The organism is Burkholderia diffusa (assembly GCF_001718315.1).
Classification (GTDB): Bacteria; Pseudomonadota; Gammaproteobacteria; order Burkholderiales; family Burkholderiaceae; genus Burkholderia; species Burkholderia diffusa_B.
The window spans coordinates 1647714-1763056 of sequence record NZ_CP013362.1; the positions used below are offsets into that span (position 1 = coordinate 1647714).

At 69.0% G+C, this 115343-nt stretch carries 89 protein-coding genes, 1 pseudogene and 3 riboswitches (1 of these 93 only partly in view); of the genes and pseudogenes, 67 read left to right on the forward strand and 23 right to left on the reverse strand.

Features of this window, described 5'->3' with window-relative positions; translation table 11 throughout:
• Positions 1–86 precede the first annotated feature (86 nt).
• From WI26_RS07675 to WI26_RS07730, 12 genes are all read left to right on the forward strand, one after another.
• A complete protein-coding gene (locus WI26_RS07675; protein ID WP_069225646.1) occupies positions 87–1694 on the forward strand; it encodes a sugar ABC transporter ATP-binding protein in 1608 nt (535 codons plus the stop codon).
• On the forward strand, positions 1691–2710 hold the full coding sequence (locus tag WI26_RS07680; RefSeq protein ID WP_059467554.1) for an ABC transporter permease: 1020 nt from the start codon (positions 1691–1693) through the stop codon (positions 2708–2710). The genes WI26_RS07675 and WI26_RS07680 overlap by 4 nt, the downstream gene beginning before the upstream one ends.
• Positions 2711–2745: 35 nt before the next feature.
• Positions 2746–3777, forward strand: coding sequence for a LacI family DNA-binding transcriptional regulator (locus WI26_RS07685; protein WP_059537352.1), 1032 nt, complete (start codon positions 2746–2748; stop codon positions 3775–3777).
• A complete protein-coding gene (gene rbsK, locus WI26_RS07690) occupies positions 3774–4703 on the forward strand; it encodes a ribokinase (RefSeq protein WP_059467552.1) in 930 nt (309 codons plus the stop codon). The genes WI26_RS07685 and rbsK overlap by 4 nt, the downstream gene beginning before the upstream one ends.
• A 492-nt stretch (positions 4704–5195) precedes the next feature.
• Positions 5196–6956 (forward strand): methyl-accepting chemotaxis protein, encoded by a 1761-nt coding sequence (locus WI26_RS07695; protein ID WP_069226370.1) that lies wholly within the window; start codon positions 5196–5198, stop codon positions 6954–6956.
• Between the two features lie 508 nt (positions 6957–7464).
• Complete coding sequence (locus WI26_RS07700; protein WP_059449648.1) at positions 7465–9387, forward strand: PrkA family serine protein kinase; 1923 nt, start codon at positions 7465–7467, stop codon at positions 9385–9387.
• A gap of 125 nt (positions 9388–9512) precedes the next feature.
• A complete protein-coding gene (locus tag WI26_RS07705) occupies positions 9513–10781 on the forward strand; it encodes a YeaH/YhbH family protein (protein ID WP_059449649.1) in 1269 nt (422 codons plus the stop codon).
• The gene (locus tag WI26_RS07710; protein ID WP_069225647.1) at positions 10778–12457 is read left to right on the forward strand and encodes a SpoVR family protein; all 1680 of its coding nucleotides are present in this window, start codon (positions 10778–10780) and stop codon (positions 12455–12457) included. The genes WI26_RS07705 and WI26_RS07710 overlap by 4 nt, the downstream gene beginning before the upstream one ends.
• A 236-nt stretch (positions 12458–12693) precedes the next feature.
• Entirely contained in the window at positions 12694–13998 is a 1305-nt protein-coding gene (locus WI26_RS07715) for an MFS family transporter (protein WP_069225648.1), read from the forward strand.
• Between the two features lie 453 nt (positions 13999–14451).
• Entirely contained in the window at positions 14452–15267 is an 816-nt protein-coding gene (locus WI26_RS07720) for an ABC transporter substrate-binding protein (protein WP_069226371.1), read from the forward strand.
• Between the two features lie 106 nt (positions 15268–15373).
• The gene (locus tag WI26_RS07725) at positions 15374–16096 is read left to right on the forward strand and encodes an amino acid ABC transporter permease (RefSeq protein ID WP_069225649.1); all 723 of its coding nucleotides are present in this window, start codon (positions 15374–15376) and stop codon (positions 16094–16096) included.
• Between the two features lie 2 nt (positions 16097–16098).
• Positions 16099–16821, forward strand: coding sequence for an amino acid ABC transporter permease (locus WI26_RS07730; RefSeq protein ID WP_059914094.1), 723 nt, complete (start codon positions 16099–16101; stop codon positions 16819–16821).
• A 148-nt stretch (positions 16822–16969) separates the two neighbouring features.
• Here the strand turns inward: WI26_RS07730 and WI26_RS07735 are convergent, their stop codons facing one another.
• Both WI26_RS07735 and WI26_RS07740 read right to left on the reverse strand, forming a co-directional pair.
• Positions 16970–18247 carry a M23 family metallopeptidase gene (locus WI26_RS07735; RefSeq protein ID WP_059537359.1) on the reverse strand — a complete coding sequence of 426 codons (1278 nt, stop codon included), beginning with the start codon at positions 18245–18247 and terminating at the stop codon, positions 16970–16972.
• 329 nt (positions 18248–18576) lie between these two features.
• Positions 18577–19224, reverse strand: coding sequence for a TetR family transcriptional regulator (locus WI26_RS07740; RefSeq protein ID WP_069225650.1), 648 nt, complete (start codon positions 19222–19224; stop codon positions 18577–18579).
• A gap of 150 nt (positions 19225–19374) precedes the next feature.
• Between WI26_RS07740 and WI26_RS07745 the strand changes: the two genes are divergently transcribed.
• The 8 genes from WI26_RS07745 (at position 19375) to WI26_RS07775 (ending at position 30878) form a co-directional block, all read left to right on the forward strand.
• Positions 19375–20562 (forward strand): MexX/AxyX family multidrug efflux RND transporter periplasmic adaptor subunit, encoded by a 1188-nt coding sequence (locus WI26_RS07745; RefSeq protein WP_069225651.1) that lies wholly within the window; start codon positions 19375–19377, stop codon positions 20560–20562.
• Between the two features lie 19 nt (positions 20563–20581).
• Positions 20582–23719: a multidrug efflux RND transporter permease subunit gene (locus WI26_RS07750; RefSeq protein ID WP_059467544.1), complete on the forward strand. Its 3138-nt coding sequence runs from the start codon at positions 20582–20584 to the stop codon at positions 23717–23719.
• The gene (locus WI26_RS07755) at positions 23716–25182 is read left to right on the forward strand and encodes an efflux transporter outer membrane subunit (protein ID WP_069225652.1); all 1467 of its coding nucleotides are present in this window, start codon (positions 23716–23718) and stop codon (positions 25180–25182) included. The genes WI26_RS07750 and WI26_RS07755 overlap by 4 nt, the downstream gene beginning before the upstream one ends.
• A 96-nt stretch (positions 25183–25278) precedes the next feature.
• Positions 25279–25758, forward strand: coding sequence for a hypothetical protein (locus WI26_RS32170; protein WP_155768746.1), 480 nt, complete (start codon positions 25279–25281; stop codon positions 25756–25758).
• A 246-nt stretch (positions 25759–26004) separates the two neighbouring features.
• On the forward strand, positions 26005–26517 hold the full coding sequence (locus tag WI26_RS07760; RefSeq protein WP_059467541.1) for a fimbrial protein: 513 nt from the start codon (positions 26005–26007) through the stop codon (positions 26515–26517).
• Between the two features lie 122 nt (positions 26518–26639).
• Complete coding sequence (locus tag WI26_RS07765; RefSeq protein ID WP_069225653.1) at positions 26640–29093, forward strand: fimbria/pilus outer membrane usher protein; 2454 nt, start codon at positions 26640–26642, stop codon at positions 29091–29093.
• Positions 29094–29109: 16 nt separating this feature from the next.
• Positions 29110–29856: a molecular chaperone gene (locus WI26_RS07770; RefSeq protein WP_069225654.1), complete on the forward strand. Its 747-nt coding sequence runs from the start codon at positions 29110–29112 to the stop codon at positions 29854–29856.
• On the forward strand, positions 29853–30878 hold the full coding sequence (locus WI26_RS07775) for a fimbrial protein (RefSeq protein ID WP_069225655.1): 1026 nt from the start codon (positions 29853–29855) through the stop codon (positions 30876–30878). The genes WI26_RS07770 and WI26_RS07775 overlap by 4 nt, the downstream gene beginning before the upstream one ends.
• Before the next feature lie 86 nt (positions 30879–30964).
• On the opposite strand, the gene WI26_RS32660 is transcribed toward WI26_RS07775, so the two are convergent.
• Positions 30965–31102, reverse strand: coding sequence for an HHHH-motif protein (locus tag WI26_RS32660; RefSeq protein ID WP_167359242.1), 138 nt, complete (start codon positions 31100–31102; stop codon positions 30965–30967).
• Positions 31103–31148: 46 nt separating this feature from the next.
• Complete coding sequence (locus tag WI26_RS30980) at positions 31149–31388, reverse strand: hypothetical protein (RefSeq protein WP_081057519.1); 240 nt, start codon at positions 31386–31388, stop codon at positions 31149–31151.
• A gap of 392 nt (positions 31389–31780) precedes the next feature.
• Between WI26_RS30980 and WI26_RS07780 the strand changes: the two genes are divergently transcribed.
• The 7 genes from WI26_RS07780 (at position 31781) to WI26_RS07810 (ending at position 38619) form a co-directional block, all read left to right on the forward strand.
• Positions 31781–32449, forward strand: coding sequence for an RNA polymerase factor sigma-70 (locus tag WI26_RS07780; RefSeq protein WP_069225656.1), 669 nt, complete (start codon positions 31781–31783; stop codon positions 32447–32449).
• 94 nt (positions 32450–32543) lie between these two features.
• Positions 32544–32786, forward strand: coding sequence for an MbtH family protein (locus WI26_RS07785; RefSeq protein WP_069225657.1), 243 nt, complete (start codon positions 32544–32546; stop codon positions 32784–32786).
• 45 nt (positions 32787–32831) lie between these two features.
• Complete coding sequence (locus tag WI26_RS07790) at positions 32832–33851, forward strand: TauD/TfdA family dioxygenase (protein ID WP_069225658.1); 1020 nt, start codon at positions 32832–32834, stop codon at positions 33849–33851.
• Entirely contained in the window at positions 33841–34692 is an 852-nt protein-coding gene (locus WI26_RS07795) for an ABC transporter ATP-binding protein (RefSeq protein WP_069225659.1), read from the forward strand. Before WI26_RS07790 ends, WI26_RS07795 begins: the two co-directional genes overlap by 11 nt.
• Positions 34689–36782, forward strand: coding sequence for a Fe(3+)-hydroxamate ABC transporter permease FhuB (gene fhuB / locus WI26_RS07800; RefSeq protein WP_069225660.1), 2094 nt, complete (start codon positions 34689–34691; stop codon positions 36780–36782). The genes WI26_RS07795 and fhuB overlap by 4 nt, the downstream gene beginning before the upstream one ends.
• Positions 36779–37579, forward strand: coding sequence for a siderophore-iron reductase FhuF (fhuF, locus tag WI26_RS07805; protein WP_069225661.1), 801 nt, complete (start codon positions 36779–36781; stop codon positions 37577–37579). Before fhuB ends, fhuF begins: the two co-directional genes overlap by 4 nt.
• A 5-nt stretch (positions 37580–37584) precedes the next feature.
• The gene (locus WI26_RS07810; RefSeq protein ID WP_069225662.1) at positions 37585–38619 is read left to right on the forward strand and encodes an ABC transporter substrate-binding protein; all 1035 of its coding nucleotides are present in this window, start codon (positions 37585–37587) and stop codon (positions 38617–38619) included.
• A 205-nt stretch (positions 38620–38824) separates the two neighbouring features.
• Here the strand turns inward: WI26_RS07810 and WI26_RS07815 are convergent, their stop codons facing one another.
• Positions 38825–40570: a cyclic peptide export ABC transporter gene (locus tag WI26_RS07815; RefSeq protein WP_059537391.1), complete on the reverse strand. Its 1746-nt coding sequence runs from the start codon at positions 40568–40570 to the stop codon at positions 38825–38827.
• Positions 40571–40842: 272 nt separating this feature from the next.
• On the opposite strand from WI26_RS07815, the gene WI26_RS07820 reads away from it, so the two are divergent.
• The 9 genes from WI26_RS07820 (at position 40843) to WI26_RS07860 (ending at position 63185) form a co-directional block, all read left to right on the forward strand.
• A complete protein-coding gene (locus tag WI26_RS07820; RefSeq protein WP_069226372.1) occupies positions 40843–50547 on the forward strand; it encodes a non-ribosomal peptide synthetase in 9705 nt (3234 codons plus the stop codon).
• A gap of 9 nt (positions 50548–50556) precedes the next feature.
• Positions 50557–55563, forward strand: coding sequence for a non-ribosomal peptide synthetase (locus WI26_RS07825; protein WP_069225663.1), 5007 nt, complete (start codon positions 50557–50559; stop codon positions 55561–55563).
• Positions 55553–56578: a GNAT family N-acetyltransferase gene (locus tag WI26_RS07830; RefSeq protein WP_069225664.1), complete on the forward strand. Its 1026-nt coding sequence runs from the start codon at positions 55553–55555 to the stop codon at positions 56576–56578. Before WI26_RS07825 ends, WI26_RS07830 begins: the two co-directional genes overlap by 11 nt.
• 34 nt (positions 56579–56612) lie before the next feature.
• Complete coding sequence (locus WI26_RS07835; RefSeq protein ID WP_069225665.1) at positions 56613–57989, forward strand: lysine N(6)-hydroxylase/L-ornithine N(5)-oxygenase family protein; 1377 nt, start codon at positions 56613–56615, stop codon at positions 57987–57989.
• Positions 57990–58033: 44 nt separating this feature from the next.
• Entirely contained in the window at positions 58034–60286 is a 2253-nt protein-coding gene (locus WI26_RS07840; RefSeq protein WP_069225666.1) for a TonB-dependent siderophore receptor, read from the forward strand.
• Between the two features lie 85 nt (positions 60287–60371).
• A complete protein-coding gene (locus tag WI26_RS07845; RefSeq protein WP_069225667.1) occupies positions 60372–61211 on the forward strand; it encodes a formyltransferase family protein in 840 nt (279 codons plus the stop codon).
• Positions 61211–62230, forward strand: coding sequence for a GNAT family N-acetyltransferase (locus tag WI26_RS07850; RefSeq protein WP_069225668.1), 1020 nt, complete (start codon positions 61211–61213; stop codon positions 62228–62230). Before WI26_RS07845 ends, WI26_RS07850 begins: the two co-directional genes overlap by 1 nt.
• A 269-nt stretch (positions 62231–62499) precedes the next feature.
• Positions 62500–62766, forward strand: a complete 267-nt coding sequence (vapB, locus tag WI26_RS07855) for a type II toxin-antitoxin system VapB family antitoxin (protein ID WP_059467521.1) — start codon at positions 62500–62502, stop codon at positions 62764–62766.
• Entirely contained in the window at positions 62763–63185 is a 423-nt protein-coding gene (locus WI26_RS07860) for a PIN domain-containing protein (protein WP_081334245.1), read from the forward strand. Before vapB ends, WI26_RS07860 begins: the two co-directional genes overlap by 4 nt.
• Before the next feature lie 42 nt (positions 63186–63227).
• On the opposite strand, the gene WI26_RS07865 is transcribed toward WI26_RS07860, so the two are convergent.
• Both WI26_RS07865 and WI26_RS07870 read right to left on the reverse strand, forming a co-directional pair.
• Positions 63228–64133 carry a nucleotidyl transferase AbiEii/AbiGii toxin family protein gene (locus WI26_RS07865; protein ID WP_069225669.1) on the reverse strand — a complete coding sequence of 302 codons (906 nt, stop codon included), beginning with the start codon at positions 64131–64133 and terminating at the stop codon, positions 63228–63230.
• Positions 64102–65169, reverse strand: a complete 1068-nt coding sequence (locus tag WI26_RS07870) for a type IV toxin-antitoxin system AbiEi family antitoxin (protein ID WP_069226374.1) — start codon at positions 65167–65169, stop codon at positions 64102–64104. Before WI26_RS07870 ends, WI26_RS07865 begins: the two co-directional genes overlap by 32 nt.
• 359 nt (positions 65170–65528) lie before the next feature.
• On the opposite strand from WI26_RS07870, the gene WI26_RS07875 reads away from it, so the two are divergent.
• The gene (locus WI26_RS07875; RefSeq protein WP_060325664.1) at positions 65529–66692 is read left to right on the forward strand and encodes a M20 aminoacylase family protein; all 1164 of its coding nucleotides are present in this window, start codon (positions 65529–65531) and stop codon (positions 66690–66692) included.
• Between the two features lie 167 nt (positions 66693–66859).
• Positions 66860–67399, forward strand: coding sequence for an outer membrane protein assembly factor BamE domain-containing protein (bamE, locus tag WI26_RS07880; protein WP_069226375.1), 540 nt, complete (start codon positions 66860–66862; stop codon positions 67397–67399).
• A 25-nt stretch (positions 67400–67424) separates the two neighbouring features.
• Here the strand turns inward: bamE and WI26_RS07885 are convergent, their stop codons facing one another.
• From WI26_RS07885 to cobA, 4 genes are read right to left on the reverse strand one after another with little or no spacing between them, the layout of a single operon-like run.
• On the reverse strand, positions 67425–68729 hold the full coding sequence (locus WI26_RS07885) for a cobyrinate a,c-diamide synthase (protein ID WP_069225670.1): 1305 nt from the start codon (positions 68727–68729) through the stop codon (positions 67425–67427).
• Between the two features lie 3 nt (positions 68730–68732).
• Entirely contained in the window at positions 68733–69335 is a 603-nt protein-coding gene (cobO, locus tag WI26_RS07890; protein WP_059467517.1) for a cob(I)yrinic acid a,c-diamide adenosyltransferase, read from the reverse strand.
• Positions 69336–69369: 34 nt separating this feature from the next.
• The gene (locus WI26_RS07895; RefSeq protein WP_059510732.1) at positions 69370–69747 is read right to left on the reverse strand and encodes a cobalamin biosynthesis protein; all 378 of its coding nucleotides are present in this window, start codon (positions 69745–69747) and stop codon (positions 69370–69372) included.
• Positions 69744–70553, reverse strand: a complete 810-nt coding sequence (gene cobA / locus WI26_RS07900) for a uroporphyrinogen-III C-methyltransferase (RefSeq protein WP_208604124.1) — start codon at positions 70551–70553, stop codon at positions 69744–69746. The genes WI26_RS07895 and cobA overlap by 4 nt, the downstream gene beginning before the upstream one ends.
• A 110-nt stretch (positions 70554–70663) precedes the next feature.
• Positions 70664–70899, reverse strand: a riboswitch (cobalamin riboswitch).
• Between the two features lie 125 nt (positions 70900–71024).
• A riboswitch (cobalamin riboswitch) is annotated at positions 71025–71286 on the forward strand.
• Between the two features lie 188 nt (positions 71287–71474).
• On the opposite strand from cobA, the gene WI26_RS07905 reads away from it, so the two are divergent.
• The 8 genes from WI26_RS07905 to WI26_RS07940 all read left to right on the forward strand — a co-directional run bounded on the left by WI26_RS07905 (position 71475) and on the right by WI26_RS07940 (position 80790).
• Complete coding sequence (locus tag WI26_RS07905; protein ID WP_059467514.1) at positions 71475–72533, forward strand: HoxN/HupN/NixA family nickel/cobalt transporter; 1059 nt, start codon at positions 71475–71477, stop codon at positions 72531–72533.
• 25 nt (positions 72534–72558) lie between these two features.
• On the forward strand, positions 72559–73647 hold the full coding sequence (gene cobW, locus WI26_RS07910; protein ID WP_069225671.1) for a cobalamin biosynthesis protein CobW: 1089 nt from the start codon (positions 72559–72561) through the stop codon (positions 73645–73647).
• A 6-nt stretch (positions 73648–73653) separates the two neighbouring features.
• Positions 73654–77469 carry a cobaltochelatase subunit CobN gene (cobN, locus tag WI26_RS07915; protein WP_069225672.1) on the forward strand — a complete coding sequence of 1272 codons (3816 nt, stop codon included), beginning with the start codon at positions 73654–73656 and terminating at the stop codon, positions 77467–77469.
• The gene (locus WI26_RS07920; RefSeq protein WP_069225673.1) at positions 77466–78554 is read left to right on the forward strand and encodes an ATP-binding protein; all 1089 of its coding nucleotides are present in this window, start codon (positions 77466–77468) and stop codon (positions 78552–78554) included. The genes cobN and WI26_RS07920 overlap by 4 nt, the downstream gene beginning before the upstream one ends.
• A 68-nt stretch (positions 78555–78622) precedes the next feature.
• Positions 78623–79231 carry a vWA domain-containing protein gene (locus WI26_RS07925; RefSeq protein WP_069225674.1) on the forward strand — a complete coding sequence of 203 codons (609 nt, stop codon included), beginning with the start codon at positions 78623–78625 and terminating at the stop codon, positions 79229–79231.
• A gap of 67 nt (positions 79232–79298) precedes the next feature.
• Positions 79299–79751 (forward strand): YaiI/YqxD family protein, encoded by a 453-nt coding sequence (locus tag WI26_RS07930; protein ID WP_059467509.1) that lies wholly within the window; start codon positions 79299–79301, stop codon positions 79749–79751.
• A 118-nt stretch (positions 79752–79869) separates the two neighbouring features.
• Positions 79870–80442 (forward strand): DUF1993 domain-containing protein, encoded by a 573-nt coding sequence (locus tag WI26_RS07935; protein WP_059594776.1) that lies wholly within the window; start codon positions 79870–79872, stop codon positions 80440–80442.
• Positions 80443–80454: 12 nt separating this feature from the next.
• A complete protein-coding gene (locus WI26_RS07940; RefSeq protein WP_069225675.1) occupies positions 80455–80790 on the forward strand; it encodes a low molecular weight protein tyrosine phosphatase family protein in 336 nt (111 codons plus the stop codon).
• 15 nt (positions 80791–80805) lie between these two features.
• Here the strand turns inward: WI26_RS07940 and WI26_RS07945 are convergent, their stop codons facing one another.
• The gene (locus WI26_RS07945) at positions 80806–81234 is read right to left on the reverse strand and encodes an NUDIX hydrolase (RefSeq protein WP_069225676.1); all 429 of its coding nucleotides are present in this window, start codon (positions 81232–81234) and stop codon (positions 80806–80808) included.
• Between the two features lie 140 nt (positions 81235–81374).
• A complete protein-coding gene (locus WI26_RS32940; protein WP_081334246.1) occupies positions 81375–81620 on the reverse strand; it encodes a hypothetical protein in 246 nt (81 codons plus the stop codon).
• A gap of 155 nt (positions 81621–81775) precedes the next feature.
• On the opposite strand from WI26_RS32940, the pseudogene WI26_RS32945 reads away from it, so the two are divergent.
• A pseudogene (locus WI26_RS32945) lies at positions 81776–82018 on the forward strand (IclR family transcriptional regulator); the annotation flags it as partial.
• A gap of 78 nt (positions 82019–82096) precedes the next feature.
• Here the strand turns inward: WI26_RS32945 and WI26_RS07955 are convergent.
• From WI26_RS07955 to cobG, 5 genes are all read right to left on the reverse strand, one after another.
• Positions 82097–83452, reverse strand: coding sequence for a chitinase (locus WI26_RS07955; protein ID WP_069225678.1), 1356 nt, complete (start codon positions 83450–83452; stop codon positions 82097–82099).
• A 351-nt stretch (positions 83453–83803) separates the two neighbouring features.
• A complete protein-coding gene (gene cobJ, locus WI26_RS07960) occupies positions 83804–85513 on the reverse strand; it encodes a precorrin-3B C(17)-methyltransferase (protein ID WP_069225679.1) in 1710 nt (569 codons plus the stop codon).
• The gene (locus WI26_RS07965; RefSeq protein WP_060189788.1) at positions 85510–86244 is read right to left on the reverse strand and encodes a precorrin-2 C(20)-methyltransferase; all 735 of its coding nucleotides are present in this window, start codon (positions 86242–86244) and stop codon (positions 85510–85512) included. Before WI26_RS07965 ends, cobJ begins: the two co-directional genes overlap by 4 nt.
• A complete protein-coding gene (locus WI26_RS07970) occupies positions 86241–86867 on the reverse strand; it encodes a precorrin-8X methylmutase (RefSeq protein ID WP_069225680.1) in 627 nt (208 codons plus the stop codon). Before WI26_RS07970 ends, WI26_RS07965 begins: the two co-directional genes overlap by 4 nt.
• Positions 86860–88221: a precorrin-3B synthase gene (cobG, locus tag WI26_RS07975; protein WP_069225681.1), complete on the reverse strand. Its 1362-nt coding sequence runs from the start codon at positions 88219–88221 to the stop codon at positions 86860–86862. Before cobG ends, WI26_RS07970 begins: the two co-directional genes overlap by 8 nt.
• Before the next feature lie 106 nt (positions 88222–88327).
• Positions 88328–88520: riboswitch (cobalamin riboswitch) on the reverse strand.
• A 204-nt stretch (positions 88521–88724) separates the two neighbouring features.
• Here cobG and WI26_RS07980 point away from each other — a divergent pair.
• The 4 genes from WI26_RS07980 to cobM are packed head-to-tail and all read left to right on the forward strand — an operon-like array spanning position 88725 to position 92548.
• Entirely contained in the window at positions 88725–89960 is a 1236-nt protein-coding gene (locus WI26_RS07980; protein ID WP_069226377.1) for a bifunctional cobalt-precorrin-7 (C(5))-methyltransferase/cobalt-precorrin-6B (C(15))-methyltransferase, read from the forward strand.
• Entirely contained in the window at positions 89960–91048 is a 1089-nt protein-coding gene (locus WI26_RS07985) for a cobalt-precorrin-5B (C(1))-methyltransferase (RefSeq protein WP_059467769.1), read from the forward strand. Before WI26_RS07980 ends, WI26_RS07985 begins: the two co-directional genes overlap by 1 nt.
• A complete protein-coding gene (locus WI26_RS07990; protein WP_069225682.1) occupies positions 91045–91776 on the forward strand; it encodes a cobalt-precorrin-6A reductase in 732 nt (243 codons plus the stop codon). The genes WI26_RS07985 and WI26_RS07990 overlap by 4 nt, the downstream gene beginning before the upstream one ends.
• 43 nt (positions 91777–91819) lie before the next feature.
• A complete protein-coding gene (gene cobM / locus WI26_RS07995; protein ID WP_059449702.1) occupies positions 91820–92548 on the forward strand; it encodes a precorrin-4 C(11)-methyltransferase in 729 nt (242 codons plus the stop codon).
• Between the two features lie 208 nt (positions 92549–92756).
• On the opposite strand, the gene WI26_RS08000 is transcribed toward cobM, so the two are convergent.
• Complete coding sequence (locus WI26_RS08000; protein ID WP_069226378.1) at positions 92757–93941, reverse strand: MFS transporter; 1185 nt, start codon at positions 93939–93941, stop codon at positions 92757–92759.
• Positions 93942–94073: 132 nt separating this feature from the next.
• Between WI26_RS08000 and WI26_RS08005 the strand changes: the two genes are divergently transcribed.
• Complete coding sequence (locus WI26_RS08005) at positions 94074–94586, forward strand: MarR family winged helix-turn-helix transcriptional regulator (protein WP_059537449.1); 513 nt, start codon at positions 94074–94076, stop codon at positions 94584–94586.
• A 149-nt stretch (positions 94587–94735) separates the two neighbouring features.
• Here the strand turns inward: WI26_RS08005 and WI26_RS08010 are convergent, their stop codons facing one another.
• The 3 genes from WI26_RS08010 to WI26_RS08020 form a co-directional block, all read right to left on the reverse strand.
• Positions 94736–95440 carry a glutathione S-transferase N-terminal domain-containing protein gene (locus WI26_RS08010; protein WP_059510717.1) on the reverse strand — a complete coding sequence of 235 codons (705 nt, stop codon included), beginning with the start codon at positions 95438–95440 and terminating at the stop codon, positions 94736–94738.
• Between the two features lie 214 nt (positions 95441–95654).
• The gene (locus tag WI26_RS08015; RefSeq protein ID WP_069225683.1) at positions 95655–96779 is read right to left on the reverse strand and encodes a porin; all 1125 of its coding nucleotides are present in this window, start codon (positions 96777–96779) and stop codon (positions 95655–95657) included.
• A 248-nt stretch (positions 96780–97027) separates the two neighbouring features.
• The gene (locus WI26_RS08020; RefSeq protein ID WP_069225684.1) at positions 97028–99721 is read right to left on the reverse strand and encodes a LuxR C-terminal-related transcriptional regulator; all 2694 of its coding nucleotides are present in this window, start codon (positions 99719–99721) and stop codon (positions 97028–97030) included.
• Between the two features lie 254 nt (positions 99722–99975).
• Between WI26_RS08020 and WI26_RS08025 the strand changes: the two genes are divergently transcribed.
• The 12 genes from WI26_RS08025 (at position 99976) to WI26_RS08080 (ending at position 111522) form a co-directional block, all read left to right on the forward strand.
• A complete protein-coding gene (locus WI26_RS08025) occupies positions 99976–100932 on the forward strand; it encodes a universal stress protein (protein ID WP_069225685.1) in 957 nt (318 codons plus the stop codon).
• A gap of 33 nt (positions 100933–100965) precedes the next feature.
• Entirely contained in the window at positions 100966–101946 is a 981-nt protein-coding gene (locus WI26_RS08030; protein ID WP_059537461.1) for a quinone oxidoreductase family protein, read from the forward strand.
• 10 nt (positions 101947–101956) lie between these two features.
• Positions 101957–102805, forward strand: a complete 849-nt coding sequence (locus WI26_RS08035) for a TauD/TfdA dioxygenase family protein (RefSeq protein ID WP_059467492.1) — start codon at positions 101957–101959, stop codon at positions 102803–102805.
• Positions 102806–102923: 118 nt separating this feature from the next.
• Positions 102924–103979: a 3-keto-5-aminohexanoate cleavage protein gene (locus WI26_RS08040; protein WP_059467491.1), complete on the forward strand. Its 1056-nt coding sequence runs from the start codon at positions 102924–102926 to the stop codon at positions 103977–103979.
• 156 nt (positions 103980–104135) lie between these two features.
• Positions 104136–105464, forward strand: a complete 1329-nt coding sequence (locus tag WI26_RS08045; RefSeq protein ID WP_069225686.1) for an MFS transporter — start codon at positions 104136–104138, stop codon at positions 105462–105464.
• A gap of 22 nt (positions 105465–105486) precedes the next feature.
• Positions 105487–106062: an RBBP9/YdeN family alpha/beta hydrolase gene (locus WI26_RS08050; RefSeq protein WP_069225687.1), complete on the forward strand. Its 576-nt coding sequence runs from the start codon at positions 105487–105489 to the stop codon at positions 106060–106062.
• 280 nt (positions 106063–106342) lie between these two features.
• Positions 106343–107509, forward strand: coding sequence for an ABC transporter substrate-binding protein (locus tag WI26_RS08055; RefSeq protein ID WP_069225688.1), 1167 nt, complete (start codon positions 106343–106345; stop codon positions 107507–107509).
• Between the two features lie 49 nt (positions 107510–107558).
• On the forward strand, positions 107559–108638 hold the full coding sequence (locus WI26_RS08060) for an ABC transporter ATP-binding protein (RefSeq protein WP_069225689.1): 1080 nt from the start codon (positions 107559–107561) through the stop codon (positions 108636–108638).
• Positions 108639–108684: 46 nt separating this feature from the next.
• Positions 108685–109557 (forward strand): ABC transporter permease, encoded by an 873-nt coding sequence (locus WI26_RS08065; protein WP_069226379.1) that lies wholly within the window; start codon positions 108685–108687, stop codon positions 109555–109557.
• A complete protein-coding gene (locus WI26_RS08070; protein WP_069225690.1) occupies positions 109557–110480 on the forward strand; it encodes an ABC transporter permease in 924 nt (307 codons plus the stop codon). Before WI26_RS08065 ends, WI26_RS08070 begins: the two co-directional genes overlap by 1 nt.
• Before the next feature lie 182 nt (positions 110481–110662).
• Positions 110663–111100: a hypothetical protein gene (locus WI26_RS08075; RefSeq protein WP_059510710.1), complete on the forward strand. Its 438-nt coding sequence runs from the start codon at positions 110663–110665 to the stop codon at positions 111098–111100.
• Positions 111101–111309: 209 nt separating this feature from the next.
• Positions 111310–111522, forward strand: coding sequence for a hypothetical protein (locus WI26_RS08080; RefSeq protein ID WP_059467484.1), 213 nt, complete (start codon positions 111310–111312; stop codon positions 111520–111522).
• Between the two features lie 254 nt (positions 111523–111776).
• On the opposite strand, the gene WI26_RS08085 is transcribed toward WI26_RS08080, so the two are convergent.
• The gene (locus WI26_RS08085; protein ID WP_069225691.1) at positions 111777–112751 is read right to left on the reverse strand and encodes a D-2-hydroxyacid dehydrogenase; all 975 of its coding nucleotides are present in this window, start codon (positions 112749–112751) and stop codon (positions 111777–111779) included.
• Positions 112752–113021: 270 nt separating this feature from the next.
• Between WI26_RS08085 and WI26_RS08090 the strand changes: the two genes are divergently transcribed.
• The 3 genes in view from WI26_RS08090 to WI26_RS08100 are tightly spaced (at most 25 nt apart) and all read left to right on the forward strand, a layout consistent with a single transcriptional unit that may run on beyond the window.
• A complete protein-coding gene (locus WI26_RS08090) occupies positions 113022–114212 on the forward strand; it encodes a CaiB/BaiF CoA transferase family protein (RefSeq protein WP_069226380.1) in 1191 nt (396 codons plus the stop codon).
• A gap of 25 nt (positions 114213–114237) precedes the next feature.
• Positions 114238–115197 carry a hydroxymethylglutaryl-CoA lyase gene (locus tag WI26_RS08095; protein ID WP_069225692.1) on the forward strand — a complete coding sequence of 320 codons (960 nt, stop codon included), beginning with the start codon at positions 114238–114240 and terminating at the stop codon, positions 115195–115197.
• A 25-nt stretch (positions 115198–115222) separates the two neighbouring features.
• A protein-coding gene (locus WI26_RS08100; protein WP_069225693.1) for a VOC family protein crosses the window boundary here: on the forward strand, positions 115223–115343 show its 5' portion. Its footprint extends 263 nt past the window's final position; only the first 121 of its 384 coding nucleotides appear in the window; its start codon is at positions 115223–115225; its stop codon lies off the right edge, out of view.

Here is a 115343-nt window from a genome sequence, read left to right on the forward strand (position 1 = left end):
CGGAGTGAGCGCGATCACGGCCACTGCAAGCACTTGTGAGCGTCATACCCGCGCGCCGCGTGCGTGCGGCCGCAACCAGGATCGCGATGGAACCGACCTTCCAACCCTCCCGTTCAGCTGTTCCCGTGCTGTCCGTCTCCGGTGTGGGCAAGACCTATGCCGAACCGGTGCTCGCCGACGTCACACTGACGCTCGCGCAGGGTGAGGCGCTCGCGCTGACCGGCGAGAACGGCGCGGGAAAGAGCACGCTGTCGAAGATCATCGGCGGGCTCGTCGACCCGACGACCGGCACCATGCAGCTCTGCGGCCAGGCCTATGCGCCGGCGAGCCGCACGCAGGCCGAGGCGCTCGGCGTGCGCATGGTGATGCAGGAGCTGAACCTGCTGCCAACGCTGACGGTCGCCGAAAACCTGTTTCTGAATCGTCTGCCGCGGCGCTTCGGCATCATCGATCGCGCGCGGCTGCGCGACGATGCGCGTGCCGCGATGGCGCAGGTCGGGCTCGACGCGGTCGATCCCGATACGCCGGTCGGCGCGCTCGGCATCGGCCACCAGCAGATGGTCGAGATCGCGCGCAACCTGATCGGCGACTGCCGCGTGCTGATCCTCGACGAGCCGACCGCGATGCTGACCGCGCGCGAGGTCGAACTGCTGTTCGAGCAGATCGACCGGCTGAAGGCGCGCGGCGTGGCGATCGTCTACATCTCGCACCGGCTCGAGGAGCTCGCGCGCGTCGCCGAGCGCGTCGCGGTGCTGCGCGACGGCCGGCTCGTGCATGTCGGCGACATGGCCGCGACGACGTCCGACGGGCTCGTCACGCTGATGGTCGGGCGCGAGCTCGGCGAGCACATCGATCTCGGCGCGCGTCATATCGGCGCGCCGCGGCTCGTCGTGTCGGGCATGACGCGCGGCACGGCCGTGCAGGACGTGTCGCTCGAAGTGCGCTCGGGCGAAATCTTCGGCATCTCGGGGCTGATCGGCGCAGGGCGCACCGAGCTGCTGCGGTTGATCTACGGCGCGGATACGCCGGACGCCGGGATGATCGCGGTCGGCGATCCGGTAAAACCGGCGCGCATCGGCTCGCCCGTCGACGCGGTGAAGCACGGCATCGCGCTGATCACCGAGGACCGCAAGGGTGAAGGGCTGCTGTTGTCGCAGTCGGTCACGTCGAACGTGTCGCTCGGCCAGCTCGACCGGCTCTCGCGCGGCGGCATCGTCGACGCGACGCGCGAGACGGCGCTCGCCGAGCAGCAGATCGACGCGTTGCGGATCCGCACGCACGGCGCCGCGCAGGCGGTCGGCGAACTGTCGGGCGGCAACCAGCAGAAGGTCGTGATCGGCCGCTGGCTCGCGCGCGACATGGGCGTGCTGCTGTTCGACGAGCCGACCCGCGGGATCGACGTCGGCGCCAAGTTCGAGATCTACACACTGATGGGCGCGCTCGCGCGCGAGGGGCGTGCGCTGGTGGTCGTATCGAGCGACCTGCGCGAGCTGATGCTGATCTGCGACCGGATCGGCGTGATGTCGGCCGGCCGCATGACCGCCGTGTTCGAGCGCGGCAACTGGACCCAGGATGCGCTGCTGGCCGCGGCGTTCGCCGGCTTCGGCCGCGACGCGCTGCCGGACGGCGCCCGGCATCCGGAAGGCGCGCCGCGCGCGGCTTCCGGCACTTCGACGACAGGACCACAGCAATGACCCAGCCTCCCGTATCCCCGAGCGACGCAGGTGCGCAGCAGACCGTGACGGGGCGTCGCGCGCGCACGCTGTCCGGCACGCGGCTCGGCGTGTCGAACTACCTCGGGCTCGCCGGCGCGCTCGCCGCGATGATCGCGCTGTTCTCGGCGCTGAGTTCGCATTTCCTGACCTACGATACGTTCAGTACGATCGCGAACCAGATCCCCGATCTCGTCGTGATGTCGGTCGGGATGACCTTCGTGCTGATCATCGCCGGCATCGACCTGTCGGTCGGCTCGGTGCTCGCGCTGGCCGCGTCGATGGTCAGCGTGGCTTCGCTGAAGTGGCAGTGGGCGCCGTTGCCGGCCGCGCTGATCGGGATCGCGGTCGCGACCGCGACGGGCTCGCTGACCGGCGCGATCACGGTCGGCTGGCGGATTCCGTCGTTCATCGTGTCGCTCGGTGTGCTCGAGGCCGCGCGCGGCGTCGCGTACCAGCTGACGAATTCGCGCACGGCCTACATCGGCGACGCGTTCGATTTCCTGTCGAACCCGATCGCGCTCGGCATCTCGCCGGCGTTCCTGATCGCGGTCGCGGTGATGATCGCGGCACAGTTCGTGCTCACGCGCACCGTATTCGGACGCTATCTCGTCGGGATCGGCACGAACGAAGAGGCGGTACGGCTTGCCGGGGTTAACCCGCGTCCGTATAAAATCCTCGTATTCGCATTGATGGGCGCGCTCGCGGGGCTCGCTTCGCTGTTCCAGATCTCGCGGCTCGAGGCCGCCGATCCGAACGCGGGCGCGGGCGTCGAGCTGCAGGTGATCGCAGCCGTCGTGATCGGCGGCACGAGCCTGATGGGCGGGCGCGGCTCGGTGATCAGCACGTTCTTCGGCGTGTTGATCATCTCGGTGCTGGCCGCCGGGCTCGCTCAGATTGGCGCGAACGAGCCGACCAAACGGATCATCACCGGGGCGGTGATCGTGGTCGCGGTCGTGCTCGACACCTATCGCAGCCGGCGCGCGCGCGCCCGGTAGAACTATACGGAAAGCAGACCAGAGAGAAACGGGAAATGGCGACGATCAAGGATGTGGCGGCCATGGCGGGCGTGTCGTTTACGACCGTCTCGCACGTGGTGAACAATTCGCGGCCGGTGTCCGCGGATGTGCGTGCGAAGGTCGAGGGCGCGATCCGCGAGCTGAATTACGTGCCATCGGCCGTGGCGCGCTCGCTGAAGGCGCGCGCGACGGCGACCATCGGCCTCGTCGTGCCGAACAGCACGAATCCGTACTTCGCGGAGCTTGCGCGCGGCATCGAGGACCAGTGCGCGGCCAACGGCTATTGCGTGTTCTTCTGCAACTCGGACGACGACCCCGTGAAGCAGCGCAACTACCTGCGCGTGCTGCAGGAAAAGCGCATCGATGGGCTGATCGTCGCGTCGGCCGGCGAGGATACGGTGCTCGCGCAGACGCTTGCGGACGCGCATGCGCCGCTCGTCGTCGTCGACCGCAATATCGAGGGGCTCGCGGCCGACCTCGTGCAGATCGACCACGAACGCGGCGCCTATCTGGCGACGCGTCACCTGCTCGAACTCGGGCATGCGAAGATCGGCTGCATCACCGGGCCGACCGACACGGCAGTCAGTGCGATGCGCGTGCACGGCTTCATCCGTGCGATGGCCGAGCGCGGGATCGACATCGTGCCGGGCGCGATCGCGGAAAGCGATTTTTCGTGCCTCGGCGGCTACCACGCGGCGTCGCGGCTGTTCGAGTCGGTGCATCCCAGCGCGATTTTCGCGGGCAACGACCTGATGGGCGTCGGCGCGCTGCGCGCGGCGGCCGAGCGCGGCATGCGCGTGCCGGACGACTGCTCGATCATCGGCTTCGACGACATCGAATTCTCCCGTTACACGTATCCGGCGCTGTCGACGGTCGGCCAGTCGGTGCGCGCGCTCGGCGAAATGGCCGCGCAAACGCTGATCGAGCGGATCGGCGGCGGTTCGACGGCCGCGCCGAGCCGTCGTCGCGTCGTGTCGCCGCGCCTCGTGCTGCGCGAATCGACCGCGGTCTACCGCGAGCCGGCCGCGCCGGGTGCTTGCGCATGACGGCGCGTGCGGTGGGCGCCGGCCGCGTGACGGTGGTCGGAAGCCTCAACATGGATCTCGTCGTACGGGCGCCGCGGCTGCCGTTGCCGGGCGAAACGCTCGCCGGCCATGCGTACGCGCAGGCCGCAGGCGGCAAGGGCGGCAACCAGGCCGTCGCGGCCGCGCGGCTCGGCGCGCAGGTCGCGATGATCGGCTGCGTTGGCGCGGATGCGCACGGTATCGCGCTGCGGGCCGGCCTCGAGACCGAAGGCATCGACTGCTCGCGGCTCGCGACGAGCGCGACGGCGTCGACCGGTGTCGCGCTGATCGTCGTCGACGATGCGAGCCAGAACGCGATCGTGATCGTCGCAGGGAGCAATGGCGAAGTGACGGCCGAGATGGTTGCGCAGCACGAGGCTATTCTCGCCGCGACCGACGTGCTGATCTGCCAGCTCGAGACGCCGCCCGACGCCGTGTTCGCGGCGCTGTCGGCCGGGCGGCGGCTTGGCCGTACCGTGGTGCTCAATCCGGCGCCGGCCGTCGCGCCGCTGCCGGACGGCTGGCTGCCGCTGGTCGACTACCTGATTCCAAATGAAGTGGAAGCGGCGGCGCTGACCGGGCTGCCGGTGCGCAATCCGGCCGAGGCGGAAGCCGCGGCGCGTGCGCTGCACGCGGCCGGCGCGCGCAACGTGCTGATCACGCTCGGCGCGCGGGGCGTGTTCGCGCTGACGGCCGACGGCGCGGCGCGCCACTATCCGGCGCCCGTCGTCAAGGCCGTCGACACGACTGCGGCCGGCGATACCTTCATCGGCGGTTTCGCCGCGCGCCTTGCGGCAGGCGAAGCCGTCGACACGGCCATCCGCTTCGCGCAACGCGCGGCGGCGTTGTCGGTCACGCGCGCAGGCGCGCAACCGTCGATTCCCACCCTCGCCGAACTGGCCGAATAGGGCTAGAGCCCGTTCACCCTAATAACGGGCCGGTCCCACGAACGAATTTTTCAAAACACGGGAACGTGCGTCGCCGCCCGTATTGCAGCGTCGCGCGTCGCTTGTTCTCCAAGGGGACTTCCTGCGGGGCGTCTGGCTCGACCAAACGGCGCTCCTTGCTTCTTGCGCTACGACCGGCAACGCACGTTCGCAAGCCCGCTATTAGCGTGAACAGGCCCTGGGTAGCGTATCTCGGCCGGCGCGTGCTACAGCAGGCGGCCGGCCATCTTCCTCCAATTGCCTCGCCGTGCTGCTCGCCACGCGCTGTCGCGTGGCGGCCCGCAATGCTTCGCCCCTATTATTCATCAATATGTAATGAACCAAGGAATTGATGAAAAAAATGACGCCAATGGCATCAAGTTGTGCAACAACCGGTCGTAAATGCACAGGGCGAAACACTGTTTCGAAAAACGGGCCTCGGCCCGTTCATGATGACGCAATACGGGAAGGATGATGGTGATCGGAAACCTGACGATACGTGCACGCATCGGTTTGACGATGGCGTTTCTCGCGGTCCTGCTGGGGGTGATCGGCGTGCTGGGCGTGTACGGGATGACGCGCTCGAACGACGCGACGCGCGAGATTTTCACGAACCAGATGCCGAGCGCGGTCGATGTGGCCGCTGCCGAAATGTACGCGGCGCGTGAGCGCCTGGCGCTCGATCGCGCCGCGTTGCTGGCGGGGACACCCGAATCGGCTGTCGCAGTGGAGCGTAGCCGCGCGATGCGCGCGCAGTCCGATTCGTGGTGGAAAAAGTACCTCGCGCTGCCGCGCGATGCGGAGGAGGACCGACTCGCGCAGGACGTCGCCGCGAAGCGGCAGGCGCTACAGCGCGGGTGCGACACGTTCGGAGGCCTTGTCGTGACAGGCGATCGCGACCGGATCGGCGAAGGCGCCAAGCAGATCCAGGTGCTTTACAACGATCTCGCGGTGGCGAGCGAGGCGCTGCGCAGTTTCCAGTTCACCGCCGCGCAGGCGGGCTTCGATCAGTCGGAATCGACGTTCGACACGTTGCGCGTGCTGTCGATCGTTCTGCTGTTGGCTGGTCTGGTCGCTGCGGTGCTGTCGTGGCTGACGCTCAGCCGTGCGATCGGCCGTCCGCTCGCGGACGCGCTCGCGCATTTCGACGCGATCGCCGCCGGCGACCTGCGCCGCTCGATCGTGGTGCAGCGGCGCGACGAAATGGGCCAGCTCCTCGACGGTCTCGCGAAGATGCAACGCGGGCTGGTCGACACGGTGCGCACCGTGCGCGGCGGCAGTGAGTCGATCGCGACCGCGGCCCGACAGATCGCCGCCGGCAACATCGACCTGTCGTCGCGCACGGAAGAGCAGGCGTCCGCGCTGCAGGAAACCGCATCGAGCATGGAGCAGCTGACCGGCACGGTGAAGCAGAACGCGGACAATGCGCGGCAGGCAAGCTCGCTGGCCGCCAACGCGTCGGAAATTGCAAACAAGGGCAACACGGTGGTCGGCCAGGTGGTTGGCACGATGGGTGAGATCAACGCCAGCTCGGCGAAGATCGCGGACATCATCGCAATCATCGAGGGAATCGCGTTCCAGACCAACATCCTGGCGCTGAACGCGGCCGTCGAAGCCGCGCGTGCCGGCGAGGAAGGCCGCGGCTTCGCGGTCGTCGCGGGCGAGGTGCGCAGCCTCGCGCAGCGTTCGTCGAGCGCGGCCAAGGAGATCAAGGCGCTGATCGACGCGTCGGTGGAGCGCATCCGGACGGGCTCGACGCTGGTCGACGAAGCCGGCCGCACGATGAGCGACGTGATCAGTGCGGTGCAGCGCGTGACGGACATCATGGGCGAGATCGCGGCGGCATCCGAGGAGCAGAGCGGCGGCATCGATCAGGTCGCGCGTGCGGTCGCGCAGATGGACGAGGTCACGCAGCAGAATGCCGCGCTCGTCGAGGAAGCGGCGGCGGCCGCGCAATCGCTCGATGAGCAGGCTGCGCGCCTGCGCGAAACGGCGTCGGTGTTCCGGATCGACGACGACGCGGCGGGGCCGGCAGCCACCTCGGTGCGTCAAGCGCCGCGCGCGGTGGCCGCCCCGGCTGTCGTGCCGGTTTCGCCGCCCGCTCCCGCCGGGGCGCGCAACGATCGCGACGCTGCGCCGAAGCGCGCCGCGCCGGCACGCAAGCCGGCGGCCGCGGCCGCCGTACCCGCACCGGCGCTTGCGTCTGCCGGCGCCGACGACTGGGAAACGTTCTGAGTCGCGCACGCCGCGCATCTATCCCCATTTGGCAGCACACGACGCCCGCGACATGCGGGCGTTGTCGTTTCGGCGACCGACGGAATGTGACAGCGCGCGTGAACGTTCGTGCATCGCCGCGCGTTGGATGTGCACATCGGTGCTACGGGTATCTCCGGACGATGCGAGAAAAATTTGTAACGGTGCGCGCGGCGTGTCGTCGAAAACGTCTGCTCGAACGTCTACGGATGAAGGGGAGAGTGAAGGGTGCGGCGCAACGCGCGGAGGTATCCAACGCACGAGACGTTCCGATGCTCGACGAGACGCGGCGGATGCAATTTCTGCGGCTCGGGAGATCGATTGTAAAGCGTCGAAATGCGTTGTCCAAGCGGTGTTGTCGAGAATGACGAACTTCATACGAAGAGTTCGTGAAAAAAAATAAGAAAGGGTTTAGGATGAATTCGAACGCGCTTGCTTCTGTGCAGTCATAGAAGGCAGGTGCGTCTTCAGACTCAGGCGAGGAGGTAGCATGGATATTTACAGCAGCTTCGCGAACCGCTTCGAAAAAACGCGAGAGGAAGAGTTCTCGCTGGAGGAGTACCTCGCGCTCTGCAAGAACGATCCGTCAGCGTACGCCACGGCAGGCGAACGCATGCTGGCTGCAATCGGGGAACCAGAACAAATCGATACCCGCAACGACCCGCGCCTGTCGCGGATCTTCGCGAACAAGGTTATCAAGGTTTATCCCGCGTTCCGTGAGTTCTACGGAATGGAGGAAGTGATCGAGCAGGTGGTCGCGTACTTCCGCCACGCTGCGCAAGGGCTCGAAGAGAAGAAGCAGATCCTCTACCTGCTCGGGCCGGTGGGCGGCGGCAAGTCGTCGATCGCCGAGCGCCTGAAGCAACTGATGGAGCGCGTGCCGTTCTATGCGCTCAAGGGTTCGCCCGTCAACGAATCGCCGCTCGGGCTGTTCGACTACGACGAAGACGGCCCGATCCTCGAAGAGCAATACGGCATTCCGCGCCGCTACCTGAAGAGCATCCTGAGTCCGTGGGCCGTCAAGCGCCTGCACGAATACAACGGTGACATCCGCCAGTTCCGCGTGGTGCGCCGCTATCCGTCGATCCTTCGGCAGATCGGCATCGCGAAGACGGAGCCTGGCGACGAGAACAACCAGGACATCTCGTCGCTCGTCGGCAAGGTCGACATCCGCAAGCTCGAACAGTACGCGCAGGACGATGCCGATGCGTACAGCTACTCGGGCGGCCTGTGTCTCGCGAACCAGGGGCTGCTCGAATTCGTCGAAATGTTCAAGGCGCCGATCAAGGTGCTGCACCCGCTGTTGACCGCGACGCAGGAAGGCAACTTCAAGGGTACCGAAGGATTCGGCGCGATTCCGTTCGACGGGGTGATCCTCGCGCACTCGAACGAGTCGGAGTGGAAGGCATTCCGCAACAACCGCAATAACGAGGCACTGCTCGACCGTATCTTCGTCGTGAAGGTGCCGTACTGCCTGCGCGTGTCGGAAGAAATCAAGATCTACGAGAAGCTGATCCGCAATTCGTCGCTCGCCGAGGCCGTGTGCGCGCCGGGCACGCTGAAGATGATGTCGCAGTTCTCGGTGCTGTCGCGTCTGCACGAGCCGGAGAATTCGAGCCTGTTCTCGAAGATGCAGGTGTACGACGGCGAAAACCTGAAGGACACCGATCCGAAGGCGAAGTCGTACCAGGAGTATCGCGACTACGCGGGTGTGGACGAAGGGATGACGGGCGTGTCGACACGCTTCGCGTTCAAGATCCTGTCGCGCGTATTCAACTTCGATACGAGCGAGGTCGCGGCGAACCCCGTGCATCTGATGTACGTGCTCGAGCAGCAGATCGAACGCGAGCAGTTTCCGCCGGAGACGGAGCAGAAGTACCTGTCGTTCGTGAAGGACGTCCTGGCGTCGCGCTACGCGGAGTTCATCGGCAAGGAGATCCAGACGGCGTATCTCGAGTCGTATTCGGAGTACGGGCAGAACATCTTCGATCGCTACGTCACGTATGCGGACTTCTGGATCCAGGATCAGGAATTCCGCGATCACGACACGGGCGAGAGCTTCGATCGCGCGGCGCTGAATGCGGAACTCGAGAAGATCGAGAAGCCCGCCGGAATCAGCAATCCGAAGGATTTCCGCAACGAGATCGTGAACTTCGTGTTGCGCGCGCGGGCGGCGAACGCCGGGAAGAACCCCGTGTGGACGAGCTACGAGAAGTTGCGCGTCGTGATCGAGAAGAAGATGTTCTCGAATACCGAGGAACTGTTACCGGTCATTTCGTTCAACGCGAAGGGTTCGGCGGAGGAGCAACGCAAGCATGAGGACTTTGTGAACCGGATGGTCGCGAAGGGCTATACGCCGAAGCAGGTGAGGCTGCTTTGCGACTGGTACCTGCGCGTGCGCAAGTCGTCATGACGCGCGCGGTACCGCGCCCGTACGGCGAGTCCGTACGGGCACTTTCAGAGGCGCCGCCCGCATGACGGCACACGGCATGCGCGGCGAGTGCCCCGGCAGATCGACTTTCGAGCGGGAGACCGGGAGTGCTTCATCAAATCATCGACCGCAGGCTGGCCGGCAAGAACAAGAGCATCGCCAACCGCGAACGCTTTCTGCGTCGCGTCAAGAACTACATTCGTCGTGCCGTGTCCGATGCGGTGCGCGACCGTAGCATCAAGGATATCCAGAGCACGCAAAGCATCACGATTCCGCGCAAGGACATCGCCGAGCCGAATTTCCGGCACGCGCCTGGCGGGCGCCGTGAATACGTGCACCCGGGCAACGAAGACTACGTGCGCGGCGACAAGATCCCGCGCCCGCAGGGCGGCTCGGGTGGCGGCGGCAGTCAGGCAAGCAACGAGGGCGAAGGGCAGGACGACTTCGTGTTCGAGTTGTCGCGCGACGAATTCATGCAGTATTTCTTCGACGATCTCGAACTGCCGCGCCTCGTGAAGACGCACCTGTTGACGGTGCCGAGCTGGAAGAACGTGCGCGCGGGCTGGTCGGCGGAAGGCACGCCGAACAACATCGACGTCGTGCGCTCGCTGCGCAGCGCGCTCGGCCGGCGCATCGCGCTTGGCTCGCCGCTCGTCAACGAGCTGCGCGAACTCGAAGCGCAACTCGAGGCGTTGAAGAGCGATCCGGAAGACCGCCGCGCGGAAATCGCGACGCTCGAGGCCGAGATTCATCATCTGAAAGGGCGCATCTGGCGGATCCCGTTCATCGATCCGTTCGACCTGCGCTACATCAATCGCGTAAAGCAGCCTCAGCCGTCCAGCCAGGCCGTGATGTTCTGCCTGATGGACGTATCGGGCTCGATGGACGAGCAGCGCAAGGATCTCGCGAAGCGCTTCTTCATCCTCCTGTACCTGTTTCTGAAGCGCAACTACGAGCGCATCGAGGTGGTGTTCATTCGCCATCACACGCGCGCGGAGGAAGTCGACGAGGACACCTTCTTCCATTCGACCGAAAGCGGCGGCACCGTCGTGTCGAGCGCGCTCGAACTGATGCGCAAGGTGATGAACGAGCGCTATTCGCCGACGGAATGGAACATCTACGGCGCGCAGGCGTCCGACGGCGACAACTGGACCGACGATTCGCCGAAGTGTCGCAAAATCCTGGAAGAGGATATCCTCACCAAGACGCGTTACTTCGCGTATATCCAGGTCGCGCCCGAAGAGCAGAACCTGTGGCTTGAATACGCGCAGCTCGCGCTGTCGCAACCGCATCTCGCGATGAAGAAAGTCGAATCGGCTGCTGATATTTACCCGGTGTTTCGCGAATTGTTCGAAAAGCAGGTGGAAATGTCATGACGACCCGCCATCTGCACAACGAATCGCGCGGCTACGCGCCGCGCCCCTCCGGCGACACCACCGCCGGCCCTGCCGCATCGCAGCAAAGCGGCCGGACCGAGCCGGCGCCGCCGGCCGCCGACTTGCCCGCTGGCGGGCAGAAGGAAGCGCGTATGAACGTTGCCGAACGCAAGCCGCTGCCGTGCCCGTCCGACTGGACGTTCGAACTGCTCGAGGAATACGACACGCACATCTCGCAGGTCGCGGAGCAATATGAGCTCGACATCTACCCGATCCAGCTCGAACTGATCAGCGCCGAGCAGATGATGGACGCGTACGCGTCGGTGGGGATGCCGGTCAACTATCGCCACTGGTCGTTCGGCAAGCACTTCCTCGCGACCGAGAAAAGCTATCGCCGCGGCCAGATGGGGCTTGCCTACGAGATCGTCATCAACTCGAACCCGTGCATCGCGTATCTGATGGAAGAGAACACGATGACGATGCAGGCGCTCGTCATCGCGCACGCGGCGTACGGGCACAACTCGTTCTTCAAGGGCAACTACCTGTTCCGGCTGTGGACCGACGCGCACGCGATCATCGACTATCTCGTGTATGCGAAGAACTACGTCGCCGAATGCGAGGAGCGCTACGGTCTCGATCGCGTCGAGGAATTGCTCGATTCGTGCCATGCGCTGATGAACTACGGCGTCGACCGCTACAAGCGGCCGCAGAAGCCGTCGCTGTCGAAGGAGGCCGCGCTGCGGCGCGAGCGCGAGGCGTATCTGCAGTCGCAGGTCAACGAGCTGTGGCGCACGCTGCCGGGCAAGAAGCCCGAGCAGATGGAGGAGCAGGAGGAACGCTATCCGCCGGAGCCGCAGGAGAACCTGCTGTATTTCGCGGAGAAGAACGCGCCGCTGCTCGAGCCGTGGGAGCGCGAAGTGATCCGCATCGTGCGCAAGATCGGCCAGTACTTCTATCCGCAGCGGCAGACGCAGGTGATGAACGAAGGCTGGGCGACATTCTGGCACTACACGCTGCTCAATACGCTGTACAACCAGGGCAAGCTGGAAGACGGCTTCATGATGGAGTTCCTGCATTCGCACAGCAACGTGGTCTACCAGCCGCCCGTCACGAAGCCGTACTACAGCGGGATCAACCCGTATGCGCTCGGCTTTTCGATGATGAGCGACATTCGGCGGATCTGCGAGGCGCCGACCGAAGAGGACTACAAGTGGTTTCCGGAGATCGCGGGCACCCCGTGGCTGCCGGCGATGCACTACGCGATGCGCAATTTCAAGGACGAGAGCTTCATCGCGCAGTATCTGTCGCCGAATCTGATCCGCGAGATGCGCCTGTTCTCCGTGCTCGACGACGACATGCGCGATTCGCTCGAGGTATCGGCGATCCACGACGAGTCCGGCTACCAGTACGTGCGGCAGGCGCTGTCACGGCAGTACGACATACATCACCGCGAGCCGAACATCCAGGTATGGGCGGTGAACACGCGCGGCGACCGCAGCCTCACGCTGCGCCACTTCATGACCGACAACCGCCATCTGTCGAACGACAGCGAGGAGGTGCTCAAGCACATGGCGCGGCTCTGGCAGTTCGACGTGTTCCTGGAAAGCGTCGACGAGGCCGGTACCGTGCGCAAACGCTACGAGTGCCGCTACGTGCCGCCGGAGGTGCGGGTCTAAGCATCGACCACCGGGAAAAGTTTGCATCGGACGCCAGCCTCGCGGCTGGCGTTTTCATATGACGAACGCGCGGCAAGAGAAAATTTTTCTACATCCGGACGAACCCGGAAAGCCTCTTACTTTACATTTCGCTAAAATCCCGTAGCGCCGTGCGCCGGAACCGGTGCCACGTGCGACCGCACGCGGCGGCCCGCAGCCGTCTCGCCCAGAAAGCACTAAAAGGAACAGACCAACCCATGGACGTCCAGACCGACCAAGCTGCGCTGTCCGCGCATGACACCCGGCGACGCGTGTTCGCCATCGTCGGCGCCTCGTCGGGCAACCTTGTCGAGTGGTTCGACTTCTACATCTACTCGTTCTGCGCGCTGTACTTCGCACCGGCGTTCTTCCCGAGCGGCAACACGACGACGCAGCTGCTGAACACGGCCGGCGTGTTCGCGGCCGGCTTCCTGATGCGTCCGATCGGCGGCTGGCTGTTCGGCCGCATCGCCGACCGTCATGGCCGCCGCACGGCGATGATGATCTCGGTGCTGATGATGTGCGGCGGCTCGCTCGTGATCGCGGTGCTGCCGACCTATGCGCAGATCGGCGCGCTCGCGCCGGCGCTGCTGCTGGTCGCGCGTCTGTTCCAGGGCCTGTCGGTGGGCGGCGAATACGGGACGAGCGCGACCTACATGAGTGAGGTCGCGCTCAAGGGCCGGCGCGGCTTCTTCGCGTCGTTCCAGTACGTGACGCTGATCGGCGGCCAGCTGTGCGCGCTGCTGGTGCTGGTGATCCTGCAGCAGGCGCTGTCGAACGACGAACTGAAGGCGTGGGGCTGGCGCATTCCGTTCGTCTGCGGCGCGGCGGCCGCGCTGATCTCGCTGTACCTGCGCAAATCGCTCGACGAGACGTCGACGAGCGCATCGCGCGACAAGAAGGATGCGGGCACGATCCGCGGCGTGTGGCAGCACAAGGGCGCGTTCTTCACGGTGGTCGGCTTCACTGCCGGCGGCTCGCTGATCTTCTATACGTTCACCACGTACATGCAGAAGTACCTGGTGAACACGGCCGGCATGCATGCGAAGACGGCCAGCAACGTGATGACCGTCGCGCTGCTCGTCTACATGCTGATGCAGCCGGTGTTTGGCGCGCTGTCCGACAAGATCGGCCGCCGCACGTCGATGATCCTGTTCGGCGCGTTCGCGGTGATCGGCACCGTGCCGTTGATGCACGCGCTGAAAACCGTGACGAGCCCGACGGCCGCGTTCGTGCTGATCACGATCGCGCTCGCGATCGTCAGCTTCTACACGTCGATCAGCGGCCTCATCAAGGCAGAGATGTTCCCGCCCGAAGTGCGCGCGATGGGCGTCGGCCTGTCGTATGCGGTCGCGAACGCGATCTTCGGCGGCTCGGCCGAGTATGTCGCACTGTGGTTCAAGTCGGTCGGCAGCGAGGAAACCTTCTACTGGTACGTGACGGTGCTGTGCGCGATCTCGCTGATCGTGTCGTGGCGGATGCGCGATCCGAGCAAGGAAGGGTATCTGCGTCACGAACCGTGATCGCGGGGCAGCCTCACGACGCTGCCCGCACCGACCGGCAACATGCAGGAGGACGGCGCTCCGCCACGCAGGCGGCGCGCCGTTTTTTCATGCGCGGCGTTATCGGTGGACGCGTGCAAGCTCATCGCGGGACGCGCGATATCGATATCGGAATCGCTTCGTTGTCCGCCACGGGCGATGCTTTTATTCTGAACCCGTAGTTCGTGTGACACCTCCTTGACTGGGATTCGCGCCCGCTGCGTGCAGCGGGCGTTTTTTTTGAAGCATGCCGTCGCGCCCGCCGTCTGCGAGCATCATCACGAAACCCGCAGAGCAAAGCAGCAATTGTTGGTTCGGAATCGCCGCACGCGCTGATACGTTAGCGGCTTCGCGACGACACACAGCGTCGCGATGTTCCTCGAACCGGCCGCCGCGCGATCCGCGGCGGCCTTGATAACAAATCAGGTCGTGCTCATGAAAATCCACACTCTCGCCATGTGGCTCGTCGGGGTCGCGCTCGTCACTGCCGGCACGGTCGCGCACGCGGACCGCCTCGACGACATCAGGAAGGCCGGCGTGCTGCGCGTCGCGACCTTCGACAGCAACCCGCCGTTCGGTTATGTCGACGCCAAGAGCAATCACATCGTCGGCCTCGACGTCGACTATGCGAAGGCACTGGCTGACAAGCTCGGCGTGAAGCTGCAGCTGCAACCGACCAATCCCGCGAACCGCATTCCGTTCCTGACTTCCGGCAAGGTCGATCTGGTGCTCGCGAATTTCACGATCACCGACGAGCGCGCGAAGCAGGTCGACTTCAGCGTCCCGTATTTCTCGTCGGGCCAGCAGTTTCTCGCGAAGAAGGGCGTGCTGAAATCGGCCGACCAACTGAACGGCCTGCGCGTCGGCGCCGACAAGGGCACGACGAACGAGATCACGCTGCGCGAGAAATTCCCGAAGGCGACGATCGTCGCGTACGACGACACGCCGTTCGCGTTCGCCGCACTGCGCGCCGGCAACGTGCAGGCAATCACGCAGGACGGGCCGAAGCTGATCGGTCTGCTCGCGAACGTGCCCGACAAGCAGAACTACGAGATTCCGGCGTTCACGATCTCGAATGACTACATGGGCGTCGGCGTGCCGAAGGGCGAGGCGCGCCTGCTTGGCTTCGTCAACGACACGCTGAAGGGTCTCGAGGCGAGTGGCCGTGCGGGGCAGATCTATGACGCGTGGTTCGGGCCGACGACGAAGACGCCGCTCACACGCATCTTCCGCATCGGCGACAAGACCTGAGCCGCAGGCCACGTGCGCCGCGTTCCGCCGCCGGCCACGCCGGTGCGCACGGAGCGCGGCGCTTTCCGTTTCTTTTCGATCGCGCGCTCCGCGCCCGCACCAACGCATGCTCGGGTTGGCTCCCAAATATCTGTCCTGGCTCTGGCAGGGCTTCCTGCTGACGCTCGGCCTCGCGGCCGCGGCGGCGCTCGCCGCGACCGCCGGCGGGCTGCTGCTGGCCGTCATGGGGCATGCGCGCGGCACGGTGCCGCGCACGCTGGCGGCCGGTTACGTCGTCGCGTTCCGCAACACGCCGCTGCTCGTGCAGTTGTTGTTCTGGTATTTCGGCGTCGCGTCGTTGCTGCCCGATCCATGGGTCGCGTGGTTGAACGCGCGCCATCAACTGGGCACGGGCCTGTTCACGCTCGCGTGGCCGTCGTTCGAGTTCGTCGCGGGCTGGTTCGGGCTGAGCGCATACACGGCCGCGTTCGTCGCCGAGGAATGCGAGGCGGGACTGCGCGGCGTGCGCCGCGCGCAGCATGATGCGGCCGCGGCGCTCGGCCTCACGCCGATGCAATCGCTGCGCTACGTCGTACTGCCGCAGGCCGTGCGCATCGCGCTGCCGCCGTTGTTCGGCCAATACATGAATCTCGTGAAGAACTCGTCGCTCACGATGGCGATCGGCGTCGCCGAGCTGTCGTATGCGTCGCGGCAGGTCGAGACGGAGACGTTCAGGACCTTCGCCGCGTTCGGTGTCGCGACCGTGCTGTACATCGTCGCGGTGGCGGCGATCGAGGCCGGCGCATACGCGGCCGCGCAATGGCGCGACCGGCTCGGGGCGGGGCGCTGACGATGGACATCCCGCTGCTGCTCGACAACCTGCCGTATCTGCTCGTCGGTGCGTTCCCGGATGGCCCGCTTGGCGGCGCCGCGCTGTCGCTCGTGCTCGCGATCGCGTCGGCGCTCGCGTCCGCCGTGCTGGGCGTAGCGCTCGGTGTCGCGATGGCGCTCGCGCGCGGCCCGCTGCGCGTGCTGCTGCTCGGGTTCATCGGCTTCTTCCGAGCGATTCCGGTGCTGATGCTGATCTTCTGGACGTATTTCCTGATGCCGATGCTGCTGCACATGGACGTGCCGGGGCTCGCGACGGTCGTGTGCGCGCTGGCGCTGATCGGCGGCGCGTATCTCGCGCATGCGGTGCACGCGGGCATCGTCGCGGCCGGCGACGGGCAGTGGCAGGCAGGGCTGTCGCTCGGGCTCACGCGCTGGCAGACGGTGCGCTACGTGCTGCTGCCGCAGGCGATCCGGATCATGACGCCGTCGTTCGTCAACCAGTGGGTCGCGCTCGTGAAGGACACGTCGCTCGCGTATGTCGTCGGCGTGCCAGAACTGTCGTTCGTCGCGACGCAGGTGAACAACCGGCTGATGGTGTATCCGGCGCCGATCTTCCTGTTCGTCGCGGCGATCTATCTCGTGTTGTGCACGTCGCTCGACGGCGCGGCGCGCTGGCTGCTGTCGCGTCGCCCGCGTGCGGAGCGCATTGCGCAGGCGGCCGAGCGCACCGAGCCGGCGCGGTGACGGCGCGGACCGCGCGTCGCGTGCGAAACATGCGGCGCATTGCCGGTGATGAAGATCGGTCGCGTGCGGAAGTCCGCTGCGGGCCTCGTCGCCGCTGCTCGAGCGGCGACGGGCGTGACGAGGCGGTGGGCGCCTCGGTGCGTCGGCGTCAGGACGCGCTGTAGTGCGTATCGAACACCGCGCGCAGCGTCGACGGACCGGTCGCGAAGTCGCCCCAGAGCGGGCCGTCAGTCTGCGCGAATGCGAACGGCGTCGTACTGATCGACGCGAGGCGCAAGCGCCATTGCGCCGCTTCCTGGCGGAACGCGGTGAGCTGCATGTCGGACAGCCCCGTCTGCGCGCTCGCAAGCGTGACGAGCGGATCGACCGGATCGTTCGCGACGCGCACCTCGAAGTGCAGGTGCGGGCCGGTGGCGGCACCGGTCATCCCGACCGAGCCGAGGCGCTGCCCCTGCTTCACGGTTTCGCCGGTCTTGAGCCCGCGCGCGAATGCGGACAAATGCGCGTAGTAGGTCGAATAGCCGTCCGCGTGATCGACGATCACGTAGTGGCCATAGCCGCCCGGATCCGTGCCGACGAACGACACGACGCCGTCGGCCGCCGCATTGACGGGCGTGCCAGACGGCGCGGCGAGGTCGACGCCGGTATGGAACGCCATCGCCTGCGACAGCGGGTGGATGCGTTCGCCGAAGAACGAGCTGATGCGCGTCCATTTGACGGGCATCGTGAACGCGGCCGCTTCGAGCGGCGCGCCGTCGAGCGTGTAGTACGCGCCGTGGTCGGCGCCCGGCGCGTGGAACCAGATCGCGCCGAACGTGCGGCCCGCGACCCGCAGCTCGAGCGCGGTGAGGTGCGGCGTGCCGTTGTTGGTGTCGTACGCGAGGCGATAGTAGTCGCCGCGTTGTGCGCTGGCGCGCATCGCAACCTTGCCGGTGACGAGATCGCCGAGCTGGATGCGCACCTCGGGCGGCACGTCGAGACGGTTCAGCGTATCGGACAGCGTGAGCTCGATGTCGCCCGCGCGCATCCCGTGCTGCTGTTCGGGCGGTGCGAACTGGAACAGGCTCGTATAGCCGAGCATGTCGTTGCGGTGCGCACTGAGCGGCGCGAACAGGCCGGGCTGCAGGCTGCGCTCGCCATGTTCATTGAGTTCGTTGCGCTCGCCGATCGTGCGCGCGAGCTCGCTCGTCACGAAATGCTGCGCGGTGGGAAACGGCGTGTCGGACAGCACGCGCTGCGGCAGCGCGGCCGTGCCCGAATCGACAGCGCCGGGCAGTTGCGAGACGGCCGGCAGCGCGGCGGCGAGACCGAAGGCGGCGAGGGCGCCGAGCACGGCGGCGGGTACGAGCGCGCGCACGAGGCGCTGCGCGCGGCCGCGCGCGAAGGCATCAGGGGTAGCAGCAGGCTTGACCAAAGGTGTCCACATCCAGGAAAGCGGTTCAAAGAGGTGTGGGCGGGAGCCATCGGCGGCATGTCCGTCGGGTGGCGACGGGGCGGGCGACGGGCGTGCAACAAAACAGGCCCCGCCAGGGGCCTGTATCGTTTCCGTTCGACCCAACTCGCGGGCAGGCCCGCTTCGAACGGCGGCGTGAGCTTTCCGGGTCGCACCCGGATTATCACGAAGACGCTAAAGAAAGATGACAGCGTCAGTCTACCGATGTTCCGCGAAACGTTAAAAATTTTAAAGAGGGTCAGCTCATTCGTTTCACAGTGCGGTAAATCGGGTTAAATCAGCATTTATTGCGTGGCTTTTCGTCAAGCGGGCAATTTTTGCGCGCGCACGCGCAGCGCGGCAGACGTGCGCACTGCGTCGAAGCCGGCGTTGAGCATCGCTTCCGCGTCGTTCCACAGATTGCCGCGCAACCGGTTGGTCCAGATCATCGACGCGAACACGCCTTCGAGCAGCGACACGAGATAGACGGCCGCGAGATGCACGTCGAGGTCGGCGGCGAGTTCGCCCGCCGCGATCGCGCGGCGCAGCAGCGCCTTGGTGATGCGCAGCATCTGCAGCTCGAGCAGCATGCGGCGCCGCTGCAGCGCGCCGTTCTCCTCGCTTTGTTCGCACTTCGTATAGAGAATCACGAGCACGCGCTGCATTGCGCCCGGCTCGCCGCATTGCTGCAGGTAGTGCGACGCCGCGCGGCGCAGCGTGGCGAACGCGGGCAGTCCGTCGACCGCGTCGAAACCTTCCGAGGTGCGCGCGAACGCGCGATCGCACATGGCAAGACACACTTCCATCTTGTTGCGGTAGTGGCCGTATACGGCGCCCCGCGACATGCCGGCGGCCTCGGCGAGGTCCGCCATCGCGGTTTGCGCGACGCCTTTTTCGAGCAGGACGAGCTCGGCGGCGTCGAGGATCCGGTGCTTGATGGCGAGCGATTCTTCCCGGGTCTTGCGGGCCATGTGGTGAATTTCCTTACAGTTCGCTGTCGTTTAATTGAGACAGTATGGCGGCCGGATTTAAACCGCCTGTATTTAATCAGTCGTGACTGATTATAATCGGCCACCCTGAGCCGCCGCATTGTATCGGCGGCGAACGATCCGAGGTCATACATGAATAACAAACGCTCCCTGGGGCGCCGCCTTCGGCTGGCGCCGTTCGCGCTCGCGGCCATGCTGCTCGTGAGCGGATGCGGAAAGGGCGAACAAGACAAGGCGCCGGAGGCCGTTCAGCACGCGACGGTCGTGACGGTGCGTCCGACGGCCGTGCCGATGACCGTCGAATTGCCCGGCCGGCTCGACGCATATCGGCAAGCGGAAGTGCGCGCGCGGGTTGCGGGCATCGTCACCGCGCGGACTTACGAAGAAGGTCAGGAAGTGAAGCAGGGCGCGGTGCTGTTCCGCATCGACCCGGCACCGCTGAAGGCCGCACGCGACGCCGCACAGGGGGCGCTCGCGAAGGCGCAGGCCGCGGCACTCGCGGCGAGCGACAAGCGCCGCCGTTACGACGACCTAGTGCGCGACCGCGCGGTCAGCGAGCGCGATCACACGGAAGCCGTTGCCGACGATACGCAGGCGAAGGCCGGCGTCGCTTCGGCGAAGGCCGAACTCGCCCGGGCGCAACTGCAGCTCGACTATGCGACCGTCACCGCGCCGATTTCGGGCCGCGCACGGCGCGCGCTCGTCACCGAAGGCGCGCTCGTCGGCCAGGACCAGGCCACGCCGCTCACGACCGTCGAGCAGCTCGATCCGATCTACGTGAATTTCTCGCAGCCGGCGGCCGACGTCGATGCGTTGCGCCGCGCGGTGAAGAGCGGCCGCGCGACGGGCATCGCGCAGCACGACGTCACGGTGACGCTGCTGCGCGCCGACGGGACGGCGTATCCGCTCAAGGGGAAGCTGCTGTTCAGCGATCTCGCGGTCGACCCGACCACCGATACCGTCGCGATGCGCGCGCTGTTTCCGAATCCCGAGCGCGAACTGCTGCCGGGCGCGTACGTGCGGATCGCGCTCGACGCGGCCGTCGATCAGCGTGCGATCCTCGTGCCGCGCGATGCGTTGCTGCGCACGGCCGAGCGCACGTCGGTGCGCGTGGTCGACGCGAACGGCAAGGTGAAGGACGTCGAGGTCGTCGCCGACCGGATGAGCGGACGCGACTGGCGCATCACGCGCGGCCTCGCGGGCGGCGAGCGCGTGATCGTCGACAACGCCGCGCAGTTCGCGCCGGATACGGCCGTCAAGCCCGTCGAGCAGGCAACGCCGACGAAGGCCGCGTCGCAGGCGGCCGCCCGTCAAACCTGACCGGTTCACATAGACCAACATGGCACGTTTCTTCATCGATCGCCCCGTCTTCGCATGGGTGATCGCACTCTTCATCCTGCTCGGCGGTGCGTTCGCGATACGCGCGCTGCCCGTCGCGCAGTATCCGGACATCGCGCCACCCGTCGTCAGCATTTATGCGACGTACCCGGGCGCATCCGCGCAAGTCGTCGAGGAATCGGTGACCGCGCTGATCGAGCGCGAGATGAACGGCGCGCCGGGACTGCTGTATACGTCAGCGACGAGCAGCGCCGGCGCGGCGTCGCTGTACCTGACGTTCAAGCAGGGCGTCAACGCTGATCTCGCGGCCGTCGAAGTGCAGAACCGGCTGAAGACGGTCGAGGCGCGGCTGCCCGAGCCGGTGCGGCGCGACGGCATCCAGGTCGAGAAGGCCGCCGACAACATCCAGCTCGTCGTGTCGCTGACGTCGGACGACGGCCGGATGACCGACGTGCAGCTCGGCGAATACGCATCGGCGAACGTCGTGCAGGCGCTGCGCCGCGTCGACGGCGTCGGCCGCGTGCAGTTCTGGGGCGCCGAATATGCGATGCGGATCTGGCCCGACCCGGTGAAGATGGCCGGGCACGGCCTCACCGCGTCGGACATCTCGTCGGCCGTGCGTGCGCACAACGCGCGCGTGACGATCGGCGACATCGGGCGCAGCGCGGTGCCGGACACCGCGCCGATCGCCGCGACGGTGTTCGCCGACGCGCCGCTGAAGACGCCGGCCGATTTCGGCGCGATCGCGCTGCGCACGCTGCCGGACGGCTCCGCGCTCACCCTGCGCGACGTCGCGCGCATCGAGTTCGGCGGCAACGACTACAACTATCCGTCGTACGTGAACGGCAAGGTGGCGACCGGGATGGGCATCAAGCTCGCGCCGGGCTCGAACGCGGTGGCCACCGAGAAGCGCGTGCGCGCGACGATGGACGCACTGTCCGCGTACTTCCCGCCGGGTGTGAAATACCAGATTCCGTACGAGACGTCGTCGTTCGTGCGCGTGTCGATGAACAAGGTCGTCACGACATTGATCGAGGCCGGCGTGCTGGTGTTCCTCGTGATGTTCCTGTTCATGCAGAACCTGCGCGCGACGCTGATCCCGACGCTGGTCGTGCCGGTCGCGCTCGCGGGCACGTTCGGCGTGATGTATGCGGCCGGCTTCTCGATCAACGTGCTGACGATGTTCGGGATGGTGCTCGCGATCGGCATTCTGGTCGACGATGCGATCGTCGTCGTCGAGAACGTCGAGCGCTTGATGGTCGAGGAGGGACTCGGGCCGTACGACGCGACCGTGAAGGCGATGACGCAGATCAGCGGCGCGATCGTCGGCATCACGGTCGTGCTGACGTCGGTGTTCGTGCCGATGGCATTCTTCGGCGGCGCGGTGGGCAACATCTACCGGCAGTTCGCGCTCGCGCTCGCGGTATCGATCGGTTTCTCGGCGTTTCTCGCGCTGTCGCTGACGCCCGCGCTGTGCGCGACGCTGCTCAAGCCTGTGGCCGGCGACCATCACGAGAAGCGCGGCTTCTTCGGCTGGTTCAACCGCTTCGTCGCGCGTGCGACGCAGCGTTACGCGACGCGCGTCGGCGCGATGCTGAAGAAGCCGGTGCGCTGGCTCGTCGTATACGGCGCGCTGAGCGCGGCGGCCGCGCTGATGCTCACGCAACTGCCGACCGCGTTCCTGCCCGACGAGGACCAGGGCAACTTCATGGTGATGGTGATCCGGCCGCAAGGCACGCCGCTCGCGGAAACGATGCAGAGCGTGCGCGAGGTCGAGTCGTACATTCGTCGCGACGAACCGGCGGCGTACACGTTCGCGCTCGGCGGCTTCAACCTGTACGGCGAAGGACCGAACGGCGGGATGATCTTCGTCACCCTGAAGAACTGGAAGGAACGCAAGGCCGCGCGCGATCACGTGCAGGCGATCGTCGCGCGCATCAACGAGCGCTTCGCGGGTGCGGCGAACACCACGGTGTTCGCGATGAACTCGCCGGCGCTGCCCGATCTCGGCTCGACGAGCGGCTTCGACTTCCGGTTGCAGAACCGCAGCGGGCTCGACTACGCGGCGTTCAGCGCCGCGCGCGAGCAACTGCTCGCGGCGGGCGGCAAGGATCCGGCGCTCACCGACCTGATGTTCGCCGGCACGCAGGACGCACCGCAACTGAAGCTCGACATCGATCGCGCGAAGGCATCGGCGCTCGGTGTATCGATGGAAGAGATCAACACGACGCTCGCGGTGATGTTCGGCTCCGACTACATCGGCGATTTCATGCACGGCACGCAGGTGCGCCGCGTGATCGTGCAGGCCGACGGGCTGCACCGGCTCGATCCGGACGACGTGAAGAAGCTGCGCGTGCGCAACGCGCGCGGCGAGATGGTGCCGCTTGCGGCGTTCGCGACGCTGCACTGGACGCTGGGGCCGCCGCAGCTCACGCGCTACAACGGCTTTCCGTCGTTCACGATCAACGGCTCGGCCGCGCCGGGGCACAGCAGCGGCGAGGCGATGGCCGCGATCGAACGGCTCGCCGCGAAGCTGCCGGCCGGCATCGGCCATGCATGGTCGGGGCAGTCGTTCGAGGAGCGGCTGTCGGGCTCGCAGGCGCCGATGCTGTTCGCGTTGTCGGTGCTCGTCGTGTTCCTCGCGCTCGCGGCGCTGTACGAGAGCTGGTCGATCCCGTTCGCGGTGATGCTGGTCGTGCCGCTCGGCGTGATCGGCGCGGTGCTCGGCGTCACGCTGCGCGCGATGCCGAACGACATCTATTTCAAGGTGGGGCTGATCGCGACGATCGGGTTGTCCGCGAAGAACGCGATCCTGATCGTCGAAGTCGCGAAGGACCTGGTCGCGCAGCGCATGTCGCTCGTCGACGCCGCGCTGGAGGCCGCGCGCCTGCGGCTGCGGCCGATCGTGATGACGTCGCTCGCATTCGGCGTCGGCGTGCTGCCGCTCGCATTCGCATCGGGCGCTGCGTCCGGCGCGCAGATGGCGATCGGCACCGGCGTGCTCGGCGGCGTGATCACGGCGACGGTGCTCGCGGTGTTCCTCGTCCCGCTGTTTTTCGTGATCGTCGGCCGCCTGTTCGGCGTCGGCCCGCGCCGGCGAGGCGGCGTGCAGCCGGCCACGATGGAGGGTTCTCAATGACGTTTTACCTGAAGGCGTGCGCGCGGCCGCGGGCTCGGCTCGCGCTGACCGCCGCGCTTGCGTTCGCGCTTGCCGGGTGCTCGCTCGCCCCGCGTTACGAGCGGCCGGCGGCGCCGGTGCCGGCCAGCTACACGCCAATCGATGGCGACACGCGGCAGGCGGTCGAGGCGGCCGCGTCCGCCGATGCCGCGCTGCTCGACGACTGGCGCGCGTATTTCACCGATCCGGGGCTGCAGGCGTGGATCGACGCCGCGCTCGCGAACAACCGCGACCTGCGGATCGCGGCCGGCCGGCTCGACGAAGCGCGTGCACTGTACGGCGTGCAGCGCGCGGACCTGATGCCGTCGGTCGACGCGAATCTCGGCTACGAGCGCACGCGCCAGTACGACCCGGTCGTGCGCGAGAGCGCCGTGAGCGGGCTGTATCGTGCGGGCGTGGGCATCAGCGCGTACGAGCTCGACCTGTTCGGCCGCGTGCGCAACCTGTCCGACGCGGCGCTCGCCGAGTATTTCGCGACGGCCGACGCGCAGCGCACGGTGCGGATCGGCGTGATCGCCGAAGTCGCCGGCGCGTACGTTTCCGAACGGTCGTTGCGCGAGCAACTGGCGCTCGCGCAGCGCACGCTCGACGCGCGCGAGCGCATCGCCGCGCTCACGCAGCGCCGCTACGCGGCCGGCACGAGCGACGCGATCGAGTTGCGCTCGGCCGAGATGCTGGTCGCGTCCGCGCGTGCGTCGCAGGCCGCGCTGCAGCGCGAACACGCGCAGTCGGTGCGCGCGCTGCAATTGCTCGCCGGCGATTTTGCACGCACCGTGCCGGCCGACGGCGCCGCGTTCGACACGCTCGCGATCGCGCCGGTGGCGCCCGGCGCGCCGAGCGAGTTGCTCGAACGGCGGCCGGACATCCGGCAGGCCGAGTCGCGGCTCAAGGCCGCGAACGCGCAGATCGGCGCCGCGCGCGCGGCGTTCTTTCCACGCATCGCGCTGACGACCGACTATGGCTCGGTCAGCGACGCGTTCTCGAGCCTGTTCGCGGGCGGCACGAGCGTGTGGACGTTCGCGCCGCGCATCACGCTGCCGATCTTCGCGGGCGGCCGCAATCGCGCGAATCTCGACGTCGCGAACGCACGCAAGCACATCGCGGTCGCCGAGTACGAGAAGACGGTGCAGACCGCATTCCGCGAAGTGGCCGACGCGTTCGCCGCGCGCGACTGGATCGATCGCCAGCTCGCCGCGCAGCAGGACGTCCATGCGGCCGACGGCGCGCGGCTGAAGCTCGCCGAGCGCCGCTATGCGGGCGGTGTCGCGACGTATCTCGAACTGCTCGATGCGCAGCGCAGCACGTACGAGTCGGGGCAGGAACTGATCCGGCTCAAGGAGCGCAGGCTCGCGAACGCAATTGCGCTATATCGCGCATTGGGCGGCGGTTGGGCGCCTGCATCGGCAGGGGCGGCTGCCGTGTGATTCCGTGGCCGTGCCGGGTGGCGAAGGCGCATGGCGAGGCGCCGTCGCTCCCGGTCGGCATTGCTTCTGTCGCGCATCGACAGAGATCGGCGGCGCGTGGATCCGCGCTCCGTCGTCAATGTTTTTCTCCTGGCTGTCGAACTGGAGGGCCACCCTCAGCTCGACACGCATCCCGGCCCTCGATCGTGCCGGACTTCCTTCTTTTCGATTCCGTTCAGTGCGTCGAAACGCCGCGCATGCATCGTCGCGAACGTGCGCCGAATGTGGCGGCGGCGCGCGATATTTAATCCGGAATTGACGAGTCGATTAATTCAGATATTGAGAGTAATGCGGGCGACAAAATGTCGCGGCGAAACGTTTGTGCTGATTGCGCAATCGTTTGCGCGAGAAATTCAGGCCGGCGAAAATCGGCCGTTAATTTCCTGTCAGTTGAAAATCGGCGATTGTTTTCGTTGTGGTCGGACAACGGTGGCGGTATTGGACAGAATTTTGTCTTTCCGAGGCGGTTATGTCGGAAAGCCTTGCGCAGCAAGGAAGCGCGGAGCTGTTGAAATTCCGGAAACGAAATTTCTTTAATTTTCAGTCAGTTCGATGGAATTAAAAAGGACTTCGGAATAAAGCATCCGAATTGAGAATTTCAGGGAAAGAGTGCATTGGGAAGTTCGTAAAACGAAGATTGTCATTGACGATTTAACAATGCTTTACAGAATTCTTTCACTCATATCTCGATAATGCCGCCTCGTGACGGACGGGAGCCAACCACACGCTGCCTTTTGTATCCGCCACGTCGTCCATTCCTTTGCAATTCACACGGAAAACGTCATGAAAAAATCTCTCCTGACCGCTGTCGCACTCGCAGCCCTGTCCACCTCGGCCTTCGCAGATGGCTCCGGCACGATCAACTTCACGGGCGAGATCGTCGCAGGCGCATGCGGCATCGATTCGGGCTCGGTCAACCAGACCGTGAACCTCGGCAAGGTGCCGACCCACACGTTCAAGCAGGCCGGCGACAAGTCCACGCCGACCAACTTCGACATCAAGCTGACCGACTGCGACACGAGCATCGCGCAGAACGCGTACTTCACGTTCACGGGCACGTCGAGCGCCGGCCAGCCCAAGCTGCTCGCCACGATCGGCTCGGCAACCAACGTCGGCATCCGCCTGCAGGCAGCGTCGGGTGAATACCTCGACAACGGCGCGGAGCAAAAGGCGCCGACCGTGCTGCAGAACGGCACGAACATCGCACGCTTCGCGGCCATGTACGAAGCGACGGCAGCCGGCGTGACGCCGGGTACCGCCGACGGCGTCGCGAACTTCACGGTTCGCTACCAGTAAGCGTCCGTAACGGAGAAGGGGTGTCCGCACCCTTTCTCCATCCTCGTTTCCTTCCCGTTTCTTCTTCCTCGGACTTTCGGTAGCGCCGCGTGCGAATCAGACATTCCTTCCTTTGCGTCTCCGTGCTGGTGGTCGGCAGCCAGAGCCATGCGACGGAATTCAATTCGTCGTTCCTCGACATCGACGGCACGAACAACGTCGACCTGTCGCAGTTCTCGCAGGCCGATTTCACGCTGCCGGGCGAATACATGCTCGACGTGCAGGTCAACGACCTGTTCTACGGGCTGCAGGCGATCCAGTTCATCGCGCTCGACGCGTCCGGCGCCGGCAAGCCGTGCCTGCCGCCGGAACTCGTCGCGCAGTTCGGCTTGAAGCCGTCGCTGGCGAAGGATCTGCCGCGTTTCCAGGGGGGGCGTTGCGTCGATCTCGGCGCGATCGAGGGGGCGACCGTGCGTTACCTGAAGAGCGACGGACGGCTCAAGATCACGATTCCGCAGGCTGCGCTCGAGTTCACCGATTCGACCTACCTGCCGCCGGCGCGCTGGTCGGAGGGGATTCCGGGCGCGATGCTCGACTATCGCGTGATCGCGAATACGAACCGCAGTTTCGGCTCGGGCGGCGCACAGACGAATTCGGTCCAGGCCTACGGCACGATCGGCGCGAACTGGGATGCATGGCGCTTTCGCGGCGACTACCAGGCGCAGTCGAACGTGGGCAACACGGCGTACGCGGACCGGACGTTCCGCTTCAGCCGGCTTTACGCATTTCGCGCGCTGCCGTCGATCCAGTCGACGGTGACGTTCGGCGACGACTACCTGAGCTCGGACATTTTCGACACGTTCGCGCTGACCGGCGCGTCGATCCGCAGCGACGACCGCATGCTGCCGCCTTCGCTGCGCGGCTATGCGCCGCTGATCTCGGGCGTCGCGCGCACCAACGCGACCGTGACCGTGTCGCAGGCGGGCCGCGTGCTGTACGTGACGCGCGTGTCGCCGGGCGCATTCGCGCTGCAGAACATCAACACGAGCGTGCAGGGCACGCTCGACGTCGCGGTCGAGGAAGAGGACGGCAGCGTGCAGCGCTTCCAGGTGACGACGGCCGCCGTGCCGTTCCTCGCGCGCACCGGACAACTGCGCTACAAGGCCGCGGTCGGCAAGCCGCGACAGTTCGGCGGCGCGGGCATCACGCCGTTCTTCGGCTTCGGCGAAGCAGCCTACGGCTTGCCGTTCGATGTCACGGTGTACGGCGGCTTCATCGCGGCATCGGGCTATACGTCGATCGCGCTCGGCGTCGGCCGCGATTTCGGCACGTTCGGCGCGGTGTCGGCCGACGTCACGCACGCGCGTGCGCGGCTGTGGTGGAACGGCGCGACGCGCAACGGCAACTCGTACCGCATCAACTATTCGAAGCACTTCGACGGGCTCGATGCGGACGTGCGCTTCTTCGGCTATCGCTTCTCCGAGCGCGAGTACACCAACTTCGCGCAATTCTCCGGCGACCCGACCGCGTACGGCCTCGCGAACAGCAAGCAACGCTACTCCGCGACGATGTCGAAGCGCTTCGGCGACACGTCGACCTATTTCTCGTACGACCAGACGACCTATTGGGCACGTTCGTCCGAGCAGCGCGTGGGCCTCACGCTGACGCGCGCGTTCTCGATCGGCGCGCTGCGCAACCTGAACGTCAGCGTGTCGGCCTTCCGGACGCAGAGCGCGGGCGCGAGCGGCAATCAGTTTTCGGTGACCGCGACGCTGCCGATCGGCGGCCGCCACACCGTCACGTCGAACCTGACGACGGGCAGCGGCAGCACGAGCGTGAACGCGGGTTACATCTACGACGATCCGGACGGCCGCACCTACCAGATCAACGCAGGCGCGACCGACGGCCGCGCGGCGGCGAACGCGAGCTTCCGCCAGCGCACGTCGACCTATCAGCTGACCGCGCAGGCATCGACGCTCGCCAACGCGTATGCGGCCGCGTCACTCGAAGTCGACGGCTCGTTCGTCGCGACCCGGTACGGCGTGTCCGCGCACGCGAACGGCAACGCCGGCGATACGCGCCTCCTGGTATCGACCGACGGCGTGCCCGACGTGCCGCTGTCCGGCACGCTCACGCATACCGACTCGCGCGGCTATGCGGTGCTCGACGGCATCTCGCCGTACAACGTGTACGACGCGACCGTCAACGTCGAGAAGCTGCCGCTCGAAGTGCAGGTGTCGAACCCGATTCAGCGCATGGTATTGACCGACGGCGCGATCGGTTTCGCGAAGTTCTCCGCCGCGCGCGGCAGCAACCTGTACCTGACGCTGACCGACACGGCCGGCAAGCCGCTGCCGTTCGGCGCATCGGTGCAGGACGCGGCGAACGGCAAGGAGCTCGGTATCGTCGGCGAGGGCGGGGCGGCGTTCCTGACGCAGGTTCAGCCGAAATCCGCGCTCGCGGTGCGCGCGGGCGAACGCACGCTCTGCACGGTGGACGCATTGCCCAACCAGCTTCAACTCGAAGGCACGCCGATTCCGGTGACGTGCCAGACGCCCGGCCAGCCGCACGCAGCGGCCGCACGGGCCGAACGATGATTTCACGGATCCAGCGATGACTACTGCTTTTTCTCATTCCTTCCCGCGCCGCGCGACGTGCGCGCTGGCCGCGGCCGGCGTCCTGCTCGCCGGCGCCGCGCATGCGGCGATCGTGCCCGACCGCACGCGTGTGATCTTCAACGAAGGCGAACAGGCCGCGATCGTCACCATCTCGAACAAGAGCACCACGTATCCGTATCTCGTGCAGTCGTGGCTCGAGGACACGAAGGGCAACAGGGTTACGTCGCCGCTGATGGTCGTGCCGCCGCTGCAGCGCGTCGAGGCGAACGAGCGCAACGTGCTGCGGATCGCGAAGCTGCCGGGCACGGCGCTGCCGGCCGATCGCGAATCGGTGTTCTACCTGAACATCCGCGAAGTGCCGCCGAAATCCGATACGCCGAACACGCTGCAGATCGCGCTGCATACGCAGATGAAGTTGTTCTACCGGCCGAAGGCCGTGCAGCCGGCACGCGACGAGGACTGGACGCTACCGATGACGCTGCGCGTCGACGCGGGGGCGCACAAGCTCGTGTTCGACAACCCGACGCCATACCACGTGACGGTGGTCGAGGTGACGGCAGGCGCGCAGAAGACGCCGGTGCCGATCGAGCCGGTGATGGTGAGCCCGATGAGCACGGCCGACGTGCCGTTCAAGGCCGCGACGCCGTCGACGCTGTTCGTCACGCACATCGACGATTACGGCGGCCAGGTGGCGGTCGAGTACGCATGCGATGCCGGTGCGTGCAAGAGCGTGAAGAAATGAGCGGCGTGCGACGCAATGCCATCGCGGCGCGGTTGCCTGCGTGGCTCCGGTGGAGCATGTTCGCGCTGTTCGTCGCATTGGCGCAGCCGGCGTGGGCGCTCAAATGCATCGCGGACAATGGCGGAATGTCGTTAACCGAAGCAATCGGCAACGTCGCGTCGTATCCGACCGACGCACCGGACGGCTATGTGATCTGGGTGTCGCCGCCGCGCACGACGACCGGCTATTGCTACAAGGACATCGGCGGGCTGCAGAACTTCCCCGAACAGATCTATTTCTACGCGAACCCTGAGCGGCAGAATCCGGCCGCGTGGGGTCTTGAAATCGGCATTCGCTTCGAGGGAACCGACTACTACGGGCGCAGCAGCCAGCCGGGCAACGGTATCGACACGCATCGCTACGTGCAGATCTGCGAGATGAGCGACCGCCAGGTCAATGCCGGGATGTGTCCGAAATGGCCGATCAGCATTACGTATCAAGTTGTCGTGCGCAAGAAGGGGACCTGGGTGCGGCCGCCGTCGGACATCTACGCGGTGTTCCAGTTCGACGGCGAGCGCGGCCTGAACAGCAAGGGGAGTTTCCGCTACAAGCTGAGCGGCCTGCAGAACCTGAAGCCGACGCCCTGCATGGTCGACGTGAAGGTCACGCCGGAGCCGGGCATCGTGAAGTTCGGCCAGGTTCAGGCGACGGGGAACGGCTTTTCGCCGGCGGTGCCGCGCAAGTCGTTCAGTCTCGCGCTGACCAAGCAGTGCAGCGTGCCGGTACGCGTGGACGGTTACTTCGAGACCTCGCAGACCGTGCAGAACGGGCTGCTCGTGCCGGACGCGAAGAGCAATTTCGGGATCGGAATCGAGGACAGAAACGGCACGGCCATCCCGTTCAACCAGCAGTTCGTGCTTGCGCAGATGCCCGGTAACGTGAACTACCAGAGCGTGATGCTCGATGCGGTGCTGAAGGCGTTCGGGCCGCCGAAGACCGGCCCGTTCAACGGCACGGCGACGATTCGGTTGTTCATCTACTGACGCGGGCGTCCACGAATTCGCCATACGCATCTGATGAAACAAGCGCCGGCATGCCGGCGCTTGTTTTCAGACTCGCGGCGCGCTGCTCAACGCACCCAGCGGCACACCTTGTGATGGTGATGCTCGAAGTGGCACACGCGGTGCGGATGGGCTTCGGCGATGGCCGGCACGAGCACGGCGGCGGCAACGGCGGCGGCGGTCAGGGTTTTCAGTAGCGTATTCATGTCGAGGTCCTGTCGTTCGGTATCGGGTCATGGGAGGAGAAGGGCATTACCACTGCGGGCGCTGGTCGTCACGGCGATCGTCGCGGCGGTCGTCCCGGCGGTCGTCATAACCACGAGGATGCTGCGCTTCCCAGTCGTGACGTTCCCAGTAGCGATGTCCGTCCCAATAGCGGTCTCCATGCCAGCCGATCGTCACTTCGGTCGGGGCCGGGTATGCGACGCATCCGGCCAGCATCACACTCGACAGCGCGCCAACCACGGCGGCGGATACCACAATGGATTTCATGTCGTTCTCCCTTGGAAGCAGCGGGTCGATCGTACGGGCCCCTAAAATTTCACGTGGTAAGAAGTTGCTACCGTAAATGACGACCGTATGCGTTTCGTCAGGACGGTGAAAGACCGCGCCGGCGCCACGCCAGCGGCGTACGTCATGCGAATTCGCTGCGGTGGCATGCCCATCATGGGCCGCGGGCCGTTTCCGCGCCGCGCTGATTCCTTTCATTCCGAAGGCATTTAGCCCGCCGCGGATCCACGACCTCCGCTCCGTTCGCCACAACGCGAACTACATCAATTAATCAGACAAATCCTGACGACTGGAAGGGGTATCTCGTAATCGTATTGAGAATGATTTGCGTTTACGTTAAATTGCGCTTTCCCGAAATCTGACGGAGCAGATCGATGGCTATGGCGGAAGTGCTCGAACGGCCGGCAGCGGCTACGGCGAACCCGTTCCTCGGCAGTTATCCGGACCGGCCGTCGCGTCCCGCGCCGCGCGCACGCCGTACCGAGGAGCCGCATGCGCAGGGCGCGCTGCTCGACGTGCTGATTTCCCATCGCGCGATGCTCGTCAACGTCGCGCGCGGCTTCGTCGGTTGTGCGAGCCGGGCCGAGGACGTCGTGCATGACGTGTTCGTGAAACTGGTCGAATTCCCGAACCAGGACGCGGTGCGCCAGCCGATCGCATACGTGACGCGAATGGTGCGCAACGCATCGATCGATGCTTGCCGCCGGCAAAGCCTCGAGAACGTCTATCACACGGAAGAGGACGACGGCTTCGACGTGCCGTCGCCGGAACCGACGCCGGAAGCCGCGCTGATGACGCGCGACACGCTGCGCCGCGTGTGGGCCGCGCTCGACGACCTGCCGGCGCGCAGCCGCGCGGCGTTCGAGATGGTGCGGCTGCGCGAGGAGACGCTGCAGACGGCTGCGCGCGCGCTGAACGTGTCGCAAACCCTCGTGCATTTCATGGTGCGCGACGCGGAACGGCACTGCGCGGAATGCCTCGACGCGTGCCATCGCGGCGACGCATGCCCGGTGTTCCTCGGCGGCCGCGCGCGCCGGCGGTAAAAAGTCGCGCCGCCCAATCGTCTTCAAGACAGGAGCGGCCGATTCGACACTTCGCCGCTTCGCTTCCTTCAACCTCCTCCCGCTTTTTTCGATCATGACGCAAGCCACGACGCCTTCCGCCGACACCGACGATCCCCTGTACACGGTCGTCATCAACGACGAAGAACAGTATTCGATCTGGCCGACGTTCCGGCCCGTGCCGGCCGGCTGGCGCGAGGTCGGCGTGAGCGGCCCGAAAGCAGACTGCCTCGCGCACATCGAGAAGGTCTGGACCGACATGCGCCCCGCGAGCCTGCGCCGCGCGATGGACGGCGATCGCGCGACGCGCGCGTCGTGACCCGCTGCGCCGCGTGTGCGGCGCGCCACCTGAAGAGGACGTTGCATGACCCTGCTTTCGTTGCCGACGCTCGACGACCTGCGTATCGAGCCGGGGCTGCCCACCGTCGTGTCGCCGCGCGGCGCCGACGGCATGTCGATCGACGAGATCGCGCCGCTCGCGCATGCGATCGCGGCCGATACGCTCGAACGGGCGGGCGGTGTGCTGTTCACGGGCTTTCGCGTGCCGTCGATCGATGCGTTCCAGCAGTTCGCGGCGTCGTTCGGCGATCCGCTGATCGGCTATGAATACGCGTCGACGCCGCGCAGCCAGGTCGAAGGCGCCGTCTACACGTCGACCGAATACCCGCCGCATCGCGCCATTCCGCTGCACAACGAGCAGTCGTACACGCGCGAGTGGCCGCTGCGGATCTGGTTCCATTGCGCGCTCGCGGCGCCGAAGGGCGGTGCGACGCCGATCGCGGACAGCCGCGCCGTGTATCGCGCGCTCGATCCGGCGCTGGTCGCGCGCTTCGAGCAGCGCGAGCTGCTGTACGTGCGCAACTTCGGCCAGGGGCTCGACCTGCCGTGGCAGCAGTCGTTCGGCACGGACGAGCCGGCCGAGGTCGAGCGGATGTGCGCGGCGCGCGGAATCGAATGCGCATGGCGCACCGGCGACGATGGCGAATTGCTGTTGCGCACGCGCGAACGTTGTCAGGCCGTCGCGCGCCATCCACGCACCGGCGAGCGCGTGTGGTTCAACCAGGCGAACCTGTTTCATCTGTCCGCGCTCGACGAAGACATGCAGGAAGCGCTCGTCGACGCGGTCGGGCTCGAGAACGTGCCGCGCAACGTGTACTACGGCGACGGCGAGCCGCTCGAGGCGGACGCGCTCGCGGAAATTCGCGGCGTGCTCGACCGCCAGCGCATCGTGTTTCCGTGGCGGACCGGCGACGTGCTGATGCTCGACAACATGCTGAGCGCGCATGCACGCGACCCGTTCGAAGGGCCGCGCAAGGTGGTCGTCGCGATGGCGCAGAGCCATACGGTTGCGCGCGCAACCGAACGGAGGGCCGATGGCGCGTAGTATCGCCGCGCTTGCCGCGCGCGGATTGACGGTGGGTTATCGCGACCATGTCGTGATCGACGGGCTGGACCTGTCGATCGCGGCCGGCCGCGTTACCGCGCTGTGCGGCCCGAACGGCTGCGGCAAGAGCACGCTGCTGCGCACGCTCGCGGGTCTGCAGCCTACGCGTGCGGGCCACGTCGACGTGAACGGCAAGCCGCTCGCGTCGTTTCGCCGTCGCGCGCTCGCGCGCGAGCTGACGATGCTCGCGCAGTTCAACCAGATTCCGTCGGGGCTCACCGTGCGCGAGCTGGTCGCGTATGGGCGCTACGCGTATGGCGGATTCCTGCGCGGATTGTCGCGCGCCGACCATGCGGCGATCGACGAGGCGCTCGACACCAGCGGCCTCGCCGGCGATGCCGAGCGTGACGTCGGCGCGCTGTCGGGCGGCGAGCGGCAGCGCGCGTGGATCGCGATGGCGCTCGCGCAGCAGGCGCCGATCGTGCTGCTCGACGAGCCGACGACCTATCTCGACATCCATCACCAGCTCGACATCCTGGATGCGCTGCGCGCGCTGAACCGCGCGCGCGGGCTGACGATCGTGTGGGTGCTGCACGACCTGAACCAGGCAGCGGCGTACAGCGACGAGATCGTGCTGATGCGTGCCGGCCGCCTCGTCGCGCAGGGCTCGCCCGACGCGATGCTGGAGCCGGCGCGGCTGCGCGCGGCGTTCGGCGTCGACATGCTGAAGCTCGCGCATCCGCAGACCGGCGCGCCGATGTGCGTGCCGGCCTACGGGCCGCCGACATCCGGCACGGCGGACGCGTTCGATCGCGCAATTCACCGGGATATCGCCGTATGACGACGTTCGCGATGCGCAAGCGGCTCGCCGCGAGCGGGCAGGGTGCCGCATCCGGCCGCCGTGCCGGCGCGCTCGCGCTCGGCCTCGTCGTGCTGATCGCCGTGCTGGCGGTGCTGCGCATCGCGCCGGACGTGCGCGCGTGGTGGCACGCAGCGCCGGGCAGCGACGCTGCCGCGCTCGCGGGCGTGTTCCTGTTCGATCTCAACCTGCCGCGCGTCGCGGCCGCGCTGGTCGCCGGCGGCTGCCTCGGCATCGCGGGCGCGCTGTTCCAGTCGCTCACGCGCAACCCGCTCGCGTCGCCCGACCTGCTCGGCGTGACGGGCGGCGCCCAGCTCGGCCTGCTCGCGGCAATGCTGGTGCCGGCGCTCGCCGGCGTCGCGTCGGTGCCGCTGTTGTTCGTCTGCGGACTGATCGCCGCCGCGTGCGCGATCGCCGCGGCCGGCGGCTGGCGCGCGACGCCGCTGCGGCTCGTGCTCGCGGGCAGCGTCTGCATGCTGCTGTTCGCGGCACTGTCGACGCTCGTGCTCGCGTTCTTCGAGCAGAACATCGCGGGCGCCGCGCTGTGGACCAACGGCAGTCTCTATCAGCCGGGCGCGACCGGGCTCGCGCTCGCCGCACGCTGGCTCGTCGTGCCGCTGCTGGCACTGCCGTTCGTGATCCGGCCGCTGAATCCGCTTGCGCTCGGCGACGAGGCGGCGGCGGCCGCCGGCGTGCGCGTCGACGCGTCGCGACTCGCCGCGACGATCGTCGCAGTCGCGTTCACGAGCGTGGCCGTCAGCATCGCCGGCCCGCTGTCGTACGTCGGGCTCGTCGCGCCGAATCTGCTGCGCCAGGTGCGCGGCGCACGCGCGGCCCGGCTCGGCGTGCTGGTGCCGCTGTCGGCGCTCGCGGGCGGCGCGCTCGTGCTCGTCACCGACAGTGCGGTGCTCGCGTCGGGCCTCGACGCGACGTTGTCGACCGGCGTCGCAATCGCGCTCGTCGGCACGCCGCTGATGCTCGCGATGATCCGGCGCGGCGCTGCATGGTCGGGCGTGCTGCACGCGCAAGCCGAACGCGCGGTCGGCAGCGGCTCGACGCGGGTGGTCGCCTGGCTCGAGCAGCTCGGCTGGCCGTTGCGCGCCGCGCTGTTCGTCGCGGCCGGCGTCCTCGTCGTGTTCGTCGGCGTGTCGGCCGGCCCCGAATGGCTGTCGCCGGCACGCTGGTCCGCCGCGCTGTCGGGTCACGATGCCGTCGCACGGATGCTGATCGACCTGCGTATGCCGCGGCTGCTGTGCGCGCTTCTCGCGGGTGCGCTGCTGGCCGTGAGCGGCGTCGCGATGCAGAGCGTGGTGCGCAACCCGCTCGCGGGCCCCGAAGTGCTCGGCGTCACGCAGGGCGCGGGGCTCGTCACGCTTTTTGCGCTGTCGACGTGGCCGCTGATGGGGCACGCGACGCTCGCCGGCGCCGCGTTGACCGGAGGCGCGCTGTCGCTCGCGATCACGCTCGCGCTGAATCACCGGCACCGCTACGCGCCGCTCGCGGTCGCGCTGACCGGCATCGTGATCGGCGCGCTATGGACGACGCTCGCGCAGTGGCTGATCACGCAGGAAAGCGTGCAGCCCGCGCGCTTCGTCGTGTGGCTCGTCGGCGGCACCTACGGTCGCAGCTGGGGCGAGGTGTCGATGCTGCTGCCGTGGTGCGTGCTCGCGGTGCCGGTATTCGCATGGCTCGCCGGGCCGCTCGACATGCTCGCGCTCGGAGACGACCAGGCGACTGCGCTCGGCCTGCCGGTCGCGGCGCTGCGGCCGCTCGCGCTGACGATTGCGACGCTCGCCGCCTGTGCGGCCGTCGCGGCGGTCGGGCCGGTCGGCTTCATCGGACTGATGGCGCCGCATGTCGCGACGATGCTCGGCGCGCGCCGGCACCGCACGCGGCTGTGGCTCGCGGCCGCATGCGGCGCGCTGATTCTCGGATGTGCCGACCTGGCGGCCCGCACGGTCGTCGCGCCGCGCGAAGTGCCGGCAGGTGTCCTGACCGCGCTGATCGGCGCGCCGTACCTGCTCGGGCTGCTGGTTCTCGAGGGGCGCCGCGCCCGGCGCGCGGGGCGATGACCCAGGCGCTCGACGGCGCACGCGCCACGCGCTTCTCCGCGTTCGCCCCCGAACCGTTCGCCGAGCATCTCGACACGGTATGGCTCGGAATGCCCGACGATGCGCACGCACTTGGCCGGATCGTCGTGCCGGTCGACGCGCTGCCCGATCATCGCGATGCGCTGCTCGATGCGATGGCCCGCCACTACGGCGGCGATCCGGCGCTGCATGCGCGTGCGCTGATGTCGCAATGGAGCAAGTATTACTTCGGCCGTGCAGCGCCTGCCGGCGTGGTCGCCGCGCTGACGCTCGGCCGGCCGCTCGACATGGCGCCTGGCCGCACGTTCGTCGCACTCGACGACGGGATGCCGGCCGCGCTGTATTTCGCGCCGGACGCGCTCGGCGCGCCGTGCGACGCACCTGCGCCGCGCTATGCGGGGCTGCTCGCGCATCTTGGCGCGGTGATCGACCTGCTCGCGGCGATGGGCCGCGTCACGCCGCGCGTACTGTGGAGCAACGCGGGCAACCTGCTCGACTATCTGTTCGGCACATACCGTTCGCTGCCGTGCGCCGCCGATCCCGCGCGCGATGCCGACTGGCTGTTCGGCGCGTGTCGTGTCGAAGGCGAGCCAAATCCGCTGCGCCAGCCGGTGCGCGACGCGGTGCCGCGCTCGCCGCTGTTGCCGACGCCATTCCGCGCGCGCCGCGTGTGCTGCCTGCGCTATGAAATTCCTGGAGAAACGCAACTGTGTGGAAGCTGCCCGCTGCTATTGACGATGGACGACGCGGCGCTGGCCGAGCAGGATGCGATCCGGTGACTGGGTTGCCACACGCCGGCCGCCGCCATGCGCTCGGCGCACTGGCCGCGCTCGGCGCCGCATGCTGCGGTGCGCTGGCTGTACCGTCCGCCGCTGTCGCGGACGACGCGCGCGGCGGGCAGGGCGGCACCGCCCCCCAGTTGGGCCGCTCGCTTGCCGGCAATCCCGTCGTATCGCAGGCGAGCGCGACGATGCCCGTGCGCCCGCAACGCGTGGTCGCGCTCGACTTCATGTTTGCCGAAAGCGTGATCGCTCTCGACATCGTGCCGGTCGGCATGGCCGATACCGCGTTCTATCCGGGCTGGCTCGGCTACGAAAGCGAGCGGCTCGCGCACGTGACCGACATCGGCTCGCGTCAGGAGCCGGGGCTCGAGGCGATCGCCGCGGTGAAGCCCGACCTCATCATCGGCGTCGGCTTCCGGCATGCGCCGATCTTTGCCGCGCTCGACCGGATCGCGCCGACGATCCTGTTCCAGTTCAGTCCGAACGTGTCGGAAGACGGCGTTCCCGTCACGCAGCTCGACTGGATGCGGCAGATCTTCCGAACGATCGGTGCCGTGACCGGGTGCGATGCGCGTGCGAAGGCGATCGAAGGGAAGCTCGATGCAGGGATCGCGCGCAACGCGACACGGCTCAAGGCCGCGGGCCGCGGTGGCGAACGCATCGCACTGCTGCAGGATCTCGGGTTGCCCGATCGCTACTGGGCCTATACGGGCAACAGCACGTCGGCCGGCCTCGCGCGCGCGCTCGGGCTCGACCCGTGGCCGAAGAAGCCGACGCGGGAAGGCACGCTTTACGTGACGTCCGCCGATCTGCTGCGGCAACGCGATCTGGCCGTGCTGTTCGTCACCGCGACGGGGATGGACGTGCCGCTGTCGTCGAAGCTCGACTCGCCGGTGTGGCGTTTCGTGCCCGCGTTGCGCGAACGCAGGATCGCACTCGTCGAGCGGAACATCTGGGGGTTTGGCGGGCCGATGTCCGCGTTGAAGCTCGCCGACGTGATGGCCGATACGCTGCTGAGGCTGCCGGCCGTGCGCTGAACGCGCGGATTGTCGTTCGTGGGTGGGGAAACGAGAGTCGCACAGGCATTCGCAAGTCTCCGCATGCCGATGGCATCACGAATACACCAGTACACCGAACGATATTTCCTTCCGCTTTTTCGGATCCTTTCCGCTTGGCCGAACCGAAAACCGGCCGCCTGCACGCGCCGATTGCGGCGCGCAGGCGGTCGGTGTTCATGCGTGCTTACGCGCTCAGCGCGTCGGCGCCATCCCGTGCGCGTGACCGCGCGGGCGTCGTGTCGCTGACGATCTGCCCGTTGTCGAGCTTCAGCAGCCGATCGGCGAGACCGAAATAGCGATCGTCGTGCGTGATCACGATCACGGCCTTGCCGCGCGCGCGCAGTTCGGGCAACAACTGCTCGTAGAACACCGCCTTGAACGACGGATCCTGGTCGGCCGCCCATTCGTCGAACAGGTAGAACGGCCGGTCCTCCAGATACGCGACGACGAGCGCGAGCCGCTTGCGTTGCCCGGTCGACAGCGCGCGGTTCGAGAACGCGCCGTCGACGACCTTCACCTTGTGATCGAGCGCGAGCTTCGCGACCAGCGCGTTCGCGCGCGCGTCGGCCTGCGCACGCGCCGGATCGTCGGGATCGACGATGCCGAGCAACGCATCGAACAGGTGGAAATCGTTGAACACGGCGCTGAAGCGCTGCCGGTACGCGGCACGCTCGCGCCAGCCGATCGTCCGGCCGTCGACCTCGATCGCGCCTTCCTCCGGCTCGTAGAGCCCTGTCAGCACCTTCGCAAGCGTCGTCTTGCCGCTGCCGTTGCCGCCGACGATGAACACGAGCTCGCCCGGCCGGATCGTCAGGTCGATCGGCCCGATCCGGAACATGCGTTCGTCGCGTTCATGGAAATACGCGTGCGTGACCCCGCGCAGCGTGACGGCGCCGGCCGCCGGCACGTCGGGCGCATCGCTGGCTGGCGGCACCGTGCGCAGCGCGCCGAATTCGGCCATCACGCCTTCGATGCGCGCAAGCGACACACGTGCCGCATTGACGGTCGGCAGATTGTTCAGCAGTCCGTCGAGCGGCACCAGCATGAACAGGAACACGACGACGTAGCCGGCCGCCGTGCCTGCATCGGCATGCACGCCGAGCTGCGGCCAGAATGCGGCCGCGCCGAGGAACGCATAGAACAGGAAGATGATCCAGCCGACGCCGACTGCATACGCGCTGAACGCGCGGCGGCGGTGGTCGCGCACCTCGCCGATCGCGGCGCCGAGCTGGCCGTCGACGAACTGGCGTGCGCGCGCGTCGTGCAGCTTCAGTTCCTTCGCGCCGGAGAACAGCGAACCGAGATAGCCGAACAGGCGGTCCTGCGCGTGGCCGGCCGCCTCGAGCGACGCGATCGCGCGGCGATCGCCGGTGTGATAGCCGAGCGAGCCCGCGACGATCGCGGTCAGCGCGAGCAGGCACACGGGCCACGACAGCCACGCGAGATAGCCGAGGCAGCCGAACACGATCGAGCCGTGCATCACCAGGTTCGGCAGCGCGAAGAACAGCATCGACACGTTGGTCGCGTCGTCGGTGAGCACCGACTGTACGGGCGCCGCGCCGATCCGCTCGATGTCCCGCAGCTCGGCCGCGCCGACGCGCCGCGCGAGATGCACGCGCAGCCGTGCCATCGTGTCCTGCGACAGCCGGGCGAACAGCGTGCCCGACACGATGCGCGTGACGAGCGCGATCACCGCGCACAGCGCGAAGCGCCATGCGAGCGACGCATCGGCCGCGCCGGGCGTCGCGAGCGCGCGGTTCAGCGTCGCGACGAGCAGCACGCTCGCGACGCCGTTGAGCACGCAGGCAACGAGCGCCAGCGCGAGCGACGCGCGGCTTTCGCGCAGCAGCGCGAGGATCAGGCGGGCCGCTGGGCGGCCGGGGGAGGCGTCGAGGGACGGCGGGGAAGAAGGCTCGTGGGCAGCGGTCATCGGCAACGTCGGTAAATGAAGGGCGGGCAAACCTTGCGGAAACGGCAGGACTGGTGCGAAAGCAGCGCACGGCACAGGCCCGGTCGCGGCGTTCCTCCCTGATAGACGAACGGGCCGCGCAAATATTTAGCCATGCGTTCAAAAAGTGCATTCGTTCCGACTTTGCGCGCAAGACGGTAAAAAATCGGCTGCGCCGTTCGTCACACCAGTGAAGCCGCCCCATGCGGCCCCGAGACTTGGCCGAAGCGGCCGGACCGAAGGACTTCACGCACATGACGAGTTTCCCGACTGCGCTGCATCACCGAATTCGCGAACTGGCGCGCCGTGCGCCAGACGCGCCCGCGCTCGCCGCGCCTTTCCAGAGCGACCTGCGCCTGTCGCGCGGCGCGCTCGACGCGCGCGCGTCGTACCTTGCCCGCCAATTGCGCGCGGCCGGTGTCGGCGCGGAAGTGCGGGTGGGCGTCTGCGTGGAACGCTCGTGCGAGCTGTTCATCGCGTTGCTCGCCGTGCTGAAGGCGGGTGGCGTATTCGTGCCGCTCGATCCGCGTCATCCGGCCGCGCGGCTGGACTGGATCGTGCGCGACGCGCAACTGCGCCACGGGATCGTCGACGCGGCCGGCCGCGCGGCGCTCGGCGCGCCGTTCGAACACGCGTTCGACGCGATGTCCGCGGATGCGGGTGCCGCCGCCTTCGTCGACGACGAGGACGTGCCGGTACATCCGCGCTCGGCGGCCTACATGATCTACACGTCGGGCTCGACCGGCACGCCGAAGGCGGTGGTCGTCGAGCACGGGCCGCTCGCCGCGCATTGCGACGCGCTCGCGGCCGCGCTGCCGATCGAGGGCGGCGACCGCCTGCTGCATTTCGCGTCGGTCAATTTCGATGCCGCGCACGAGTGCTGGCTCGCGCCGCTCGCGGTCGGCGCGAGCGTGACGATTGCGCCGCCGCAGCCGTTCGCTCCGGACGCCGCCCATGCGCTGATGGTGACGGAATCGATCAGCGTCGCCGCGTTTCCGCCTGCGTATCTGCGCGAGTTCGCGGCCGTCGCCGCGCGCGACGGCGTCCCGTCGGCGTTGCGCGTGCTCGCGTTCGGCGGCGAAGCGCTGCCGCAACAGGCATTCGAATTCGTGCGCCGCACGTTCCCGTCGGTTCGGCTGATCAATGGCTACGGGCCCACCGAGGCCGTGATCTCCCCGATGCTGTGGCCGGTCGAGCCAGGCGACGCGCCGGCGTTGGCGACGGGTGATGCCTATGCGGCGCTGCCGATCGGTCGCGCGATCGGCCCGCGCGTCGCGCGCATCGACGGCGACGGGGCCGACGAGCAGGGCGACCCGGGCGAGGGCGGCGAACTGCTGCTCGGCGGCGTATGTCTGGCGCGCGGCTACCACGGCCGCCCGGCGCTGACGGCCGAACGCTTCATTCCCGATGCGCACGGCGAACCCGGTGCCCGCGTGTACCGAACCGGCGACCTCGCGCGCCTGCGCGCCGACGGCACGTTCGACTATCTCGGCCGCCTCGACGACCAGGTCCAGGTGCGCGGCGTGCGTGTGGAGCCTGCGGAAATCGCCGCGTGCCTGCGCGCGCATCCGGCGGTGGCCGACGCAGCCGTCATCGCCGAAACCGGCAATGGGCCCACGCGGCTGATCGCGTGCGTCGCGCTGCGCGCGGCGGCCGACGATGCGACGCTGAAGGCGCACGTGGGCGCGCAGTTGCCCGCCGCGTGGCAGCCGCATCGGTTCGTGCGCTGCGATGCGCTGCCGTACACGCTGAACGGCAAGATCGACCGTGCCGCGCTACGCGAGCGCATCGCGGCCGCCCGCGACACGGAACGACCCGCGGGCGACGCGCCGCGCACGCCGACCGAACAGCAGATCGCCGGCCTCTGGCAAACGCTGCTTGGCCTCGACGCGACGCCGTCGCGCGACGAGCGCTTCTTCATGCTGGGTGCCGACTCACTCGCCGCGATGCAACTGCAGGCCGCGATCCGCGCCGCGTTGCGCGTGAACCTGCGGCTCGACACGCTGTTCGCCGATCCGGCGCTGGCGGAACTGGCCGCGCACGTCGATCGCGCGGAACGCGAAACGGGCGAGCCGCTGGCCGCGATTGCCGCACGCCGCGCGCCGGCCGATGCCGCCGCATCGGATGTCCCGTACGTCGATCGCACCGCTTCGCTCGCCCAGCAGCGTTTCTGGGTGCTCGCGCAAACGCGCGACGCCGGCGCCGCGTATCACATCGCCGCACACTGGACGATCGACGGTGCGCTTGACCACGCCGCATTGCAGCGCGCGCTCGATCACGTGATCGAGCGGCACGACGCGTGGCGCACGACGCTCGTCGACAACGACGACGGCATCGTGATGCAGCGCATCCATGCCCATCTGCCGGTTACGATCGGGACGATCGACCTGCGCGGGCAAGCGCCTGCCGCACGCGACGCGCAAGCCGCGCGCATGGCCGAGCGCGACGCAGGCACGCCGTTCGATCTGTCGAACGGGCCGCTGCTGCGCGCGACGCTCATCGCGCTTGCCGACGATCGTCACCGGCTGCTGCTGACCGCGCACCATGCGATCAGCGATGGCTGGAGCTCGCGCTGCGCATTCGACGAACTGTCGGCCGCGTATCGCGCGTATGCGGAAGGCTGCGATCCGTCGTTGCCGGCACTGCCGATCCAGTACGCCGACTATGCGGACTGGCAGCGCGACATGCTCGCCGGCGGCGAGGGCGAGCGTCAGCTCGACTACTGGCGCGATGCATTGCGCGACGTGCCGGGCCCGCTCGCGCTGCCGGTCGACCGTCAACCGGGCGCGACGCGCACGCTGCACGGCGCACGCGTATCGGTCCGCCTGCCCGACGCGGTCGTCACCGACATCCGGCGTCTCGCGCGCGATGCGCAGGCCACGGTCTTCACGGTGCTGCTGGCCGCGCTCGACGCATGGCTGTCGCGCCTGACCGGCGAGACCGACGTGGTCGTCGCGGTGCCGGTCGCGCATCGCCAGCGCCCGGAAACGCGTGCATTGCTCGGCCTGTTCCTGAATACGGTCGCGCTGCGCGTGCGGGTGGCGCCGACGCTGCCGTTCCGCGCGCTGGTCGACGCGGCGCGCACGGCGGCGCTCGATGCGGTCGCGCACCAGGACGTCCCATTCGAGCGTGTCGTCGATGCGGTGAAACCGCCCGTCAAGCGCGGCGACGAATGGCTGCGCGTGAAATTCGCGCAGCAGTTCGATGCACGGCACGACAGCGTGCTGCCGGGCGCGACCGCGGTCGCGACGCCAGGGCCGGATCTCGCCGCGCGCTTCGACTTCGCGCTGGATTTCACCGACGACGCGCGCGGAATCGAACTGGTCGCCGCCTATGCGACCGACTGCATCGATGCCGACACCGCGCGCGCGTGGCTCGACAGCTATGCAGCGCTCGTCGCCGCCGCCGCCCATGAACCGCACCGCACCACGGCCGCGCTGCCGTGCGACGCATCGCCGGCGCTGCGCCAGCCGCGCGACGGCCGTGCGCTGGACATCGAACACGCGGACATCGTCGCCGCCTTCGCGCGGCAGGCTGCCGCGTATCCGCATCGCGTCGCGCTTGCCGATGCGTCGGCGTCGCTGACGTTCGCCGAACTCGACGATGCGTCGAACCATATCGCGCGTGCGTTGACGCTGCGAGGCGTGATGGCCGACGCACCCGTCATCGTCTGCATCGAGCGCTCGGCCCGCTTCGTCGTCGGCCTGCTTGGCGCACTGAAGGCCGGCGCGCTGGCGGTGCTGCTCGACCCGGCCCAGCCGGCCGCACGCATCGCGGCGGCGGCTGCCGATTGCGGCGCGCGCTGGGCGCTCGTCGCGCATGGTCGCGATGCGGCCGCGTGGCCGGCAGCCAGCACCGCACAGCCGCTCGATGTCGACACACTCGTGCATGACGCGACGCTTGCGCATGCGGACGGCGTACGCGTCGCGCCGCATCCCGAACAGGGCGCCTATCTGATCTACACGTCGGGTTCGACCGGCGCGCCGAAGGGCGTCGTCGTGTCGCACGGCGCACTGGCCGACTACGTGCAGGGGATGCTCGACGAACTCGCATTCGCACCGGACGCGTCGTTCGCGATGGTGTCGACCGTCGCCGCCGACCTCGGCCACACGACGCTGTTCGGCGCGCTGTGCGCGGGCCGCACGCTTCACCTGCTGCCGCCCGCGTGCGCGTTCGATCCGGACCTCTTCGCACACGAGATGCGCCGCCGCGACGTCGGCGTGCTGAAGATCGTGCCGAACCACCTGCAGGCGCTGCTCGACGCGCGCGTGCCGTCCGACGTGCTGCCGCGCCACGCGCTCGTGACCGGCGGCGAAACGTTGACGTGGGCGCTCGTCGCGCGCTTGGCCGCGCTCGCGCCGGCCTGTCGCGTGATCAACCATTACGGGCCGACCGAAGCGACCGTGGGTGCGATCGCGTGCGACACCGCGTCGATCGGCGCCGATGCGCGCGATCCCGCGAGCGGCGTGCCGCTCGGCCTGCCGCTGCCGAATGCGCGCGCGCTGGTGCTCGACGCGTTCGGCGCGTGCGTGCCGGCCGGTGCAACGGGCGAGTTGTATCTGGGCGGGCCGGGCGTGGCGCGCGGCTACCTGAACCGGCCCGCACAGACCGCCGAGCGCTTCGTGCCCGATCCGTTTACAGCCGGTGCGCGCCTGTATCGCACGGGCGACCGCGTGCGCTTGCGCGCGGACGGCCATCTCGCGTTCCTCGGCCGCATCGACGACCAGGTGAAGATTCGCGGCTATCGCGTCGAGCCGGGCGAGGTGAGCGCGGCGGTGCGCGCGGCCGGCCCGGTCGTGCAGGCCGAGACGCTCGCGATCGAGCATGACGGCCGCCTGCGGCTCGCGACGTTCGTCGTGATGCGCGACGGCGCGGCATTCGACGAGGCTGCCACGCGCGCGGCACTCGGCGCGACGCTGCCCGACTTCATGGTGCCCGCACAGTTCGTCGCGCTCGCGCGTCTGCCGGTGACCGCGAACGGCAAGATCGATCGCACGGCGCTGCGCGAACTGGCCGCCGCGCCGCTGGCGGTGGCCGTCGGCGACGCGCCGCGGGGTCCGGTCGAAACGGCGCTCGCCGAAGTCTGGCAGGCGGTGCTGAAAGCGCCGCACGTCGGCCGAGACGATAACTTCTTCGAGCTCGGCGGCGATTCGATTCTGGTGCTGCAGGTGATCGCACGCGCGCGCAAGCGCGGCGTGCGCTTCACGCCGAAGCAGCTGTTCGACGGCCCGACGGTCGCCGAACTCGCGCGCATCGCAAAGACCGAAGACGTCGCCGCCGCAACGCCGGCAACGACATCGGCAGCGCCGGCGCAGACGTCGGTTCAGGCCGCAACGGCTGCCGCGGCGGCGATCCTGACGCCCGCACAGCAGCGCTTCTTCGCGCTCGACGTGCCGCATCCGGGCCACTGGAACCAGTCGGTCGCGTTCGACGTGCGCGGTCCATTCGACGCCGATGCATTCGCGCGCGCGTTCGACGCATTGCTCACGCATCACGACGCGTTCCGCCAGCGCTTCGCACGCGGCGCGGACGGCCACTGGCACGCGAGTGATGCGGCGAAACCGTACGATGCGCTGCCGTTCGTCGAGGTCGCCGCCCGCGACGAAGCCGACGCGCTGGCGCGCTTCGACGCCTTGCAGCGCCGTCTCGATCTCGGCCGCGGGCCGCTCGCGTGCGCATGCGCCGCGCGGCTGCCGGACGGCGCGACGCAGTTGTATCTGGCGATTCATCATGCGATCGTCGACGGCGTGTCGTGGCGCATCCTGCTCGACGATCTGGACGCCGCGTATCGCGCCGCATGCGAACGCGCGCCGGTTCGCCTGTCGCAGCCGGGCATGCGTGCGGATGCCTGGGCCGCACGCCTCGCGCGTGCCGCGACGGAGCCGGTCTCGCCGTTCGCCGCCGAAACCGCTTACTGGACCCGGATGGCACAGGGCGACGACCTCGTGCCCGATCATCCCGACGCACCGGCGACGAACGCCGACGCGGCCGTCGTCGTGCAGACGATCGACGCAGCGTTGACTCGCGCCGCGCTGACCGACGCGCACGCCGCGTATCGCACGCAGACGATCGAACTGCTGGGCGCGGCGCTCGCACTGGCGCTGGCGGGCGCCGATGGCGCCGCCTCGTGCCGCGTCGAGCTCGAGGGGCATGGCCGCGAGGCGCTGTTCGACGATGCGGACGCGAGCCGCACGATCGGCTGGCTGACGAGCCACTTTCCGGTCACGCTGCCGGTCGAGGCCACCGCGCGCGACACGCTGTGCGCGGTCAAGGACACGCTTCGCGCGGTGCCGAACAAGGGCCTCGGCTTCGGCGTGCTCGCACACCACGGCGACGCGGCAACGCGTGCGGCGCTGGCCGCCGTGCCGCGTCCGCGCGTCACGTTCAACTATCTCGGCCAGTTCGATGCACCGCGCGACGCAACGCTCGTGCGGCGCTTCGGCGGCACCGGCATCGAGCGTGACCCGCAGGGGCCGCTCGGCAATACGCTCGCGATTCACGCGTACCTCGATACCGACCGCGACGGCGCACGCACGCTGAAGGTTCACTGGGTATACGGTGCGCCGCAGTTTGAGCGCGCAACGATCGATGCATTCGCGAATCGCTTCGCCGCCGCGCTGCGCGAACTCGCCGACGCATGCGCATCGCGTGTCGCGCATCGCGGCGGCGGTGCGACGCCGGGCGACTTCCCGCTTGCCCAGGCCGGCGGCCTCACGCAGGCCGCGATCGAGCGCGCACCGCTCGACTGGCGCACGATCGACGACGTGTATCCGCTGTCTCCGATGCAGCAGGGGATCCTGTTCCATGCGCTGTTCGCGCCCGGTCATGCAAGCTACGTGAACCAGCTCGTCGCGACCGCGACGGCGCTCGACGCCGATCGGCTCGCGGCCGCGTTCGCCGCATCCGTCGCACGCCACGACATCCTGCGCACCAGCGTGATGCCCGACGAGGCCGCGCCGCTGCAATGCGTGCATCGCGATGCGCGGATGCCGGTCGAGCAGCTCGACTGGCGGACGCGCGGCGACACGCTCGACACCGATTTCGATGCGTGGCTCGCGGCCGACCGCACACGCGGCTTCGACTGGCGGGAGCCGCCGCTGATGCGGCTCACGCTGATCCGCGTCGCCGACGATGCGTGGCGCGTCGTATGGACGCGTCATCACGTGCTGCTCGACGGGTGGAGCACCGCGCGCCTGCTCGCGGACGTGTTGCGCGACTATCGCGATCCCGATGCGGTGTCGCCGTTCGAGCGCCGCCCGGCACTGCGCTATCGCGACTTCATCGCGTGGCTCGGCACCCGCGACCGCGCGGCCGACGAGCGCTTCTGGACTGCGCGACTCGCGCGTCTCGACGCGCCGACACTGATCGCCGAGCGCGTTGCCGATCGTGCGCACGCCGAAATGGTCACATGGCGCGCGACGATCGATACGACGGCGGCGACGCGTGTCGCACAAACGGCGCGTGCGCTGAAGCTGACCGTCAACACGCTGGTGCAGGGCGCGTGGGCGCTCGCGCTGCAGCGCATGACGCACCAGCCGGCCGTCGCGTTCGGTGCGACCGTCGCGGGCCGTCCCGATGCGCTCGCGGACGTCGACACGGTACTCGGCCTCTTCATCAACACGCTGCCGGTCATCACGGCACCCGAGTCGCACCAGCGCGCGTCTGACTGGCTGCAGGCGCTGCAGCGCGACAACGCGGCTGCTGCCGAGCACGCGCATACGCCGCTCGCCGACATCCAGCGCTGGGCGCGCGGCGCCGGCGGTGCGCTGTTCGACACGCTGGTCGTGTTCGAGAACTATCCGGTCGACGACACGGCGCGCGACGCCGATCCGCGCGCACTCGCACTGAGCGGCGTGCGCAGCATCGAGTCCACGGATTTCGCGCTGACGCTCGTGATCGAGAGCGGCGCCGAGCTCACGATCGACTATGGCTACGACGCCGCGCGCATCGATACACACCAGGTCGAACGCTGGCACCGCGCGTTCGCGTGCGCGCTCGACGCGCTGGCGCGCACGCCGGATGCGCTGCTCGGCACGCTGTCGATCGCCGACGGCGAGACGCGCGCCGCTCTGGCGCTCGCACAGGACACCGCACGGGCGTGGCCGGATGCGCAACGGCAGCCGCTGCATCTGCAGTTCGCGGCCGCCGCACGCGCGATGCCCGACGCGATCGCGCTCGAATACGCGGATGCCGACGGCGGCGTGCAGCGCGCGACCTATCGCGAGCTCGACCTGAACACGACGCGCGTCGCCGCTGCATTGCGCCGGCGCGGCGTGCGACCCGACACGCCGGTTGCGTTGTGTGTCGAGCGTTCATTCGACATGGTGACGGCGCTCGTCGGCGTGCTGAAGGCCGGCGCCGCTTACCTGCCGATCGATCCCGACTATCCGGCCGAGCGCATCGCGTACCTGCTGTGCGACGCGCGGCCCGCGGTCGTGATCACGCAGGCGCATCTGCGCGAGCAGGTCGAGGTCGCGCTCGGCAACGACGCGTCGCCCCGGCTTCTGACGGTGGCCGATCTGCTCGCGGACGAAGCGGGCGATGTCGCCACCGACCTTGCAACCAACATCCACGATGCACAGCTCGCATACCTGATCTACACGTCCGGCTCGACCGGCAAGCCGAAGGGCGCCGGCAACTCGCACGGCGCGCTCGCGAACCGGATAGCGTGGATGCAGCACGCATACCGGCTGACTCGCGACGACGTCGTACTGCACAAGACGCCGTTCGGCTTCGACGTGTCGGTGTGGGAATTCGTGTGGCCGCTCGCGATTGGCGCGAAGCTCGCGATCGCCGCGCCGGGCGACCACCGCGATCCGGCCCGCCTCGCGGCCGCGATCCATGCGCACGGCGTGACGGTGCTGCACTTCGTGCCGTCGATGCTGGCGGCGTTCGCCGCGTATCTCGACGATTTTTCGGCCGCCGCGCAATGCGACAGCGTGCGCCTGATCGTCGCGAGCGGCGAGGCGCTCGCGCCCGAACTCGTCGCGAAGGTGGCGCGCCTCCTGCCAAGCGCGACGCTCGTGAACCTGTACGGGCCGACCGAAGCCGCGATCGACGTGTCGCACTGGACCTGCGGCCCCGACGACGCGAGCGCCGTCGCTGTGCCGATCGGCCATCCGATCGCGAACCTGCAACTGCACGTGCTCGACGCGGCCTGGCAACCGGTGCCGGCCGGCGCGACGGGTGAACTGTATCTGGCGGGCGCGGGCCTCGCGCGCGGCTATCTCGGCCGCCCGGGGCTGACCGCCGAGCGTTTCGTGCCCGATCCGTTCACGCCGGGCGCACGCATGTATCGCACCGGCGACCTCGCGCGGCGTCGCGCCGACGGCGCGCTCGACTACCTCGGCCGCGTCGACACGCAGGTGAAGCTGCGTGGCCAGCGAATCGAGCCGGGCGAGATCGAGGCGCTGCTGCGGGCCGCGCCCGGCGTGCATGACGCCGTCGTGATCGTGCGCGACGAGCAACTGGTCGGCTATGTCGCGTGTGGCGACGCGGGTTCGCTCGACCGCGCCGCGTTGCTGGATTCGCTGCGCGCGCAGTTGCCGGCCTACATGGTGCCGTCGCAGCTGATCGAGCTCGACGCGCTGCCGGTCACGCCGAACGGCAAGTGCGATCGCCATGCGCTGCCCGCGCCGGTGCGCGAGGCGGCCGCGGCCGTCGAACTAGCGACCGACACGCAGCGCGCGCTCGCGGCGATCTGGCAGCGCGTGCTGCACGTGGACGCGATCGGCCGCGACGACGATTTCTTCCAGCTCGGCGGCCACTCGCTGCTCGCGGCACAAGCCCATGCGCAGGCGAACCTGCACTGGGGCCTCGCGCTGCCGCTGCGCACGCTGTTCGACACCCGTACGCTCGCCCGCTGCGCGGAGGTGATCGACGCGGCCTGTGCGGCTCGCGGCGAGACCGACGCCGCGAGCGCGATCGATGCGTTGCTCGGCGAACTGGAAATTCAATAAGGACGACGGATGACGAAGGCTCAACCCGACTGGCTCGCGCTTGCGACGCGCTTCGCGCAACTGCCTGATGCGCAGCGCGCGGTGTTCATCGACAAGCTCGGCGCGGCAGGCATCGACTTCCGCATGCTGCCGATCCCGCCGCGCACGCCGCGCCGCGACCGCGTGCCGGCATCGTTCGCGCAGACGCGACTGTGGCTGCACGCGCGGCTGATCGACGCGCCGCACGCGTATCACATCACCGAACGGCTAGCGCTGACGGGACGGCTCGACGCGCATGCGCTGCGGCTTGCGTGCGATGCGCTGATCGCGCGCCATGAAGCACTGCGCACGACCTTCGACGAAGCGGAGGACGGCGTCGCGCAGACGATCCATCCGCCGCTGCGCTGCCCGTGGCGCGAGACGGATCTCGAAGCGTTGCCCGACGCGCAGCGCGTCGCGCGCGCCGAAAGCGTCGCAATGGCCGATGAAGCCGGCGCGTTCGATCTCGGCGTGGCGCCGCTCGTGCGGGCGCACCTGATCCGCTTCGACGCGACGCATCACTGGCTCGCGCTGACCGTTCACCACATCGTGTCGGACGGCTGGTCGTCGGGCGTGATGCTGGACGAGCTCGCGGCGTTCTACCGCGCGTATGCGTCGGGCGCGCCGGTGCCGCTCGCGCCGCTGCCGATCCAGTATGCGGACTATGCGCTGTGGCAACGCCGTTGGCTTGAAGCCGGCGAGCGCGACCGGCAGCTGGCGTTCTGGCGCGAGCGGCTCGACCCGCAGCGCGGCGTGCTGACGCTGCCGGGCGCGGCCGCCCGGCCTGCTCGCCGCAGCGCACGCGGCGGGCGTCACGTGTTTTCGCTCGATGCACGCACCGGTGCGACGCTGCGGGCGTTCGCGGCCGCGTCGGGCGCGACGCCGTTCGCGGTGCTGCTCGCGGCGCTCGACGTGCTGCTCGCACGCGCGACCGGCGATGCGCGGATCTGCGTCGGCGTGCCGGCCGCGAACCGCGAACGCGCGGAAACGGCCGGCCTGATCGGTTTCTTCGTCAACACGCTCGCGATCGACGTCGACGTGCCCGCGCACGGCGATTTCGCGTCGCTGGTCGCGCGCACGCAGCGCGCGCTTGTCGATGCGCAGATGCACCAGGACGTGCCCTTCGAGCAGGTCGTCGACGCGCTCGGCGTGCCGCGCAGCGCGAGTCATCATCCGCTGTTCCAGGTGATGGCCGCATACGGCGAGCGCCGCGCGCTGCCGGCGCTGGGCACGGCGGCAGCTGCCTTGCTGCCGTCCGGCACGCCGTCCGCGAAATTCGACCTGACGCTTTCCGTCGAGGCGACGCCCGACGGCACGTTCGACGCCGCGTTCATCTACGCGCTCGACCTGTTCGACGGCGACGCGATCGCGCGGCTGGCCGCACGTTTCGTCGCGCTGCTCGACGATGCGCTCGCGCGCCCGCATATGCCGGTCGGCGATCTCGACTGGCTGCCGGCCGACGAACGCGCGCAACTGTTCGCGTGGAACGCGCCGGCAGGCGCGGACGAAGCCGAACCGTTCGTTCCCGTGCACGCACGGATCGCCGCGCATGCGCAGGCACGGCCCGACGCACGCGGTGTGGCCGACATCGATCGCGCGCTGACGCGCGGCGAGGTCGACGCGCGCGCGGCACGCATCGCGCGCAACCTCGTCGCGGCGGGCGTGCGACCTGAAATGCGCGTCGGCGTCGCACTGCAGCGCTCGGTCGACCTGCTGGTCGCGCTGATCGCGGTGCTGAAGTCGGGCGCCGCGTTCGTGCCGCTCGATCCGGCCCATCCGCGTGAACGCCTCGCGCAGATCGTCGGCGACGCGGGCATCGCGCACGTGCTGACCGACGGCGCGAGCGCCGCATCGCTGCCGCAGCTGCCGGCACTGCGCATCTGGCGCGCGGACGAAGTCGACGGACTCGACGAAGCCGCGAACGTCGCGCTGCCGGACGTGCTGCCCGGCCATGCGGCCTACGTGATCTACACGTCCGGCTCGACCGGCAAGCCGAAGGGCGTGATCGTCGATCACGCGGCGTTCGCGCGGCATTGCGCGGCGATCGTCGAGCGCTACGGCGCGGGCGAGAACGACGTGTTCCTGCTGTTCCAGTCGGTCAACTTCGACGGCGCGCACGAAGGCTGGTTTTCGCAATACCTGTCGGGCGCCGCCGTGTCGGTGACGGCCGACGTGCTGTGGCCGCCCGCGCAGACTTGCGCGATGATGATTCGCGACGGCGTGACGATGACCTATGTGCCGCCCGGCTGCGCCGCGCAGCTCGCCGAATGGGCGCTCGCGCACGGCGCGCCGCCGACGCTGCGCTCGCTGACCGTCGGCGGCGAAGCGACGTCGCGCGAAGCGTTCGCGATGCTGCGTCGCGCGATGCCGAACGTGCGCGTGGTCAACGGCTATGGCCCGACCGAAACCGTGATTACGCCGACGCTGTGGATGTTCCGCCCCGGCGACGATCTCGCGAAACTGGGCGACGCCGCGTATCTGCCGATCGGCACGCTGGTCGGCGCGCGCACCGCGCACGTGCTGGACGCGCGGCTGCATCCGTTGCCGGTCGGCGTGATCGGCGAGCTGTACCTGGGCGGCGAGGGGATTGGCGTCGCGCGTGGCTATCTCGATCGTCCCGCGCTGACGGCCGAGCGCTTCGTGCCCGATCCGTACGGCGCGCCGGGCGCGCGCCTGTACCGCACGGGCGACCTCGTGCGGCGCCGCGCGGACGGCGTGTTCGACTTCATCGGCCGCGTCGATCATCAAGTGAAGCTGCGCGGGCTGCGCATCGAGCTCGGCGAGATCGAGGCGCAGCTGGCCGCGCACGATGCGGTGCGCGAAGCATGTGCGATCGTGCACGGGCAGGGCGCGCAGGCGCAGCTCGTCGCCTACGTCGAACTGACCGCCGACGCGCAGGCGGCCGCGCAACCGGTCGAGGCCGCGACGCTCGACGCGCACCTGCGCCGCACGCTGCCCGACTACATGGTGCCCGCCCAATTGATCGTGCTCGACGCGCTGCCGCGCAACGCGAACAGCAAGGTCGACCGCGCGCGGTTGCCGGCGCGGGTGCGCGTCGAACGCGCATATGAAGCACCGCACGACGGCGACGAAGCCGCGCTCGCGGCGATCTGGCGCGACGTGCTGAACGTCGAACGCGTTGGCCGTGGCGATCACTTCTTCGAACTCGGCGGCCATTCGCTGGCGGCAGTGCGCGTCGCCACGCGCGTCGCCGAGCGGCTCGGCCGCGACGTGCCCGTGCGTGCGCTGTTCGAAGCGCCGGTGCTCGCGCAATACGCGCGCCAGATGGCCGACGCGCCGCGCGCCGCGCACGGCGGCGCCGCGGCGCCGGGTATCGCGATGGTCAAACCCGATGCGCACGGCGTATGGCCGCTGTCGCCCGCGCAACTCGGCCTGTGGTTCCTGTGGCGCGCGCAGCCGGACAGCGCCGCGTACAACATTCCGGTCACGCTGCGCGTGCGCGGTCCGCTCGACGTCGACGCACTGCGCGCGGCGTTCTCGTCCACGACGGCCGCGCACCCGGCGCTGCGCACGCGGCTCGTCGCGCGCGACGGCATGCTGCCGGGCCAGCGGATCGTCGCCGCGACGCCCGTTGCGTTGCCGCTCGTCGACTTGTCGGCACGGCCCGATGCGCTTGCCCGGGCGGCGGCGCTGACCGACGCCGATGCGCTCACGCCGTTCGATCTCGCGGCCGATGCGCCGCTGTGGCGAGCCCGCGTGCTGCGTGTCGGCGACGAAGATCACGTGCTGTCGGTGACGATCCATCACATCGTGTCGGATGGCGAATCGATCGAACTGTGGCTCGACGCGGTGCGCGCACGCTATGTCGCGTTCGTGCGCGGCGAAGCCGCGTCAGCCACTTCGGCATCGACGTCGACGACGGCAGAAAACACGTCGCTCGTGCTGCCCGCGCCGTGCCGGCCGGCGCGCGTCGCGTACTGGTGCGACGCGCTGGCCGACCTGCCGCCGCCCGTGCTGCCGCAGCGCGCGAATGCGCCGGCCGTCCCGCAATGGCGCGCGACGCGCATCGCGTTCGAATTCGACGCATCGCTGATCCGTGCCGCGCGCGACGCGGCGTCGGCCGCGCACGCGACGCTGCCGATGCTGCTGCATGCGGCGCTCAACACCGCGCTGTTCCGTCTGACCGGTGCGGCCGACCAGCCGGTCGGCGTGCTGGCATCGACGCGCGAGCTGACGGGCGACGCAGCGCGCGACGCGCTCGGTCTTTTCATCAATTCCGTGGTCGTGCGCACGCGGCTCGACTCGGCGGCATGCCGCGCTGACGTGCTCGCGCAGGTGCGCGATACGGCGCTCGCCGCGTATGCGCATGCCGACGTGCCGTTCGCCGACGTCGTCGCCGCGCTGCGCGCGCCGCGTGCCGCGCACGCCAATTCGCTGTTCCAGGTGATGTTCAACTACCTGCGTCCGGCCGGTGCCGCCGCGCGCGACTGGGCCGGCCTGTCGCTTGCCGAGTTCGACGACGTGCGTCATCGCGTCGTGTTCACGCTGGAGCTGGACGTCGTCGAACATCCGGACGGCCGCGTGAGCGCCGCGTTCTCGTATGCGAACGAACTGCTCGACGGCGCATTCGTCGACGCGCTCGTCGGGCTTTACCACGACGAAGTCGCGCGTTTCGCGGGTGCGCAGCAAGTGGCGCTCGGCGCGCCCGATGCGCTGTTCGCCTCGTCGGCGGCGGTCGCGGACGGAGCGTCGGGCAGTCCGGCGGCGCACGTCGCGCCGTCATCGCGCGCGCCGCAAGCGGCAGCCGCGCTCGCCGCGCTGTGGTCCGACACGTTCGCGACGGCCGCGCCCGCAGCCGACGCCGACCTGTTCGAAGCCGGCGCGACTTCCTTCGACGTCGTGCGCTTCGTCGATGCGGCCTGCCGCGCCGGGCATGCACTGACGGTGGCCGACGTATTCGCGTCGCCGACGCTCGCGGCGCTCGGTGCGCGTATCGATGCGTCGGCTGAAACGGAGGAGGTGCGCGATGCTGGCTGAAGTGCGTCCGGACGGATTCACGATGCCGGATACCTGCCGTCTCGCATTCGCGGACGGCCTGTTCGCCGTGCGCGACGATGCGGAGATCCGCGTCGCGCAGGGCGACGGTATCGGCGCGCAGTTGCTGCGCGCGCAACTCGCGGACGACGGCACGCTGCGCCTCGTCGCGTACAACCATCGTGCGGCGCCGGGCGACCAGCGCCGCGCGCTGCTGGCCGCGCTCGCCGCCGCGTTTGCCGACGATGCGCGCCGTGCGGCGATCCGGCTCGACCCGGCCGCGTGGCCGGCGGTCGCGCTCGATGCGCTGCGCGCGAGCGGCGTGCTCGCCGACGGCGGTTTGTGCATGCGTGAAGGCTGGGCGCAGCAGGCCGATCTGTGGCGCGTCGGCACGCCGCTGCCATGCGCGACGCTGCCGATGCTGACCGACGGCCGGCGGCATCCGCGCCGGCCCCCCGCGCCGCGTGGCGACGTGTATGCGCGCGATCTGCCGGCGCTCGGCGTGCGCTTTACGCTGCGCGGCTGGCAGCCGGGCGAGGACGCCGTGCGCCTCGCGCACTGGTTCGACGCGCCGCGCGTGCGCGACGGCTGGCCGGGCACGCAGCCCGGCGCGGACGGCACGGCGCCCGATGCCGATCCGCACGTGACCCCGCTCGTCGGCTGCTTCGACGGCGAACCGTTCGCGTACGTCGAGGCGTTCTGGCTGAAGGAAGACCCGCTCGCGCCGCACGTCGGCGCGCGCGATTACGACCGCGGGTTGCGGATGCTGGTTGGCGAATCGCGCTGGCGCGGCCCGCAGTGCGTCGCGGGCTGGCTGCCGTCGGTCGTGCATTACCTGTTTCTCGACGATGCGCGCACCGAAGCGGTCGGCTGCGCGGTCCCGGGCGGCCGCGCGCGGGTCGTCGACACCCTCGCGCGGCACGGCTTCGCGCGGCAGCGCCGCCTGGCGCTCGCCGACGGGCAGCCGCTGTGGATGCGCACGTTGCGCGAGACCTTCTTCTCCGGCCGTCACGTGTGACGGGCCGGTTTCACCGACAAGGGAGCTGAGAGACATGCAGAGAGAAACCGTATTCGACCTGATCGGCGTCGGCTTCGGGCCGTCGAACCTGGCGCTGGCCGTGCGCCTCGCGGAACGAAACGGCACGCGTCCGTTCGCGCATTGCTTCGTCGAACGCCAGCCGGAATTCGGCTGGCATCGCGGGATGCTGCTCGACGACTGCCGGATGCAGATCTCGTTTCTGAAGGATCTCGTCACGATGCGCGATCCCAAGAGCCGCTACACGTTCATCAACTACCTGTTCGAACGCGGACGGCTGAACGAATTCGTCAACCTGAAGAACTTCTATCCGACCCGCGTCGAATTCCACGACTACCTGAGCTGGGTTGCCGATGCATTCGACGAGCATGTCCATTACAGCGAAACCGTCACGGCGATCGAGCCCGTGCGCGGCGATGGCGCGCGGATCGACGCGCTGCGCGTGCTGTCGCGCGATGCGGCCGGCCACGAGCGCCAGCGCGTGACGCGCGCGCTGTCGGTCGGCGTCGGCGGCACGCCGGCGGTGCCAGACGCGTTCGCCGCGCTCGGCCGCGATCTCGTGATTCATTCGTCTTCCTACCTGACCGACATCGACCGGCTGGTCGCGGCGCCGCATGGCGAGCGCCGCCGTATCGCGGTGATCGGCGCGGGACAGAGCGCGGCCGAGGTGTTCATCGACCTCGCGCGCCGTTTCCCGCACGTCGACGCGAGCCTCGTGATGCGCGCGGGTGCATTGAAACCGGCCGACGACAGCCCGTTCGTCAACGAGATCTTCAGCCCCGAGTTCACCGACGTCGTCTACGCACAGCCGCACGACGCGCGCCGCGCGCTGCTCGAGCGCTATCGCGACACCAACTACGCGGTGGTCGACCGGCCGCTGATCGAGCAGATCTACGAAATGCTGTACCTGCAGCGCATCGACGGCACGCCGCGCCACGCGCTGCTCGCGAACCGCGCGATCGAGGCCGCAGTGCGCACCGCCGACGGCCGCATCGAGCTGACGCTGCGCGACCGGATGAACGGCGCGACGCGCGTCGAGCGATTCGACGCGCTCGTGCTCGCGACCGGCTATCGGCGCGACACGCATTCGGCGCTGCTCGAAGGGCTCGCGCCGCATCTGGGCGATGCGCTCGCGCGCGGCGACGTCACGCGCGACTACCAGCTCGCGACGCCCGGGCACTTCGCGCCGCGCATCTACCTGCAAGGCTGCTGCGAAGACAGTCACGGCCTGTCCGACACGCTGCTGTCGGTCCTGGCGCGGCGCGCGGACGAGATCTGCGCGTCGCTCGAGGAAGGGGCCGCGCCTGCCGAGCACGACGGCCCGACCGGGGCGCTGCATGAACAACGACATCAAGACGGGGCGAGCGCGGGCCGCATGGCTTTCGCTCTTTGACAAAGGCGGTCGGAGACCGCATCGAAAAAGTGGAGCAGAGAAAGATGGAGTGGGCAACAGGCACGCGTGTGCGTGCGATCGCAGCCGCGGCGAGCGTGGCGTTCGGGATGGCGGCAGGTCATGCATATGCCCAGACGGCGCCGGCCGTGAGCGCGGGCGCCGCGGCGTCGGTCGACAATGCGCATAACGGTGCGTCGGCCAGTGCGCCGGCCGGCGCGCAGAACGGCTCGGCCGCGGGCACGCTGCCGGCGATCAACGTCAACGCGGGCTCGGAAGGCGACGGCACGGTCGGGCTCGTCGCGAAGCGCAGCAGGACCGGCACCAAGACCGACACGTCGATCAATGAAATCCCGCAGACGATCAACGTCGTCACCGCGCAGCAGATCGAGATGACCGGCGCGACCGACGTGAACGCGGCGCTGCGCTACGTGCCGGGCTTCTCGTCGTACGGCTCGGACAACCGGTCCGACTGGTACGCGGCGCTGCGCGGCTTCACACCGACCGCGTACGTGAACGGCCTGCAGGTACCGAACACGCTGAACCTGTCGAGCTGGCGCGTCGATCCGTACATGATCGACAGCATCACCGTGCTGCGCGGGCCGACGTCGGTGCTGTACGGCGCCGGCGACCCGGGCGCGATCATCGATGTGCAGACCAAGACGGCCGACGGCGAGCGCGTGCGCGAAGCCGGCGTGCAGTTCGGCAACTACGCGCGCAAGCAGTTCATGATCGACGTCGGCGACAAGCTCGACGCGGACGGCAAGTACGCGTATCGGTTCGTCGGCGTCGCGCGCGACGGCAATGCGCTGACGGGCCCGAACGCCGACCAGCGCGTCGCGCTCGCGCCGTCGTTCCGCTGGCGCCCGGACGCGGATACGTCGCTGACGCTGTCCGCCACGTACCTGCAGGACTGGGGCGACATCTCGTCGAACTTCCTGCCGGCGCAAGGCACGGTGCTGCCGAACCCGAACGGGCAACTCGACAAGGACGTCTACGGCGGCGACCCGAACTTCAACTACTACCGCAAGAAGCAGTGGTCGCTCGGCTACCAGTTCGAGCGGAACCTGAACTCGATGTGGACGTTCCGGCAGAACGCGCGCTGGATGCACCTGTCGCTCGACAACGGCTCGGTGTTCGGCGCGGGCTTCGCCGACGGCAGCCTGACCGACATCAACCGCTGGGCCGGCGTGTTCCAGACGAACTACAGCCGCTTCGACATCGACAACAACCTGCAGGGCCGCTTCGGCACGGGGCCGCTCGAGCACACGCTGCTGCTCGGCTTCCAGTACAACCGGCAGACCGCGACCGACAGCGAGTGGCTGGCCGCCGCGCCGACGCTGAACATCTACAACCCGGTCTACACGCCGGTCACGCTGTCGGTGTTCTCGCCGCCGAACACGACGTACCGTACCAACACGTACACGACGATGAACACGTTCGGACTGTACGTGCAGGACCAGGTCAAGTGGAACCGCTGGACGCTGACGCTCGGCGGCCGCGAGGACTGGGTCAACCAGCGGATGGACGACCGCGAGGGCGGCACGCAGTCGAAGGCCGACATCACCGCGTTCACCGGCCGCGTGGGCCTCACGTACCAGGGCGACTACGGGCTGTCGCCGTATGTCAGCTACGCGACGTCGTTCAACCCGCTGATCGGCGTGAACCTCTACGGCGGCGGGCTGCCGCAGCCGACGCGCGGCAAGCAGATCGAAGCCGGCCTGCGCTGGCAGCCGCCCGGCAAGAACCTGATGCTGAGCGCGGCGATCTACCAGATCAACCAGACCAACGTGCTCACGTCGACGCCGCTCGCTCTCGATCCGTCGGGCACCACGTCGGTCCAGACCGGCGAAGTGCGTTCGCGCGGGATCGAGCTGAACGCGACCGGCAAGCTCACGCGCAACCTGTCGCTGATCGCGTCCTACGTCTACCAGGACGTGAAGAACGTGAAGGCGAACGACGCGTCGCTGAACAACTGGCCGGTCGACATTCCGCGGCCGCGTCAGATGGCGTCGCTGTGGGCCGACTGGACGTGGCACACGGGGCCGCTCACGGGCTTCGGCCTGGGCGGCGGCGTGCGCTACCAGAGCGCGTCGGCCGGTGCGGCGGACAACTCGCTGACGGTATCGAGCTACACGCTGTTCGACGCGGGCGTGCATTACGACACGCGCAACTGGCGCTTTGCCGTGAACGGGACGAACCTGTTCAACCGCCACTACATCAGCGGTTGCCAGTCGACGAGCGTGTGCATTTTCGGTACCGACCGCACGGTGATCGCCACCGCGAAATACAACTGGTGACGCCGCGCGCCACGGCGCGCCGGCCGGCCTTCGAGCCGGCGCTGGCGGGCCGCGGCGCCGCCGTCCGCTTTTTCCACGACGCTCCATGCCGAAGAAAAATCTCGTCTACATCCAGTCGCTGCGCAACGGCGCGGCCGATCGCGCCGGCCAGCCGGTCGCTTACCAGGGCGGCACGCGCTACATGAAGGCGCCGCTCGAATTCCTCGTCGAGCGCCTGAACGGCTCGCCGCTCGGCGAGCGCTACGCGCTCCAGGGCGTGATCGTCGACGACGACGAAGGCTCGCCGGCCGACCGTGCGAAGCTCGCCGACTACGGCTTCGCCCGCACGCCCGGCCGCCCGTGGATACTGCCCGACGGGCTGACCGTCCAGGGCCGGCCCGTCGACGAACTGTTCTGCACGATTGCGTCGACGTACCGCCGGCTGCCGCGCGACGCGCGCGAGCGCGTGACGGGCAAGCAGGCGTTCGAGCGCCGCCTGCTCGAACGCCTGCTCGAGCTCGACGCCGACGTGGTCGTGCTCGACGGGCTGCTCGTGATCCTCGACGAACTGGTGCGCCCCGGCGCGCGCTTTCATCGCCGCATCGCGAACATCCACCCCGGCATCACGGCCGACGATTCGCCGTTTCAGCGGCGCGGTGCGTGGGCGACGCTCGACGCGCTGCACGGCGCGCGCGGCGAACGGGTCGACTGGGCGACCGGCACGACCTCGCGCGTCGAACCCGTGACGATGACGGGCGCTTCGTTCCACTACGTCGACAACGGCATCGATTCCGGTGAAGTGATCTGCGACGTGCTCGACACGCCGATCGCGCCGGGCGACACGATTCTCGAGCTGCGCTGGAACAACTTCCAGCGCAGCCTGTTTCCGGCACTCGAGCGGGGGCTGCACATCCTCGCCGACCGCCACGACGCGGGAGCACTGTGATGGACGACACGCTGACGAAACCGGCAGGCACGGCGGACGCCGAAGGCGAGGTGGCCGCGGCACTCGATGGCGCCGCTCGGGCGCAGATGCAACCGACGCCCACCGTCGAGCGCGCATGCGACGCGTGGCGGCCCGACGATGCGCCGGCCGCGCTGCTCGCGGCGTTCGTCGCGCTGTTCAACACGGATGCGCGGCACGAGGCGGCGACGGTGTCGGTGCCGCTCGGCGGCGCCGATCCGGCGGCTATCGCGTCATACGTCGCGCGCGCGGTGCGCGACGGCGTGATCGACGACGCGCGAATCGCGGGCGACAGGCTGCGCCTCACAGCATCGCGCGCGACGTTCTGGCAGAACCCTCGGCCGTGGCTGAAGGCGCCCGCATCGGGCGGGATGCCGCTGCGCTACACGCTCACGAACGGCCACCGGCATCCGCTGCGGCCGCCGTCGCCGGCCGGCGAGATCTATGCGCGCTACATGCCGCAGGTCGGGATGACGTTCAGCCTGCGCACCGTCGACATCGATGCGCATGCGCAGCTGTTCAGCGACTGGATGAACCTCGATCGCGTCGCGCATTTCTGGGACCAGCGCGGCACGCTCGACGAGCACGTCGCCTATCTCGCGGAGCGGCTCGCCGATCCGCACATGCATCCGATGATCGGCTATTTCGACGACACGCCGTTCGGCTATTTCGAGTTCTACTGGGCGAAGGAGGACCGCCTTGCGCCGTTCTACGACGCGCACGACTACGATCGCGGGCTGCACCTGCTGATCGGCGACTCGCGCTTCCAGAGCGCGGGCAAGCTGCATGCGTGGTGGAGCGGGGTGCTGCACTACATGTTCGTCGACGAGCCGCGCACGCAGCGTCTCGTCGGCGAGCCGCGCATCGATCACGTGCGGCATATCGCATACATGCACCGGCTCGGGTTCTACACGCTGAAGGAGTTCGACTTCCCGCACAAGCGGGCTGCGCTCACCGTGATGGAGCGCGAGACATTCTTCGACACTTTCCGGTTGCCGTGACCGGATGCGGGCGCGAAGCGTCGATGCGTCGATTCGCCGGCGTCGATGTTTCGCGCGACTGGAAGCGGGCGCACATCGGCCGTTCGGGATATGGATCGGGCGGGCGGCATGAGGAAGAATGGACCGCTCCCTCAACGCACACAGGTCGTGACGACATGGCAAGCAGATCCGCAACAGCATCGAGCGCGCTCCCCGGCTCGCATGCTTCGATGTTGACATATGCCGGCATATGCCTAGAATGGGCGCATCGTACTCCCGTGGAGTGGCTCATGCGCACCGTTTCCATTTTCAAGAACGCCCGTAACCAGGCAATCCGCATCCCGAAGGACATGGAGTTCGAGGGGGTGACGGAACTCGAAATCCGCCGCGAGGGCGACACGCTGCTGCTGCGTCCGGTGCGGCCGACATGGCTGTCGTTGGCAAGCGAACCGCTGGCCGATGCCGACTTCCTCGTCGAACGACCGACTGTCGTCGAAGCGGGGCGTTTCGACCTGTCCGGCACGGATGGCGACGCACCGACGGAGTCGGGCCGGTGACCACGCTCTACATGCTCGATACGAACATCTGTTCGTTCATCATGCGCGAGCGGCCGTCCGCGGTGTTGTCCCGGCTGCAGTCGTGCGTCAATGCGCAGCACCGGATCGTCGTGTCGGCGATTACCTATGCCGAAATGCGGTTCGGCGCGGTCGGCAGAAAGGCATCGCCGAAGCATGCGGAACTCGTGACGGCGTTTGTCGCAAGGCTGGACGGCGTGTTGTCGTGGGATACCGCGGCGGTCGATGCAACGGCCGCGATTCGCTCCGACCTTGCCGCACGCGGGACGCCGATCGGCGCGAACGATGCATCGATCGCCGGCCATGCGATCGCGGCCGGTGCCGTGCTCGTCACGAACAATGGTCGCGAATTCGGCCGCGTCGCGGGGTTGTCGCTCGAAGACTGGGCGGCGTCGGCATAGGGCCGTCACTACGTGATGGCGTTGCGGTCGCCCGCCCGCGCGTCACGTCCGGGGAGCGGGCGAATCCGTGAGAAAGGCGTCGCGGAACGCGTCGAGATACCGGTCGGCGTCATCGCTGAATTCGCCCGGCAGCAGCGCGAACGCGCGGGCCTGCAGATCCCGCCCGAGCGTCGCGTAGATCGCTGCATCGGATAACAGCGCGCGGATCGCATCGTGCGTTTGCGGCGAAGCAATCCGCCTGGCATCGCGCGCCAGCAGCGCGGCCGCGGCCAGCTCGGGCTGGAAATCGTGCTGCTCGAGCAGGTCGGGCGCGATGTCCCAGATGCGCTCGCGATTACCCGCGTCGTGAAAATGCGTGAGCAGGAACAGCAGGTCGTACGCGTCGCTGTTCTGGCGCGCACGCCGGTCCTTCCACGCGAGCAACTTCAACAGCGCAAGGGCCGGCAGGCTCGCGACCGGCACCTCGATGTCGGCCGCGATCGACACGATCAGCGCCGTATCGACCGCCTCCTGAAAGCCCAGCACGTTCAGCACGAAATCGCCGCCCGGCGGCCACGCGATTTCGCCGGGTGGCGCTTCGAGCGGCCCGAACGGCACGAGATCAAGCTCCGTGCGAAAGCCTTGCGTGCCGCTGTCGAACAGCAGCTTCTGCTGATGCTTCGGCGCGCGCGCGAAGTGCCCGGTCGCGACGAGCGCTTCGACGAGCCGTTCGTGAAACGGCCAGCTCACCGCGCACACCGCGACGTCGACGTCCCGCGTCGCACGCACGGGCCGGATGCCGTGGACATGCCACATCAGGATGTCGCGCGCGGTTGCGCCGGCGACGACGAATGCCGCGTCGAGCTGCGCGCAGGCCGCACGGACCGCCTGCAGCAACGCGACCGCCGCCGGCTCGAGCGGCCGGCGGGCGTCGACTTCAAGCGGGCGGGTGGGCGAGGTATCGGTCATGGATGTGTTCGGCGGCGGCAAGATTGCGGCTGTCTCCGGACGAGACGAGATCCGCATAGATCAGCAGCGGCGGCACGAGCGGCACGTCCTGCTCGCGCCAGTCGAGCGCCGCCGACGGCGGCCAGAATGCTTCGAGCAGCTCGACGTCGCCGCGCTCGTCCGGGCGCAGGCGCGCCTGGAGCAGCAGGCGGTTCGACACGGCGCCGTGCGTATAGACGGTGATCGCGGCCGGCTTCAGGTCGTGCGTCAGCAGGTCGGCCGCGGGTTCGCCGCCGAGCCGCGCGTCGAATGCCGCGAAATCGAAGCCGCGCCACCAGTCGGGCGCGAGCGCGGCAAACCGCCGGCTCGGCAATTTCGCGCGCAGGCGGCTCGGGTACAGCGCGACCCATTCCTGCACGAAGCGTGGCCAGTCTGGAAACGAGCGCTCGCCGTTGCGCCGCTGCGCGATGAGACCGCGTGCGATCAGGTCGTCCATCGCGAGATTGACCGTGCCGAGCGCGACGCCCGATGCGGCGGCGATCGCCCGGAGCGGTTGCGCGACGAGGCTCGGCTGCGTCGCGAGCGCGAACATCACGGCGAGCCCCTTGGGCGTCGTCGCGCGCGATGTCTGCCGGCGTGGCGTGCGTGCGGGTTTCGGTCGGCCGGAGATCATCACCGTCGCCTCCGGCTGGATCAGGCACGCGTTGCCGGCGGTATCGATGAACGGGATGTCGTGCTCGATCAGGCGAGCGGCCAGCTCGGCCGAAAAATACGGTGCGACCAGCATCAGCGGCCGCTCGGCGCGCGCCGGACGAGCGCGGCGGTGTAGCGCGGCAAGCGCGCCCTGCAGCGATTCGACGCCGACGCTCACAACAGCCGGCATCTCGACGGTCTGCCCGGCTACGCCGAAGCGGATCATCGCGTCGGCATACGCGCTGTATGCGGCCGGCACGCGCACGGGCCGCGCGTTGAAGCGGCGGGTCGCGCGTTCGAACGCGGCACAGGCTTCGTCGAGCACGTGCTGTTCCGATATCGGCAGGGTGGCGTTTTTGGGCATCGAGACGGATCGCTTGTTCACTTTTTTATGAGCGTACACAAAAAATGTACACACGTCAAAAAATGAACACGAGCGTTCAACCCGTTGATGGGAACGAATTATTCCGGAATGACGAACGGCGATCAACGCGTCCTCCCGTCTGAAAAATCGAGACCGAACAAACGGTGAGTGTCGCGAATCCCGATCGCGGTCGGTAGTCGGCCGAATGGCTGGTTTCCTCCGCTGCACGCATCGTCGTATGCCCGACGATCGCCCAGCAACCCGAGGTTGTCACCATGACGACTTTCTGTCTGTTCGGTTGCCGATCCACCGACTATCCTTGCCTGCACATTCCCCACGGAAACCCAGGAGACGACACCGTGACGCACAGCGTGATCCCCGCAGGCCTCGCCGACGAAATGATCGAGATCCGGCACCGCATTCATGCCCACCCCGAGCTGGGTTTCGAGGAATTCGCAACGAGCGATCTCGTCGCCGGGCAATTGCAGGCATGGGGCTACACGGTGCATCGCGGGCTAGGCGGAACGGGCGTCGTTGCGCAGCTGAAGGTCGGCGACGGCAAGCAGCGCCTCGGCCTGCGCGCCGACATGGACGCGCTGCCGATCCACGAATCGACCGGCCTGCCGTACCAGAGCACGATCCCCGGCAAGATGCATGCGTGCGGCCACGACGGCCACACGGCGATGCTGCTCGCGGCCGCGAAGCATCTTGCGCGCGAGCGCCGCTTTTCCGGCACGCTGAACCTGATTTTCCAGCCGGCCGAGGAAGGGCTCGGCGGCGCGAAGAAAATGCTCGACGACGGCCTGTTCGAGCAGTTTCCGTGCGACGCGATCTTCGCGATGCACAACATGCCGGGTTTCCCGACGGGCAAGTTCGGCTTTCTGCCGGGGCCGTTCATGGCGTCGTCGGATACCGTGATCGTCGACGTGCAGGGTCGCGGCGGCCACGGCGCGGTGCCGCACCGGGCAATCGACCCGGTCGTCGTGTGCGCGCAGATCGTCGTCGCACTGCAGACGATCGTGTCGCGCAACGTGTCGCCGCTCGACATGGCGATCGTCACGGTGGGCGCGATCCATGCGGGCGAGGCGCCGAACGTGATTCCCGACCGCGCGCAGATGCGCCTGTCGGTGCGCGCGCTGAAGCCGGAGGTGCGCGACCTGCTCGAAACGCGCATCAAGGAAGTCGTCCATGCGCAGGCGGCGGTGTTCGGCGCGACCGCGACGATCGACTACCAGCGCCGCTACCCGGTGCTCGTCAACGACGCGGCGATGACCGCGTTCGCACGCGATGTCGCGCGCGAGTGGGCCGGCGAAGCGAACCTCATCGACGGGATGGTGCCGCTCACCGGCAGCGAAGATTTCGCGTTCCTGCTCGAGCAGCGGCCGGGTTGCTACCTGATCATCGGCAACGGCGACGGGGAAGGCGGCTGCATGGTGCACAACCCGGGCTACGACTTCAACGACGCCGCATTGCCGACCGGCGCGTCTTACTGGGTCAAGCTGGCCGAAACGTTCCTGGTGTGACGTCGCGGTGCATCAGCGCGGTCGCCGCCCGGTACGCGCCAACAGGCCCGTGAAACCGGGCGCGCAGCATGCACGCGAATTTGACGCTCCTTGACATCGGCGGGACGACCCGCGTGCTACGCTGCGCGCGACGCCGAATCGGCTCGATGAATACGGGTGTGGACGACATGCGAAAACAGTTTCTGACCGTGCTGACGGCCTGCGTAGTCGGCGTTCTGGCGGCCGGGTGCGACGACCAGAAAGTGGCCGACGCGGTGAATGCGATCAAGCCCGATCCGATGGCGTTCGGCAATCTGCAGCCGGGCGTCTCGACGACCGAGGACGTGCTGCGTCAGGCTGGCAAGCCCGAGATGGTCAGGCAGGGCGAGGACGGCTCGCGGCGGTTCGAATATCCGCGCGGCCCGTACGGCACGAGCACGTACATGCTCGATTTCGGGCCGGACGGCCGGCTCGTGTCGATCACGCAGGCACTGACGGCGGCGAACATCGCGAAGGTCGTGCCGGGGATGTCGAAGGACGACGTGCGGCAACTGCTCGGCAAGCCGACCGAGGTCGCGCAATACGCGTTGAGTCATGAAGAAGTGTGGAGCTGGCACTGGGCCGAGGGCGGCGTATCGGGCGACGCGATGTTCAACGCGCATTTCTCGCCCGACGGCACCGTGAGCCGGACTTCACGCTCGGAAGCGCCGGGTCGCGAAAAGCCCTGACATCGCGGCATCCGACGATTCTTCGTCAGAATGCCGTGCCGCCGAACAGCGCGGCCGCCATCTCCGGATTCGACGGCCAGTACATGTGCATGTACGTCGCGACGATCGGGCCCGCGCGATAAACGGCTTCGCCGCTGCCGGGCGCGCCGTCGGGCCGCGCAGCGGTCGCCACCGGCGCCAGCGGCGTATCGAGCCGCGAATAGTGAAACGTATGACCGCGCATCGGCCCGGTGCGCGTGTCCAGTTGCTGCATCCCGAGCGCCGCGAACCGGCGCTGCATCGTCGCATGGCCCGACAGCAGCGCGAGCATCGGCGTCGTCGCGCCGTCCACATCGGTCAGCGATTCGCACAGATACACCATCCCGCCGCATTCCGCGACGATCGGCCGGCCGGCTGCCGCGTGCGCGCGAATCGTGCGCGCGGTCACGGCATTCGCCGCGAGCGTCGCCGCATGCAGCTCCGGGTAGCCGCCCGGCAGGAACAGCGCATCGCAATCGGCGGGCACGGGTTCGTCGGCGAGCGGCGAAAAGAACCGAAGCTGCGCACCGAGCGCATCGAGCATCGCCAGATTCGCCGGGTAGATGAACGAGAACGCCGCATCGCGCGCGATCGCGATCCGCTTGCCGGCGAGCCCACGCGGCAGCGGGGCGCGGACGTCCGGTGCCGCGAACGAAACGGCGGGCGGCAGTTCGGCGAGCGCCGTCTGCGCGAGCACGTCGGCCGCACGCTCGAGCCGCGCGTCGAGGTCGTCGATGTCGGCCGGCTGGTGCAGGCCGAGATGGCGCTCCGGCAGCGCGATGCCCGCATCGGCCGGCACGTGCCCGAGCCAGCGCAAGTCGTCGGGCAACGCCTGACGCAGCAGTTCCGCGTGCCGCGGCGAGCCGACGCGGTTCGCCAGCACGCCGTGAAACGGCACCTCCGGACGGAACCGCGCGAGGCCGAACGCGATCGCCGCGAACGTCTGCGCCATCGACTTCGCCGCAATCACCGCGACGACCGGCACGCCGAACGCGACCGCGAGATCGGCGCTGCTCGGCGTGCCGTCGAACAATCCCATCACGCCTTCGATCAGGATCAGGTCCGCGTCGCGCGCGGCATCGGCGAGCAGCTCACGGCAGCCGGCTTCGCCGACCATGCCGAGATCGAGCGCATGCACGGGGGCGCCGCTCGCGTGTTCGAGCAACATCGGATCGAGAAAATCGGGCCCGGTCTTGAACACGCGCACGCGCCGGCCGAGCCGCCGGTGCAGCCGTGCGAGGCCGGCCGTCACCGACGTCTTGCCCTGGCCGGACGCAGGCGCGCTGACGAACAGCGCGGGGCAGGCCGGCATCGCTCAGAACTCCACGCCGGGCTGCGCCTTCACGCCTTGCTCCTTGTACGGATGCTTGACGAGCCGCATTTCGGTGACGAGATCGGCCGCATCGATCAGTGCATCGGGCGCATGCCGGCCGGTGACGACGACGTGCACCGAATCCGGCCGCCCGACGAGCGTCGCGAGCACTTCGTCGAGCGGCAGATATTCATACTTCAGCACGGTATTGAGCTCGTCGAGGATCACCATCCGGTACTCGCCGCTCTCGATCATCCGGCGCGCCTCGTCCCAGCCCTTGCGCGCGGTCGCGATGTCGGCGTCGCGGTTCTGCGTGTTCCACGTGTAGCCGTCGCCCATCGTCACGAAGTCGCATTGCGCGACCGCGCCGAGGAAGTCGCGCTCGGACGTGTGCAGCGCACCCTTGATGAACTGCACGACGCCGAGCCGCATGCCGTGGCCGAGCACGCGCACGGCCATGCCGAACGCGGCCGTGCTCTTGCCCTTGCCGTTGCCGGTGTTGACGATCAGCAGACCCTTTTCCTGCGTGGCGGCAGCCTGCTTCTTTTCATGGCCGGCGCGGCGGCGTTCGGCCATCCGCTGGTGGGATTCAGCATCGGTCTTCATCGGGAATCGTCCTGTCGAAAGCGAAACAATGGGTTCAGAGCGGGCCGGCGAGCGCGACCGTCACGCCGCCCAGGATGGATTTGGGGCCGAGCAACCGGCCCTGCGGCGCCGCGAGCCGCGCGCACGGCTCGGCCACGCCTGCGACGCCGAAACGCGCGAGCGCGGCAGCCGAAGGGCCGCTCAATGCCGCTTCGGGACACTGCGCGAGCCGCGCCGCGTCGAACGCGACGAGCGGCCAGCCGCGGCGTGCGCATAGCGTACGCAGCGGCCGGGCGCGCGCCTTGTCGGCGAGCGTCGCAACGACGGCCGGTTCGACGCCAGGATAATGCGCCAGCGCCGCGCGGATCGCGGCATCGAGTTGCGCGGCCGTCACGTCCGCGCGAAAACCGACGCCGAGCGCGACGCGCATCATGCGCGGCCGCCGAGCGCCGCGCGCACGGCCGGATCGTCGGCGAGCGCCGCGACGCGGCCGATCACGATGATCGCGGGCGAACCGATATGGGTCGCGCCCACGCGTTCGACGACGGTGTCGAGCGTCGCGAGCACGTGCCGCTGCCCGTCACGCGTCGCGTTCTCGATCGCCGCGCACGGCATGTCGCCCGGCACGCCGCCGTCGCGCAGCGCGGCGACGATCGCGTCGAGCCGGCGTATGCCCATGTAGATCACGATCGTCATCCGCGTCGCGGCGAGCGCGCGCCAGTCGGGTTCGTCGGCGCCCGCGCCGTGACCCGTGACGAAGATCACGCCCTGCGCGTCGCCGCGATGCGTGACCGGAATGCCGAGCGCGGCCGGGGCCGCGATGCCGGCCGTGATGCCGTTTACGACCTCGACCGGGAAACCCGCCGCGCCGAGTGCGAGCAGCTCCTCGCCGCCGCGGCCGAACACGAACGGATCGCCGCCCTTGAGCCGTGCGACGCTGCGGCCCGCGTGCAGGTGCGCGAGCATCGCGGCGACGATCGCTTCCTGCGGCGTCGATGCATGGCCGCCGCGCTTGCCGACATGCTCGATGCGCGCGTCGGCGCGCGCATGGCGCAATACGTCGGGGTTCACGAGGTCGTCGACGAGCAGCACGTCGGCCGCGGCGATCGCGCGCACGGCCTTCAGCGTCAGCAGTTCGGCGTCGCCGGGGCCGGCGCCGACCAGCCACGCGCGGCTCATCGGACGCGGCACGGCGTGCACCGTGTCGTGGCAGTGGAAAGGAGAGGGCGAGCGGCGCATCGGCGGCCGGCGGACAGGCAAGGCATGATGGATCGGGCGAAGCCCGCGCGAGCGCGGGCGGCAAGCGCACCTCATCCGTCCCCCGCGGATCGGGCGTTTCGGCGAGCGGCGGGCTCGCCCCTTGCGTCGGCCGGTATCCGGGCTGGCCGCTTGCCAGGCCGCAGCCTTCCCGCCCGCTGAAGGGCAGTGGCATCGCGGGCGGCCTGGGCGCGTGCGGGGGGAACCGCGCGCGCGGGCGGCGTACCGTTGCGGGGACAGCACAGGCCAGGCGGACTTCTGCCTCCTGTTTCCCGTTTAACTGCGTGCGCGTAATGCGCATGCGAGCACCGAACGCGGCGCATACGATAGCACAGCGCCCGGCCCGCGCGAACCCGCCACGCGGGCGTCGCAAGCACGCCAGGCACGATGCCGCGGCCGTGCCGCAGGCGCCGTGGCGGCCCGTTTTGCCTTGACGCTCCCCGCACCGCCGCCTACACTCGCACGCGTTTTGGTGCTCGCGCGCGCTGTTCCGGCGCGTGCAGTTAAACGGGAAACAGGGAGCCTGCCTGCACCGCAGTCGAGCCAACCTGTGCTGCCCCCGCAACGGTAAGCGAACGCATCGCCCAGTGCGATGCAGCGCCGCTTCGCCGCATGCCTGCCGCATGCGGACGACCGCCACTGGATGCCGCGCATCCGGGAAGGCGAAGCGGCGTGTTCGTCAGCCCGGATACCGGCCAGAACGTGGGGTTCAGCGCCGCGGGGAGGCGGCGCATCGTCCACGGCCGCAGCACGCCCGACGCCCGAACGTTGCCCGCTTCCTCCGCCGACCCGCCAGCCGCAGCACGTGCGCGCGGCCCGGGGCGAGGAACGGCCAGCGGCGCAGGCGGGGCCGACGACGGCCGTGTTGGCATTCATCATGTCGACCGTTCGCAAAGGAGCATCATGCTCGACTCGTTCTTCCGCCTGTTCAACGACAGCTCATCCGGGCTGCGCGGCAAAATCGTCGCGATCTATTCATTGCTCGTCGCATTCAACGTCGGTGCGTGGATCTGGGCCTTCGTCGCGTTTCGCCACCAGCCCGTGCTGCTGGGCACCGCGCTGCTCGCCTACGTGTTCGGCCTGCGCCACGCGGTCGACGCCGACCACATCGCCGCGATCGACAACGTCACGCGCAAGCTGATGCAGGAGGGGCGCAGCCCGCTCGGCGCAGGCCTGTTCTTCTCGCTCGGCCATTCGACGGTGGTGATCGTGATGTCGGTCGCGGTCGCGCTGACCGCGGCGTCGCTCGCGCGCTTCGAGAGCATGAAGACCTGGGGCGGCGTGATCAGCACGAGCGTGTCGGCATTCTTCCTGCTGGTGCTCGCGGCCGCCAACCTGCTTATCCTGATTTCCGTCTACCGGACGTTTCGCGCGGCCCGCCGTGGCGAGACGATCGTCGACGCCGACCTCGACATGCTGATGAACCAGCGCGGCGTGCTGGCCCGCCTGTTCCGGCCGTTGTTCCGCCTCGTGTCGCGCAGCTGGCACCTGTATCCGGTCGGCTTTCTGTTCGGCTTCGGCTTCGATACCGCGACCGAAATCGCGTTGTTCGGCATCTCGGCCACACAGGTGCAGGGCGGCCTGTCGTTCTGGTCGGTGATGGCGCTGCCCGTGCTGTTCACCGCGGGCATGACGCTCGTCGACACGACCGACGGCATCCTGATGATGGGCGCGTACCGCTGGGCGTACGTGCGGCCGATCCGCAAGATCTACTACAACATGACGATCACGTTCGTGTCGGTGCTGGTGGCCGCGCTGATCGGCGGCATCGAGGTGCTCGCGCTGCTCGCGGACAAACTGGCGCTGCAGGGCCCCGTGTGGGATTTCTCGACGATGGTCGCATCGCATTTCGGGATGCTCGGCTACGTCGTGATCGGCCTGTTCCTCGCGTGCTGGATCGTGTCGGCCGCGATCTACCGCCTCAAACGCTACGACGAAATCGACGTGACGCTCTCGGCCTGACTCCCTTTTCGACACAGGATCCACCATGACCTTACGCAAGCTTCCCGTCACGATCGTCACGGGCTTTCTCGGCAGCGGCAAGACCACGCTGATGCGCCACATCCTGCAGCACGCCGCAGGCCGCCGCATCGCGGTGATCGTCAACGAATTCGGCGAGCTCGGCATCGACGGCGAAATCCTCAAGGGCTGCGGCATCGGCTGCGAGGACGCGGACGGCGCGCAGGGCGAGGCATCGGGCCAGCTGTACGAACTCGCGAACGGCTGCCTGTGCTGCACCGTGCAGGAGGAGTTCTACCCGGTGATGGAAGCGCTCGTCGAGCGCCGTGCCGACATCGACCACGTGCTGATCGAGACGTCGGGCCTCGCGCTGCCGAAGCCGCTCGTGCAGGCCTTCAACTGGCCGACGATTCGCAACAGCTTCACGGTCGACGCGGTCGTGACCGTTGTCGACGGTCCGGCCGCCGCGAGCGGACAGTTCGCCGAGAACCCGCAGGCCGTCGACGCGCAGCGCCGCGCCGATCCGAATCTCGACCACGAATCGCCGCTGCACGAACTGTTCGCCGACCAGCTTTCGTCCGCCGATCTCGTGATCGTGAACAAGGCCGACCTCGTCGCCGACGCGCAGTTTGCCGAGGTCGAAGCCGCGATCCGCGAGGAAATCCCGCCGCAGGTGAAGATCGTGCGCGCGACCCGCGGCGAACTGGACGTCGCGATGCTGCTTGGGCTCGAATCGGCGTCGGAGGAAACGATCCACCTGCGGCACGATCATCACGGCTCGGCCGACGACGGCGATCACGACCACCATCACGACGATTTCGACTCGGTGGTGGTGTCGGGCGATGCGGGCACGCGCGAGGCGACGATCGCCGCGCTGCAGCGTATCGTCGAGACGCACACGATCTACCGCGCGAAAGGCTTCGCCGCGCTGCCCGATGCGCCGATGCGGCTCGTGATCCAGGGTGTCGGCCGGCGCTTCGACAGCTACTTCGATCGTCGCTGGCAGGATGGCGAAACGCGTGAGAGCCGCTTCGTGCTGATCGGCGAGGACCTCGACGCGGCCGCGCTGCAGCGCGCGTTCGACGCCGCGTGCGCGGCCGACCTGCAACAGGCGTAACGCGCGATGCATCTGCTGCGCACCACGCCGGGCGGCTTCGTCGACGACACGCAGGGCGTCGTCCGGATCGACCAGCAGCCGGCCGACATCGTGATCCTGAGCTCGGCCGACACGACGCTGTCGCTGCTGGCCAGCGTCGTGCCGAAACTGCCTGCCGGCTTTCCGAGCGTGCGGCTTGCGAACGTCACGTTCCTGCGGCAACCGGCGTCGGTCGATTTCTACGTCGACGACGTGCTGCGTCACGCGAAGGCGGTCGTGATCGACCATCTGGGCGGCGAAGCGTACTGGCCGTACGGGATCGAGCAGGCCGTGTCGCTCGCGTCGAAACGCAAGCAGCGGCTCGCGATGTTCTCGGGCGACCTGCAGGAAGACCCGAACCTCGTCGCGAAAAGCACGGTCGCGCCGGATCTGTGCCGGCTGTGGTGGCGCTATCTGCGCGAAGGCGGGATGCACAACGCCGAAGCGTTGCTGCGCAGCATCGCATTCCATACGCTCGGTTTCGGCGACGAACCCGAGCCGCCGCGCCCACTGCCGGCCGCCGCGCTGTATCACCCGGCGCGCGACCCGGCGAGCGTCGACGATTGGCGCTCGCGCTGGACGCCCGGCGCGCCCGTCGTCGCGATCCTGTTCTATCGCGCGCACTGGCAGGCCGCGAACACCGCCGTGTTCGACGCGCTGGCCGATGCGCTCGTGCGCGAGGGGCTCAATCCGCTGCCGATCGCGGTCACGTCGTTGAAAGATGCGGTGAGCCGCGAGGTCATCACGCAGCTGTGCGACACGCACGGCGTCGCGCTCGTGCTGAACACCACAGCCTTCGCGGCCGGCGCGATCGACAGCCCGCAGCCCGACGTGCTCGCCGGCGATGCACCGGTGCTGCAGGTGATCCTGTCCGGCGGCAACCGCGACGCGTGGGTGGCTGACAACCAGGGGCTGCATGCGCGCGACATCGCGATGCACATCGCGTTGCCCGAGGTCGACGGGCGCATCGTCACGCGTGCGGTCAGTTTCAAGGGGCTGGCGTATCGTTGTCCGCACACCGAAGTCGACGTCGTGCGCTACCAGCCGGATGCCGAACGGATCGCGTTCGTCGCGGCGCTCGCGCGCGGCTGGTGCCGGCTGCGCACGCTCGACAACGCCGACAAGCGCATCGCGCTGATCCTCGCGAACTATCCGCAAAGCGAAGGGCGGATCGGCAACGGCGTCGGGCTCGACACGCCGGCGTCCGCGCTGCGCGTACTGGCGGCGCTGCGCGATGCCGGCTACGCCGTGGCCGACCTGCCGGCCGATGGCGACGCGCTGATCGCGCGGCTCACCGAGGGCGTGACCAACGATCCGGCCGTGCACGCGTTGCGCCCCGCGTTCCAGAGCTTCGCGCTGGCCGATTACGTCGCACGTTTCGCGCGGCTGCCGGCCGCCGTGCGCGACGCGCTGAACGCGCGCTGGGGCCCGCCCGAAGCGGACCCGACGCTGCGGCAGGGGCGCTTCACGATCGCCGGCTGGCGCGCGGGCAACGTCTTCGTCGGCATCCAGCCGTCGCGCTCGCGCGGCGAGAACGACTATGCAAGCTATCACGATGCCGATCTCGTGCCGCCGCACGCGTATCTCGCGTTCTATTTCTGGCTGCGCGATGCGTTCGGCATCGACGCGGTCATTCACCTCGGCAAGCACGGCAACCTCGAATGGCTGCCGGGCAAGAGCGTCGCGCTGTCGGACGCGTGCTGGCCCGACCTGACGCTCGGGCCGCTGCCGCACCTGTATCCGTTCATCGTCAACGATCCGGGCGAGGGCAGCCAGGCGAAGCGCCGTGCGCAGGCGGTGATCGTCGATCACCTGATGCCGCCGCTCACGCGTGCGGAAAACTACGGCCCGCTGCAGGATCTCGAACGGCAGGTCGACGAATACTACGAAGCGCTGATGGTCGATGCGCGGCGCGCGAAGCTGCTGCGCAAGACGATCCTCGCGACGATCGCCGAACACCGTCTGCATGACGAACTGAGCGTGTCGCCGCCGCGCGATGCGGGCGACGAGGATGCGCTGCTGACGCGCGTCGATGCGTGGCTGTGCGAATTGAAGGAAGCGCAAATTCGCGACGGGCTGCATGTATTCGGCGTGTCGCCCACCGACCGTCAACGGCGCGATACGCTGCTCGCGCTCGCACGTTTTCCGGTCGGCGACGGCAAGGGCGAACGCGCGGGGCTGATCGGCGCGCTCGCGCGCGATCTCGCGCTCGGCAACGATTTCGATCCGCTCGCGGCCGACTGGGCCGCGCCGTGGACGGGCCCGCGGCCGGCCGTTCTGCAAGCGCTCGACCCATCGCCGTGGCGCCATGCCGGCGACACGCGCGAGCGGCTCGAACGGCTCGCGCAGCATTGGCTCGACGGGCTGTGCGCGGCTGTCTCCGGCGAAACCGACGCCGATGCGGACCCGGCGCCGCCGGGCGACTGGCCCGGCACGCTCGCCGTGCTCGAACGCGTGCGCTCGACGCTGCTGCCGTCACTCGACGCGTGCGGCGGCGAGGAACTGCGCCAGTTGCTGCGCGGGCTCGATGGCCGTTTCGTGCCGCCGGGGCCGAGCGGTTCGCCGTCGCGCGGCCGGCCCGACGTTCTGCCGACGGGCCGCAACTTCTATTCGGTCGATACGCGCGCGGTGCCGACGCAGGCCGCGTGGTCGCTCGGGCTGAAATCCGCGCAGCAGCTGATCGAACGCCATCTGCAGGATCACGGCGACTATCCGCGCGCGATCGGGCTGTCGGTCTGGGGGACGGCCACGATGCGCACTGGCGGCGACGATATCGCGCAGGCATTCGCGCTGCTCGGCGTGCGGCCGAAATGGGCGCACGGCAGCCATCGCGTGACCGACTTCGAGGTCCTGCCGATCGAGATCTTCGACCGGCCGCGCATCGACGTGACGCTGCGCGTGTCGGGCTTCTTCCGCGACGCCTTCCCGAACCTGATGCACCTGTTCGACGCGGCCGTGCAGGCCGTTGCCGCGCTCGACGAGCCGGAGGCGCTGAACCCGATCCGCGCACGCGTCGAGCGCGAACGCGCGAAATGGATCGAGCAGGGCGTGGCGCCGGACGAAGCGCGGCGTCGTGCCGGCTGGCGCGTGTTCGGCGCGCGGCCGGGCAGCTACGGCGCGGGCCTGCAGGACCTGATCGACCAGCGCCGCTGGCAGACCGACGCCGATCTCGCCGATGCGTACCGCCAGTGGGGCGGCCACGCGTACGCGCAGAACAGCGCCGGCGACGCCGCGTCCGACGTGTTCGGCGAACGGCTCGCGACGATCGACGTCGTCGTGCAGAACCAGGACAGCCGCGAACACGACATCCTCGATTCGAACGACTACTACCAGTTCCAGGGCGGGATGACGGCAGCCGTGCGTCACCTGTCCGGGCAACAGCCGAGCATCTATCACGGCGACCATGCGAACCCGGTCGCGCCGAAGATGCGCACGCTGCGCGAGGAAATCGCGCGCGTGATCCGCTCGCGCGTCGTCAACCCGAAATGGCTCGACGGCGTGAAGCGCCACGGCTACAAGGGCGCGGCGGAGATGGCCGCGACCGTCGACTATCTGTACGGCTACGACGCGACCGCGCGCGTGCTGTCGGACCACCAGTACGCGCTCGTTGCCGACGCGTACCTGTTCGACGACGACACGCGCGCGTTCCTCGAACGACATAACCCGAAGGCGCTGCACGGCATCTGCGAACGCTTCGTCGAAGCGATGCAGCGCGGGTTGTGGCAGCAGCCGGGCGAATATCGCGAGCGGATCGAAGCGGTCTGGCTCGACAGCGAGCAATTTCAGGAAGGAGGACGGCGATGACCGATCCCACGACGCATCGCGCGCGCGCGGTGTTCCCGTTCGCGGCGCTGGTCGCGCAGCAGCCGCTGCAGCAGGCGCTGCTGCTCGCGGCGATCGACCCGTCGCTCGGCGGCGTGCTCGTCAGCGGGCCGCGCGGTACAGCGAAATCGACCGCCGCACGCGCGCTCGCCGAACTGCTGCCCGAAGGCGCATTCGTCACGCTGCCGTTGTCGGCGAGCGACGAACAGGTCACGGGCACGCTCGATCTCGCCCATGCGCTCGCCGAAAACGGCGTGCGCTTCCGGCCGGGCCTGCTCGCGCGCGCGCATCGCGGCGTGCTGTACGTCGACGAGGTGAACCTGCTCGCCGACGGGCTCGTCGATACGCTGCTCGACGTTGCGGCGAGCGGCGTGAACGTGGTCGAGCGCGATGGCGTGTCGCACGCGCACGACGCGCGTTTCGTGCTGGTCGGCACGATGAATCCCGAGGAAGGCGAACTGCGTCCGCAGTTGCTCGACCGCTTCGGGCTGATGGTCGAACTCGAGAACTGTTTCGACGCCTCGCAGCGAGAGCAGATCGTGAAGGCGCGCCTCGCATTCGATCTCGATCCGGACGCGTTTCGCGCACGTCATGCGAGCGCACAACGCGAGCTCGGCAACAGGATCCACGCTGCGCGGGCACGGTTGTCGGTGCTGGATTTCGACGACGCGGTTCATGCACGCGTGAGCGCGCTGTGCATCGACGCGGCCGTCGACGGCCTGCGCGCCGACCTCGTGATGCTGCGCGCGGCGCGCGCGCTCGCCGCGCTCGAGCAGGCCGATGCGGTGACGGTGTCACACGTCGAGCGTGTGGCAGACGCGGTGCTGCGGCATCGGCGTCATGCCGGTGCGCCGCCGTCGTCGGGCGCGTCGCAACCGAACGCCGAAGGCGTCGGCAGCCGCGACGGCCGAACGCCGCCGGACGCGCGCCGGCAGACCGACCTTCCACCGGGCGCGGCACTTGGCGATGCGACGGCGTCGCAAGGCGACTGGGGCTACCTGCCGCCCGAGCCGGCCGGAATGCGTGACGTGAAGGGCGTGGTGCCGCTGCCGCTAAAAAAACGCTGAGCCATCGAGCCGCCGCCGCCGCGAATGCCATTCGCGGTCCTCGATGGCAGCCAGGCGCTGTCGCACGCGTGGCCGGAACGGTGCGTGCCGGCACGGCCGTTGCATGGCCGGCGACGCTCGCCGCGAAGCGCGGCGGCCCGCTGCACGCCGACCATCTGCGTTTCCGCAAGCGAGCCGGCACACCGAGCGCGCTCCATTGCTTCGTGCTCGACTGTTCCGCGTCGATGCTGTCACACGATCGGCTCGCGCTCGCGAAAGGCATGATCGTCGCGTACTTCGATCAGGCCGCGCGCGACCGCGTGGAAACCGCGCTGATCTGCTTCGGCGGCAACGGAGCCGCACGGCGCTTCGGCCCGGCCGTGCCGCGCTGGTGGAACGCGCGCTGGCTCGAACCGGTGGACGGCGGCGGCGGCACGCCGCTCGCGGACGGCATCGCCGCGGCCGCGCAATTGCTCGCGGGCGCCGCACGTCGCAAGCCGGACCAGCAGCGCTGGCTATGGGTGCTGTCCGACGGTCGCACACGCGAAACGCCGCCGAGACCGGCGGCCGCCGATCACGTCACGTTCGTCGACTTCGACGGCGCGGCCGTGCGAATCGGGCAGGGCAGGCGGCTTGCCGATGCATGGGGCGCGCAATGGATGACGGCCGCGTCACTGTGCCCGGGGCTGGCCGGCTGATCGGCCGCGCGCGGCGATCGACGGTGCTGCGCTATGATCGCCGTTTCTGCTTACCGGAACGACTGCCATGCAAGTACTCGTCGATGCCGACGCGTGTCCCGCCGTCATCAAGGACATGCTGTTTCGCGCCGCGCGTCGTGCCGAGATCTGCGTGACGCTGGTCGCGAACCAGTTCCTGCGCACGCCGCCGTCGCCGTTCATCAAGGCGCTGCAGGTGCCGGCCGGCTTCGACGTGGCCGATGCGCGAATCGTCGAACTCGCGCAAGCCGGCGATCTCGTGATCACCGCCGACATCCCGCTGGCCGCCGCCGTCCTCGACAAGGGCGCGCATGCGCTCGACCCGCGCGGCAACTGGTTCAGCCGCGAGAACATCGAGGAACGGCTGTCGACTCGCGCGATGATGGAACAACTGCGCAGCGCGGGCATCGATACGGGCGGCCCGGCCCCGTTCAGCGCACGCGACGGCAAGGCGTTCGCATCGCAATTCGATCGGTTCCTGGCACGCCACGGCAAACCGTGACACCGGGCGTCGGTCGTGCGATACGTCACCGGTTTCGCGTCGCAACGTCGGCTACGGCAGAATACGGATTTGCCCCGACATTGATATCGTGGCGCGAACGTCTCATCGGAGAGCATGGATGTCACCGACCCAACTTCTCGTTCCGACCTTCACCCAGATGCTGCGCGCGCAATCCGCGTGGCTCGACAAGGCCGCCGCGCATGTGCAGGCCGAGGGCAACGCGCCCGATGCGTTGCTGACGCTGAAGCTCGCGCCCGATATGTACCCGCTCGCCGCCCAGGTGCGTTTTTCGTGTTTCCAGGCAATGGAACCGGTCTACCGTTTGCGCGGCGAACCGCTGCCGGACGCGCTGCTGGCGTTGCGGGAAGCCGGCTGGCATGCCGATGCGCAGCCCGGCACGCTGAGCGACGCGCGAGGGATCATCGCCGGCACGATCGCCTTTCTCGGCGAGCTCGCGCCCGACGCACTCGACGGCGGGGCCGCGCTGCCGATCGCGCTCGAACTGCCGAACGGCATTGCGTTCGACATGACGGGCGAGCAGTACGTGCGCGACTGGGCGCTGCCGCAGTTCCACTTTCATGCGATCGCCGCGTACGCGATCCTGCGCCATCACGGCGTCGAGCTCGGCAAGGCCGACTACGTGCCGCACATGCTGGCCTACGTGCGGCCCGGCACGATTCCGCAAGGTTGAACTCCGGCCGCCATGCGCCGGCATGACACGGCCCTGTTCGTCTGCAGCCGCAACTGGCTGCGCAGCCCGACGGCCGAGGCGGTGTTCGCCGCATGGCCGGGGGTCGAAACCGACTCCGCGGGCCTCGCGCCCGACGCGGACACGCGTTTATCCGCCGAACAACTCGAATGGGCCGAGATCGTGTTCGTGATGGAGCGCGCGCACAAGGCGAAGCTGTTGGCCCAATTCGGCATCCGGCTGAAGCACAAGAAGATCGTCTGCCTCGACATTCCCGACCGCTACGCGTACATGCAACCCGAACTGGTCGCGCTGCTCGAGCGCAAGGCTGGTCCGTTGCTGCGCACGTGACCGGCTCGAGGCGGCTCAGCGCGAGCGGAGCGGGCCGTCCATGAGCGCGGGAAAGCGGTCGAGGTGCAGCAGTTCGATGATCTTGCGGGTTGGCACGCTCGCGCGTAGCGTCTCGAGCCGTTCGACGTCGAACCACTTGCAGCGCGCGATCTCGTTGCTCGCGCGCGGCGTCAGGTGTTTCGGCACGTCGGCCACGAACACGTGATGCAGCTTCGCAAGGCCGCCGAACTGCACCGCATAGTCGAGCGCGAGCCCCTCCAGCTGCGTTTCCTCCGCCAGCTCGCGCAGCGCGGCCTCGAGCGGCGTCTCGCCGCGCCGGATCGTGCCGCCCGGCAGCGACCAGCGGGCCGCGGTACGGGCGACCAGCAGCACGCTGCTGCGCTGGCGGCACACGATCGTGGCGCGCTCCTTGATGCTGGCGACGGTATCCGGCCCGGTATTCATGTTCGGTAAAACAGGTGCTGAATCGTGAAGGGAAATGCACGTCGCCCGATCGTCGGGTACGACGGCATGCAAGCCGCCGCGCCGATCATACCGGGCGTTCGTGACAGTTCCGTGCGTTGCCGCGCGCAACGCGCATCGCATCACGCGTGCGTATAGAGCCTCGTGCGCGCCGGCTTCCCGGATCGCCCGCGACGCCGCTTGTGGACGGCACGCCGGTGCGGGTGCGGTGGCGGTGTCACGTGCGGGCGCGTGGGCGCGGGCCGCGCCGTCGGCGCGGCGGCGCGCGGCTGTGATTGTCCCTCGCCAAAATGGAAAGTCTGGGTTTGCGCGTGGGCGACGCCCAGCGTCGACGCCAGCATGAGGGCCGCGAGCAGCATGTGTTTCATGAAAGGTCCGCCTTTCTTCAGATGAGCACCTGTGCCAGCTTAGCGAACCGCGGCCGGGCGCGGCAACCGGCCCGGGTTCGGTGTTGTCCTCACTTGCGTGGCGGCCGCGTTCTCCACTGGGCTGCCGGGCATATCCGCCTTGACATCAAAACCCCGATGCGACGGTGGCCGACCTGTCGGCGCTCGTCGCGCAGACCGCTCGGTTTCGATAACGCGGCTGCGCCGAGAACCTCGGCGAGCGCGCGCCGGCGCTGTCGGCGGTCGCGCTCACGCTCGACGGCGACTGGCATGGGCTGTCGGTCGTCGGGCCGATCGGGCGGATCCGCCGGCATCGCGACACGCATGCGGCGCTGCTGGTCGACGCAAAGGCGCGGCTGCCGGCCGAGCAGGCGCATCTGCGTCGGCGGCCGTTCGCCGCGATGCCCGACGGCATCCGGGAACGGCCGTGGCGCGTCACGTGCCGATGCGTCGCGACGTCACGACTTCACCCACACGCCGCCCGCGCTCGGGTTATCGCCCTGCGTCCACCATTTCGCACAGTATTTCGCGCCCTGGTACGTGACGCATGTGCCGCCCTGGTAGGCGGTCGTCGCCGACCATACGGGCGTGCCGCCGCCGACAGGCTTCCACACCGCTGCCTGACCGGGCACGTCGCCCTGCGTCCACCATTGCGCCTGGTACGTCGTCCCCTGGTAGGTCACAGTCGCGCCGGCCGTATAGACCTGGCCGGCCAACCAAGGCGCGCCGGGTTGGGGCGTGCCGCCGTTCGAGCCGCCGCCGTAGTTCGGGTCCTGCGTGACGCCCGCGCCCCACTTGCCATCGAGCTTGCGGAAGATCGACGCAAAAGCGTAGGGCTGCTGCGCGACACCCGAGCAGGTCGGTGCCACATACGCGCCGTTGTTCGGGCACGGCTGATCGCGGCCGACCGACCAGTTGCCGAAGAATCCGTAACCGTTGTTGACCGCCGCATTCAATACGCTCTGCGCATTCGCGAGCGTGAAGGTTTCGCCCTGAACGTCGTTCATCCCGATCATCGGCGTGACGCCCACCATCTGCCACAGTTGCGCGCCCGTTTTCGGCTGGCCCGCCGACTTGAACGCCGTATCGAGCTGCGTATAGAGCGCCTGCGCGGCGCTGATCGCGGCCGCGCCCATGTCGATGTTCGCGGGGCCGTAATCCATCGTCATCAGGTTCACCGCGTCGAACGCAACCTTGTTCGAGATTGCCGCGGTGACGACGTTCACGCCATCCTGCGTGAGCCCGGTCGGCATCGTCGGCAGTGTCAACGTGACGTGCAGCGGCTTGCCCTTCGCCGCGTAGTCGGACTGCAGTTGCGCGACGGCCTGGAAGTTGCGGGCAACCGCGGCGCTGTCCTGCTGCGATGCGCCTTCGATGTCGAAATCGACATGCGTGAGGCCGTAGGTATCGATCACGGTCTGGTAGGCCGACTTCAGCGCGGGGACGCTCGAGCATGCCTGCATCAGCGGCGTGCCGTTCGCGCCGCCGAACGAGACGGCGATCTCGCCGCCTTTCGCGCGATAGCTCGCGATCGACGTCGACAGCGATGCGAGCAGGTCGCCGCTCGCGCCGTTGCCGATCGGCTGCACGCCGCCCCAGGATGGCGCGCAGCCGCTGCCCGCGACCACGAACGCAAGCGTGAACTGCTGGATGCCTTGCTGGATGCCGATCCGGTCGACGAGCGGCGTCGGGTAGAGCGTCACGTCGACGAACGGCGCATAGACACCGGCGCCGTGGGACACGCTCGCCATGGCGAGCAGGCAGCCCGCGGCGAGCGCGCGCGGGTTGAATCGCGGCAACACGTTGTTGTTCATTGTGTTCTCCAAGTGGAAGAGGGATGCGCTGGCCCGCGCATCGCCGACGGGCGGGCGATCGGGTATGTCCGCCTGGCGGCGTGCTCATCTTGGAGGATTCGCGCCGAATCGTGAATACTTAGGTGTTCTTTTCGTTATTCGATTCCCGATACGTAACGATCTTGCCGATTCGATCGCATATCGAAACGCGAAGCGGGAGATTTTTCCGCTTGCGTGTCGCCTGATGGGGCGATGAAGCGATGCGCATGGAAGCGGCCCATCATGCGGATGGACCGCTTCCGGCGAATGGGTCACGCCGGCCGGCACGCGGGCACGCGAAGCGCGATCGGCGATGGACTGCGCAGCGCGCCCTCAACGATACCAGCGCGGCGTGTAGACCCACTCACGGCCGTCGCCGATCGCGAAACGCCGCGTCGTCGACGAGCCGACGATCACCATCGTGCGCATGTCCACCTGATCGCTGCGCAACGCGCCGAGCGTCGTCGTCGCGAGCGTCGCGCCCGGTCGCCCGATATCGCGGCCGAGCACGACGACCGTGTCGGCCGCTCGATGCGCGCGCACCGCATCGAGCGCACGGTCGAGCTGCCACGGCCGTGCACGCGAGATCGGGTTGTAGAACGCCATCACGAGATCGGCTTGCGCCGCGTGCCGCAGGCGCGTTTCGATCACGTCCCACGGTTTCAGGTTGTCCGACAGCGAGATCGCGCAGAAATCGTGGCCGAGCGGCGCACCGGCCTGCGCGGCGGTCGCGAGCGATGCCGATACGCCGGGTTCGACGCGCAGTTCGACCGCGGCCCATCGCGGATCCCGCGCTTCGTCGAGCGCTTCGAGCACGGCCGCGGCCATCGCGAACACACCGGGGTCACCCGACGACACGACCGCGACGCGCTGGCCTTCGGCCGCCAGTTCGAACGCATGGCGCGCGCGCTGCATTTCCTCGCGATTATCCGTGCCATGCACGCGCTGGTCCGCGCGGAACGGACCGGCCATCGTCACGTAGGTCGTATAGCCAAGGATGTCGGTGGCTTCCGCGAGCGCGGTGCGCGCGGCGGGCGTGAGCCACGCCGCATCGCCCGGGCCGAGGCCGAGCACCGTCAGGCGGCCGCGAGCATGACCGAGCGACGCCGGGTCGACGGGCTGCGCCGCCACCGCGCATGCGAGGCCGTCGGACGTTGCGCGCAGCGTATGCGCAACGCGCACCGTGGCGCCAAGCAGGGCAGCGGCATCCCGGTCGCCTTCGACATCGGCGAAGCGCAGCGGCACGCCCAGCGTCCGTGCCGCCGCTTCGACCCGCGCATCGCCGAGCAACGTCGCCGGTGCGACGAGTGCGGCAAGCGCCAGCCGCGCGAGACCGTGCAAATCGAGCAGCGCGTCGATGCGCTCGGCAAGCGACGGCGACGCATCGGCCCGCACGGCGTTCGCGTCGATGCCGACCACCACGCTGCGTGGATGGATCACGAGTTCGTCGCGCGCGCCGCGCCACGCATCGGGCGTCACACGGATCGCATGCGCGGCCGCATCGTCGCGCGGCAACGCAACGTCGTCGAGCCACGGCGCCGCGCCGTCGATGCGCGTGGCCGCGCCCGCGAGCAGGTCGGACACGAAACGCTTGCCTTGCTGGAGATCGGCGAGCGCATAGCCGTCGGGCGGGTTGAGCACGCACGCGCCGAAGCGCAGCTCGCCGCTCGTCGTGATCGCCGGTGCGACGCCGAGGCATTCGGCGATTTCGCGCGCGATCAGGTTGACGCCCGTCAGCCCGCCGAGCAGCGGCACGACGGCCGAACCATCTTCCGCGACCGCGAGCACGGGCGGCTCGACGCCCTTGTCGGCCAGCGCCGGCGCGACGCAACGGATCACGATGCCGGCCGCGCACAGCGCGACGATCGGCAGGCCGCGCGCGTACAGCTCGCGCAGGTGCGCGCCGAGTTCGTCGAACGGCACGTCGGCCTCGACGCGCGACGCGAGCCCATGCACGGCGGCGCCCGGATAACGCGCCTGGATGCGCCGCGCGGTATCGAGCGCGCCCGCGCCGAGAATCACGATCGCGGGCGGAGTCGTCATCCTTGCCATTTTTCCCCCGGCACGACGAGCAGCGAAAAGTACGGCGACGCCATCGGATCGACTTCGTCGAGCGGCACGATGCGCTGCGCCGCCATCGTCGCGCGCTCGACGTACAACGCGCGCTTCGCGAGCCCCAGTTCATCGAGCACGCGCCGCACCTTGTCGAAATTGCGGCCCAGTTTCATTACGACGGCCGCGTCGGCCTGCGCGAGCCGCGTGCGCAATTCGTCCTTCGGCAGTACGCCGGACAGCACCGACAGGCTCTGGTTGCGGTAGACGAGCGGCTGGCCGAGCACGGCGGTGCCGCCAAGCATCGCGCACACGCCCGGGATCACCTCGGTGTCGTAGCGCGGCGCGAGGCGATCGTGCAGGTACATGTACGACCCGTAGAAGAACGGATCGCCTTCGCAGATCACCGCGACGTCGCGCCCGGCGTCGAGATGAGACGCGACGATCTCGGCGGCCGTGTCGTAGAAATCGGCGATCACGTTCTCGTAGCAGAGCGGTGGCGGCAGCGCCTCGGTCGTCACCGGATAGACGAGCGGCAGTTGCGTCTGTGCATCGTGCAGGTGCGCCTCGACGATCCCGTAGGCGTTGCCCTTCTTGCCCTTCGCGACGAAATACGCGACCACCGGCGCGGCCTGCAGCACGCGCAGCGCCTTGATCGTCATCAGTTCGGGGTCGCCGGGGCCGACGCCGACGCCGAACAGGCGTCCGCGCGGGGCCGTCATTCTGCCTCCGTCGCGAGTGCGTTGACGGCGGCCGCGGCCATCGCGCTGCCGCCGCGCCGGCCGAGCAGCGCGACGTACGGCACGCCGCGGCTGTCGGCGTCGAGCGCCGCCTTGGATTCGGCCGCGCCGATGAAGCCGACCGGAAAACCGAGAATCAACGCGGGACGCGGCGCACCGGCGTCGATCATGTCGAGCAGGTGGAACAGCGCGGTCGGCGCATTGCCGATCACGACGACGCTGCCGGCCAGATGCGGGCGCCACAGTTCGAGCGCCGCGGCCGAGCGCGTGTTGCCGAGATGCCGCGCAAGGTCCGGCACTTCCGGTTCGCCGAGCGTGCAGATCACGCGATTGCCGGCCGGCAGCCGCGCGCGCGTGATGCCTTCGGCGACCATCCGCGCATCGCACAGGATCGGCGCGCCGGCCGTGAGCGCCGCGCGGCCCGCCGTGCCGGCGCCGGCCGAGAAGCGCAGGTCGTAGGCGACATCGACCATCCCGCACGCGTGGATCACGCGCACGGCGAGCTTCTCGAGATCGGGCGGAACCTGCGACAGGTCGGCCTCGGCGCGGATCGTCGCGAACGACTGGCGGTAGATTTCCTGCCCGTCGCGAATGTAGTCAAGCATCGGTGGTGTCCTGGCTGTGCCGCGCGCCCGCCAGTCGGGCCGCGGCCTGGTCAATCGTCAGATGGCGCGCGAGCGGGGCGCCGAGGCCCGCGGCGGCGTCGCGCCGGTAAAGGTCGTAGCGTGCCGGCGCGACCGCGACGAGGGTGTACGCGGCCGGGTGCGGCAGTGCGCAATGGCGCTCGCAGCCGGTCAGGTGCGCGTCGACCGGATGGCCGATACGTGCGGCCAGCGCGAGCGCATCGTGTTTCGTATCGGCGCGCGACTTCGCGCAGCCCGCGCTGCCGGCGCAGGCGACCAGCGCCGCCAGCGGGTCGGACGCCGTGCACACGAGGCCGAGCGCCGCGAGCGCGTCGAGCACGGCTGGCGTGCGATCGTGCCGCACGCCGTGCACGAACACGCCTTGCCACGGGGTCATCGACAGCGTGCCGTCGCCTTCCGCTTCGGCGAGTGCCGCAAGCCGCTCGAGTTGGGTTGCGTCGAGCCGGCCGAGCACGAACTGCGCGCCGACGCTGCAGCGATCCGCATCGCGCGATGGCCGTGCACCGAAACGCAACGCGGCGTCCGCATGCTTGCGTCGCCAGCCGGACAATGCCGGATCGGCTTCGAGCGGGAAGGGTGCGTAATGCTGCGCGCGCTCGCGCAGCGCGCCTGCGCGACCGGTCGCGAGCAACGCGCGCATCCGCGTGACGTCGGCCGGTGCGAGATCGAGGAACGCGAGCAGCAGTGCGCGAACGAGCGCGACGGTCTGGTCCGGCGCGACGTCGAACCAGGCGGGCGGATCGCCGGGCGCGACCGGCGGGCAGCCGGCCAGGCCTGCGGCGATGCGGACCGCACCGTCGCCGCGACGCCACGCGGCGAGCCAGACGTCGTGCGGATGATCGAGCGCCGCGACCGATTCGCCGCCGTCGAGCTGGATCGAGAATTTCGGCGACACCTCGCCGCGGCGCGGCTCGTGCGTCAACATGTCGAGCAACGGCAGCGCGAGCGCGAGGCTGTCGAGCAGTGCGTCAGGATCGCGCCCCGCGAGCGGGCTGAGCATCAGGTTGCGGACATCGTCGCTCACGGCGAGCGAGGCCCGGTCGCCGGCGGCATCGCCCGTGCTCGCGCGCGGGCCCAGGCCCGCGCCGAGCAATGCGTCGGTCAGCGTATCGGCCGCGCCGTCGCGGACGCCGCGCAGCTGGAGATTCGCGCGATTGGTTGCGTCGATCGCGCCGGAGCCGCAGGCGCGCGCGGCGGCGGCGATCGCCCGCGCCTGCCGTGCGTCGAGCCGGCCGCCCGGCAGCTTGATCCGGCACAGCCCGCCGTCGGCGGCGGCGACCACGCGCACGAGCCCCGGACAAGCCGACGGGCGCACGACGGGCGACGCAGGAATGGAATCGGGGGCGGAACTCAACGGGATACCGGGACAGTGTCGCGCCGCGGCCAACGCATCGGTACACCCCGCCCGACGCCGACTGGCACGCACGCACTTTCATGCCGGCAGGTCTCCTGGCTGACAGGTCGGCGCCGGCTCCCGGCCTTCCCGGTGAAACCAGTGGCATGAGGGGGGCGATCGGCTCGCTGTCTACAGTTGCGGGGGCAGCCACAGCGGCGCGGTTTGCGCCCTGTGTTCCCTCTTCGGCCCCGAAGGGCACCGGCGAACGAACGGCCGTAGGATACCCGATTTCACCGGCGCTTCGCGACCGCCGGGCGGCCGCCGTGGCCGAAGCGAAATGCGGCCGGGCGCCGGCGGCCCCGCAGATGAAACGCGCGATGGAACACGGTACCATGCCGACTTTCACAATGCGGACGGCCGCACCGGCGCCTTCACGGCCGCCGTGCGGCGACTCGATGGAACCGGACGATGGGGAAGGGTGCATGACGGCGTGGCTGACGGTAGTGGGCATCGGCGACGACGGCTACGCGGGGCTCGGGCGCAGCGCGCGGCGCGCGCTGCTCGACGCGACGCGCGTGGTCGGCGCGAAGCGGCACCTCGACATGCTGCCCGCGCGGCTGCGGGCCGAACGCGCAGCATGGCCGTCGCCGTTCGACCTGTCGGGCCTGCTCGCGCGGCGCGGATCGCCCGTCTGCGTGCTGGCAAGCGGCGACCCGATGCTGTTCGGCGTCGGCGCGACACTCGCACGCGAACTGTCCGCCGGCGAATGGCGCGTGCTGCCCGCGCCGTCGTCGCTGTCGCTGGCTGCCGCGCGGCTCGGCTGGGCGCTGCAGGACGTCGGCGCGGTGTCGCTCGTCGGCCGTCCGCTCGCGACGCTCGCGCGCCATCTGCTGCCGGGCCGGCGCCTGTTCGTGCTGAGCGCCGACGGCCGCACGCCGGCCACGGTCGCCGCCGAACTCGCCGCGCGCGGCTTCGGCCCGACGCGCATCAGCGTGTTCGAACACCTCGGCGGCCCGCTGGAACGGCGCATCGACGGCCTCGCGCAGGACTGGAACATCGACGAAACCGCCGCGCTCAATCTCGTTGCGCTCGATTGCCAGGCCGGCCCCGACGCGCCACGCCGCGCACTCACGCCCGGCCTGCCCGACGACGCGTATCGCCACGACGGCCAGCTCACCAAGCGCGACATGCGCGCGCTGACGCTCGGGCGCCTCGCGCCCGCGCCCGGCGAACTGCTGTGGGACGTCGGCGCGGGCAGCGGCTCGATCGGCATCGAGTGGATGCGCGCGCATCCGTCGTGCCAGGCGATCGCGATCGAGTCGCATGCGGAGCGGCAGCGCTTCATCGAGCACAACCGCGACGCGCTCGGCGTGCCGGGGCTGCAACTCGTCGCGGGGCGCGCGCCCGACGCGCTTGCCGGGCTCGCGACACCCGACGCGATCTTCATCGGCGGCGGTGCAACCGCACCCGGCGTGCTCGACGCGTGCTGGTCGGCGCTGAAGCCCGGCGGCCGGCTCGTCGCGAACGCGGTCACGCTGCAGGGCGAGCTGGCGCTCGCCGCGTGGCGCGACATGCACGGCGGCACGCTCACGCGCGTGTCGCTCGCGCACGCCGAACCGCTCGGCCGCTTCGACACGTGGCGGCAGCCGTTGCCCGTCACGCTGTACGACGCGCGCAAACCGGATGCCACGGCAACGGACCTCGCGGATCGCGCATGATGCGAGACGAAACCCCCGAACAACCGGCACCGCTGCGCTTCGGCTACACGACCGGCAGCTGCGCGACCGCAACGTCGCTGGCGGCCGCGCGCCTGCTGCTCGCGGGCGTCGCGGCCGACGCCGTCGAGATCGTGCTGCCGAAGGGGCAGCGCGTGATGATGCGGCTGGCGTTCTGCCGGACCACGGCTGACGGCGCAGAAGCCGGCACGATCAAGGATGCCGGCGACGATCCGGACGTCACGCACGGCGCGCTGGTCTTCGCGCGCGTCGCGCTCGCGGCGATGCCCGGCGTGCGCTTTCACGCGGGGCCGGGTGTCGGCACCGTCACGCGCGCCGGGCTCACGCTGCCGGTGGGCGAACCTGCGATCAATCCGGTGCCGCGCCAGATGATGACTACGCACCTCGACGCGCTCGCGGCCGAATTCGGCTACGCGGGCGGCTTCGACGTGACGATCGGAGTCGAAGGCGGCGAGGCGCTCGCACTGAAGACGATGAACCCGCGTCTGGGCATCGTCGGCGGATTGTCGATCCTCGGCACGACCGGCATCGTGCGACCGTTCTCGTGCTCGGCGTACATCGCGTCGATCCATCAGGGCATCGACGTTGCACGCGCGAACGGGATCTCGCACATCGCCGCGTGCACCGGCAACGCGAGCGAGGATGCGATGCGCGCGCACTACGGCCTGCCCGACATGGCGCTGATCGAGATGGGCGATTTCGCCGGCGCGGTGCTCAAGCACCTGCGCCGCGCGCCGGTCGCCCGCCTGTCGATGTGCGGCGGCTTCGGCAAGCTCAGCAAACTCGCGGCAGGCCATCTCGACCTGCACAGCCGCCATTCCAGCATCGACCTGCCGCTGCTCGCGCAGTGGGCGGCCGAGGCGGGCGCGAGCGCGGCGCTGCAGGCCGCGATGCGCGCGGCGAACACCAGCCAGGAAGCGCTGAAGCTCGCGCAGGCCGACGGCGTGCCGCTCGGCGACATCGTCTGTGCGCACGCGCTGCGGGTCGCGCGCGACATCGTCCCGCCATCGGTCGCGGTCGAGATGTTCGCGATCGACCGGCAGGGCCGCTTCGTCGGGAGCGCACGATGAGCACGCGCATCCTGCTGCTCGGTGGCACCGCAGACGCGCTGAAGATCGCACGCGCGCTCGGCTCGCTGCACGTCTACAGCCTCGCGGGCCTCGGCAAGGTGCCCGACGACTTGCGCTGCGAAGTGCGCGTCGGCGGCTTCGGCGGAGCGGCGGGGCTCGCCGCGTATCTGCGTGGCGCCGGCATCGGCCTCGTGATCGACGCGACGCATCCGTATGCCGCGCGAATCAGCGCGAACGCGGCGGCCGCTGCGCGCGACGCGGGCGTGCCGCTGTGGGCGCTGCGTCGCGCGCCGTGGGCGCCGCAACCCGGTGACGACTGGCGGATGGTCGACGACTGGGCCGGCATCGAGGCCGCGCTCGCGCCGTTCCGGCGGCCGCTGTTCACGCTCGGCCGCGAACCCCTCGCGCATCTCGACGAGATTCCGCCGCACCAGTTCTGGCTGGTGCGCTGCCTCGATGCGCATCCCGGCAACGCACGCGCGCAGATCATCGCCGCGCGCGGGCCGTTCACGCTCGACGGCGAGCGCGCGCTGTTCGCGCTCGCCGGCATCGACGTCGTCGTCAGCAAGAACAGCGGCGGCGCCGCGACCGAGGCCAAGCTCGACGTCGCGCGTGAACGCAGGCTGCCGGTCGTGATGCTGCGCCGGCCAACGCTGCCCGACGCCGATCGCGCGTTCGACTCGGCCGCCGCGCTGCTCGATGCGCTCGACCCGGCCGCGCGCGCGTGATGTTGCGCGAGCGGCTGCCCCATGAATTGACGGAGATTTTTCGATGACGGTGTATTTCATCGGCGCGGGCCCCGGCGACCCGGAGCTGATCACGGTGAAGGGCCAGCGTCTCGTGCGCACGTGCCCGGTGATCCTGTACGCAGGCTCGCTCGTGCCGCCGGCCGTGCTCGACGGCCATCGCGCGGAGCAGGTCGTCAACACGGCCGAGCTCGACCTCGATGCGATCGTCGCGTTGCTCGCCGATGCGCATGCGAAAGGCCAGGACGTCGCGCGCGTGCATTCGGGCGATCCGTCGCTGTACGGCGCGATCGGCGAACAGATCCGCCGGCTGAAAGCCCTCGGGATTCCATATGAAATCGTGCCCGGAGTGACCGCCACGGCCGCGTGCGCGGCAACGCTCGGCGTCGAGCTGACGCTGCCCGGTGTCGCGCAGACGGTGATCCTCACGCGCTTCGCCGGCAAGACGACGATGCCGGAAGGCGAAGCACTCGGCGCGCTCGCCGCGCATCGCGCGACGCTCGCGATCCATCTTGGCGTGCGGCATCTCGCGAGGATCGTCGACGAAGTGCTGCCGCATTACGGGCCCGCCTGCCCGGTCGCGGTGATCTATCGTGCGAGCTGGCCCGACGAGGAACGCGTGACCGGCACGCTGGCCGACATCGTCGACAAGGTGCAGGGCACGCGGATCGAGCGCACCGCGCTGATCCTGATCGGCCGCGTGCTCGATGCCGAAGGGTTCGCGGATTCGACGCTGTATGCGAGCGGGAGTTGATTGCGCGTGCACGGAACGCGATGCTCGTCGTGTTTCGACGCATCGCGACGACGGATGTTCTCGCGAAGCGACCCGCCCGCTGAGCAGCGCCGTTGGCCGAATGGCGCCAACCCTGCCATCGCACCTGACTGAGCAACGACGGACAATCGCGCGCCGGTCACGAGCCGGTCATCGATCCGACGCCTTCACGCACTGCGTGTGACCCGCGCTACGCACGCGCCACGCGCCGCGCAAACCGCGGCGCGAACCCCGCCGCCAGCGCGAACAGGACGACGCACAGGCAAGCCATCGCGACCCACGCGGGCGACAGATCCGCGAGACGCTGGCGCACGACGCCCGCCGCGAACGGAAACAGCCCTGCGATCAGATAGCCGACGCCCTGCACGAACCCCGTCAACGACGCCGCGTCGGCCGGCGTCGCCGCATGGTCGACCGTGACGATCAGCGACAACGGAAACAGTGCGCCAATACCGACACCCATCAACAGCGCGGCCGGCAACGCAAGGGCCTGCGGCGCAGCCAGCATCACCAGCAGCCCCGCGAGCAACGACGCGATCGCCGCGTGCAGCGCCGAACGGCGATCGGGCAGACGGTCGATCGTCGCCGAGATCGCCAGCCCCGCGACGACTTCAGCGAGCGTCACGCCGCCGAGCAGGCCGCCGGCCGCGGTCGGCGACCAGCCGAGCCGCATGTAGTACGGCGGCAGCCATGCCAGTACGAGGGTGTAGGCGCCCGTCGCGATCCCGAAGAACATCGCGAGCCGCCAGGCGCGCGGCGAGCGCGACGGCCGTTCCCGCACCGCCGACGCCGCCATCGAACCGGACACCAACGCGTCGCCGCCACGGCTGGCCAGCGGCCATGCGAGCGCCGCGACTGCGGCCGGCAGCGACCAGCCCGCAAGCGCGGCGACCCAGCCCCAGCGGTCCGCGGCGAACGGTGCGACGACGCTCGCGAGCACCGCACCGCCCATGATCGACGTCGAATAGACGCCCATCGCGCCGCCGATCCGCGTCGCGAAATGCGCCTTCACGAATCCCGGCAGCAACGCCTGCACCATCGCAATCCCGAGGCCCGCGCAACATGCGCTTGCGAGCAGCAGCCACGCGTACTGCGCGCCGATGCGCGCCGCGCAGGCGAAAGCGATCAGTGCGACGCCCAGCCATACGCCGCCCGCGATCCCCGTCACGCGCTGCAACCGCGGCGCGCTCAGCGCACCCGCGCCCATCAGCAGGATCGGGATCGTGGTCAGCAGGCTCGCCGCGCTGTCGCCGATGCCGGTTGCGCGCTGGATCATGTCGAGCAGCGGACCGATCGCGGCCAGCGCCGGCCGCAGGTTAAGTCCGACCAGCACGATGGCGGCAAGCCGCCATCCGGGAGAAGTGAAACGATTCATGGAACGGCCCTCGGTGTCGGTGCGCGACACCTTCATCACGGATGTCGCGCGTTTTCATGTAAAGTGTCTCGACATCAAGATAAATGCTGATTTATCTCGACGTCAAGATAACTGGTGAGCCGAGGAGGGTTAATGGATCGAGCCGCGCATGCGCTCGCGCAATGGCGTATCGAGCGTCCGGATCTGGATGCGTCGTCGATGCTCGTGATGGGACGGCTGCAGGAGGCCGCGCTCCTGATCGCACGCGACGGTCTCAATCCGTTGTTCGCGCGCTACGGGATGCAGTCAGGCGAATTCGACGTGCTGGCGACGCTGCGGCGCAGCGGCGCGCCGTTCGCGCTGACGCCGACCGCGCTGTACGACGCGCTGATGATGTCGTCGGGCGGGATGACCGCGCGCATCGACCGGCTGCAGAAGGCCGGGTGGGTCGAGCGCCGGCCGAATCCGGCCGACGGCCGCGGCACGCTCGTCGCGCTGACCGACGCCGGCCGCGCACTGATCGACGAGGCGGTGGTCGCGCACGTCGACAATCAGCGCGCGATGCTGGCCGCGCTGTCGGGCGAGGAGCAGGCGCAACTTTCGGTGTTGCTGGAAAAGCTGCTGGCGGGATTGGCTGGAGCGGCATCGGCGCCGGCCGAGAAATAGCGACGCCGGAAATAGCGACGCCGGATCGTCACGTCGAATGAACGCGACGAGCAGGAAACGAAACCGCCTGAAGGAAGCCGGAGAATCGCCCGCCGTGAAGCGGCGGGCAGGCAGCGGGCGGGCCACGGCGCGCGCGCCCGCCGCGCGGCTCAGTCGCGTGCCGGGATGTTGAGCCCGCGCGCGACGGCCGGACGCGCGACGAACGCGTCGAGCGCCCGCGCGACATGCTTGAATTCGCCGAAGCCGACCAGGTCGCCCGCTTCATAGAAGCCGACCAGGTTGCGCACCCACGGGAAGATCGCGATGTCGGCGATCGTGTACGTGTCGCCCATCATCCACTTGCGATTCGCGAGATGCGCGTCGAGCACGGCGAGCAGGCGCTTCGATTCCGCGACGTAGCGATCGCGCGGACGCTTGTCCTCGTAATCGCGGCCCGCGAACTTGTGGAAGAAGCCGACCTGGCCGAACATCGGCCCGATTCCGCCCATCTGGAACATCACCCACTGGATCGTCTCGTAGCGGCCGGCGGGATCCTTCGGGATCAGTTGGCCCGTCTTGTCCGCGAGATAGATCAGGATCGCGCCGGATTCGAACAGCGGCAGCGGCCGGCCGTCGGGGCCGTTCGGATCGATGATCGCCGGGATCTTGTTGTTCGGATTCAGCGACAGGAATTCGGGCGACAGCTGGTCGTTGGTGTCGAAGCGCACGAGGTGCGGCTCGTACGGCAGGCCGGTTTCCTCGAGCATGATCGACACCTTGACGCCGTTCGGCGTCGGCAGCGAGTACAGCTGCAGACGGTCGGGATGCTGGGCAGGCCATTTCTTCGTGATCGGGAAGGCGGACAGATCGGGCATGGAGGTTCGCTCGTCAACGTGGAGGATCCGCGCTCCGCCGGCCTGCCGCGCATCGCGGGCGCCCCTGACACCGCGGCAGGAACGGGACGAACACATCGACAGGCGGGCGGGGCGCGCCGAAAACGCCCACTGTAGCCGATCCCCGCGATCGCTGCAGACGGCGGCCGCGGGCCGTGCCCGAGTGCCGCCGCGCGCGCATCGCGCCGCTGCGTCGTCAGAAGTTGTGCCGCAGCCCGAGCATCGCGGCGGTCGTGCCGACTCCGGGCGCGACGGGCTGCCCGTACACGAGCATCTGGTCCATCGTGCCGCGGTTGTTCACGTGGCCGACCTGCGCATACACCATCGTCCGCTTCGACAGGCTGTAGTCGGCCGTGAGCACGAGGGCCGTCGACCGGTTCTCGGCGCGGTTGCGGTCCTTCAGGTAGTACACGGCCGAGGCGACCTGCAGCGCCGGCGTGAAGCGATAGCCGATGCCGGCCGACAGCATGTCGAGGTTCACCTTGTCCGCATGCGACGGATTCCGGCCGTTGCCGTACGACGCCGACACCGAGAAATCGCGGATCGTGTATTTCGCGCCGACGTAGACGAAGCGGTTGTTGTCGACGCCCGTCGGCGCGACCCCCGGCGCCGGGTTCGTGTCGTGGCCGTTGTAGTAGACGGCCGACGCATTGAGCCCGTAGTTCGAGTACCGCAGCACGACCGACTCGCGCGTGCCGCCCTGGAACTGCCCGGCGACGCCGCCGGGCGCGTATTCGAGCGCGATCGACGCACCCGCGAACGTCGGCGACTGATAGACGAGCGCATTGCTGTCGTACAACGCGCCGATCGCGCCGTTGGTGCTCGTGCCCGGCCAGCCGGCCGCGGTGTTCAGGCCGAGCCACGCGGTCAGCACGCTGCCGAAGAACTGCGCGTTGCGCACGTCGGTGTCGGCCATCGCATAGATCATCGGCACGATCTGGCGGCCGGCCGTGAACGTGCCGAACGGCCCCGACACGCCGAGCGACGCGACCTGGTTGAAGATCGCGACGGCGCCCGGCGTGTCGCTCAGCTGCATCTTGCCGGTGCCGCTGTCGAACGAACCCTGCAACTTGAAGTTGACCTTGTAGCCGCCGCCCAGGTCCTCGCTGCCCTTGATGCCCCAGAAGCTCGAATAGATGCCGCCGTCCTTCATCCGGAACACCTTCCCGGTGTTCGGCGCGCTCGGGCTGAACGACGCAGCCGACGTGCTCTGGTACAACAGGCCCGTATCGACCACGCCGTAGAGCGTGACGGAGGATTGCGCGTGCGCGAGCGCCGAACAGCCGGCAAGCGCCGCGAGCGCGGCCAGTTTCATCTTCATCGAAGTCTCCAGGATCGTAATGGACCGCACGGGATCGAGCCCGGGCGGGTGCAGCGGGGGAAGCGTCGGGGCAGGCGGGTAGGCGCGTGATGCGACGCCGGTGCGAGCCGTGCGGAAAGGTTACGCAACGGCGCGCGGCCGCTCCCCCCCATGCGCGGGGGGCAGGGTTGCGGAGAATCGAAGGGCGCGAAGACGAGGTTGCCGTCAACGGCCACGGCAAGGCTGCTACGGCTGCATGCAGGCGGAGTTCACGGCGCGCTTTCGAGCAGCCCGAGCACGAGCGCGCGACGCACCGCGTGCTTGCGCGAGCTGGCGTCGAGCTTGCCGAACAGGTTCTTCAGGTGCCACTTCACGGTTTCCTCGCCGACCGCGAGCGCCACCGCGATTTCCTTGTTCGACAGGTTGCGCGCGAGCAGTTCGAGAATCACGCGTTCCTTGGGCGTCAGCACGACGCTCGGCACCGCGCGCGGGTTGGCCGGGCTGCGCGGCGCGGGCGGCACGATGCGCGGCTGCGGCTGTGCGGGCCGGACCGAGCCGTCGCCCGAGGGCGCCTCGTCGCCGATGCGGCGCGCCCAGTCGGCGACGGCTGGATGCGCATCGGCGAGCGTGCGCGTGAGGCCGAACAGGTCGGCGAGGTTCATCGCCTCGTCGAGCAGCGCCCGGCCGCCGTGCCCGGACTGTTCGAGCGCGAACGCGCTGAGCGCCATGATCTCGATGCGCTCGCGTCCCATGTTCATCTCGCGCGCCAGCACCGCCGCTTCGTCGAGCGCCGCGCATGCATCGTCCCAGCGGCGTGCGGCAAGCGCGGCGCCCGCGTGCGCCGTGGCCTGCAGCAGCACGACGGGGCGGCGCCACAGCGGCCCGTGCGACGGGAACTCGGCCGCGGCGATCGCGTCGATCCGCTCAACCAGCGCATGGCAGGTCGCCTCGCGATAGCGCGCCGCATGAATGCGCACCTGCTCGGCAAGACTCGCGACCGACAGGCGCGGCAGCCGGCGCGCGACACCCATCGCGTCGAGCGCCTCGAGCAGGTCGATCGCGCGATGCTCGACGCCGCGCAGCAGCGCGATACGCGCGGCCGTTCGGTAGCCGAGCAGCACGGTGTCCGGCGTGCCCGCGTGCTCGAGCACGTCGAGCCGGTTCGCGAGCAGCGCGGCGGCCTGGTCGACGCGATCGGCCTCGTAAGCGATGGCCGCGCACATCGCCGCGAGCATGCAGGTCAGCGGATGGCGGCGCCCGAGGTCGGCTTCCGCGCGGGCGAGCGCGGGCGACAACGCGTCATCCGCGAGCCGGATCTGGCCTTCGTGCAGGTAGCTCAGGCCCGTGATCAGTTCGCCCCAGCGCGCGACGTAGCCGAATCCGGCCGCCGTCTCGCCGCGCGGCGCCGCCTGCTGGAAGCGGCGTGCCTGCGCCGGCTCGCCGACGATGATCGCGCGCGCCGCCAGGCGGTTCGCGTGCATCTGCGCGAGCCACGTCGCCGCGGGCGGCGTGAACTCGGCCCACGGTTCGAACAGCTCGACGAAACGGTCGATTTCGTCCGCGTAATAGGCCGCCGCGCTGAGGATCAGCGCGCATTCGTAGCGCATCGCGGCCGGCGTGCCGGCATCGGCCAGGATGCCGGCGATCTGGCGCTGCGCCTCGACATGGCGCTCGCCGAGTGCCAGCGCCCAGGCGACCGCGATCCGCAGCGTCGGACGCTTGTCGAGTTCCGCATCGGGCAGCAGCGCGAGCCAGTCGAGCACGTCGTTGATGCGGCCCTGCTTGATCGCGTCCTCGAGGCAGCGCTGCGCAAGTGCGTATGCCGTGTCGAACTGGCCGGCCGCATACGCGTGGCGCGCGGCTTCCTCCGTCATTCCGTGCGCGTCGAGCCACGCGGCCGCGCGCGCGTGCAGCGCGCTGCGCTCTGCGTCCGGGCTCGCCGCAAGGCGGTCGCGCAACGTATCGCGCACCAGCGGATGCAGTCGGCACCAGTCGGAATCGTCGGACGCAATGAACAGCGGCGTGTCGCGCGCGAGCCGCGCGAGCCGGTCGGGGGCGTTCGCGTCGTCGAGCAGCGCGGCGCACAGCGACGGATGCAGGCGGTCGGCGACGCTCGTGCGCGTGAGGAACGCGGTGTCGTCGGCCGACAGGTTCGCGAGCAGCAGCTCGACGAGCCGGTCGCGGGTGCCGTCCATCCGCGCGGCGAGTGCGTCGACGGCCTGTCGCGGATCGGCCGAGCGTGCCATCGCGGCCATCGCGAGCTGCAGCCCGAGCGGCCATCCGTCGACGCGCTCGAACAGCCGCGCGCACGCGTCGGCGTCGACCCGCTGCGCAAAGCGCGCGCCGACCAGCGCGATCGTCTCGTCGAGCGTGAAGCGCAGCCAGTCGGGGCCCACGAGCGTGCATTGCCCGCCGGCGAGCAGGTCGCCGGCCGCGTGATCGAGTCCGCGCCGGGCCGCGACGACCACTCGCAGGTTCTGCGGCGCGTTGTGCAGCACGTAGGTCAGCGCGTCGAGGCCGGCGGGCGGCAGCCGCTCCGCATCGTCGACGATCAGCAGCGCGTCGATCGACAGTTGCGCGACTTCGGCCAGCCACGCGGTCAGTCCTTCCAGCGCGCGGGCGGCGCCGTCCGGAATCAGGCGCCCGAAGCCGGGCCGCGCGCAGCCGATGCGCACCGCCTGCACGAGCCCCTGCAGCAGGCGCGGTGCGTCGTCGCGCTCGTCGGCGGACAGCCACACGACCGCGCGGCCGAGCGCAAGGGATTCGCGGCGCCATTGCGCGAGCAGCGAGGTCTTGCCGTAGCCGGCCGGCGCCTGCACGAGCGTGACGGGCCGCGCATCGAAGGCCGGCGCGGCAAGGCTCAGCCGCGCACGCGCGAGCAACTGCGCCGGCACGCGCGGCGCGGTCGTCTTCAGCACGAGTTCGGTGGGGGGCGCGTCGGCGCGATCGGGTGGGTGGGGCATCGGGGCAGCAGTCGGAGTCCGGCGATGCCGTGCGGGCCAGCGTCCGGGGTGAGCGTGGGGGAAAGGATCGGCCGAACCACGTTCGCGCGTCAATCCCCCCCGCGACGAGTGGGGCCGCACCGCCGACCAGTCGATAGCATGGGTTCCGATGCGTGACGAACGCAACCGACGAATGCAACGAGGAGGGACCATGAACATCGTATCGACCGGCGCGCGACGCGGCGCACCGAGCGCCGGATAAGCGGAGCGCCACGATGTATCGCCATCTGCTCGTGACGGTCGACGGCGCGCCCGGCGGCATCGACGCGATCGGCCATGCGCTCGAACTGGCGCGTGCGGTCGGCGCGCGGGTCACGTTCGTGCTGTCCGCCGCCGCACCGGACTCGCGTTTATCCGGAGCGCGGATCCCGGAACACGGTGCGAAAGTGGAAGCCGCCGCACGGGCGCAAGGCCTGTCCCATGCGATCGCGGGGGCCGGCCATCCGGGGGCCGGCCATCCGGGGGCCGGCCATCCGGGGGGCGGCCGTCCGGGAGCGGGCGACACGTCGCCCGCCACGCTCGCCGGCAAGCTCGGCTGCGACCTGATCGGCGTCGCGGCGCTGCCGCACGATGCCGATGCTGCCGCGGCCGCGCAACGGCGCTCGCTGCTGGCGACGAGTGGCGTGCCTGTGCTCGTGTGCCCGGCGCGGCGTGCGCCGGCCGAGGCGCGCGTGATGGCCCGCTGTCTCGCGGCGCACCGCGCGCTCGGCGAGCGGCTGCAGACGCTGACGATGGCGAGCACGCACCCGGCCGCGGCAACGCAGCCGACCGCCGACGCGGACGGCCCGCTTGCGGTGCTGGCATCGCTCGCCGAGCTGCAGAACGCGCGCTTCGGCGCATCTGCCGAAGCACGTCTCTGCGCCGCATTGCGCCTGCGGGCGGAGAGCGCCGCGGCCGAACTCGACGAGCTCGACCGCCAGCGGCGCCGCGATGCGCAGGCGCTCGACGCGCTGGCGCGGCTCGCCGCCGACGGGTTGCCGTCGGCCGCGTTCGATGCCGCGCTCGCCGACTATGCACGCGGCGCGTTCGAGCAGATGGGGCGCATGGAAGGCGTGATTTTCCCGGCCGCGCGGCGCTACCTGAGCGACGCCGACTGGAACGAACTGGACTCGCCCCCGGCGAGCGACGCAGCCGCGACGACGCCGGGCGCGGACGAACCCGACGATGCGTGACGCGCATCCGACTGAATACTTACGGAGAACAAGATGGCACATGCAGTGCGATTCCACGAAACCGGCGGCCCCGACGTGCTGCGCTGGGAAGCGGTCGACGTCGGCGAGCCGGGCGCCGGGCAGGTTCGCCTGCGGCACGAGGCTGTCGGCCTGAACTTTGCCGACACGTATTTCCGCAGCGGCCTGTATCCGGTGCCGCTGCCGGCGGGCATCGGCGTCGAGGCGGCCGGCGTGGTCGAGGCCGTCGGTCCCGGCGTGACGAACGTCGCAGTCGGCGATCGCGTGACCTATACCGGCTTCCTCAACACGCTCGGCGCGTACAGCACCGAACGGTTGATTCCGGCCGCGCCGCTCGTGAAGCTGCCCGCCGGCATCGCGTGCGAAACGGCCGCGGCGATGACGATGCGCGGGCTGACGTCGGCCTACCTGCTGCGCCGCATCCATGCGTTCGCGCCCGGCGACACGATCCTGCTGCATGCGGCCGCGGGCGGCGTCGGGCTGATCGTGTCGCAATGGGCGAAGCTGCTCGGGCTCACGGTGATCGGCACCGTGTCGAGCGAACACAAGGCCGCGGTCGCCCGCGCACACGGCTGCGATCACACGATCGACTACAGCCGCGAGGACGTCGCGAAACGCGTGCGCGAACTGACGAACGGCGCGGGCGTCGACGTCGTGTTCGACAGCGTCGGCAAGGATACCTTCGAAGGCTCGCTCGATTCGCTGAAGCGGCGCGGGCTGATGGTTTGCGTCGGCACCGCGTCGGGCCCGATCCCGCCGTTCGACCCGCAGCGCCTCGCGATGAAGGGCTCGCTGTACCTGACGCGTCCGGCGCTGGCCGACTACATCGCCGATCCGGCCGAGAAGAACGATCTGGCCGGCGAACTGTTCGCGCACGTCGCGGCCGGCCGCATCCGGATCGAGATCAACCAGCGTTATGCGCTGCAGGACGCGGCGCAGGCGCACCGCGACCTGGAATCGCGCAAGACGACCGGCTCGTCGGTATTCATCGTCTGAGGAGACGCGCATGCGAGTCGAACCCCTGACCTGTGCGATCGGCGCTGAGCTGCTGGACGTGAGCCTCGCCGACGCCGTGCACGACGACGGCCTGTTCGCCGAGATCCGCGCGCAGCTGCTGCGCCATCGCGTGCTGTTCCTGCGCGACCAGGACATCACGCGCGCCGAGCACGTCGCGTTCGCGCGCCGCTTCGGCGAGCTCGAGGATCATCCGGTCGCCGGCAGCGATCCCGAGCACCCGGGGCTCGTGCGGATCTACAAGTCGCCCGACCAGCCGAACGACCGCTACGAGAATGCGTGGCACAGCGATGCGAGCTGGCGCGTGGCGCCGCCGCTCGGCTGCGTGCTGCGCTGTGTCGAAGGGCCGGCGGTCGGCGGCGACACGATGTGGGCGAACATGGTGCTCGCATACGAGCACCTGCCGGAACACGTGAAGCAACAGATCGCGGATTTGCGCGCGCGTCACAGCATCGAGGCGAGCTTCGGCGCGGCGATGCCGATCGACAAGCGCCTCGCGCTGAAGGCGCAGTATCCCGACGCCGAGCATCCGGTCGTGCGCACGCATCCCGAAACGGGCGAGAAGGTGCTGTACGTGAACGCGTTCACGACGCACTTCACGAATTTCCACACGCCCGCACGCGTGCGCTACGGGCAGGACGCGAATCCCGGCGCCGGCCAGTTGCTGCAATACCTGATCAGCCAGGCCTGTATCCCCGAATACCAGGTGCGCTGGCGCTGGAAGAAGAACAGCGTCGCGATCTGGGACAACCGCAGCACGCAACATTACGCGGTGATGGACTACCCGCCGTGCGTGCGCAGGATGGAGCGCGCGGGCATCGTCGGCGACGTGCCGTTCTGAGCGCCGCCGCACCGTAACTCATCCGCACCAACGCACCACGCATCGGGCCCGCCGCCCGGCGCGAAGGGATACGCACGCCCGTACGCCCCGAACACAACGATTCCATCTGGAGGACGACATGCAATTTCTCGACGATTCGCTGCACCCGGAAAACCAGGACAAGGTAGTCATCACGGTCGCGCCGTACGGCCCCGAATGGATGCCCGCCGATTTTCCGGAAGACATTCCGGTGACGATGGACGAGCACGTGCAGAAGGCCGTCGACTGCTACAACGCGGGCGCGACGGTGCTGCATCTGCACGTGCGCGAGCTCGACGGCAAGGGCAGCAAGCGGCTGTCGAAATTCAACGAGCTGCTCGGCCGGCTGCGCGAGGCGGTGCCCGACATGATCCTCCAGGTCGGCGGGTCGATCTCGTTCGCGCCGGAAGGCGACGGCGCGGAAGCGAAATGGCTGTCCGACGACACGCGCCACATGCTCGCCGAGCTGACGCCGAAGCCCGATCAGGTGACGGTCGCGATCAACACCGTGCAGATGAACATCACCGAGTTGATGAACCGCAAGGACATCGCCGGCACGTCGCTCAACGAGGCGGCGCTCTGGGACGCGTACCGCGAGATGACCGTGCCGGCCGGCCCCGGCTGGGTCGACGAACACCTGCGCCGGCTGCAGGCGGCCGGCATTCAGCCGCATTTCCAGCTCACCGGCATGCACGCGCTCGAGACGCTCGAGCGGATCATCCGCCGCGGTGTCTATCGCGGGCCGCTGAACGTCACGTGGGTCGGCATCGGCGGCGGCTTCGACGGCCCGAATCCGTACAACTTCATGGAATTCATCCGGCGCTGCCCCGACGGTGCGTGCATCACGCTCGAATCGCTGATGAAGAACGTGCTGCCGATCAACACTGTCGCGATGGCGCTGGGGCTGCATCCGCGCTGCGGGATCGAGGACACGATCATCGACCAGAAGGGCAACCGGATGACGTCGGTGCAGCAGGTCGAGCAGTGCGTGCGGATCGCCCGCGAACTCGGCCGCGACATCGCGACCGGCAAGGAGGCGAAGGCGATCTACCGGATCGGCGTGCAGTACGACGGCGTCGACGAAACGCTCGCGCAACTCGGGATGGCGCCGAACCGCCGGCCGGGCCAGCTGAACGTGCCGCTGCGCGCGGCCTGACGCACCGCGCATTCGGGTGGCGCGCAAGCGCCGCCCGCCGATCGATGTGGCGCGGCACCCACCCTCGCGCGGTGCGCGAGGCAAGCTCCGACGAACGGAGCGGGGCCGTGCAAGCCGCGCCGGCGCGTTGCCGTACCGGTGCCGGAGGAGACACGCATGCTGATTCATCACGTCGAGCCGTCGCTGCAGGACGTGGCGGCCACCGGGCGGCGCGCGCCGGCCTATGCCTGGCTCGTGTTCGGGCTGACCGTCGGCCTGCTGCTGTCGGACTACATGTCGCGGCAAGTGCTCAATGCCGTGTTTCCGCTGCTCAAGCACGCGTGGGGACTGTCGGACACGCAGCTCGGCTCGCTGTCCGGCGTCGTCGCGCTGCTCGTCGGGCTGCTGACGTTTCCGCTGTCGGTGCTCGCCGACCGCTTCGGCCGCGTGCGCAGCATCGTGCTGATGGCCGCGTTGTGGAGCGTCGCGACGCTCGGCTGCGCGCTGTCGACCAACTACGCCGAAATGCTCGTGGCGCGCGGGCTCGTCGGCCTCGGCGAAGCCGCGTACGGCAGCGTCGGCGTCGCCCTGATCCTCAGCATCTTTCCGGCACGCCTGCGCGCGACGCTGACCGGCGCGTTCATGGCCGGCGGCGCGTTCGGCTCGGTGTTCGGGATGGCGCTCGGCGGCCTCGTCGGCGCGCATCTCGGCTGGCGCTGGTCATTCGGCGTGATGGCCGCGCTCGGCATCGTGCTGCTCGTCGCGTACCGCGGCGTGGTCACCGAACGGCGGCTCGCCGCATGTCGCGTCGAACCGTGCCGGCCTCATGCCGATGCGCCGCGCGGCCTGCGCGGCAGCATGCGTGCGCTGATGTCGGGGCTGTTCGCATCGCGTTCGGTGATCTGCGCGTATGTCGGCAGCGGGCTGCACCTGTTCGTGCCCGGCGCGCTGTTCGCATGGCTGCCGAGCTACCTGAACCGCTATTACGCGATGGCGCCGGACCGTGCCGCCGTGCTCGCGGCCGGCTTCGTGCTGCTGGCGGGCGTCGGGATGGTCGGCTGCGGGATCGTCACCGACCGTGTCGGGCGCGCCGACGGCGCGCGCAAATGGCTGACCGCGATCACGTATTGCGTGCTGACGGGCGTGTGCCTCGCGGTCGCGTTCCGGCTGCCGCCCGGGCCGCTGCAGCTTGCGCTGATCTGCGCGGGCATGCTGGTCGGCGCGGGCGCGTCCGGCGCATCGGGCGCGATGGTCGCGAACCTGACGCCGCCCGCGATCCACGCATCGGCGTTCGCGACGCTCACGCTCGCCAACAACCTGCTCGGCATGGCGCCGGGCCCGCTGCTGACGGGGTGGGTCGCCGATCGCGCCGGCCTCGTCGGCGCACTGCAATGGATCCCCGCCGTGCCGCTCGCGGCCGCCGTGCTGTTCGCGATCGGCCGTGCGAGCTACGCGGCCGATCTCGCGCGCGCCGAACGCGAACGGCGCGCGTCGCATCTTTCCTGAACCGAATCCTCCCGGAGGCAGCATGACCCTGGCGACCGCGCCCACCATCCTGATCGTGCCCGGCTTGCGCGATCACGTCGAAGATCACTGGCAGACGCATCTGCAACGGTGCCTGCCGAACGCACGCGCCGTCGCGCCGCTCGAAGCCGACAAGCTGAGCCGCGCCGCGCGCGTCGCGGCGCTCGATGCCGCGCTGGCCGCGATCGACGGCCCCGTGATCCTCGTCGCGCACAGCGCGGGCGTGATGATCACCGTGCATTGGGCGCTGCACGCCACGCGCGCCATCGATGGCGCGCTGCTCGCCGCGCCGGCCGATCTCGATACGCCGATGCCCGCGGGCTATCCGACACCGGAGGCGCTCGACGCGCACGGCTGGACGCCCGTGCCGACCCGGCCGCTGCCGTTTCCGAGCATCGTGGCCGCGAGCCGCAACGATCCGCTCGCGCGGTTCGAACGAACGCAGGCGCTGGCGGCCGGGTGGGGCAGCCGGTTAGTCGATCTCGGCGAAGTCGGGCACCTGAACCCGGCGTCCGGGTACGGCGAGTGGCGGGATGCGGAGCGGTTGATCGGGGAGGTGATCGCGCTCCGTGCGGCCTGAGCGCCGTCTGCAACGCGCCGCGCATGATTGCTCATGCCGGCGCGCCCGTCTGAGTCGACTCCCGTTCAATGCCTATGGATATATGACGTCCTAACACGCCGCGTATTCGTCGCAACGCTGCGCCGCTCAGCCGGTCGATCAGCCGATTCTCGATAACCGGAAGGCTTTTGTTAGGGAAATTCCCGCCCCGCGCAGGTCGGTTTTTTGTTGACCGACATCGTATAACGCCGTCATGATTTCCCGAAAGAAAGGTCCCATCCACCGACCGAAGCGAGGAGACATGAACACCACCACGATCGCGCGCCGTGTCCGCCGGATTGCCCTGGCGCTGGGCCTGACGCTGTCGGCCGCGGCCGCCGTCGCGGCCCCCGTGTCGTTGAATGTCGTCGACGTCGCGGGCAACCTTCAGCTCACGCAGAAGGCCATCGAGGCGTTCAGGGAGAAGAACCCGAATCTCGTCTCGAACGTCACGTTCACGAATGCGCCCGCGCCGCAGTTGCCGGGCAAGATCAAGGCGATGCAGGCGGCGGGGCGTGCCGACATCGACCTCGTGCTGACGGGCACCGACGCGCTGGCCGCCGGCATCGAGCAGAACCTGTGGCTCAAGCTGCTGCCCGACAACGCGGGCGCGTTCCCCGGCGTGCTCGACAAATACGCGCCCGGCCCGCGCAAGATGCAGGATCTCGCGCAGGGCTTCGGTCTCGAAGTGACCTACATGCCGGCCGGCCCGCTGCTCGAATACAACCCGGCCAAGGTCAGCGACCCGCCGAAGACGCCCGAACAGCTGCTCGCGTGGTGCAAGGCGCATCCGAACAAGCTGATCTACGCGCGCCCGGCGAACTCGGGCCCCGGCCGCACCTTCCTGATGGGGCTGCCGTACGTGCTCGGCGACAAGAATCCGCAGGATCCGATCAACGGCTGGGACAAGACCTGGGCGTTCCTCAAGCAGCTCAACGACTGCGTGCCGTACTACCCGGGCGGCACGTCGGCGGTGATGAAGGAGCTCGGCGAAGGCACCCGCGACATGACGGTGACGGTCACCGGCTGGGATCTCAACCCGCGCGCGCTCGGCATCGTGCCGGCCGACTTCCGGATCCAGGCGTTCGACAACATGACGTGGGTCAACGACGCGCACTACATGGTGATTCCGAAGGGCGTGCCGAAGGAGAAGCTCGACGTGCTGTTCAAGCTGATGAACTTCCTGCTTGAACCGGCGCAGCAGGCGATGACCTACGACGACGGCTACTTCTATCCGGGCCCGGCGGTGAAGGGCGTGACGCTCGAGATGGCGCCCGCGCACAGTCAGGAGGTGATCAGGAAGTTCGGCCGCCCCGAGTATGCGAAGTTGCTCGCGGATCGTCCGCACGTGCAGCCGCTCAACGCGCAGGCAATGGTCGCCGCGTTCCAGAAGTGGGACCGCGAAGTCGGTTCGCAGAAATCGAAATGACGGATGACCGCGCGGGCGCCGCGGCGCCCGCGCTGACGGAGTTTGCGTAATGAACCACAGTTTCGAACGGCTGCGGCTCGACGGCGTATGCCGCAGCTTCACCAATGCGGAGGGCGCGCAGGTCGCCGCACTGAACGGACTCGATCTCGACATCCGGCGCGGCGAGTTCATCGCGCTGCTCGGCCCGTCGGGCTGCGGCAAGTCGACCGCGCTGAACTGCATCGCCGGGCTGCAACCGCTCACGAGCGGCGGCATCTGGCTCGACGACACGCGCATCGACGTGCTGCCTCCCGAGCGTCGCGGCTTCGGCATGGTGTTCCAGAACTACGCGCTGTTTCCGCACATGTCGGTGCTCGAGAACGTCGGCTTCGGGCTGAAGATGCGCGGCGTGCCGAAGCAGGAAACGCGGCGGCGCGCGCAGCAGGCGCTCGAACTGGTGCAACTCGTCGGCCACGAGGGCAAGCTGCCCGGGCAGTTGTCGGGCGGGCAGCAGCAGCGCGTCGCGATCGCGCGCGCGATCGTCATCGAACCGCCGCTCGTGCTGATGGATGAGCCTCTTTCGAACCTCGACACGAAGCTGCGCATCGAGATGCGCGCCGAGATCCGCCGCATCCACACGCAGCTCGAGCGCGCGACGATCTACGTGACGCACGACCAGGACGAGGCGCTGTCGATGGCCGACCGGATCGTCGTGATGAAGGAGGGCGTCGTGCAGCAGGTAGCGTCGCCGAAAGACGTGTATACGCGCCCGCACAACCTGCACGTCGCGCGCTTCATGGGCTATCGCAACGTGCTGCCGTTCACGCTCGAAGGGATGGCCGGCGACTACGTGAACGTCACCGCGGCCGGCGTGCGCGTCACGGGTGTTCCGATGGCCGGTTTCGACGGCAAGGACGTCGTGGTCGCGCTGCGCCCCGACGACATTGAGCGGGCGGAAGAAGGGGCCGACAACGCATTCGACGCGACCGTCGAAACGGTCGAATACGGCGGACGCGACTCGCTCATCCGCGCGATCACGCCGTTCGGACCGGTCTGGGCGCGGGTTGCCGGCGAATTCGCGGAGGGCGAGCGGTTGCGGCTGCGCGTGGCGGCCGCGCGCACGCTCGTCTATGCGGGAGACGCGCAATGAATGGCCGCTGCGCCGCGTGCGCGGCAGCGCGCCGCCCGGAGGCCGCATGAGCACATTCGCGACCGGCGGCGCGCCGCGCGACGCGAAGGCATGGCTCGTCACGCCGGCGCTCGCGTTCATCGTCGCGCTGTTCATCTATCCGTTCGCGTACGGCATCGTGCTGTCGTTCCAGCCGATGAACGGCGGCGGCGCGCTCGCGAACTACGTGCAGTTCTTCACCGACACCGCGATGTGGCCAACCGTGCTCGTCACGCTGAAGCTCGCGGTGCCGGCGACGCTGATCAACGTCGGCATCTCGGTGCCCGTCGCGTTCGCGCTGCGCCGCAGCTCGCCGTACCAGAAGTTCGTCACGACGCTGCTCGTGATTCCCGTCACGCTCGGCACGGTGCTCGTCGCCGACGGGATGCTCACGTATTTCGGCCCGAACGGCTGGTTTCCGCAGGCGTTGCAGGGGCTGCATCTGTACACGGACGAAGTCCGCCTTACCCACAATTACTGGGGCGTGCTGCTGTCGCTGATCGTGTCGGGCTTTCCGTTCGCGTTCCTGCTGATGCTGTCGTACATCAGCGGTATCGATCCGACGCTCGCGCGCGCCGCGGCGACGCTCGGCGCGAACCCGTGGCAACAGTTCCGGCGGATCTACCTGCCGTTGCTCGTGCCGGGGCTCACGATGGCGGCGTGCCTGTCGTTCGTGCAGGCGTTCTCGGTATTCCCGTCGGCCGTGCTGCTCGGCGCCCCGGCCGGGCCGACACGCGTGATCTCGATCGCGGCCGCCGAAGCCGCGTTCGAGAGCTACGACTATTCGCTCGCATCGGCGATCGCGATCGTGATGGGGTTCGTGCAGCTGCTGGTGGTCGCGTCGATGCTCGGGGCACGCCGCTTCTTCTATACCGGTCCGGTCACGGGAGGCAAGGGCTGATGGCGACCGACAATCATGCCGCGCCCGCGTGGCCGCCGAAGCGCAGTCCGCCCGGCGCGCAGCCCGTCAACGCGATGAAGCCGCGGAAGCTGCGCGACAGCCTCGCCGGCCGCGCGTGGAAGGCGCTCGTGTGGGGGCTGATGGCGTTCTTCCTGCTGAACGTGATGCTGCTGATCGCGACCGTCGCCGTGAACTCGGTCGCGACGCGCTGGTTCGGCACGCCGCTGCCGCAGGGCTTCACGCTGCACTGGTATGCGAAGGCGTGGGAGGATTTCCAGCTCGCCAGCGTGCTGTGGGTGACCGTCGAAGTGGTCGGCTCGGTCGTGCTGCTGTCGGTCGCGCTCGGCGTGCCGGCCGCCTACGCGCTCGCGCGCGTGCAGTTCCGCGGCAAGCGCTTCGCGCTGCTGGTGTTCCTGCTGCCGCTGATGGTGCCGCCCGTCACGTACGGAATCCCGATGGCGACCGTGATGTACAAGGTCGGGCTCGCCGGCACGCTGCCCGGCGTGATCCTCGCGAATCTCGTGCCGGCGCTGCCGTTCGTGATCCTCGTGATGACGCCGTTCATCGAGCAGATCGATCCGAACCTCGAAGCCGCCGCACGCATCTTCGGCGCGAACACGTGGCGCTATTTCCGCCACGTGCTGCTGCCGCTGCTGGTCCCCGGCATGCTCGCGGCAGGGCTGCTCGTGCTGGTGCGCACGATCGGGATGTTCGAGCTGACCTTCTTCACCGCGGGCCCGAGCACGCAGACGCTCGTCGTCGCGCTGTATTACGCGGTATTCTCGACCGGCGTGCGCGCACCGCAGTCGATCGACGCGATGGCGATGATCTACATGGCCATCACGCTCGTGTGGGTCGTGATCGCGCTGCAGTTCGTGAGCCCGACGCAGCTCGTGAGTCGCGTGAAGCAGGAGCGGCAGTAGGCGCGCATGAAAGCGGCGCGGCAGCGGAATATTCGCTGCCGTGCCGACCGCCCGCGCAATTGGTTACAAATGGATACCGCGTGCGAAGCGCGGACGTTGCAGACTACGCGGCGTAAGGCATCGGCGATGCGCTCGCTTGCACCGCCGTCGCCATCCGACGTTCACCCGATTCACGGATATCCATGAAGCTTCAAACGCTGCTGACGCTCGGCTGTGCCGCCACGCTGCTTGCCGCCTGCCACCTGCTCCACGACGGCCCCGGATCAAGCGACGTCGATGCCGCGGTGCGCCGCGCGCTCGAAGCGGAAAACCACGGCGGCCTGAACGCGCTGTTCGGCCAGCCGCTGCCCGTGTCGGCCGACGTGATCTCCGCGAAACCGGACGGCGACTGCAGGAAAATCGGCGAACGGACCTACACCTGCGACGTCGTGGTCACTTGGCGCAACAGCGATTACGCGCCGTCGCGCGCGAACCTGACCTTCGTGCAGGCCGCCGACGGTTCGTGGCAGACCTCGGGCGTCGACGCCGCCATCGCGACGGGCGCCGCCAAGTCGCTCATCGACAAGATCGGCAAGGCGTGGCCCGGCAATGCGGCCAGCGGTGCATCGGCGCCGCAGTGACGCGTCGGGCGACGGGTTTCGGCGATGCGCCTGCCTGCCGTTGAACGCAACCGTTACCCCGTCTGGTCCGGCGCTTGAACCTGCGTAACGAGGGAAAAGGGTGCAAACATTGCCCGCCATCGATCGAAGCCATCCTCGGTATACAGGCTGATATATAGGGAAAACCCTTATTCGCAGTTATAATGGCGACCTAGAAGAAAGGTCGAACCATGCCCGAACGTTTCCAGTCCCTCGAAAAATTTGTGTTTTCCCTGGTCGTGATGTCCGCGGTCTTCTGCTCCGCATTCCTCGCGTACGAGCGTCACCCCGAGATCAAGATCGCGCTGCACGAAGGCGAAGCGCTGATGCGCGAAAGCGCGAAGTATTCGGTCATCTGCTCGCCGTCCAAGGTCGATCCTTGCGTCGAGATGTCCGCTTACTGAGCGTCGCCTTCCGCTGACACATCCCGCCTGATTCCCGCCGGCGCGCGGCCGATGGCCGACACGCGCCGGCGGCGCGCATCGCGCACCCGCGCATACCGGTGCCGGTTGCGCATCGCCTGAACCCCGCTTCCCCGATTCTCCGATTCCGCTGCGGCATCCTGGCCGCAACGCGTCGTCGCGTCTTCACGTCCCGCGCACCGGTGCGTCGCTGCCGACGCCGCACCCGCCTGCCGCTCGCTAGCGTTGCGCCACGCTCAACCCACCGTCACGACGTGCCGTGGCTCGCCGCCGACGAACGCAGCCACGTTGTCGACAAGCTGGTCGGCCAGTGCCTGCATCGCCTCGTCGCTCGCCCACGCGACATGCGGCGTCAGGATGAACGCCGGATGCGAAAGGATCGCCTGGAATGGATGCGCGGCCGGCAGCGGCTCCTGCGTGACCACGTCGAAGCCCGCGCCCGAAATCTGCCCAGACTGCAACGCGTCGACGAGCGCGTGTTCATCCACGAGTCCGCCGCGCGCGGTATTGATCAGCAACGGCCGGCGCGCCATCCGCGCGAACGCGCCCGCGTCGATCAGGTTGCGCGTCGCGGGCATGAGCGGGCAGTGCAGCGTGATCACGTCGCTTTCGTGCAGCAGCGTGTCGAGCGGCACATGGTCGCCGCCCTGCGCATCGCCGTGCGTGGCGAACAGCACGCGCATGCCGAGCGCGCGCGCGATGGCGGCCACCGCACGGCCGAGCACGCCTTCGCCGACGATCCCGAGCGTCGCGCCGGCCAGATCGCGGATCGGATGATCGAAGAAGCAGAACTGTCCGCTTTCGAGCCAGCGTCCCGCGCGCACCGCGTCACGATACGCGACGAGGCTGCGCCGCAGCGCGAAGATCAGCGCGAACGTGTGCTCGGGCACCGTGCGCACCGCATATCCGCGAACGTGGGTGACGACGATGCCGCGTGCGGCACACGCATCGAGATCGACGATGTCGGTACCCGTCGCGGCGATCGCGATCATTTTCAAACGCGGCGCCGCGCCGAGCGCCGCCGCGTCGAGCCGAACCTTGTTGGTCACGACGACATCCGCGTCGGCGATACGCGCGGCGACTTCGTGCGCGGCCGTCCGTTCGAAGGTCCGGAGTGCGTGCGGAAACGGGAACGGCTTCAGAACGGTCTGCGGCGACAGCGTCGCGCGGTCGAGAAACACAATCTTCGCGGGGGAGGAGCTGGAAAACATGGCGGGTCTCGCTGACGGGCGCCCGGCGGGCGCGCAACGGCAACGATTCTGCCGACGGCGCGCGCGATCGGGCTTGCGCATTGCGCGAGCGCGCTTTCCCGCCTGGAAAGTCGACGTGATCCCGCGTGCGACGGGCGATCGGCTTCCGACTCGCTACCCACGCATGCCTTTCCGTTCAGGAAAGGCTGCTTGATCATCGATCGATTTTCGCCGAATGCGAACGCCGTCATGATCGCCGTCATCGACAACGTGATTTCATCGGAGACAGTCATGACGCGCCCTCTGGACGGCATTCGCGTGCTGGAACTCGGCCAACTGATCGCCGGGCCGTTCGCGGGCCGGATGCTCGCCGAATTCGGCGCGGACGTGATCAAGGTGGAGCCGCCCGGCGTCGGCGACCCGCTGCGCAAATGGCGACTGCTGCACGACGGCACGTCGGTCTGGTGGGCCGCGCAGTCGCGCAACAAGACCTCGCTCACGCTCGACCTGCGCACGCCGGAAGGGCAGGACGTCGTGCGCCGCCTCGTCGCCGAGACCGACGTGCTGATCGAGAACTTCCGGCCCGGCACGCTCGAAGGCTGGGGGCTCGGCTGGGAGACGCTGTCCGCGATCAACCCGCGGCTCGTGATGCTGCGCGTATCGGGCTTCGGTCAGACCGGCCCGTATCGCGACCGTCCCGGCTTCGGCGTGATCGCCGAGGCGATGGGCGGCCTTCGCCACCTGACCGGCGAGCCAGGGCGCACGCCGGTGCGTGTCGGCGTGTCGCTCGGCGATTCGCTGTCGGCGCTGCACGGCGTGATCGGCGTCCTGCTCGCGCTGCGCCATCGCGAGCAGCAGGGCGGTCAAGGACAGGTCGTCGACGTCGCGCTGTACGAATCGGTGTTCAACATGACGGAAAGCCTGCTGCCCGAATACTCGGCGTTCGGCGCGGTGCGCGAGGCGGCCGGCAGCAGCCTGCCCGGCATCGCGCCAACCAACGCATACCGCTGTCGCGACGGCAAGTACGCGCTGATCGCCGGCAATGGCGACAGCATCTTCCGGCGGCTGATGGAGCTGATCGGGCGCCCCGATCTCGGCCACGATCCGGCGCTCGCGCACAACGACGGACGCGTCGCGCAGGTCGCGCGCATCGACGCGGCGATCGGCGAATGGAGCGCGCGGCACGATCTCGACGACGTGCTCGCCGCGCTGAACGATGCGCGCATCCCGTCCGGGCGCATCTACGACGTCGCCGACATCGCGGCCGATCCGCATTACCGCGCGCGCGACATGATCGTCGACGCCGCGCTGCCCGACGGCACGCCCGTGCTCGTGCCAGGCATCGTGCCGAAGCTCGGCGCGACGCCGGGACGCATCGAGCGTCCGGCCCCCGCGCTCGGCGCCGAGACCGACGCGATACTCGAATCGATCGGCATCGATGCCGCGACGCGCGACGACTGGCGCTCGCGCGGCGTGATCTGAACCGGCCAACCATCGGGACGACGACATGAGCAAACCCCACCGACTCTACATCCACGAAGTCGCGACACGCGACGGTTTCCAGAACGAAGCGGCGTTCGTCGACACCGACGACAAGATCGCGCTCGTCGACGCGTTGAGCGCGTGCGGCTACGCGAAGATCGAGGTCACGTCGTTCACGTCGCCGAGGGCGATCCCGGCGCTGCGCGACGCCGAGGCCGTGATGCACGGCATCGTGCGCACGCCGGGCGTCGTCTATACGGTGCTCGTGCCGAACGTGCGCGGCGCGGAGCGCGCGCTGTCGTGCGGCGTCGACGAGGTGAACCTCGTGATGTCGATGAGCGAGACCCACAACCGCGCGAACCTGCGGATGACCCGCGAACAGTCGTTCGCGCAGTTGCGCGATGTGATCGATGCGGTGCGCGGCACGGGCGTCGCGGTCAACGTGTCGCTTTCGACCGCGATGGGCTGCCCGATGGAAGGCGACGTGTGCGCGCGGACCGTGCTCGCGTGGATGCAGCGCTTCGCGGATCTCGGCGTGCACGGCTTCACGCTGTGCGACACGACCGGGATGGCGTACCCGTCGCAGGTGCGCGAGCTGGCCGAACGCGCCCGCGAACGCTTCGGCGCGCTGCAGCTCACGCTGCACTTTCACAACACGCGCGGCATGGCGCTCGCCAACACGCTCGCCGCGCTCGACGCCGGCATCGACCGCTTCGACGCGTCGCTCGGCGGGCTCGGCGGTTGTCCGTACGCGCCGGGCGCGACCGGCAATGCGTGCACCGAGGAATTGGTCCACATGCTCGCGCTCGACGGCTACGATACGGGCATCGACCTCGCGGCCGTGCTCGCCGCGGCCGCGCGGCTGCCTGCGCTGATCGGGCATGACGTGCCGAGCCAGATCCTGAAGGCCGGACGCCGCTCGGACCTTCATCCGCCGCCGCGCGCCGACGCCGGCGACATGCCTGCTCAACGGGCTTTCTCATGAACGCATGAAACCAGGAGCGAACCACATGGCGCTGATCGACCAACTCGACCATCTCGTGCTGACCTGCGTCGATCCGGAGCGGACGAAGCACTTCTACACGGAAGTGTTGCAGATGCAGCTCGAAACCTTCGGCGCGGGCCGCCTCG

What these genes read in the sequence shown, in the direction of transcription:
- cobN (WP_069225672.1), top strand. Translation starts at nt 73,654, where the DNA reads ATGCATCTGCTGCGCACCACGCCGGGCGGCTTCGTCGACGACACGCAG.
- WI26_RS07735 (WP_059537359.1), bottom strand. Translation starts at nt 18,247, where the DNA reads ATGTGGACACCTTTGGTCAAGCCTGCTGCTACCCCTGATGCCTTCGCG.
- WI26_RS07725 (WP_069225649.1), top strand. Translation starts at nt 15,374, where the DNA reads ATGCTCGGGTTGGCTCCCAAATATCTGTCCTGGCTCTGGCAGGGCTTC.
- WI26_RS08055 (WP_069225688.1), top strand. Translation starts at nt 106,343, where the DNA reads ATGAACACCACCACGATCGCGCGCCGTGTCCGCCGGATTGCCCTGGCG.
- WI26_RS07680 (WP_059467554.1), top strand. Translation starts at nt 1,691, where the DNA reads ATGACCCAGCCTCCCGTATCCCCGAGCGACGCAGGTGCGCAGCAGACC.
- WI26_RS07710 (WP_069225647.1), top strand. Translation starts at nt 10,778, where the DNA reads ATGACGACCCGCCATCTGCACAACGAATCGCGCGGCTACGCGCCGCGC.
- cobJ (WP_069225679.1), bottom strand. Translation starts at nt 85,513, where the DNA reads ATGACGACTCCGCCCGCGATCGTGATTCTCGGCGCGGGCGCGCTCGAT.
- WI26_RS07685 (WP_059537352.1), top strand. Translation starts at nt 2,746, where the DNA reads ATGGCGACGATCAAGGATGTGGCGGCCATGGCGGGCGTGTCGTTTACG.
- WI26_RS07760 (WP_059467541.1), top strand. Translation starts at nt 26,005, where the DNA reads ATGAAAAAATCTCTCCTGACCGCTGTCGCACTCGCAGCCCTGTCCACC.
- WI26_RS07770 (WP_069225654.1), top strand. Translation starts at nt 29,110, where the DNA reads ATGACTACTGCTTTTTCTCATTCCTTCCCGCGCCGCGCGACGTGCGCG.
- WI26_RS07845 (WP_069225667.1), top strand. Translation starts at nt 60,372, where the DNA reads ATGCCGAAGAAAAATCTCGTCTACATCCAGTCGCTGCGCAACGGCGCG.
- WI26_RS07755 (WP_069225652.1), top strand. Translation starts at nt 23,716, where the DNA reads ATGACGTTTTACCTGAAGGCGTGCGCGCGGCCGCGGGCTCGGCTCGCG.
- WI26_RS07985 (WP_059467769.1), top strand. Translation starts at nt 89,960, where the DNA reads ATGCGAGACGAAACCCCCGAACAACCGGCACCGCTGCGCTTCGGCTAC.
- fhuF (WP_069225661.1), top strand. Translation starts at nt 36,779, where the DNA reads ATGACCCAGGCGCTCGACGGCGCACGCGCCACGCGCTTCTCCGCGTTC.
- cobW (WP_069225671.1), top strand. Translation starts at nt 72,559, where the DNA reads ATGACCTTACGCAAGCTTCCCGTCACGATCGTCACGGGCTTTCTCGGC.
- WI26_RS07990 (WP_069225682.1), top strand. Translation starts at nt 91,045, where the DNA reads ATGAGCACGCGCATCCTGCTGCTCGGTGGCACCGCAGACGCGCTGAAG.
- WI26_RS07730 (WP_059914094.1), top strand. Translation starts at nt 16,099, where the DNA reads ATGGACATCCCGCTGCTGCTCGACAACCTGCCGTATCTGCTCGTCGGT.
- WI26_RS07955 (WP_069225678.1), bottom strand. Translation starts at nt 83,452, where the DNA reads ATGAACAACAACGTGTTGCCGCGATTCAACCCGCGCGCGCTCGCCGCG.
- WI26_RS07795 (WP_069225659.1), top strand. Translation starts at nt 33,841, where the DNA reads ATGGCGCGTAGTATCGCCGCGCTTGCCGCGCGCGGATTGACGGTGGGT.
- WI26_RS08010 (WP_059510717.1), bottom strand. Translation starts at nt 95,440, where the DNA reads ATGCCCGATCTGTCCGCCTTCCCGATCACGAAGAAATGGCCTGCCCAG.
- WI26_RS07835 (WP_069225665.1), top strand. Translation starts at nt 56,613, where the DNA reads ATGCAGAGAGAAACCGTATTCGACCTGATCGGCGTCGGCTTCGGGCCG.
- WI26_RS08035 (WP_059467492.1), top strand. Translation starts at nt 101,957, where the DNA reads ATGCGAGTCGAACCCCTGACCTGTGCGATCGGCGCTGAGCTGCTGGAC.
- WI26_RS08085 (WP_069225691.1), bottom strand. Translation starts at nt 112,751, where the DNA reads ATGTTTTCCAGCTCCTCCCCCGCGAAGATTGTGTTTCTCGACCGCGCG.
- WI26_RS07785 (WP_069225657.1), top strand. Translation starts at nt 32,544, where the DNA reads ATGACGCAAGCCACGACGCCTTCCGCCGACACCGACGATCCCCTGTAC.
- WI26_RS07965 (WP_060189788.1), bottom strand. Translation starts at nt 86,244, where the DNA reads ATGACGGCCCCGCGCGGACGCCTGTTCGGCGTCGGCGTCGGCCCCGGC.
- WI26_RS08070 (WP_069225690.1), top strand. Translation starts at nt 109,557, where the DNA reads ATGGCGACCGACAATCATGCCGCGCCCGCGTGGCCGCCGAAGCGCAGT.
- WI26_RS07840 (WP_069225666.1), top strand. Translation starts at nt 58,034, where the DNA reads ATGGAGTGGGCAACAGGCACGCGTGTGCGTGCGATCGCAGCCGCGGCG.
- WI26_RS07980 (WP_069226377.1), top strand. Translation starts at nt 88,725, where the DNA reads ATGACGGCGTGGCTGACGGTAGTGGGCATCGGCGACGACGGCTACGCG.
- WI26_RS32940 (WP_081334246.1), bottom strand. Translation starts at nt 81,620, where the DNA reads ATGAAACACATGCTGCTCGCGGCCCTCATGCTGGCGTCGACGCTGGGC.
- WI26_RS08045 (WP_069225686.1), top strand. Translation starts at nt 104,136, where the DNA reads ATGCTGATTCATCACGTCGAGCCGTCGCTGCAGGACGTGGCGGCCACC.
- WI26_RS07750 (WP_059467544.1), top strand. Translation starts at nt 20,582, where the DNA reads ATGGCACGTTTCTTCATCGATCGCCCCGTCTTCGCATGGGTGATCGCA.
- WI26_RS08060 (WP_069225689.1), top strand. Translation starts at nt 107,559, where the DNA reads ATGAACCACAGTTTCGAACGGCTGCGGCTCGACGGCGTATGCCGCAGC.
- WI26_RS07695 (WP_069226370.1), top strand. Translation starts at nt 5,196, where the DNA reads ATGGTGATCGGAAACCTGACGATACGTGCACGCATCGGTTTGACGATG.
- WI26_RS07820 (WP_069226372.1), top strand. Translation starts at nt 40,843, where the DNA reads ATGACGAGTTTCCCGACTGCGCTGCATCACCGAATTCGCGAACTGGCG.
- WI26_RS07895 (WP_059510732.1), bottom strand. Translation starts at nt 69,747, where the DNA reads ATGATGCGCGTCGCGCTCGGCGTCGGTTTTCGCGCGGACGTGACGGCC.
- WI26_RS07745 (WP_069225651.1), top strand. Translation starts at nt 19,375, where the DNA reads ATGAATAACAAACGCTCCCTGGGGCGCCGCCTTCGGCTGGCGCCGTTC.
- WI26_RS07935 (WP_059594776.1), top strand. Translation starts at nt 79,870, where the DNA reads ATGTCACCGACCCAACTTCTCGTTCCGACCTTCACCCAGATGCTGCGC.
- WI26_RS07825 (WP_069225663.1), top strand. Translation starts at nt 50,557, where the DNA reads ATGACGAAGGCTCAACCCGACTGGCTCGCGCTTGCGACGCGCTTCGCG.
- vapB (WP_059467521.1), top strand. Translation starts at nt 62,500, where the DNA reads ATGCGCACCGTTTCCATTTTCAAGAACGCCCGTAACCAGGCAATCCGC.
- WI26_RS08025 (WP_069225685.1), top strand. Translation starts at nt 99,976, where the DNA reads ATGTATCGCCATCTGCTCGTGACGGTCGACGGCGCGCCCGGCGGCATC.
- rbsK (WP_059467552.1), top strand. Translation starts at nt 3,774, where the DNA reads ATGACGGCGCGTGCGGTGGGCGCCGGCCGCGTGACGGTGGTCGGAAGC.
- WI26_RS07675 (WP_069225646.1), top strand. Translation starts at nt 87, where the DNA reads ATGGAACCGACCTTCCAACCCTCCCGTTCAGCTGTTCCCGTGCTGTCC.
- WI26_RS08005 (WP_059537449.1), top strand. Translation starts at nt 94,074, where the DNA reads ATGGATCGAGCCGCGCATGCGCTCGCGCAATGGCGTATCGAGCGTCCG.
- WI26_RS07775 (WP_069225655.1), top strand. Translation starts at nt 29,853, where the DNA reads ATGAGCGGCGTGCGACGCAATGCCATCGCGGCGCGGTTGCCTGCGTGG.
- WI26_RS07790 (WP_069225658.1), top strand. Translation starts at nt 32,832, where the DNA reads ATGACCCTGCTTTCGTTGCCGACGCTCGACGACCTGCGTATCGAGCCG.
- WI26_RS07885 (WP_069225670.1), bottom strand. Translation starts at nt 68,729, where the DNA reads ATGCCGGCCTGCCCCGCGCTGTTCGTCAGCGCGCCTGCGTCCGGCCAG.
- WI26_RS07865 (WP_069225669.1), bottom strand. Translation starts at nt 64,133, where the DNA reads ATGACCGATACCTCGCCCACCCGCCCGCTTGAAGTCGACGCCCGCCGG.
- WI26_RS08015 (WP_069225683.1), bottom strand. Translation starts at nt 96,779, where the DNA reads ATGAAGATGAAACTGGCCGCGCTCGCGGCGCTTGCCGGCTGTTCGGCG.
- WI26_RS07970 (WP_069225680.1), bottom strand. Translation starts at nt 86,867, where the DNA reads ATGCTTGACTACATTCGCGACGGGCAGGAAATCTACCGCCAGTCGTTC.
- WI26_RS07780 (WP_069225656.1), top strand. Translation starts at nt 31,781, where the DNA reads ATGGCTATGGCGGAAGTGCTCGAACGGCCGGCAGCGGCTACGGCGAAC.
- WI26_RS08000 (WP_069226378.1), bottom strand. Translation starts at nt 93,941, where the DNA reads ATGAATCGTTTCACTTCTCCCGGATGGCGGCTTGCCGCCATCGTGCTG.
- bamE (WP_069226375.1), top strand. Translation starts at nt 66,860, where the DNA reads ATGCGAAAACAGTTTCTGACCGTGCTGACGGCCTGCGTAGTCGGCGTT.
- WI26_RS07720 (WP_069226371.1), top strand. Translation starts at nt 14,452, where the DNA reads ATGAAAATCCACACTCTCGCCATGTGGCTCGTCGGGGTCGCGCTCGTC.
- WI26_RS07940 (WP_069225675.1), top strand. Translation starts at nt 80,455, where the DNA reads ATGCGCCGGCATGACACGGCCCTGTTCGTCTGCAGCCGCAACTGGCTG.
- WI26_RS07715 (WP_069225648.1), top strand. Translation starts at nt 12,694, where the DNA reads ATGGACGTCCAGACCGACCAAGCTGCGCTGTCCGCGCATGACACCCGG.
- WI26_RS08075 (WP_059510710.1), top strand. Translation starts at nt 110,663, where the DNA reads ATGAAGCTTCAAACGCTGCTGACGCTCGGCTGTGCCGCCACGCTGCTT.
- fhuB (WP_069225660.1), top strand. Translation starts at nt 34,689, where the DNA reads ATGACGACGTTCGCGATGCGCAAGCGGCTCGCCGCGAGCGGGCAGGGT.
- WI26_RS30980 (WP_081057519.1), bottom strand. Translation starts at nt 31,388, where the DNA reads ATGAAATCCATTGTGGTATCCGCCGCCGTGGTTGGCGCGCTGTCGAGT.
- WI26_RS32660 (WP_167359242.1), bottom strand. Translation starts at nt 31,102, where the DNA reads ATGAATACGCTACTGAAAACCCTGACCGCCGCCGCCGTTGCCGCCGCC.
- WI26_RS07830 (WP_069225664.1), top strand. Translation starts at nt 55,553, where the DNA reads ATGCTGGCTGAAGTGCGTCCGGACGGATTCACGATGCCGGATACCTGC.
- WI26_RS07870 (WP_069226374.1), bottom strand. Translation starts at nt 65,169, where the DNA reads ATGCCCAAAAACGCCACCCTGCCGATATCGGAACAGCACGTGCTCGAC.
- WI26_RS08065 (WP_069226379.1), top strand. Translation starts at nt 108,685, where the DNA reads ATGAGCACATTCGCGACCGGCGGCGCGCCGCGCGACGCGAAGGCATGG.
- WI26_RS08040 (WP_059467491.1), top strand. Translation starts at nt 102,924, where the DNA reads ATGCAATTTCTCGACGATTCGCTGCACCCGGAAAACCAGGACAAGGTA.
- WI26_RS08095 (WP_069225692.1), top strand. Translation starts at nt 114,238, where the DNA reads ATGAGCAAACCCCACCGACTCTACATCCACGAAGTCGCGACACGCGAC.
- WI26_RS08090 (WP_069226380.1), top strand. Translation starts at nt 113,022, where the DNA reads ATGACGCGCCCTCTGGACGGCATTCGCGTGCTGGAACTCGGCCAACTG.
- WI26_RS08080 (WP_059467484.1), top strand. Translation starts at nt 111,310, where the DNA reads ATGCCCGAACGTTTCCAGTCCCTCGAAAAATTTGTGTTTTCCCTGGTC.
- cobA (WP_208604124.1), bottom strand. Translation starts at nt 70,553, where the DNA reads ATGCGCCGCTCGCCCTCTCCTTTCCACTGCCACGACACGGTGCACGCC.
- WI26_RS08020 (WP_069225684.1), bottom strand. Translation starts at nt 99,721, where the DNA reads ATGCCCCACCCACCCGATCGCGCCGACGCGCCCCCCACCGAACTCGTG.
- WI26_RS07815 (WP_059537391.1), bottom strand. Translation starts at nt 40,570, where the DNA reads ATGACCGCTGCCCACGAGCCTTCTTCCCCGCCGTCCCTCGACGCCTCC.
- WI26_RS07850 (WP_069225668.1), top strand. Translation starts at nt 61,211, where the DNA reads ATGGACGACACGCTGACGAAACCGGCAGGCACGGCGGACGCCGAAGGC.
- WI26_RS08050 (WP_069225687.1), top strand. Translation starts at nt 105,487, where the DNA reads ATGACCCTGGCGACCGCGCCCACCATCCTGATCGTGCCCGGCTTGCGC.
- WI26_RS07905 (WP_059467514.1), top strand. Translation starts at nt 71,475, where the DNA reads ATGCTCGACTCGTTCTTCCGCCTGTTCAACGACAGCTCATCCGGGCTG.
- WI26_RS08030 (WP_059537461.1), top strand. Translation starts at nt 100,966, where the DNA reads ATGGCACATGCAGTGCGATTCCACGAAACCGGCGGCCCCGACGTGCTG.
- cobM (WP_059449702.1), top strand. Translation starts at nt 91,820, where the DNA reads ATGACGGTGTATTTCATCGGCGCGGGCCCCGGCGACCCGGAGCTGATC.
- WI26_RS07945 (WP_069225676.1), bottom strand. Translation starts at nt 81,234, where the DNA reads ATGAATACCGGGCCGGATACCGTCGCCAGCATCAAGGAGCGCGCCACG.
- WI26_RS07700 (WP_059449648.1), top strand. Translation starts at nt 7,465, where the DNA reads ATGGATATTTACAGCAGCTTCGCGAACCGCTTCGAAAAAACGCGAGAG.
- WI26_RS07920 (WP_069225673.1), top strand. Translation starts at nt 77,466, where the DNA reads ATGACCGATCCCACGACGCATCGCGCGCGCGCGGTGTTCCCGTTCGCG.
- WI26_RS07930 (WP_059467509.1), top strand. Translation starts at nt 79,299, where the DNA reads ATGCAAGTACTCGTCGATGCCGACGCGTGTCCCGCCGTCATCAAGGAC.
- WI26_RS07740 (WP_069225650.1), bottom strand. Translation starts at nt 19,224, where the DNA reads ATGGCCCGCAAGACCCGGGAAGAATCGCTCGCCATCAAGCACCGGATC.
- cobO (WP_059467517.1), bottom strand. Translation starts at nt 69,335, where the DNA reads ATGAAGACCGATGCTGAATCCCACCAGCGGATGGCCGAACGCCGCCGC.